The sequence below is a fragment of the Flavobacterium agrisoli genome (genome assembly GCF_016522065.1).
Taxonomy (GTDB): domain Bacteria; phylum Bacteroidota; class Bacteroidia; order Flavobacteriales; family Flavobacteriaceae; genus Flavobacterium; species Flavobacterium agrisoli.
This window is the reverse complement of the sequence record NZ_JAEHFV010000002.1, coordinates 519042-634384: the sequence shown is the minus strand read 5'-3', so window position 1 is coordinate 634384 and position 115343 is coordinate 519042. Positions and strand designations below refer to the sequence as shown.

Sequence of the window (115343 nt, the reverse complement as noted above, 5' to 3'; positions counted from 1 at the left end):
AATTTCAAGCCATTTACGACGACAATGCTTTTGAAGGATTACAAACCAGAGAAGTTTTTGGTGTAGCCGTTAATTACGGATTTTAAATAGAAAAAACAAAACCAGTGCCTCAATTTTTTGAGGCATTTTTTTATTATAAATTTCATTTTATTGTTTGAAAATCAGGCAATAATATGTAAATTCATACTTTCAAAAAATTAGTTAACGAGATTTTTCTTTATTAAAAATCAAACTATGAAAAGCATTAATAAATTTATTAGAAGCGTTTCTTCCAAACCGATGGTAATTGTAATACTGTTATTCAGTTCGCAATTGTTACTAGCCAATGAAAAAGAAGGAAGTATGGAAGATTCTATTGCCGAAGTAGTGAGTTGGATTGCCCTGATTGTAGCACCAATTTTAGGTATAATTGCTTTTTTAATGGTTCATATATTACCTGAAAAAATTGCGGAAAAGAAAAACCATCCTCAAGCGCAAGCCATTAAAACATTGTGTTTGTTATCACTGGTTTTTGGCGGACTATTATGGCCGTTAGCTTGGTTGTGGGCCTACAGCAAACCTGTTTTTTACAAAATGGCCTACGGAACAGACAAAGGCGATTATCACGAAGAAACTTTAAAAGAGTTTAAAGAGCGTAAAAATAACGATGAGCCCGAAACACTTTAATAAATCGAATTTAAAATAGTAGATATATGGAAATTCTTTTACTCGGAATATATGGGTTTTTCGCCTGGCTTATCTTTTTTAAATTTAAATGGCTTCCTTGGAATACCACCTCGCAAGTTATCACTTATACCATTCCCGTGGTATTGATCGGTATTTTAATACTTTTTTTGAATTTATACGCACCTTCTTCTCATGATGTTCGGGTAATTAATTATACGGTAGAAATTGTTCCTTCTGTGACTGGACAAGTAATCGAAGTTCCGGTTGAACCGAATTCGCATGTAAAAAAAGGAGATGTATTGTTTCGAATTGATCCTACTCCATTTCAAAATGAAATTAAAAATTTAGAAGCTACCATTCCCAATTTAGCAGCCAAAATCATTAGCGCACAATATTATAACCGAGAGCTAAGTGCCCAACTTAATTCGGCCTCCGATCAAATCAATGTTGTGAATGCTAAATACGAACTCGCCAAAAAAAGATATTCACAAACCAAAGCATTGGCTGAATCTGGCGCAGGAACGAAATTTGACTTTGAACAAGCCGCCGCTAATTTAAAAGATCTAGAAGCACAATTAGGTGTATCAAAAGCAGCAAAAACACAGATAATCGAAAAGATGTCGGCGAAGTCCAGTACGGGAGAATTATCCGAAGTGGCACAAGCAAGAGCGAATTTGGCACAAGCAAAATCTCAAATTGAACAAGCAAAATGGAGGCTCGAACAAACTGTTTATCGTGCCCCAGCCGATGGAAGAGTAATAAATTTACAATTACGAGAAGGTGCCATGGCAGTACAATTACCCCTAAAACCGGTGATGAGTTTTGTAGAAGATGAACAATATATTGTGGCTTTATACGAACAAAATGAATTGCGAATGGTAGAACCGGGTAATGAAGCAGAGATTGCGCTACGCACACACCCCAATCAAATAATAAAATGTGAAGTTGAAAAAATTGTTTGGGCTACAAGCGACGGACAAGTTCGTATGAACGGAATAATCCCTCAAACAGGAGAACATCCACCAGCCGAGGAAAATCGCTTTGCAGTCCGATTAAAAGTAACCGACCATGATAAAGATACCTTTTTAGCCGCTGGAGCAGTAGGTGCTGGCGCTATTTATACCGAACACGGAAAAATAATACATTTGGTACGTAAGGTAATTGTGCGTGTTTCTACAAAAATGGATTGGTTGATCCTTAAACTTCACTAATGCAAAAACCAAGCAAACATAACATTCAGACATTCAGCGCGCAATTTGGAAAAACTTTACTAGTATTTTCCGTTTTGCTAGCCTTTTCTTGTAGAGTAAAAACGCCACCAAAATCAGAAGACTTACAAGAAATTGCCTTTACGAACTTTGCTCTTCCTTCCACTTGGAAAAGTGCGCCTACTGATGCCGTTATTAATGATACAACAGCTGTTGCTCAGAATTGGCTTGGCGATTTCAATGATCCTGTACTTGACTCTTTGGTTGCCGAAGCACTTCGTTATAATCCCGATTTATTAATTGGGAGTTCCAGAATCGAACAATCCGAGGGTTACGTTGCTTTATCAAAGGCTGCCTTACGACCTGCCTTAAACTTATTAGGTCGAGGTGGCACAAATATGGCACAAGATTTCAGCATGGGAATAACGGGAGTACTTTTAAGCGCTTCTTGGGAAATTGATTTATGGGGAAAATTACGGAATGCAAAAGCAGCTTCTATTGCTAATTATGATGCTACAGTTGAAAGTTACCATGCGGCTCAACTTTCAATCGCAGCAGCCGTAGTGCGAAATTGGTACAATGCCGCCGAAATTTATCAAGAATTGTTACTAGCTCAAGAAATGGTTAAAACCAATAACCAATTAGCCGATTTGGCAAAAAAAAGATTCGACATTGGTATTGGCAATCAAATAGATTATGAAATTGCAAAAGCCAATTTAAGTTCAACCAACGATGGACTTCAAAAAATGCAATTGGCATACAACAATCAAATTAGAGCCTTAGAAATTTTGATAGGTCGCTATCCAGGTGCAGAATTAGAAACAACTAAAAACTTAGCTATTATAGAAAATGAAATTCCAGCCGGTATTCCATTGCAAATGCTAGAAAGAAGACCCGATTTAAAAGCTGCACAAAAACGCTTTGAGGCCGCTTTTCATAAAGTTGAAGAAGCAAAAGCCAATCGATTACCCAATTTGAAATTAACTGCCAATTTTGGAGAGCTTACCAGCTCTTTCTTAAACTTGAAATCTGATTTTGAAAACCCCGTTTCGGGAGCTGGAGGTATTGCCAGTTTTCCGATTTATCAAGGTGGCGGAATAAAAGCATCTATTGCTATTAGAACTTCAGAACAAAAACAAGCGGTTTACGAATATTCCAAAGTAGTATTAAATGCCTTTAATGATGTTGAAAACGCACTAAATAGCACGCAAATTCTCCTTCAAAGGGAAAAATTCCTTTCCTCAGCCGTTACAAGCAGTCAAAAAGCATTTGAGTTAGAAAAACAGTTATACGAAGTAGGAAAAACCGATATGCGCTCTGTATCGCAACAGCAATTAAGTCTATATGCCAGCAAACTAACCCTCTTACGAGTACAAAACGAAAAAATCACACAACGCGTCAATTTGTATCTTGCGTTAGGAGGCAGCTTATAATACTTTAATAATCAAAGTTCTATTTCGATATTTAAACCCATTTAAAAACTATTAACAAACTTCAAGCTTTTGAAATTTGTTAAAAAAACGTACTTTTGCAACCGCAATGTTGTGAAGGCAACATTTTTTATATTTATTCTCAACTTAAATTCGTTTATAGCATGCAACTGTACAACACTTTAAGCGCAGAAGAAAGAGCCATCATGATTGATGATGCCGGAAAACAACGACTCACGTTGTCTTTCTATGCTTATGCGCACATTCAAAATCCAACTCAATTTCGTAACGACTTATTCATTGCTTGGAATCCGCTTGAGGTTTTAGGTCGAATTTATGTGGCCAACGAAGGAATTAATGCGCAATTATCTGTTCCTGCCGATCATTTTTATGCTTTTAAAGAGACTATTGAAGCCTATGATTTCATGAAAGGTATTCGGTTGAATGTTGCCGTAGAGCACGACGATCATTCGTTTTTAAAACTCACTATAAAAGTCCGCGATAAAATTGTTGCCGATGGTTTAAACGATGCCACTTTTGACGTAACCAACAAAGGCGTTCACTTAAAAGCAAAAGAATTCAACGAAATACTTGAAGACCCCGATACCATTGTAGTCGATTTTAGAAACCACTACGAAAGCGAAGTAGGTCATTTTAAAGGCGCCATTACTCCCGATGTGGAAACCTTTCGCGAAAGTCTGCCTATCATCAACGAACAATTACAAAATCACAAAGAAGACAAAAACTTAGTGATGTATTGTACTGGCGGAATTAGATGCGAAAAGGCCAGCGCGTATTTCAAACATCAAGGTTTTAAAAAAGTATACCAATTAGAGGGCGGAATTATTAATTATGCCAAACAAATAAAAGAAGAAGGTTTAGAAAGCAAATTCATTGGTAAAAACTTTGTATTTGATAACCGTTTGGGCGAACGTATTACCGAAGATATTATTTCGCAATGTCACCAATGCGGAAAACCATGTGACAATCATACCAATTGCGCAAATGATGGTTGTCATTTGTTGTTTATTCAATGTGATGATTGTAAAGCTGCAATGGAAAATTGTTGCTCAACTACTTGCCAAGAAACCATTCATTTGTCTGCCGAAGAACAATTACAATTGCGCCGTGGCAAACAAGTTGGAAATAAAGTTTTTAGAAAAGGAAAATCGGAAGTACTGACTTTTAAAAACAATTCCGAAATTCCAGCAAAAATCAATGAATCGGCTGAAGAAATAAATATCGAAAAACCTAAAAAAATAAAAAAACTAATTTTAGGTCGAGGTACCCATTTTTTTCCAAAAGCATCGATTGGTCAGTTTTTAATCGAATCGAATGAGATTAAAATTGGCGATCAATTGTTAATTAAAGGAAAAACTACTGGTGAAGAAGTGATTACGGTTTCCGAATTAATAGTAAACGGAAAAGAGGCTTCGACTGCAAAACCGGGTGATTCGGTTACTTTCAAACTCCCGTTCCGAATTCGTTTATCGGACAAATTATACAAAGTTTTAAACTAAAAAAGGTAAAAACAATAAAAGCACAAGATCAAATTTTGTGCTTTTATTGTATAATTATTTATTGAAAAATTTTCAGACCTGCAAAAACCGTTCTAGGTAAAGCAGGGCTATACACATAATTACTATCTCTATTTTTTCCGATATCAAAATCCGATTGGTATTGATCGAAGATATTTTTTATTCCGCCATACATTTCAAAATTAAGTCCGAATTTCTTCGAAGTAATGACATAGCCAATTTTAGTATTTAGTTCTGAAAAATGAGGCGTTATAACCATTTCGTCTGTATTTTGATTTGGTGCACCAGCAAAATGGGCCACTTTCATGACTCCCGTAAAAACATAATTCAGATTAAAATTCCATCTTGAATTCGGAGTAAAAGTTAAGACTCCAAATCCATACTGATTGGGTGTTCTCAAAAATTCGGCGGTAGGCGAAACACCTTCTATATAAGAAACCGGCTGATCATAAACACTTGATTGAAGGGTAAAACCTGTTTCGATTTGAATTTTTCGATTGTAATTGGCGCGTAATTCTAGGGTTGCTCCTTTAACAAAAGCATCTGGTCCGTTTTGTTTTTCGAATACTTCTCCAAATGCATCCGTTCCAATATTTTGAAGAACAAACGCCTTTTTTAAATGCGTATAAAAACCTTCCAAAGTAAAACCAGCTACCCAATTACTTGTTGCTTTATCATAGTTAATTGAGGCACTAAAACTTTCGGAGCGCTCTTCTTTTAAATCTGGATCATAAATCACGCGCGAAACCCCTCCTCCTGCAAAAGCAATATGCAAATCAGTATCAAAAGCTTGAGGAGCCCGAAAACCGGTTCCGAAACTAAATCGGAATTGAGTATTGTCTTTTAACTTATACAAGAGCGCCAATCGCGGACTCACAATCACATGTTCAACTAAATTATGGTGATCCAATCGAATTCCGGACAACAAATCCAACTCTGGCGTGATTTCCCAATCACTTTGAAAAAAACCACCGAAATCTTTAGTATGCTGATCCACTACATACTGGTACGCCTTGATTTCATCAAAAACGTTATCCGAAATATACTCGGTTCCTAAAGTCAAAACATTCGTCCCGTTAAAAAAAGAATTGATTTTATGATTCCACTGCAAACCACCTTGGAGCGTTTGGGTGTTCGAAATACCGTAAGGGGGTTGTAGCAGATGTTTTTCGATAGCTATGGGATCATCAGGAAAAACGCCCGTATAATGATTCCGATTCGTGTTTTGCCAAGCCGTATAAGCAATTAACGTATTTTTTTTATCTTCAAAATTAATTTGATAATCCAAACTTCCCAACCAAATTTTATGATTTCTTTCTTCCGATTGCTGGGTTAAATAAGCCGGTTCCGTTACCATTTCACCTCCAAATCGGTATTCATTCAAGTGGCTAATACTCCCTTCTATTTTTTGGTTTTCTGATGGAAGTACAAAAAAATTAATTCCAAACGAATTGTTATTTATTTTCGGAATTTCAGAGAAATTATCGCCATTGGCATCATAAAAATCCCGATTTCGATGACTCAAAAATAAAGAGATACCTGCGTTTTCGGCCTCGTTAACCAAAGTCGTATTCGCATTTAAATTAAAATCAGGACTATTTCCTTTTATGTTATAATAAGTAGAATTGAGTTCGAATGCATTTTTTTTGGGCACTTTCGTAATCACATTTACCGTTCCGCCAATAGCGCTAGAACCATACAAGGATGAACCTCCTCCCCGTACTACTTCGATGCGTTCAATCATGTTTACCGGCAATTGCTCCATTCCGTACAAACCCATTAACGGACTAAAAATAGGGCGACCATTTATTAAAATCTGCGAATAACCGCCTGCCAAACCGTTCATTCTTAATTGCGTATAATTACAGGTTTGACAATCCGTTTCTACTCGTAAACCTGGCTGAAATTTTAAACCTTCAGACAAATTGCAAACCTGCAAATTACTCAAATCTTTACTATCTAAAAGCGTAACCATCACCGGGCTTTGGGTTTTTCGTTTAAAAGTTTTGGTGCCCGTTACTACTATTTCATCTAAATAATTTGTGTTTTGAGGCACAATCGAGTCTTTTTGTTGACCGTATACACCTGACATAGAACACATAAAAACTAACAAAACTTTATTTTTCATTAAATCTTAATTTATTTTTAGACAAAGCTAAAAATTAAATTACAATAACAAAATTATATTCTTATATTTGCTTTAACAATTTTTACCAAATGACTAAATCATTAGAAGAAGTTAACCAATCCGTTGCTACTCAACATAAAAAAACCGGTTTCCGAAAAATATTAGCCTTTTTAGGCCCTGCTTATTTGGTAAGTGTGGGTTATATGGATCCCGGAAATTGGGCTACCGATATTGCGGGTGGTAGTCAGTTTGGATATTCTTTACTTTGGGTATTGCTAATGAGTAATTTAATGGCCTTGTTACTGCAAAGTTTAAGTGCCCGATTGGGAATTGTAACCCAACGCGATTTGGCTCAAGCATCTAGGGAAACCTATTCTAAATACATCAATTACATTTTATATTTTTTGGCGGAAATTGCCATTGCTGCCTGCGATTTAGCCGAAGTTTTAGGTATGGCAATCGGAATCAATTTGCTTTTTGGAATTCCGTTGATTGAAGGCGTTTTAATAACGGTTTTGGACACTTTTTTACTGCTATTTTTAATTAACAAAGGCATTCGAAAAATGGAAGCTTTTATTATTGCATTGGTAGCCATCATTGGATTTTCGTTTGTTTTTGAAATGATTTTTGCCGAACCCCAAATGGATCAAATTGTTGCAGGATTGGTTCCTTCTATTCCCAATTCGGCGGCGCTGTATATTGCCATTGGAATAATTGGCGCAACGGTAATGCCTCATAATTTGTATTTACATTCATCTTTGGTTCAAACCCGAAAATTTGATCGAAGCAAAGCCGGAATCAAGCAAGCATTGAAATACAATTTAATCGATTCGACCATCGCCTTAAACCTTGCTTTTTTTGTAAATGCCGCCATTTTGATATTAGCCGCTGCTACTTTTTATAAAAATGGGATGTTTGAAGTGGCCGAAATTCAAGATGCACATCAATTTCTAGAACCTCTTTTGGGCACTAAATGGGCACCCGTTTTATTTGCTGTTGCGTTAATTGCAGCAGGACAAAGCTCTACCGTAACAGGAACATTAGCCGGTCAAATTATCATGGAAGGTTATTTGCATTTGCGTATTCAACCTTGGGTGCGTCGCATTATGACGCGTTTAATTGCCATTGTCCCAGCTGTTGTAGTCATTACCATTTATGGCGAAAGTGTCACGGGTAAATTACTTATTTTTAGTCAAGTTATACTGAGTTTACAATTGGGGTTTGCTATCATTCCGTTGATTCATTTTGTGAGTGATAAATCCAAAATGAACGGTTTTCATATCAACAAAATCACACAAATAGCAGCTTGGATTATTGCTTCAATCATTGTTTCTTTAAATATAAAATTAGTTTACGACGAAATTGTAGGCTGGCTCGATTCCTCCGAAAACCCCGTTGCACTTTGGGTTACCGTAGTACCTTTAGCTATTGCATTTTTGGTTTTGTTGTTTTACATCATAATCAATCCGTTTGTAGCGAAGATAAAATCAAGAATGCACAACCACTCACCACATGCTTTGAACATTCAGTTTTCGGAACAAAAAATAAAACACCACCATCAGATAGCCATTTCGGTGGATTTTTCCCAAGCCGATGAAACTGCGCTGAACAATGCTTTTAAATTGGGCGGAATTGAAGCGCAATACACACTAATTCATATTGTTGAAACTGTTAACGCCTTGTTTTACGGACACGAAACAGACGATCACGAAACCAGTATAGACGAAAAATTGCTAAAAGAATACCAAGAGTTATTAAGCTCAAAAGGATTTAAAATCGAAACCGAATTGGGATTTGGCAAACCGCATAAAGTAATTCCCGAAATCATCAACAAAGGCCATTTTGATGTATTGGTCATGGGAACTCATGGCCACACCGGAATCAAAGATTTGATTTTCGGAACCACCGTTAACCAACTCCGTCACAAAATTTCGATACCTTTGTTTATTGTTAAAAAGTAGCTCGGCTTCTTCCAAATTTGAAAAGCCTTAACTTACAATCCGCAAATAATGACTTTCTCAGAAGAAAACTACCTTAAGGCCATTTATCATTTAACCAGCCATTCCAATTCGGGTGTTAGTACGAACGCGATTGCAGAAATGATGGAAACCAAAGCTTCATCGGTGACCGATATGCTCAAAAAATTATCCGATAAGGATTTTGTAAATTATAAAAAATACCAAGGTGTTTCTTTGACCGAATCGGGAAAATTAGAAGCCAAAATGATTGTTCGTAAACACCGTTTATGGGAAGTTTTTTTGGTAGAAAAGTTGGATTTTTCATGGGATGAAGTACACGAAATTGCCGAACAATTGGAACACATCAAATCGGAAAAATTAATCAATAAATTAGATGATTTTTTAGGCAATCCAACCGAAGACCCACATGGCGACCCAATTCCAGACGCAAAAGGACGTATTATTGCCATCGAAAAACAATTACTATCGGAATTAGTACCCCATCAATCCGGCGTTTGTGTAGGCGTAAAAGACACTTCTTCGGCTTTTTTAAAATACCTCGACAAACAAGAAATTGCGTTGGGTTCTACAATCGATTTTATTTCAAAAGAAACCTTTGATTTATCGTTAAAAATTAAAGTCGACGGAAAAGAACTTACCATTTCTAACAAAATTGCCTCTAACCTATTTGTCAAATTACTTTAAATAGTAATGATTATAAATAAAAAGTCAGGATTTCATCGTGTTGAAATCCTGACTTTTTTGCTTGTCCTCTATTTGCAAAATTACACGCCCAATTTTTTGGCTAAATCCGAAGGAATTCCGCCTTTGTTTACCATCAAAGCAGTTGTTTTGTATTTTACGAAATTTTTAGTCACAAATAAAAACCCTTGGTAATCGTTGGTGGCACCCCATGAATTTTTAACGATATAATATTCTTTACCCGATTGGTCTTTTGCTAAACCGATAATGTGCATGGCGTGATCATCGGTTGTTTGGTAGTTATCAAAAGCTTGCTGACGCATTTCTGGTGTAATATCAAGCTCCTGTTTTGGTCCATTAAACATGTCTTTTTTCTCCTCTTCGGACATATCATCAAACTTTTTGGTTGGAACATACGCAAAACCATTTTTCCAACTAAAACTTTTTTCACTTACATCGGTAGCCCAAGCAACGGTATATCCTTTTTTCAAAGCATTATCAATTACATCGGTCATTTCGTTCATTTTGATGTTGTACACTTGATCAAAAGACCAATTGTCTGGCACCATCAACATCGTTTTTTGATAATAGGGCGCATTGGTAAACGAAGACATTTCGATATAATCATCTGGATTAATTCCTACTACTTCTTTCGCAAAAGATTGCGGTGTATATTCTTTCCCTTTGTAATTGAATTTTTCAGGAACTTCGCCCAAATACGAATCGATAACAGCCGTATATGCTTTTTGCCAATTTGGAGTCAAAGTTCCGTTTGGATTTTTAACCACAGCACTTAAAACACCTTCAATCATGGCAGCCATTTCGGCAAATTTGTTTTTATCGGTTCCATAATTTAAACCGGTATATACTTCGCGAGGAACTGCTCCGTACTTTCGAAACATGTTGATAACATCGTGTGTTTCGCCACCATCTCCTAAAGAAACAGCACCGTGCATACGCACATAATTTATTCCTTTTTCGACATATACATTTCTGGCCGAAAATATTTGCGACAACTCAACCGGTTGTTTGCCCATGCGAATCATTTCCGATTCTAAATACGAATTGGTCGCATAACTCCAACAAGTCCCCGATGAACCTTGACTTTTTACAGAAGTAGTTCCTAAATTAATTTGTTCGGTAAATTTGAAACTGTTTTTGCTGTTGTCGCTTGCATTTAATTTAAGTGAATTCACCAAAATGTCCTGCGCGTTAACCGAGCCACAACTGAATAAAAACACAGTTGCAAGACCAAGGGTTTGCATTAGATTTTTTTTCATAATAATTTGATAATAGAAAATTTAATAAGCACATTTGAATTAGTATTGCAAAACAATTAAAAATAAATCAATTTGGTCACTTTTTTAACAAAATAGATTAACGAAGTAAGAAAATCATTGCGAAAAATGCATTCCGATTCGTTTTCACAAAATCATAATACACTGTTAACAGTTAGTTTTTTGTAACAAAAAAGTATAAATTCGTCAAATATTCAAAAATGAACTAAAACACTACGTATGGCTAGTATAAAACCTTTGTATGTATCTGCTTTTATTGCCTTAGCATTAGCAGGTTGTGGTGCCGGAAAACAAGCTGCCGTTTCGGCCGTTCCTATGAACCAAACAGCTCCTGAAGTAATCGTTAAAAAAGCCCCGCTTTCTGATAATGAACTCAAGCGTTGGAGTCATTTAGACTTAACAAAAGATACCATTCCGGGTATGAGCGTAGATAAAGCCTATGCCGAATTATTAACCGGAAAAACGGGTCAAAAAGTAATCGTTGGAATTGTAGATTCGGGTGTAGATATTGAACACGAAGATTTAAAAGGAGTAATTTGGACCAATACAAAAGAAGTTCCAGGAAATGGAATTGACGATGATAAAAACGGATTTGTTGATGATATTCATGGTTGGAATTTTTTAGGCGATGCTGTTGATGAAAATCTTGAAATGACTCGAATCGTGAAAAAAGGCGATGACGGATCGCAACAATACAAAGATGCTTTGGCTGCTTATGACAAAAAATACAGCAAAGCAATGGAAGACAAACAACAAGTAGACTTTTTATTGAATACCAACAAATCGATTCAAACTTACCTGAAAAAAGACCATTATACTATTGAGGATTTGAATGCGATTTCGACTACCGATCCGAGCTTAAATCGCGACAAAATGATCATGAGCCGTATTTTAGAAAATGCAGGACCTGATTTTGAAAGTGGCTTAAACGATTATAAAGAATACGTTTACAACCAGTTGAATTTTAATTTAAATAAAGAATTTGACGGCAGAAAAATCGTAGGCGACAATCCAGAAGAACTTAAAGACACCCACTACGGAAATAACGTTGTTTTTGGACCTGACAAAGAAAAAGCGTTACACGGTACACACGTTGCCGGAATCATAGCGCAAGTTCGTGGTAATGATTTAGGTGGAGACGGAGTGGCATCGGCAAATGTGGAAATCATGACCGTTCGCGCCGTACCCGATGGAGACGAATACGATAAAGACATTGCTTTAGCCATTCGTTACGCAGTAGATAATGGTGCAAAAGTAATCAACGGAAGTTTCGGAAAAAGTTTTTCTCCACATAAAGACTGGGTTTACGATGCTATAAAATACGCGGCCAAAAAAGACGTTTTAATTGTTCACGCTGCCGGAAATGATGGCTATAATATTGATGAAAAACAAAACATCAATTATCCTAATGATTCGGAAGATAACATTAAAGAATTTGCCGATAACGTAATTACTATTGGTGCGATTAACAAAACTTACGGACAAGATGTTGTGGCCGATTTTTCAAATTTCGGAAAGATTAATGTCGATGTTTTTGCTCCTGGTGAAGAAATTTACGCCACTGTGCCCAACAACAAATACAAATATTTACAAGGAACGTCAATGGCGTCGCCTAACGCAGCAGGTGTTGCCGCTTTAATTCGTTCGTATTATCCAAAATTAACAGCTCCTCAAGTAAAACACATCTTAATGAATTCGGGCGTTTTATTGCCAAATAATGTAGCTTTAGGTGAAAATAGCGAAATCAAACCTGCTTCAGAATCTTCTAAAACAGCGCGCATGGTCAATGCTTATTATGCCTTACAAATGGCCGAAAAAATGTCAAAAAAATAAAAAATAAAAACCTATTAATCCGATGGAAGAGCGAACTGCTCTTCCATTTTTATTATTAAAATAATCATGCAAAAAATTATTTTACTTTCTATTTTGAATCTGAGTTTTACCGCAGCTTTTGCCCAAAGTGCTCCTTATTGGCAACAGCACGTCGATTACAAAATGGAAGTATCGATGGACATAAAAACCTATCAATACAAAGGAAAACAAGAATTAATTTATACCAATAATTCGCCAGATACGTTACGTAAAGTTTATTATCATTTGTATCCAAATGCTTTTCAACCAGGAAGCGAAATGGATGCCCGTTTGCATTCGATAAAAGATCCCGATGGCCGAATGGTAACTAAAGTAAAAGACGCCGATGGAAAAGAGATAAAACAAAGCCGAATTGAGACATTGCAACCAAAGGAAATTGGTTTTTTAAAAATTACCGATTTTAAACAAGATGGTGTTGCGGCTCAAACCAACACTTCGGGTACCATTTTAGAAGTAACCTTAGCTAAACCCATTTTACCCAATTCTAAAACCACTTTCACGTTAAATTTCGATGGTCAGGTTCCTGTCCAAATTCGCCGTTCAGGAAGAAATAACAAAGAAGGCATTGAACTTTCGATGTCGCAATGGTATCCAAAATTAGCCGAGTTTGATTTTGAAGGCTGGCACGCCGATCCTTACATCGCAAGAGAATTTCATGGTGTTTGGGGAAATTTCGATGTAAAAATCACCATCGATAAAGCATATACAATTGGCGGTTCGGGTTATTTGCAAGATAAAAATACAATCGGTCATGGTTACGAAGATGCTGGTGTAACGGTTACCTATCCTAAAAAAGCAAAAACGTTAACTTGGCATTTTATCGCACCAAATGTACACGATTTTACTTGGGCTGCTGACAAAGAATACACTCATGATGTTGTAAAAGGACCAAATGATGTTGATTTACACTTCTTTTATAAAAATGATCCCAAAACTACTGCAAACTGGAAACAGCTTGAACCATTAATGGTTAAAGTAATGGATTATTACAATCATAGAGTAGGTCAATATCCATACAAACAATACTCTTTTATTCAGGGTGGCGATGGCGGAATGGAGTATGCGATGTGTACCTTGATGTTAGGAAGCGGAACTTTGCAAGGAATTTTAGGAACAGCAACACATGAGTTAGGACACTCATGGTTTCAACATATTTTGGCTTCAAACGAATCGAAACATCCTTGGATGGACGAAGGCTTTACAACGTACATAGAAGACAGCGCCTTAAATGAATTGCAAGGCGATCAAAAAGAGGCAAACCCATTTAAAGGAAATTATGCCGCGTACTACAGTTTAGTTAATTCCGGAAAAGAGCAACCACAAACTACTCACGGAGATCGTTATGATGAAAATCGTCCTTATAGCATTTCATCTTATGTAAAAGGAAGTCTTTTCCTTTCGCAATTGGAATATGTAATTGGAAAAGAAAATGTAGATGCAACTTTAAAAAGGTATTTTAATGATTTTAAATTCAAACATCCCACGCCAAATGACATTAAAAGAACAGCAGAAAGGGTTTCGGGCGCCGAATTGGATTGGTATTTAACCGATTGGACTCAAACCACCAATACCATTGATTACGGCATTAAAGCAGTTACTGACAATGCCGGAAAAACAACGGTTACTTTAGAAAGAATAGGAAGAATGCCCATGCCAATCGATTTAAAAGTAGCGTATACTGATGGCACTTCGGAGAACTTTTATATTCCTTTACGAATGATGCATTTCGTTAAATCGAATCCGAATCCAAACCAACAAAGAACAGTTTTGGCAGAATGGGCTTGGGCGATGTCAAATTACAGTTTTACAATAGATAAAAACAAATCGGCAATCAAAAAAATCACCATTGACCCAAGCGGATTAATGGCGGATGTGAAAGCTGCCAACAACTTTTTTGAAAATTAAAACAAATCGCATATCAAAATCAAAGCCGTACTTAGTTTACGGCTTTTTTTATGAAATAAAATTAAAACTAAAAAGACCCGTTTTTGTAAGAATTTTTAAATATTTTATGTAATTTTATTACGAAATATTTAACACGCTAAAATAATGGGTATGAAAAAAATATCAAAAATCCTTTTCATTTGCTTTCTGGGAATCTTTAATGGGTTTTCGCAAGAAGACAAAGCCGAGGAAAAAGAGGCAAGCGCTGCTCAGGCTAACAACCCTTTGGCCAATATGACTGCCATAAGTTTTCAAAATTACTATATGTCAAAATTAACCAACGCTCCCGAAGGTTCCTACATGAATACTACTTGGGTTCGTTTTGCAAAACCACTTGCGGCTGGTAAATTTTTACTTCGTGTATCTACTCCGCTGAGCACAGTCGGAATGCCTGATATTAACGGTACTTTGCGCACTACGAGTGGATTAGGAGATATAAATGCTTTTATGTCATACAACTTTGTTTCTAAACCAACTACTACAATGGGTATAGGTCCTTTATTGGCTGCACCAACCGCTACCGACAATGCGTTAGGTTCAGGCAAATGGCAAGCTGGTTTTGCGTATGTTGCCTTTTTTGCTAAATCGCCTGTGTTTCAATATGGTGCTTTGGTTACTTGGCAAACTTCTTTTGCAGGTCACGACGACCGTTCTAAAACCAGTTTAGGTGCCATACAACCGTTTTACTTTTGGCAATTAGGAAAAGGAACTTACTTGAGAGGTGCACCTATTTGGGTATTTGATTTTGCAAATGATAGTTACTCCGTTCCTATCGGAATTGGTGCTGGACAAGTAGTTAAAGTAAACAAAACCATGTTTAACATTTACTTAGAGCCTCAGTTCTCTGCACTTACCGATGGGGTTCAGCCACAATTTCAATTATTAGCAGGTATCAACTTGCAATTTACAGGAGGTTAATTCATACCTTTAATTATAAAAACAAAAAAACCAGTAATTTGTAATTTACTGGTTTTTTTATGTTTTTAAAAGCTCATTTATTTATGTTAATTTCTAACGCGATAAATTACGAGATATACCAAATCCCAATGTATAGCTATCGTAAGCATTCCATCTAAAATCATAATTAAAAGACAAACCTAGCTCCCATTTTTCGCCAATTTCGGTAGACCATTCGTAACCTACTCGGTTTAAAACCAGATTCTCTTCTTTTGCAAATTCAGCTCCCATTCCAAACAAAAAACTACTGTGTTTGGTGGGTTTGTAAATACCCATTAAAGCCGGTGCAATTGGATAACTTCTTTCCAGAATTGCTTCATCGCTATTTAAGTTTTCTTTTACTTCAATTTTTTCGATAATAAAATCAGTATGCAATCCTAAAGCCCATTTTTCAGTAAACCAGCAATTATAATCCAATCCCCAAGCTGGAATCGAAAGCCATTTCCTGCCACCTGATTCAGAAACTCCGGTCGAAATATTAGCATGACTCAACACCAAACCCAAGGTATGCTCAGGAAATTTTTTTGAACCTTCGTTTTCGCTTTCTTGACCAAAAGCCAATAAGCCCGTTGAGAAAAACAGAACAGCGAGTATGTTTTTTTTCATAATTAAAACAATTAGTACTTAAAAAAAGAACAATATACTACGTAAAAGTAAGAAATTTAATTCTTTTAGCTTAAAGATCTTTGGAGATAAAAAATTACATCCATAAAAAAACCGCTTGAAAATCAAACGGTTTTAAAATTATTTACACTACTTTTTTTTATAAATTCTCAAAAAAGTCATTTCCTTTATCATCTGTAATTATAAACGCAGGGAAATCTTTTACGGTGATTTTTCGAACGGCTTCCATTCCTAGTTCTTCAAAATCAACCACTTCTACTTTCAAAATATTATCCTGTGCCAAAATAGCCGCAGGACCACCCACAGAACCCAAATAAAAACCGCCGTATTTGTTACAAGCGTCCATAACTTGTTTAGAGCGATTTCCTTTGGCTAACATGACCATACTTCCGCCGTTTTTTTGAAATTCATCAACATATACATCCATTCGTCCCGCAGTTGTTGGACCAAAACTTCCCGAAGCCATTCCGTCAGGCGTTTTAGCAGGTCCTGCATAATAAACGGGGTGATTTTTAAAATAATCCGGCATTGGTTTTCCGGCATCCAAAAGCTCTTTAATTTTGGCATGCGCTATATCACGAGCTACAATGACAGTCCCGTTAAGTTTTAAACGTGTTTTGATGGGATATTGCGTTAATTTAGCCAAAATAGACTCCATTGGTTGGTTCAAATCAATTTCTACCGGAGCTTCTAAATGAGGTGCTGTTTCAGGTAAAAATTGTTTTGGATTGGTTTCTAACTGCTCCAAAAAGATTCCGTCTTTATTGATTTTTGCTTTGATATTTCGGTCAGCCGAACAAGAAACACCTAATCCAACCGGACAAGAAGCAGCGTGACGTGGCAAACGAATTACGCGAACATCGTGCGTGAAATATTTGCCTCCAAATTGAGCTCCAATAGCACTTTCTTGACAAATTTGTTGTACTCTTTGCTCCCATTCTAAATCACGGAATGCCTGACCTGCCATATTACCCGAAGTAGGCAAATTATCATAATAACCCGCAGACGCTTTTTTTACGGTAGCCAAAGTAGCCTCGGCAGAAGTTCCTCCGATAACCAAAGCCAAATGGTATGGTGGACAAGCCGAAGTACCCAAATCTTTGATTTTTGTACGGATAAAGGCTTCTAATGATTTTTCATTCAATAAAGATTTTGTTTGTTGGTACAAAAAGGTTTTATTAGCCGAACCACCTCCTTTTGCCATAAACAAAAATTCGTAAGAAGCTCCCTTTTTAGCATAAATATCTACTTGCGCCGGAAGATTCGAACCCGAGTTTTTTTCTTCTACCATGGAAATTGGTACAATTTGCGAGTAGCGTAAATTTCGCTTTTGGTAAGTATTAAAAATCCCTTTGCTTAACCATTCGGCATCGTCTACACCGGTGTACACATTTTCGCCTTTTTTAGCCATTACAATAGCCGTTCCAGTATCTTGACAACTTGGTAATTGCCCTTCGGTCGCCACAGAAGCGTTTTGTAACAAATTATAAGCTACAAAACGATCGTTATCGGTAGCTTCGGGATCATCTAAAATGTTTTTTAACTTTTGAAGATGCGATGTACGCAACATAAACGACACATCGGTAAAGGCTTCTTCTGCGAGTAACTCTAATCCTTTTGGGTCAACCGTTATAATTTCGCGATCACCTAATTGTTCCACTTTTACAAAATCAGAAGTAATTTTGCGGTATTGTGTATCATCTTTTAAGATAGGATACGGATCTTGGTATATAAAATCTATCATTTTTTTATTTTTTTACAAAGATAAAAAATAATAACGCCACCCCCTAGTTTTACTACTACGGATTAGCTTACGTCACAAAATTGATTACAGAAGATATAGTTGTAACAAGAACAATCTACTTTTTTTTATTTTGACCTGGCGCGTAAGCCTTAGCGCTTTTGCTACCCGACATTTTTTTTGGCTTGTCCAGGCGGAATTTTACCCGAAGAGGTTGTATGCACATGTGTACTACAACTAATTAAACTGGTTATTAAAAATAAAACCAAAAGTACGACAGCTACATATTTGGTGTGTTTTGTGTTTTTCATTGTGATTGGGGAAATAAGTTAAGGCATGCAAGTTAGTATTTTATTTAAAACGAACCCGTTTAAACAAAAAAGAGGCTATGTAAACACAGCCCCTTTTTGGAAATTAATTTGAAAAGTATTTTAATATTGATACGCTATTGCTTCTAATTTTGAATCAGTTTGTTTGGTAATAACCAAAAACGGCAATCCTTTTTCTGCAGCTTGTTTTTGCAAACGCAATTCGGCTTGTTTGATCCAATCGGCTTTTGATTGACCTTTTGGTTGGTGAATCACTGTTTTTAAGGCAACAGCCTGGTGTAATCCTGCTGTTTGTTCGTTTGCTAAAAACTGCACATTTTTGTATCCGTTTTTACCACTAACCTCAACTTTTGAGTTGTTTAAAATAACATCGTTTGTTGCTTTTTCAATTACTTTATCAACCGCATACGCACTAATCTCGTTTACGGTACTACTGCCTGGTAGTGAATAATAAACCGTATTGTTTTTGGTTGTAACGTAGTTGGCCTCGATTTTTTCGCCGTTTTGTTTAACAATAATATGCGTATCAGCAAAAATCAAAGTTGTAAATAAAGTAAGTGCAAGTGTGAATATCGTTTTCATAATGATTTAAATTTAAATTAATTGTATAAAATAATAGCCCAAAATATTGGGAAGGTTTTAAGCAACTAATTTAAATTCGGGAGGCGGATTTGATAAATCCATCGGTATTGATTTGGCTAAAGTATGAACCTTAAAAAAAGGTACTACCGAAGCAAGATTTACCTGAAAGTGAGCGGAAAAGGACGGTAAAAAATCGTATACTAATTCAAAAGTTTTGTCCTCAGTATCCGATTCACTTTCAGGTAATGCTTCTTTTTTTTCAATACTACTTTTTTCGGTAGTGGTTTTCAAAACAGACAACATGGTAGTACCAGCCCAAGGAAGAGCTAGCACCAAACAAATAAATAAAATTGCTATTTTTTGTGTCTTTTTCATTTTGAAAACCTTTAAAAAACAAATTCAAATTAACCTCTACGGAGACTACAATTTCAATTTTTGTCGCTTTTTATTTTGATGCAATATATTTCAAAAACCCAGTAAAATCAAGGTGTTTAACAGATTTTTGAGAAAAATACAGTAAAAAAATCAATATCAAAAAATTGACATTTTTAGGTCATTTCACCCTATAAAATAGACGGGTAAAACCCCAAATTAATTACCTCAAACAAAAACACCCCCTAAAAAGGAGGTGCTGTAGTTATTTTTATAATTTTCAGAATTAAGAAGGCGTTTTTCTGAAGAACATTTTTATCATAAAAAAGACGAATTTTATCAATTAATGACAGCCACAATCGTCCTTATCGCCACAGTTTTTTTTCTTTTTTGATTTCCAAAAAAACTTCCGAATTAAAAACAAAATGGCTAAAGCCAATATTAAAAAAGCAACAATTTCTTGAAACATATCTTTTTTATTAATGCAATACCTGATACGCAATTAAAGCCGTAACATAAGCAAATCCGCTCATTAAAACCAATTGTATAATTGGCCAACGCCACGAATTGGTTTCTTTTTTGGTAATAGCCAATGTACTAGCGCACTGCAAGGCAAAGGCGTAAAACAACAGTAAGGAAACACCACTAGCCAAATTAAATATTTTTTGTCCCGTAACCGGATTGACTTCTTCTTGCATTTTATTTTTAATTGTGGCTTCGTTATCGGTTCCTCCTACACTATAAATGGTAGCCAAAGTACCCACAAAAACTTCACGTGCGGCAAACGAACTAATAATAGCAATACCAATTTTCCAGTCGTAACCCAAAGGCTGGATAACGGGTTCAATAGCGCGACCCATGATACCGATATAGGAATTTTCGATTTTTTGAGACGCTATTTCATTTTCCAATTCCAATTCGGATAAATTTTGGGCTTCAAACTTTTCTTTTACAATAGTTTCAGCATTGTTAAAAGCTTCCCCTGGTCCGTACGAAGCCAAAAACCAAAGAATAATCGAAATGGCTAAGATAATTTTACCGGCTCCATACACAAACGCTTTTGTTTTCTCGATTACGTTAATCGCCACATTTTTAAACAAAGGCATTTTATAGTTGGGCATTTCGACTACAAAATAGGTTTTACCCGAAATCTTCAAAATTTTATTCAATACATACGACGATAAAATTGCCATTCCGAAGCCTAACAAATACAACAACATTAAGGTTAATCCTTGCAGATTTAGAATTCCAAAAATGCGTTTATCTGGAATTACCAAAGCAATAATAATGGCGTAAACTGGCAAGCGCGCCGAACAAGTAGTAAAAGGCGTTACCAAAATGGTAATTAATCGTTCTTTCCAATTTTCGATATTTCGAGTCGCCATAATGGCCGGAATTGCACAAGCTGTTCCAGAAATTAACGGCACCACACTTTTACCCGACAGCCCGAATTTACGCATGATTTTATCCATTAAAAATACGACGCGACTCATGTAACCGCTTTCTTCGAGCACTGAAATGAATAAAAACAAAAAGGCAATTTGGGGAATGAATATTAAAATTCCGCCAATTCCCGGAATGATTCCTTGCGAAATTAAATCGGTTAAAATGCCGCTTGGTAATTTTTCGGCCGCAACTGCGCTCAAATCGGCAAAAGTTGTATCAATAAAATCCATTGGAAGTGCCGACCATTCAAATATCGATTGGAAAATCAAAAATAAAATGGCGAAAAAAATCAGGTATCCAAAAAACTTATGGGTTAAAACACGGTCTAATTTCGAACGAAAATCGCGTGCAACCGAAGCATCAACCTGTAAACCCTCTTTTAAAACCTCATTAATAAATTGGTATCTTTTGATGGTTTCTTTTTGTTGCAAACGCTTTAAATCCGAATGTGAACGCGTAAAAGTACTCCTAATTTCGTTGCGTTCTAATTTTAAAAAATTCACATCTTGCGTAATTACCAACCATAATTTGTACAACAATTGATCGGGAAAAGTACTGTGTAATCGTTTAAAATATTCGGGGTCGATATTGGAAACTATGGTGCAAGGTTCACACGAAAGCGTTTTGTAAGTAACTATCAATTCTTTCAAAGCTTCAATTCCTAAACCTTTGCGAGAGCTCACCAACGCAATTTTAGTATTCAAGCGCTCTTCTAACTTTTCGATATCTAAAGTAATTCCTTTTTGCTCCATTCGGTCGGCCATATTGATGACTAAAATGGTCGGAATTTCAAGATCTTTAATTTGGGTAAACAGCAACAAATTACGCTTTAAATTTTCGACATCGGTCACCACCAAAGCTACATCGGGATATAATTTGTCGTTTTTATTAAGCAATAATTCGATGACCACACTTTCGTCCATCGAGCTGGCATTCAAACTATAGGTTCCGGGTAAATCGAGAATATTGGCTTTAAAATTATGGGGTAATTTGCAAAAACCCATCTTTTTTTCGACCGTAATTCCGGGATAATTTCCAACTTGCTGATTAAGCCCTGTTAGCTGATTAAAAACCGAAGTTTTACCCACGTTAGGATTACCAATTAAGGCAACATTTATATTTTGTACGCTCATTATAAGTGGACTTCAATAAGTTCAACTTCAATTTCGCGAGCTGTTTCAATCCGAATAGCCACATGAGAACCGTTAATATCCAAATACAAAGGATCGCCAAATGGAGCTATTTGCAATAATTCGACATTGTTACCAGGCAAACAACCCATTTCTAGTAATTTTAGGGGCACTAGGTCAATATCAAAATCCTTTATAATGGCTTTATCGCCCTTTTTCATGGTGTGAATAGTATGTCTCAAGCTTATTTAGATTGAATTTAGATTGCAAAAATAGGGATTTAAAATGTATTGCTCCGTATTTTAACGGAATACATTCTCATAAAAATATCTAAAAAAAGCCTGAATCCTAAATAGAAACAGGCTTATAGATTAGTATAAAATGATTTACTCCTTCTCGCTTAAAAAGTCGATATCGGCTAACAAACGTTGAATTTCTTCTTTTTTAGTCCCATCATAAAAACCGCGCACCCTTCTTTTTTGATCGACCAAAACAAAATTTTCGGTATGTACCATATCGTAAAGTTGGTCGGGTCGACCCAATTTAACCGCTAAATACGACTTGCGTGCCATTTCATAAATTTTCTTTTTATCACCCGTTACCAAATTCCATTTGCTGTCCACAACACCGTGTTTGATGGCATACGCTTTTAAAACCGGAATACTATCTGTTTCCGGGAAAACCGTATGTGATAAAAGCATCACTTTTGGATTATTTAAAATCGCCGTTTGCACTTCAGCCAAATTAGTCGTCATTTTAGGGCAAATGGATCCACAAGTGGTAAAAAAGAAATCGGCTACGTAAATTTTGCCTTCGTAATTTTTCTGTGTAATGGTATCGCCATTTTGATTAACAAACGAAAAATCAGCAATTGTATGGTACTTGCTTTTGTATTGAATGGTGCTGTCTACCAATTCCGGATTTACATCAGCAGGGTTGTAAATGGGTAACGTTTTTGCAGGTTTTAGTTGCGAATAAATTAAAGATAAAGTCACTATCGAAAAAATGATAAGTCCGATAAAGAACTTCCGATAGTGATAAAAAAGGGATTTCATAACTGTTTTATTTGCTGCAAAAATACGAAATCGATACGTTTTTTAAGTTTATTAGCCGCTAACTTTCTGAGTAGCTACGTTAATTTAGGTTGAGCACCTACCATTTTCCCTGATCGCATTTGAAAAACAGAATCAAAATAGTTAACCAATAAAATAAACAAAAAAAACCTGCAATCCATTTTACAGGTGCAGGTTTTTTTAAATTTGAATTAGTAAGTCTTATAATAGTAAATGGGGATTATAAAAATTTAGGTTTTACCACCAACATCAACCAAGCCCAATTTTGATTGCTTTTATCATTTACAATGCGGCTCGGTTCAAAGTATTGCGAGTAACCTCCTTTTATGGCATATCCTTTGAATTTTTTTCCTACTACAAAATCCAACTCTGTCCCCATATAATCTTTGGTTAACGATTGTTCTTTGAAATATAAGGCATCCAAACCTAAGGTAAAATCGTGTTTTAAATTAGCCGAAATTCCCGCATGAAAATCGACCAAACCATTTGCGTTGGCGTAATTACCTACATAAAAACGATCCATGGTTCCGTTAAATTTATGATTGGTTCCGTATAATGGAAAAAATCCCATTGAAGTTGCGCTTTCTTTTCCTGAAATAATTTCGGTTCCTACCGAAGCACCAAAAACAGAACTCAGTTTAAAAGCCGCATCCAAACTCAACAAATAAGCATTATCTACCTCAACATCGTTCAATCGGTAACCATCTTGCAAATAGGCATTGGCACTTAATTTTACAACTTTTAAAGCATAATCCATGTGTAATCCGCCTGTTTTCAAAAATGATTTATTATCCGAAGCCAGTAAAGGACCAGCGCCATCGGGATCGGTTCCATCCTGAAATTCATTTCCTAAAAGCAACACACTCAAATTAAAAGCACCGAATTTTTTATTAAAATGTCCGAATACCATGTTTTTATACGAAAAAGCGGCAGCGGTATTGTAAATATTGTCTTGTCCATCTGAATTAAAAGCCAATCCAAAATCGATTGCATATCCGCCGGTATTAACTTTTAAAACACCAACATCATGCGTTCTGGCTTGTTGTGCCCAATCTAAAGCACCTAAAATACGTTGGTCATCATACGAAAGTTGTTGACGCCCGATTTTAAAAGAAGACTCCTTTGTCAATCGAAGATCGGCCCAAGCTTCTTGAACTCTAAAATTACTGTTGCCATTGGTTGCTGTTTGGGCACGATCGCCAAAAACAAACACTTCTTGAAACAATAAATAGGTATTGATAGTTTCTGTTTTATACCCTACTCCCAAGGCCGCTCGCACGTCGGTACGCCAATATCCTTCGGAACCTTCAAGAGCCGTTTTAGAAAATCCGTTGTTACGTAACTCCGTTCGAGGTCTAAATTCGCCTTCTAACGAAAAAGGCGATTTACTTTCTTGAGCAAAAATGGTGGCTTGAAATGCCAAACTGGCTGCTAATGCTATTTTTGTTAATTTCATGATTTTATTTGGTTTAGTATTTTATAATAATAGGTTAGTTACTAGTGGTTAATGTTCTAAAAAATCGATTAAATGTTTGCGATAAATATAATAATTTTCTGACTCCAAGATCGCTTTTCGTGTTCTAGGACGTTCAAAATCAATAGCCAAAACATCGCCAATTTTGGCTTTAGGCCCGCTGGTCATCATTACCACGCGATCGGCTAAAAAAATGGCTTCGTCTACGTCGTGTGTAATCATAACCGCGGTAATTTTTTCTTTGTTCCAAATGTCAATTAATACGTCTTGCAGCTGTCCTCTTGTTAACGAATCTAACATTCCAAAGGGTTCATCAAGCAATAAAACTTTGGGTTTAATAGCAAAAGCCCTTGCAATACCTACTCGTTGCTGCTCCCCTTGTGACAATTCGGATGCTCGTTTGTAAAAGGCACTCTCCATGCCAACCTTATACAAATAGTATTTGCAAATGTCCTCTCGTTGCTTTTTTGTTGCCTGCGGATATACTTTTTTTACCCCCAACATGACATTATCAATTGTGGTGAGCCACGGCATTAAACTCGGTTGCTGAAAAATAACGCCACGGTCGGGACCTGGACCTGTGATGCCTTTTCCGAGTACCGAAATATGACCGCCCGAAATTTCGTTTAAACCAGCCATCATACTTAACATCGTGGTTTTTCCGCAACCCGAATGTCCAATAATAGTTATAAATTCTTCTTTTTTTATTTGAAGATTTAAGTTTTCCAATACCACATACTCGCCATTTGGAGTGGGATATACTTTTTTCAAATTAACCAAATCCAACATAATTTGACTTGATGGAGCTGGCTGAATAGTTTCTTGTATGATTGTTTGCATGTTTTCTGGTTTTAAAATTCCCAACGTAAATCTTTCGGTTCTAGGTCTGGCAATTCGTAGATTGCTTCCGACTGACTCGCCACTTCGTTTCCTAAATCCATTAAATATTCGATAATGGCGTTTCGGGTATGTTTGAATTCGTCATCGTCATTCAATGCTGTTTTGTCTCTTGGTCGCGCAATATTCACTTTAAATTCGGGACCCAATGTAGCGCGAGGACCTGGTTTTAGTGGAATTATCCTATCGGCCATGTATAAAGCTTCGTCTACATCATTGGTTATTAACAAAGCCGTTCGTTTGTTCAATTCCCAAATTTTAAGAATTTCATCTTGCAAATTACCGCGAGTTAAAGCATCCAGAGCGCCCAAAGGTTCGTCCATAATAATCATTTCGGGATCCATTACTAAGGCTCTCGCCACTGAAACACGTTGTCGCATTCCGCCTGATAATTCTTTCGGATATTTGTGAATAGCGTGAGATAAACCTACCATTTCTACATATTTTTTTATACGCTCATCTTGCTCTTTTTTAGTCATTTTAGGAAATGCTTCGCGCACAGCCATTGCCACATTTTGGTATACGGTTAACCAAGGCAAAAGCGAATAATTTTGAAAAATAACGCCTCGTTCGTGACTGGTCCCTTCGATGGGTTTGTTTTTAAAAAGAATAGTGCCCGAAGTAGGTTCATGCAATCCGTTGATTAAGTTTACCAAGGTCGTTTTTCCGCTACCCGAAAAACCAACAATCGCTACAAATTCGCCTTCTTCAATATTCAAATTGATGTTGTCTAACACTTGTCCTTCGTATTCTTTCGCCGGATTGTATGATTTACAAATATTTTTTAATTCTAAAATTGCCATAACATTTTTTTTAGTGGTTTACATAGCTCCTTTATCAAAAGAAATCATTTTTTGAATGAACAACATGATGCGATCTAAGGCAAATCCGATAAGTCCGATGACAAACATGGCCACTAAAATCTTCGAATTCGAATCCATGGCGCCATTTTGAAATTCTTCCCAAACAAAAGAACCCAAACCTGGCGATTGCGCTAATAATTCAATCGCAATTAAAACCATCCAAGCAACAGATAAGGTGATACGTAATCCGGTAAAAATTAAGGGTAGAGAAGCGGGTAAAATAACTTTAAAGATTTTTTGAACGGGTCCTAATTTTAACACTTTGGCCACATTAATGTAATCTTTATCCACCGTTGAAACCCCCATAATGGTGTTAACCAAAGTAGCCCACATGGCGCATAATCCGACAGAGATGAAGGAAATTAAAAAGGAACTGTCTGAATCGGAATTTTTGTTCATGGTTTTTACAATCATAAACACTAAAAGCAACCAAACTACAGGCGAAACCGGTTTGAAAATTTGTATAATCCAGTTAATAGAAGAACGCAAAGTTGGATTTAATCCCAAAATAATTCCGATAGGCACGGCGATAAACATGGCCAATAAAAACCCAGCAAAAACAGTTTTTAAACTCGTCAAAATTTGATCTACAAACGAAGGGCGTCCGGTATAAACAATAGGTTTTAATCCTTGTGCTTCGCGCGATTCGTTTAGCGTAGCCGTTTTTTCTTTAAAGGCTTTTTTATCGGCTGCTATGCGTTTATGGTCGGCTAATAATTTTTTGTATGCGCCAAAAACCTGACTTGGAGAAGGCAATGTATTGGGTTGGCATTTTGGTTCGCCCGATTCCATACATACTTTCAATTTTTGAGCCGCTTCTTCTCCTTGATTGATTTTAGTGGTTTCTATTTTATAAGCCGCTTCTTTTTCGTAAAGACTGTTAGAACCCATTTGCCAAAGGCCGATAAATATAAAAATGGAGGCTATTGGGGCTACAATTCGTTTTAAAACTTCTTTAAAATTTTTTTTCGGTTCTTCGTTTGTAAGCAATCGAATAAGTGGTTCCATAAAACCCAATCCTATTTTTTTGAATACTTTAATAATGGCTTCTTTCATCTTTTATCTTATTTTTCGGTAATGCAATTGGTTTTTGATCTTTGCGTTTTTTTAATCGATTTTATTGTGGGTCACGTACCAATCGAAAATCAATCTCTCTCGATACGTATTGCCATTCTTCGGTAGTTCTTAAATACCCAACCAAGTCATCAAATCTATTCGACTCATTGGGTTTAAATTCAAACCAGGTTAAAAAATCAAATGGTTCCCCTAAATCACGGGCATGATACAATTTTCTGGAAATCGACTTTAAAAAAGGAACGCTGTAACCGATATGTTGGGACTGCTCTTCGAGAATTTTTCTTCGCTCAGCTTGCGTTAACAACCACCATTCAGCTACTTTTTGAATCGGGATAAAAGCAGCATAGGTAGCTTCGGGTTTTCCTAAAACAGCGGGTGTTTCGTCTAAAATTATTTTTTCATTTCGATTGGTGTACCTCAAGTTGCTTCCAATTCCGCTTACAATCCAGCGGCTTTCAACAATTGGCAAACTCTTATTACAAGGCTCAATTACAATTCTGTTTACCTGTTCTAGCCGCTCTCCTTTTAAGGTAGATTGCGATAAAACTTTCCAAACTCCAGTGTCTCCACCTATAAATCGGGTTAAGGTTTCGTTGGTCATCGTTTTTTGTTTTCGTATTAGATTGAAACAGAATTGCAAAGGGCACTTTTTTAAACATTAATCTTTGTTTCCAATTTTAAAAGAATTGATGTATTCGATTGGTTTTTTACCATCGTATGAATTACCATCAATAAAATCGGTAGTTGCTGGTTTATATCCGTCGGTTTGAGGAATATCTGCTTCAGGCATTTTTCCTTCTTTTACCAAAGCATTAGCTGCTTTAATCCAAATATCCGGACGGTAAATTTCTTTGATTTTAGAGGCATACCAAGCCGCTTCTTTTTTCTCTGGAATTTGTCCCCAACGACGCATTTGAGTCAAAAACCAAATACCATCTGAGTAAAAAGGATAGGTTGCATTGTATTTGTAAAACACATTAAAATCGGGCATTTTGCGTTTGTCTCCTTTTTCAAATTCAAACGTTCCGGTCATTGAGTTTGCTAATACGCTTTCATCAGCTCCTACATATTCGGGTTTTGACAAGATTTTAACTGCTTCGGCTCTGTTTCCTGGTTCATCCAACCATTTTCCCGCTCTAATAAGTGCTTTGGTAACTGCCACAGCCGTATTTGGATTTTCGGTTACAAACTTTTTAGTCATGGCAAAAACCTTTTCGGCTTTGTTTTTGTAAATATCATAATTGGTTACAACAGGCACTCCAATTCCTTTAGCAACCGCTTGTTGGTTCCAAGGTTCACCCACGCAATAGCCGTAGATCGTTCCTGCTTCAAGAGTTGCAGGCATTTGAGGCGGAGGCGTTACTGAAAGCAATACTTGAGCATCAATTTGACCTTGAATGTTATCGGCAGAGTACATTCCGGGATTAATTCCGGCTGCCGCCAACCAATATCGTATTTCGTAATTGTGTGTAGAAACCGGAAACACCATTCCCATTTTAAACGGTTTTCCTTCGTTTTTATAAGCTGCAATAACTGGTTTCAAGGCTTCGGCCGAAATAGGGTGTACTGGTTTTCCATCGGCACCTATTTTTACATGTGGTTTCATGGCTTCCCAAACTTTGTTCGAAACCGTAATGGCGTTTCCGTTCAAATCCATTGAGTAAGCCGTTACCAATTCGGCTTGTCTACCAAAACCAGAGCTAGCTGCAATAGGCTGACCGGCCAGCATGTGAGCACCATCTAACTGACCATCAATAACACGGTCTAAAATATTCTTCCAATTGGATTGAGCCTCAATGGTTACAAAAAGCCCTTCGTCTTCAAAAAAACCTTTTTCTTTAGCAATCGCCAAAGGAGCCATATCGGTTAATTTAATAAACCCGAAAGTAAGCTGTGGTTTTTCGATAGCCAACTTTTCTGTTGAAACTCCTTCGGTAGTAGCTTCTGTTTCTCCCTTTTTTTTGTCGCCTCCACAAGCTACCATCGCAAAAGCGAAAACACTTAGAAAAGCTGCTTTAAAAAATTTGGTTTTCATAACTTATTAGTTTTAGTTAATTACGTATTTGTACTTATTTTTAGCAAATGTATATACGTATTTTATTTAGATGGGTATGGTTTAGACAGTATTAATCCACTTTTTTAATAGTTTAAAAAATGTGTTTTGGCAGTTTTACATAAAAAACCTAGTAAAATCAATACATAACAAGTAGTTTTACTTACGTAAAATTTGAAAATTCACCTTGAAAAAAGAACTAATTTGAACTAAAAAAAGGCTCATTTTAAAAAAATGAGCCTGAATTGTTATAAAAAAACTACGTAGTTGCTTAACTATCTAAAAAGAAATGGTGTTCGGCAATTTCTTTTTTGAGTTTTTCAAAGTTTAAAATGGTAATGGTTTTGGATTTGGTATAAATGAGTTTTTCTTTTTTGAGTGCCGATAAAATTCGGATCACTTGCTCGTCCGAAGTTCCGGCGTAATCGGCTAATTCTTTGCGCGATAATTCGAGTTCTATCGTATTATTTAAAGGGTTTCCAAATTTTCGAAACAAATAAAACAACATATCGATTACTTTCTCGCGAACCGTCATTTGCGACATGGTTTTCACTTTTGTCTCGCTACGATTAAGTTCTTGCGCATAAAAAATCATGAATTCGTAGGCGACTTTGGGAACATTTTGCAAAACAGTTGCCAACATACTTTTAGAAAAATTACACAAAATGGTATCCTCCAAAGCCGTTCCTCCAATTTGATAGGTTTCGCCCGTTCCAAATCCACGATGCCCAATGATTTCGCCTTCTTTAGACAATCGTAAAATTTGTTCTTTACCGTTGTATCCCGTTTTGAGCACTTTTACGGTGCCTTTATATACAAAATACAAACCGTTTACAGGAGCGCCTTCCATAATAAACTGAGCGCCTTTTTTGCATTGTACAGTGTGTTTTTGCTGAATTAATTGCGCATCAAACGCTTCGATGTGCTCGATGTTTTTCTTAATCAAACAATTATCATTTCGGCAATCAATACAACTGTAACTCATTTGTTTTGCATTTTAAGGTGTAAATCTATAAAAAAATAGCGAACAAACTAAGTATAAATACGTAAAAAATAAGTAACTACACTTAGAATATGAAAATTTTATAAGATTAAAATTCCGAATTTGAAATCCATAAAATATTCTACGCTTAACATTCAATTTAAAAATTTTTGTATTTATTGAATTAATAACGTTTTTTATCAAAATATAATAATAAGTTTGTGAAGCTTACTAAACGTTATATAAAAATGAAAAAACAAACAACAAAACAGTTGTTTTATGCGATTCCTGCATTCCTCACTTTTGGATTTGCACACGCACAAAACAGCGCTGCCTCAGAACCAGGTATTAACCTATCGTACATGAACAAATCGGTTCGACCACAAGACAATTTTTTTGAATTTGTAAACGGAACGTGGTTGCAACAAACCATTATTCCAAGTGACCAAACCAGCTGGGGCGGCTTTAACGAACTGCGTTTAAAAACCGATAAAAATGCTTTGTCACTGCTTAACGAAGCCTCTAAAAGCAACCAATACAAATCGAATACCGATCAAGGAAAAGCCATCAATTTGTACAATACCATTTTGGATACAGTTGGTAGAAACAAAAACGGAATTGCTCCTTTACAGCCGTATTTAAAAAAAATAAATGCCATTAAAAACGTTCAGGATTTGCAAAAATACTTGGTCGAAATGGAACCAAAAGGCGGTGCCGGATTCATAGGTATTTATGTTGGCGCTGATAGTAAAAACAGTAACCGAAATGTAGTTTCTATTGGTCCGGGAGGATTAGGCTTACCAGACAAAGATTATTACAATTCTGACGATAAAGATTCGAAAGAGAAAAGAGAAAAATACCAAGCACATGTGGAGCGCATGTTGGCTTTTTTAGGCGAAAAACCAGCTGAAGCCAAAACAAATGCTGCTGCAATTTTAGCTTTGGAAACCGCAATGTCGGCACCTCGATTAAATCGTGTAGAACGTAGAGACCGCAGAAAGCAATACAACCCAACAGCGGTAAACGATTTAAACAAAATGATTCCTTCTTTAGATTTAAAGTCGTACCTCGCTAACATCGGAATGGCTAAAATTGACACGGTTATTGTTTCGCAACCTCGTTATATGGAAGCTTTGGATGTTATTTTAAAAGAGAATAACGTTTCGGCTTGGAAAGAATATTTAAAATGGCAACTTTTGAACCGATCTTCATCGCAGTTAACTACCGCAATAGAAGACGCGAATTTTGCATTTTATGGCACTACTTTAACCGGTGCAGAGAAAAAACGCCCTAGCGACGAAAGAGCCCTACAAACGGTAAACCGTACTATTGGCGAAGCTTTAGGTAAATTATATGTAGAAAAATATTTCCCAGCTGCTGCAAAAGCAAAAGCTCAGGACATGATTAAAAATGTAATGGCTGCTTACAAAGTCCGCATTAACAATTTAACCTGGATGTCGCCTGAAACCAAAGCCAAAGCGATTGAAAAACTGGAAAAATTAACCGTTAAAATTGCCTATCCCGACAAATGGGAAGACTACAGCAAATTGGAAATTAAAAGTGTTAAAGAAGGCGGTTCGTACTTTGAAAACAGCAAGAATTTGGCGCAATGGCATTTTCAAAATGATTTAGAAGACTTAACCAAACCGGTAGACAAAACCAAATGGGGCATGTCGCCACAAACCGTAAATGCTTATTTCAATCCGGCTTATAACGAAATTGTATTTCCTGCTGCTATTTTGCAACCGCCGTTTTACAATTATCAAGCCGATGAAGCTGTAAATTATGGTGGAATTGGTGCTGTAATTGGACACGAAATCTCTCACGGATTCGACGATTCGGGAGCACGATACAACGCCGATGGTAATTTAGTTGATTGGTGGACAGCCGATGATTTGAAACAATTTACTGAACTAGGTAGCGCTTTAGCCGATCAATACAGTGCTCTAGAACCGCTTCCGGGCATTCATGTTGATGGGAAATTTACTTTAGGAGAAAACATTGGCGATTTAGGTGGTGTAAATGCCGCTTACGATGGATTGCAAATGTATTTGAAACAACATGGAAACCCTGGTTTAATTGATGGTTTCACTCCAGAGCAACGTTTCTTTATTTCTTGGGCGACCGTTTGGAGAACCAAAAGTCGTGATGAAGCTTTAAAAAATCAAGTAAAAACAGATCCGCACTCACCGGGTATGTTTCGTGCTGTGATTCCGATTCAAAATATGGATGCTTTTTACCAAGCATTTGATATCAAGCCAGGAGACAAAATGTACGTAGCTCCAGAAAAAAGAGTTAAAATTTGGTAATAATCAAAATCGTCCCACAATGTTGGGACGATTTTTTTACATTTTAAACTTAAATTCATAATCTAAGATATGTTCCAAACGAGTACTCGAAATGGTTTTATAAGCCATTGATTTTTTCTTGAGAAACTTCGGAACTTTGACTTTTAATTCCTTCGCTTGCTGCGTATAAAACGATTTACGAGTAGGATGATTTGGCGCTACTGCGTTAAAAGTTTCGCCCCAACATTGCTGGGTTATAACCTCATCAATAATTCCCAAACAATCGTCTAAATGAATTAGATTTATTGGTGCATCAGCATCGGTATTTTGCTTTGTAGCCAAAATAGTTACCGGATTTCGATCGGGCCCTATTAAACCACCAAATCGCAAAACCGTAGTTGCAAAATGGTTGTTTTTTTGAAGTAATGCTTCTACTTCAAGCATTTGTTTGCCACTTTCGGTATCGGGTTCCAGCGGACTTTTTTCGGTAATCAATCCTTCTATCGATTTTCCGTAAACCGAAGTAGAACTGATAAAAAGGACGTTTTCTATTTTTGATTTTTCTATCTGAGGAATTATTCCTTTGATTTTATTGGTAAAACTTTCAGCTTTTTCGGCTCGCAATCGAGGTGGAATGGCTATAATGAGGGCTTGACTTCCTTTTAAAAAAGCAGTCATTCCTTTGGGTTTTTTACCTTCTTCTAACTGAATTAAAAAAGATTTTATTCCTTCTTTTTCTAAAATTTCTAATTTCTCAGATGAGGTGGTACTTCCATTTACCTGATATTTTTTTTCAAGTAACATTTTACCTAGTGGTAATCCTAGCCAACCACATCCTAAAATACTAATTTGTTTTTTCATGGTGTGTTTATTGGCGGAATCAAAATACTGTCGGTTGCGGTACTATCAACAGGAACAGTGTTTAGGATATAAACGCGAGTAGGATCATTTTCAACAGGCCGTGTTTTTATTTTTTGCTTAATGACTACCGCATCATTCAACACAAAAGGCGTTGGCATCATCCAATCGGCTCTTTTTTCGATTGAAAACAACGGATTCGAAAGCAAATCGAAAGAACTTTCGACTAAATCCATATCAAAAATGGTGTTTTTTTCAATATCAAATTCCATTTCCAATGGTTCGTTGTTTGCGACATAATAACTCACTATTTTTTTTCCTTTTCGCTCTAAAACTATTCCTTTTTGATTTAAAGAGGAAACCCCATTTGCTTTAAAATGATGGAATGTCATTTTCGGATTGGCAAAAATATCATATCGATTTACCTTGCGGTTTGGGACAATTTTAATTTTCAAATAACGGCGATTGCCTCGAATGGTGTCTTTCAGAAAGAATATGGACGGCGCCAAAAGTGTCTTCTTTTCGGCATCACGAGCATACGTAAAACGTGTATTGTATTTACTAAAGAAAGGAAAAAGGTTTAAATCGGTTGCCTTTTCTGGATTTTGCCCTAAATATTTTTGAGTCCATTCGTCTAAATTAACATCATAAGTAGCCCATTTGGCAATTCCGGTATCGGCATTGTACACATACAATAAACTATTTGATTTGGCTTTTCCGGCCTCATAACCCGATTGAAGGTGTGCCAAAACAAAACAGCCAATTGCTACTATAAAAAAGCCCATAGTCCAAGCGCCCTTTTTTTCGAAACTCCCAAAAATAGGCAATATTAAACCAAAGGTTAAAGCCGTTAAAATTGCACTTCCAAACATGATTTTTAACCCCAATCCAATTGGAAACATTTGAATAAAAGGCACAATAATCAATAATGCGGGTAAGCTAAATATTAAATTAAGAAATAGCGAATTACCCTGAAAAAGAGCAAAAAACGCCAACAAAATTAATCCGAAATAAACGGGAATAATCAAAAATCCGGCTCCTGGCAATACATTTGCCAAAATGGCATTGAGGACAATCCAAACCAACAAAGGCGCTACATAATGGTTCATTGTCCATTTTACATCCGAAAAATAATGGTAAAAGGCAAAACAAATAGCCAAACTTAACATTACAAAAGCCGCCATATAAGCATGACCATTATATGTAAATCCGTTTAAAAAATCGTTGTATTGCGGATAGAGAAAAGTTAAAAGTTTCCAGGCCATCATGGTAACCAAACCTACCATAATCGTCGATCCTAAAAAAGGAATAAAGCCTTTTAGAATTTCTTTCATTACAAAAATGCGCTTGGCAAAACCCAACAGTAAAACCAATAACAAAAGTCCCGCAGCTATTAAAGTCATGGGCAAAACCCATGCAAATGGATAATGGATAAATGCAAATGGAATTGAAAAATACACCTCATCCTGATTGGTTTGTAATTTCGTTAAATTGGTATTGGCAAAATAACGCAGTAACGGCATTAAATACGTTCCTTGGTGTGTAACCGAATTTGGATCGATGTGTTGGATATCATCTTGTTGGGTGTGGTAATTGTAATGCCCGTCAATAAAAGCAAAATTAAATCCTTGAATATTACCTTGTTCTCTAAAAACCGTTAAGTCGGTATCATTGGGCAACATTTTGTATACACTATACATCAACGAATTCGAAACGGGATATTTAACCCCGGCAGCCTGAAAACTAGCCACCATCGCTTCATTTCCCTTAGTGGTTTCCATCAACATATAACTCGGTCCAGCCGAACCTCGTGCCTCAAAATTAATAACTAACCCCACTTCTTTTGCCCATTGATGCTCGGTTACAAAAAGTGCCGCTCCGTTTAAACCTAATTCTTCGGCATCGGTAAATAAAATAATAATATCGTTTTTATGCGGTTGTTTGTCGTAAATAAAAGCTCGAACACCTTCTAAAATAGTGGCCACTCCCGAAGCATCATCGCTCGCCCCTTTTGACATCGAATGAGGTGCGCTATCATAATGCGATAATAAAACCAACGCTTTAGAATTTTGCGTTCCTTTAATTCGGGCCATAATGTTTTTAGACTTTACCAAATTGCCCCAATCGCTCATGGTATATCCTTCTTGAATATGGGTTTCTAAACCCAATTCGGTTAATTCGGATTGAATGTATTTGGCCACCACATCGTGATTAGAAGAGCCTACGTAATGCGGTTTTTGGGCAATATTTTGAATATGCTCCATAGCGCGATCGGTTGAAAACTCAGCAAGTGCTTCGTGACTTTTAGAATCCCAACGAGGCATAATGGTTAGATAGAATAAACCTAAAACACCTAAAATAAAAGCTATAGCGATGGAGGAAGAAAAATTATTTTTCATAGTACTATTCGAGGCTAAATTTCTTTTTTAACAAGCATGTAATAATCATTTTCTAACAACCGATAGCCTTGATCGTATAAAAAATAATACGTATTGCCCGTTTTAGTTCGCAAAATGTTGGTAAAAAAATCAAAATCAAAACCTTTGCTCAAGAGTTTGTCACGACTTGTTTTTCCTTTACCATCGGCGTTCAACTCAGACAAAATGCGGTAATTTTTACGCAGTTTATTATTAATATTACGCATAAAATTAGTGCTGTCTTTGTTCATTTTATTGTTGTAAGCATTCCGACAACAATCCGAACAAAACTTTTTATCTTCGCGACCAACTATTTTTTCGCCACATTCTAAGCAAGCTTTCATTTTTCAATCTTTTTGATATCGTACAAATCGGTTCTTCTGTCTTTTAAAATACGTACGCTTCCGTGTTCGTGCAATTCTTTCAGCAAATCCAAATTAACATCTACAATTAACGTCATTTCGGTATTAGGAGTGGCTTCGGCTTTGATTCCGTTACTCGGAAAAGCAAAATCCGAAGGAGTAAACACAGCCGCTTGTGCGTACTGAATATCCATGTTGTTAACTTTTGGTAAATTACCCACACATCCGGCAATAGCCACATAACATTCGTTTTCGATGGCACGGGCTTGCGAGCAATGTTTAACACGGGTATAGGCATTTTGAGTGTCGGTTAAAAAAGGTACAAACAAAATATTCATTCCTTCGTTAGCCATGATACGAGACAATTCTGGAAATTCTACATCATAACAAATCATAATTCCAATTTTTCCGCAGTCGGTATCAAAGGTTTTAATTTCCGAACCTCCTTTCATTCCCCAATGGTGTACTTCGTTGGGGGTAACGTGTATTTTGGTGTACATTTCCGAAGTTCCGTCGCGTTTGCACAAAAAGCCTACGTTATATAAATTACCATTTTCTAAAAGCGGCATGCTTCCGGTAATGATATTAATGTTGTATGAAATAGCAAATTCTTGGAATTTTTTTCGAATAGAATCGGTATATCGAGCCAATTCACGAATGGCTTCTGCCTCTGTTAAATGATTATAATCGGCCATTAAAGGTGCAATAAATAATTCGGGAAACAAGGCAAAATCGCTGTTATAACCCGAAACCACATCAATAAAAAACTCAGACTGCTCAAATAACGCTTCAATATTGCTTAAAGAACGCATTTGCCATTGAATCAATCCCAATCGAATTACGCTTTTATCAAGGTTGATTAATTTGGGGCTTTCGTCATAATAAATATTATTCCACTCCAACAAAACGGCAAATTCTTTAGAATCTTCATCGCCTTCGAGGTAATTTTTAATAACGCGCAATACATGAAAATCATTGCTCAATTGAAACGATAAAACCGGATCGTGCAGTTCTTTGTGTTTTACTTTTTCGATGTATTTTTTGGGCGACCATTTTTTAGCATATTGTCCGTAATTCGGAATGCGTCCGGCAAACACAATCGATTTTAAATTCAATTGTTCGCACAACTCTTTTCGCGCATCATACAAACGGCGACCCAAGCGCAAACCACGATAATCGGGATGAATAAACACATCTATTCCGTATAAAACATCACCCTCTGGATTGTGAGTAGAAAAGGTATAATTACCTAAAATCTCCAAATAGGTATGTTTTTTATCGATGCGTTTTTCGTCTACAATCAACGACAAAGCCGAACCCACCACTACATCATCCACTAAAATCACCAATTGTCCTTCGGGAAAAATAGCTAATAATTTCTCAATTTCGTCGGGTTTCCAATACGAATCGGCCATTTCTGGATACGACTTAATCATGGAATTTTTGAGTTGTTTATAGTCTTCAAAAGCCAAGTTGCGTAACTCTACTTTATTTATTTCTTTTTGCATAGTCGTTTTATAAGTTATCCTTCAACCTAAACAAATCGTATTTTGCTTTTGTATGATAAAGTATCATGGCAATTTTAGGTTCGAAATATTCTGAATTCTTTTTTGCTGTTTTTTATATTATTCCAATTGGTGATTGCTGACTTAAATCGAGAATATTCCCTTCAATAGTAGATTTTATTAAATTCCAATACTTGTGGAGGGTTTAACTAGTTACAAAATGTTGTACTAATCGGCCATCTATTTGAAAAGTCAGTAATCTCTCAAATATACAAAAAACAGTATCCAATTACAAACGGTTACAAATATGAAGAAGAGCTGAAAATATTAGTATTTGGTAATGCTTAAATGGGATGGATTTCATTTCGAATTAATGAAAACTTAGCGAAGTTTCTTATTTTGATTAACACTCATTTTAGATAATGAACTCTAAACAAAATCAATAAGATGCCATTACCGAAGAATCGATTTTAACTCGCTTCAAATTGGTTTTTAATAGCTTTTTCTACTCTCCAAAAAAGAATAAAAACCGTTACAAACATAAGCCCTAAACCTATATTCATATTAATCGTGTTATCAAAATGGGTAATGAAACTCAATAAAAAACCACAGGCGAGTACAAAACCCCATTTCATCATTTCTTTTGACGAATAGATTTGGGCGAAGTCCCATTTTTCCTGATTTTCCATGGATCTTTTAGTCCTGTATCCGTATAAAGAATTGATTTTTTTAGGCGGAAATACATACATAATGTAGCCCATAATCATAAATACGAATCCGCCTAAAAGGGTAATATTGTTTAACGGATTTTCAAACAGGGTAGTAAAAATTGGCTCTGTATCCATTTCTTATCTTTAAATTATTAATTTGAGTCGCATCATTTTTTCAAAATGACCGAACCCCATCTCAATTCAAATTTACAAAATGTTAGCCATAAAAAAAGGGTAAATTAATACCCCAAATACATTTCATTTATTTTTTTTACTATCACAAAGAAGTAATATTTGTAATGTTGATGCCTACAAAACAATCATCGGCACATTTTTGATACGAATACCCGCAAGACGAAATAAGTCCGTTGTTTTTTGTTTGAAAATAGGTGTCAGCACCTTCTCTTTTCAACAACCAATCGGTTTGTGCTTTATGGTAAACCTCATCTAAAGTGAGCAAATCCGCTCCTCGTTTATGCGAGCCTAAATTGGCTTCGTCTTCTGTCCATTCCTCTATAATTTCTAGCGCTCCATTAGTATCATAGTTGATTTGTCTCAAAATAAATTCCCTTTGCACTATTTTCCCTCCTGAAATTACAAGTGTAGTTTCGGATGTAATCCCAACCCAACTTCCTTGTGTTACTGTGTATGCATACGAATTATCAGCACTCGTTTTAAATTTTTGCCATTCTTGAAAGCTTTTTTCAAATTGAGATTCGTACTTCATTTCATCGGAATCACAGGACAAGCACATTGCACTTAACAACGCTATAAAAAAGATTTTGGTTTTCATATTATGATGGTTTTTAATAACAAGAGTGTTTTTTAGTTTAATGGTTGCGTGGAAAAGACTAAAAAATATGTTTTTTTTTACAAAATTAAACGCATCAAATTATAAAACAAGTTTTTCATATCCTTTAAGATTATAACAACTGCCCAAAATTGTATAACTTTAAAGAACTGATTAAACGATACTTTTAATCTTTTAACCCTTGAAATCATGACAGTTGCCATAGCCACCGTAATCGGAATTTTAATTGTTGCTTTTGCTTTATTTGTAAGCGAAAAATTTACGGTGGATAAAACTTCCTTTTTTATCCTACTAAGTTTGCTTTTGTTCGGAATTGTAACTCCCGAAGAGGCCGTTTCTGGGTTTTCAGACAATGCCGTTTTGACCATTTTATGCTTGATGATTATTGCTATTTGTCTCGAAAAAAACGGTGTCGTTTCGTGGGCGGCACAAAAAATAATTCCCATTATAAAACTGCCAATATGGATTTTTCTTCCGTTACTAATGATAACGGTTGGCTTTTTTTCTTCGTTTATTGCCACAACCGCTGTGGTGATTATTTTTATCAAATTGGTGAACGAACTCGACAAATTGGGCAAAATAGATCGCGCTCAGGTATTATTACCCATTTCGTTTTCGGGTATTTTAGGCGGAAGTTGTACGCTTATGGGAACGAGCACCAACCTGATTGTGTCGGATATTTCGCGAAAAAGCGGCTTGGGACGATTTGGTTTTTTTGAATTTTCGACTGCCGGAATTTTGTTTTTACTCATTTCGGTACCGATTGTGTATTGGCTTTCCAAACGATTTTTGCCGCGAAGTTCTAAAGAATCCGATGCTAATTTGCATTTGAAATATGGGTATATCACGGCGGTAAAAATAAAAGCCGAATCTAAACTGATTGGAAAAAAACCACATGAAACGGAGATTTGGGACGAAAATGACATTCGATTGGTCAAAATTCAGCGTGGAAAAAGGCATTTGAAAACCGATTTGAAATCGGAAATATTACAAGAAAATGACATTCTTTGGCTCGATTTGACCATAGAAGATTTAACTGCCAAAACCGAAACTTTGGGACTTAATATATTGGGTGTCGACCAAGAAGTTGTCGAAGAACATTTTACCAACGAATACCACGAAGTCATTATTTTGCCCAATTCGAGATTCATCAACATGTCTATTGAAGAATTCAATAATACCTTGCCCGAAAATGTGTATGTAAAAGGTATTAGTAGCGATAAAAACAGACCCAAAAACGGAAATTATTTCAAGAAGTTTTTTTCTAAAAAATTCATTATTCCTGGTAATCGTGTGCTTTTAACCGGAAATTTGACCGAGATTAAAAAGATTGCCAACAACAACAATTTGCTTTTTGCCAATACTATTATCACCAATCCTTATATTCCTACCTACAAAAAAGCGATCTCTTTTTTGGCCATTTTAGTTGTAATTGTTTTATCGGCAACCAATACATTTTCTATTTTAAAAAGTAGTTTAATTGGCGTGGGCTTGTGTTTGTTTTCGGGTAGTTTGCAACTTAAAGATGCCTACTCGGGTATCAATTGGCAGGTGATTTTTTTATTAGCGGGAATGATTCCCCTCGGAATTGCCATGCACAACACAGGTACCGATGTTTACTTAGCCGGGCATTTGTATGCCGTCTTAAAATCGGTGCCGACATCGGTTACTATTTCCATCATTTTTGCTTTTACGATGCTCTTGAGCGGATTTGTTTCAAACAATGCCACGGCCATTATCATTACGCCAATTGTAATTGCGGTTGCGGCTAAATTACAACTCAATCCAAAACCCCTTATTTACGCCGTGATGTTTGGTGCCAATTTTAGTTTTTATACGCCAATGGGTTATCAAACCAATGCCATTATTTACGGAATGGGCATCTATAAATTCAAGCATTTTTTAATTATCGGCGGAATTTTATCGGTTATTCTATTAGTGTTAGCGTCGTTTTTATTGCCGATGTTGTATTTGTAAAATGACTTTGTAAACTATCTTCCTACTTCAAAACATCTTCGTTAGGTGCCCATTTTTGTTGCCATTTTGGATACGCTTTTAATACTTTTTGAGGTTGATTGGTGTACCAAGCATAGCCTTCGCGGCGCTCTAATTCTACTTCGGCTAAGGAGTAGACAAACTTGCTATCGCGGTTACAAAATAAAGGACGATGTGTGCCCAATTCGTAATAACGTGTCCAAATGGGCGCAGCAGTCGAATCGGTCACCACACGAACATCATGGGTGATTTTTTTGTAGGCAGACTCCGTAGGCGCAATTTCAAAACGTTCTACCCGGGTGTTGTAAATTTTAGAATCTTCAAACCAACGCACGGCCGATTGAATGCATTGAATCATTTTTTGATCGGGATTTTCTTGTTCCATCAAAAACAAAACCACAGGTACACTTTCGGCATTACAAATACTTGGCGGTTCAAATTTTCGGGCCCAAGCTGGTGCTAAAGTCACCTCATCGTGCTGCTGACACCAAACAGTTAGTTTGTTGTTGTCTTTTATCTGCATGTTCAAAATACATTCAATTCCTTTTTGATAAGACGTTTGCACTTTCGCTTTTAAATTGGCATCAATAAAAGTATAATCGGCATCGCCACGCACAATTTGTTGCAACAACTGCATAATACCCATATAAGCACCATCGTTAAAAGTGATATGGCGGCTGTAATTGCTTTCTAACGGATAATATTGCGGCCAACCCCCATTAGGATATTGCGCCTGCATTATAAATTCAATTCCTTTATCAAATCCTTCTTTGTATTTTTTGGCTTTAGAAAGGGTATAAACTTGCGCCAAATAGGCAATATGCGTATAAGTGGTGGCATTATCAAATGTAGTATTTGTTGCCGATTTGGCTGCCAATACCTCCTGTTTTTGACTTTTGGTTAAAATAGCGCGCATGTCATAATTTTTGGGCCATCCCCCATTTTCTTTTTGAAAAAGCAAAATGTTATCGGCTATTTTTTCGTACTCGCTTTCCGCATATTGCGGTTGGTTTTCGATAGGATTGACAATATTGTGTTTGTCTTTAATATGGTACCAATGATTTACACCGTCAGAGAAAGGCTTGGTGCTGAGTACAACAGTGTTCTGCGATTTTTTCTGAGCAATACTCTGTTGAAAACACCCCATTAAAAAAGCGGCAGCTACAAACGTACTCCAATTATTTTTTGTGATCATTTTTTTGAAAATCTTTAAATTCGTGTAATTTGAAATTCGACTCTTCGATCTTTAGCTTCTCCTTCGCCCAGAGGCTTTTGATTACCATATCCTTTATAAGTCATTCTGTTTCGGTATATTTTTTTAGAAATCAAGTATAGGTAAACCGTTTTGGCTCGATTCCATGATAATTTTCGTTCTTTCGTATCCTTATCAATTCCGTCGTCGTATTTGGTTGGTGTACAACAAACGTGCCCTTGAATTTCAAAATAAATATTTTTCTTTTTATTTAAAATTGAAGCCACTTTGTCGAGAACTTTTTTCGATTCGGAAGTCAGGTGACTGCTGCCCATTTCAAACTGAATGCTGGCTAACGTAACATTATCGCCTACTTTTAAATTATCCATAAACGAGTTGTGCACCCCGTGACCGTAACTGTTTTTTTTGACCACAATTAAATCGACTCTTCGGTTTTTGGAACGTGTTTCGTGCAAATCATCAACGGTGTCGGTGCGAACAATCACTCGGCCTTTTCCTTCCAAAATGATAATTTTGTTTTTATTAAAGCCATTAACCAACAAAATTTCTTGCACTGTTGAAACCCGCCGATTGGATAATTTGTAATTGTATTGGTCGTTTCCTCGATCGTCGCAATAGCCATAAATTTGAATTGATTCGACTTTAGCCGTATCAATTTTAGATAAAAAACCTTCAATTTTTGTAATTTGCTTGCTGTTTAAGGAATATTGATCAAAATCAAAATAAACCGTTGTTATCGGTTTTTCTTGAGCCGATAAATTTCCTGCAAACAAAAGAAAAAAAAGTAGTTTTTTTACCATACTACATTTTTAAAATCGACTTATATTGCGTTTGATCGTTTAGTAAGGCTACCGCTTTTTTTATTTCTGAATTGTTATGCGCATAAAAGGCGTACAATCCTTCCTGATATTGGTATCGCTTGATTAATTCTTCTTGAATTAAATTGCTAATTTCCTTTTTGTTTTTATCCAATAAAAGAGATTCGCTTTTTTCAATAGCCGTTAACAATTGTTGGTATTCCGCTTGAATAGCGGTATCTATTTTATCTTTTTTCGCCGCTTCTAAGGTATTTTTTAAAGCGGTTTCGGTTTCGGTATCAAAAGCTATTTTATTGGTTTTTAAATACGATTTAAAATCAGCATAATCGGCATCCGACAAGTTCGGAATTTTGGCTCCCATATTCGGGTTTTTGTAATAATATGAGGTAGCATAATCAAAAATTCCGTCGTTTTTAAGCAAGGCAACGGTAATCGGACTCATTTTGGATTCTTCTAACTCAACATCGGGCAACACTCCTCCTCCATCAAAAACCGGACGCCCTTTTCTTGTTTTAAATGCGTTATAATTTTTGGCATCGGTTTTAATAGCAAGTCCATTTTTATCTTTATGCGCATAATCCAATGCCTGAATACATCTTCCTGAAGGCGTGTAATAGCGAGAAATAGTTACTTTTAGTTGTGTTCCATAAGTTAAATCAACCGAACGTTGCACCAATCCTTTTCCGAAACTGCGACTTCCTAAAACCACAGCACGATCCAAATCTTGCAAAGCGCCCGAAACAATTTCTGATGCCGATGCACTTCGACCGTTGACAAGTATTGCTAATGGAATTTGCGTATCTACAGGCTCTTGAGTGGTTTTGTAGGTTACATTGTTTTTTTCGATGCGGGATTTGGTGGTTACAATTACTTCGTTTTTTGGCACAAACAAATTGCAAATGGTAACTGCTTCGTGTAACAAACCGCCGGGGTTTCCGCGCAAATCCAATACAATTTGTGTAGCTCCTTGGGTTTTTAATTGTTCTAAGGCTTCTTTGGTTTCGTTACCCGCTTTTCGATTAAAATGGGACAATACGATGTAACCCGTTTTGGCATCAATCATGCCAAAATACGAAACCGATTTGATGTCAACTTCGTCCAAAACCAAAGTCGTGCTGTTGCTTTTGCCTTGTCGTAAATATTTAATCGGAATTTTGGTGTTTTTGGTTCCTTTAAGCAATTGCGCAGCATCGTCTTTAAAATCGGCCACCATCACATCGCCAATTTGAATAATTTCGTCGCCCGCTTGTAAACCCGCCTTATCCGCTGGATAATCTTTATACGGTTCGCGTACCAACAAGCGGTCTTTTTTTCGGGTCATCAAAGCACCAATTCCGGTATATTCGCCGGTGTTGTTTATTTTAAATTGTACTACATCTTGCTCATTAAAATACACCGTATACGGATCTAAACTAGCCAACATACTTTTAATGGCTTTATCCATTAAATCGGCCGGATTAGTTTCGTCTACATAATTGGTGTTAACGGCTTTAAATAAAGTAGTGAAAATTTCGATTTGCTTGGCAATCTCAAAAAAGTCATCTTTGAAACTCGTGCCTACAAATAAAAATGCCGAAGCAACAACCGGAATAACAACTTTTTTGGAAAAGGTAATTAACATGGGGTTTGGTTTTTCTTTTAAAAATCTAAAAATGACAATTTTAAAGATAAAACTACAATTTTTTTAAGAATTCTTATTCAACTCCAATCGAAAAAATAAAAATGCTAAATTATTTAACCGTATCATTTTCGATTTGTAAACGGAATTTTTCGAATAATTGAATGGTTTTAGTATTGATTTCCTCAAAAGTCAATCGGTCTTTGGTTTGATAAAATAACATGATCGAAAGTGACTGTGCACAATTATCGTGAATTAGATGTTTGTTTAATCGATAGGTTTCGCGCAAAACTCTTTTAAAATAATTGCGATCAACAGCTTTTTTAAAATACCTTTTGGAAACTGAAACACCCACTTTTATCTCTGGTTTTTCCGAAGAAGATTGGGTATGGTACACCAAACGCAATGGGAATTTGGAAACCGATTTTCCTTCGGTAAACAATAATCCGATTGCCGTTTTGCTTTTTAAATGTTCTTTTTTGGGGTAAGTACAATCCATTTTAAATCTCCGAAAACCTTATTTTCAGCAGGCAAAGTTACAATTTAAGCCCGAACCTGTAATTGTTTGTTTTTTAAATTAGTCTAAAAATATATTTATTACTTTTGCTTTTCATTTTTTTAGACATGCAAAAACTCATTTCGTACCCCATATCGGTTATATATTATGTCTTTTTCGGACTTTGTTTGGTTATTTTTCATCCCATTCAATGGTTTTGCTTAAATGTATTTGGCTATCAAGCACACAAAAAAAGCGTTGATTATCTTAACTTTTGTTTGTTAAAATGCACCCATTTGGTGGGTACAACTTATAGATTTAGTAATATCGAAAGCATTCCGAAAGGTGTTCCGATTATTTTTGTAGCCAATCACCAAAGCATGTATGATATTGTCACGATTATTTGGTACTTACGCCGTTTTCATTGTAAATTTGTAAGTAAGAAAGAGTTAGGAAAAGGAATCCCGAGTGTTTCTTACAATTTGCGTCATGGTGGCTCCGTGCTAATTGACCGGAAAGACCCTAAACAGGCAATTCCAACTATCAAAAAATTGTCTGAATATATTGAAAAAAACAACCGATCGGCGGTAATTTTCCCCGAAGGTACCCGAAGCAAAACAGGAAAACCAAAGGAATTTGCACAAAGTGGCTTAAAAATTCTTTGCAAATATGCTCCTTCTGCTTATGTGGTGCCCATCAGCATAAACAATTCCTGGAAAATGGTAAAATATGGTTTTTTTCCTGTTGGTTTAGGAAATCATCTTACCTTTACCGTTCATAAAGCGCTTTCTGTAAAAGAGTATGATTTTGACACCCTCATGAAAGAGACCGAAAAAGCAGTAGTAAGCGCCATTAAAATTTAAATTATATACAATGTCTATAAAAAACATTCGATTAGAAGTAATGCAGTTTTTAGAAAAAAACGTGGATAGCTTCGTAGAACAATTTTTAATCCCTGTCGAAAAAATTTGGCAACCGTCTGATTTTTTACCCGATTCTCAAAGTGAAAACTTTTTTGAGGACGTAAAAGAATTACGTGAAATTGCCAAAGAATTGCCATACGACTTTTGGGTTACTTTAGTAGGCGATACCATTACCGAAGAAGCCCTACCAACTTACGAATCGTGGTTGATGGATGTAGAAGGAATCAACCAAACCGAAGACCCTGCAAACGGCGGAAACGGGTGGGCCAAATGGGTAAAACAATGGACGGGGGAAGAAAACCGTCACGGCGATTTATTAAACAAATATTTATACTTGTCAGGTCGCGTGAACATGCGGGAGATTGAAATGACAACCCAACATTTAATTAATGATGGTTTTGATATTGGCACCGGAACCGACCCTTATAAAAACTTTGTTTACACCAGTTTTCAAGAATTAGCCACTTATGTTTCCCACAATAGAGTATCGCAAATTGCTAAGAAATTCGGCGATAAAAAACTCTCTAAAATGTGTAAAATGATTGCTGGCGACGAAATGCGCCATCACCATGCCTATAGCGAATTTGTTACGCGTATTTTTCAAGTTGACCCAAGCGAAATGATGTTGGCTTTTCAATACATGATGAAGCAAAAAATCGTGATGCCTGCGCACTTTTTACGTGAATCGGGTCAAAAAATAAGCAGCGCATTCGAACAATTTTCAGATTCGGCACAACGAATTGGTGTTTATACCTCTAACGATTACGTAGATATTTTACAAAAATTAATCGAAAAATGGGAAATTGACAAGGTAACCAACCTGACCGATGAAGCCGAGAAAGCCCGCGACTATTTAATGAAATTACCAGCGCGTATGGCGCGTATTTCAGAGCGAATTGTTATTCCGGCCGAATCTCATATTTTTAAATGGGTGGAACCAGCTAAATTGTAGATTTCAGATTAAGAATTTACAATTGATTTTACCCCTAATTTATAAGGCTGATTTTTGAGGTTTCGACTTTAAAAATCAGCTTTTTTGTTATCTTATATTAAAACAAAATAGACATGAATACTTCAGAACTCATTAATAAAACCATTCTTTTTGTAAAACAACAATTGGAAAATGCCGAAGGCGGACACGATTGGTTTCACATAGAACGGGTTTACAAAAACGCTTTGTTGATTGCCAAAAACGAAAATTGCGATCGTACCATAGTGCAGTTAGGTGCTTTGCTGCACGATATTGCCGATAGCAAATTTCACAACGGAGACGAAAGTATTGGCCCTAAAACAGCACGCGAATTTTTAACAGCTAACGAGGTTGACGAATCCGTAATTCAGCACGTGGCAAAGATTATTGAAAACATCTCATTTAAAGGCGGAAATTTTGAAAAAAACTTCCATTCTATCGAATTGGACGTAGTGCAAGACGCCGATCGTTTGGATGCCATTGGCGCCATTGGTGTAGCTCGCGCCTTTAATTATGGCGGGTTTAAAAATAGAGCCTTATACAATCCTGAAATTGCTCCAATTCTTAACATGAGCAAGGAAGAGTACAAAAAATCTACAGCACCTACGATTAATCATTTCTATGAAAAATTACTGCTTTTAAAAGACAAAATGAATACCCAAACTGGTAAAAAAATTGCCGAAGAAAGACACCGCTTTATGGAACTTTTCTTAGCACAATTTTATGCAGAATGGGAAGGGGAAAAGTAAGTAAGCAGAGGGTAGTTTTTTAAGTAATCCGTTTTAAGTACTTGTAATCAAAAAAGGTATCAGTGGTCAGTTTTTGAGGAATCAGAGTCTGACACTAAAAACTGCCCCCTGTAAACTTCATTTAAAGGCCTTTTTCTTTCATTTCTAAAATCACATCCGAAGCATTTTTGAAAGTAGGTGCTTGTTCAACAATACTTCCCACTCGTTTTTTATTGAGTTTAAAGGTAAGGTCGTGTTCGGTGGTGAATAATAATGCGGTTAAAAAAGGATTGTTCATGTAGGGAGCCAAAACAAAAAAAGTTTCTTCGAGCGAATGAAAACTTTCTACTTCTTCGGTTTTGTAGCGTGCAATTACCGACATTTTCATTTCATTGTTCTCTAATAAAACGGGGCGAACATAGATATTTTTCAATTCGGTATCGCCAATGGTCTTAGCCAAAGTCAATTTAGCGAAGGTTCTATTTTTAACACTTTTTAAAACCGCTTCCCAAAATTCGTTAAATACCGCCTGAAATTCCATTTTTTCCTCTTTATTAATTGCAATCGATTACAAAACTAAAGCTAATTATCAATAAGTTGTTTGAATTCTCGACGTTTTTTTAGCTCATTTTTACATTTTAAACAAAAAATTAGTTTCAAAAAAAGCAATTCATAATTCGAACTTAGTTAACAAACATTTAAGACTCCATATTTGTTAAAATAAAATCTCACCATTAGTTTTGTGGACTAAATGAAGCGAGCAATTAAACACTTTTTCTTTCTATCCGTTTTGCTAACTTTTAGCAACGGCACTTTGTTTGCCCATACATTACCTTTAGTTAATTCGGCAATGTATGCCACTTCGTATAGAGTGCACAATGCCATCATCAAGCGCAGTCATACTAATATTGCTCATTTATTTGACAATCATACTTCGATATCAGATGCGGTTTTTGAAACCTATGTTAAAAAAGAAATCCTAAATTCGGATAACGAAGAAGAAGATACCGAAAACCTAACTTCTAAAAAAGCCATCGACAAAATAAGCTTTTGCCCTTCGGTTTTCAAAACACACATTACACAAACTTTTTTTAAAAGCCTAAAAAAACCCGTAGCCTTTTGCCCAACGCAAAGCTATTTACCTTTAGGCAATTCACGCTACCTAATTTTCGAAGTTTTTCGAATTTGATTTACTTTTTAAACACCGCTGTGTAATTACTACACCCTGAATTCCATTTTCGTTTTTGCGAATTTGATGGAATCTAGTTTGGATTTGTTGCTATTTCTTGCTGCAAACTCCCCGTTTTTATTGTTTAAAAAGTTTAAAAATCATCATGAAAAAAACCGCATTTTTTATTGGCGTTATGGCCGCCTTATGCACTATTGGATGCCAATCTCATAAAGAAGAAAAAGAAGAAGAACGTACCTTTTTGGTCATGAATCCTATTGAAAAAGACACGACAATAACTAAAGAATACGTGTCGCAAATCCATTCGGTACGCCATATCGAACTGAGAGCTTTAGAAAAAGGATACCTTCAAAAAATAAATGTTGACGAAGGGCAAAAAGTGCGACAAGGGCAAACCATGTTTCAAATTATGCCAAACATTTACCAAGCGGAATTGCAAAAAGCAAAAGCCGAAGGAAATTCTGCTTCTATTGAATACGATAACACCAAGCTTTTGGCCAACAACAAAGTGGTTTCGGCTAATGAATTGGCACTTTCTAAAGCCAAATTAGACAAAGCAAAAGCCGAAATCATGTTAGCGCAAACGCATCTTGGCTTTACTACTGTAAAAGCACCTTTTGATGGTATTATGGACCATTTACACGTAAGAGAAGGAAGTATGGTTGAAGAAGGCGAATTACTTACTACCCTATCTGATAACAGCAAAATGTGGGTGTATTTTAATGTTCCCGAAGCGGAATATCTAAACTATGCCATGACTGCGCCACAAGGAAAAAAACAAGAAGTAGCGTTATTAATGGCCAACAACCAAAAATTTGATCAAAAAGGAACGGTTGAAACCATCGAAGGAGAATTTAATAACGAAACCGGAAACATTGCTTTTAGAGCGACTTTTTCAAATCCAAAAGGAATTTTACGTCATGGCGAAACAGGCTCTGTAGTAATGACTATTCCGTTAAAAAACGCCTTGCTTATTCCTCAAAAATCGTCATTTGAAGTATTAGGAAAACGATTTGTTTTTGTAGTAGATAAAAACAACGTCGTGCACCAACGCGAAATAGAAGTGGCTGCCGAATTGCCTCATTTATTTGCTATCAAAAAAGGACTTACTACTTCAGACCGTGTTTTAATTGAAGGAATTCGTTTGGTAAAAGACAATGAAAAAATTCATGTAAAATCCGAAAACGGAAAATCAGTATTTGCCAGTTTAGACGTTTACGCCGAATAATTAATGCTAAAATAAAAAGTCATGTTTAAAAAATTTATTCATAGACCGGTTTTAGCAATTGTTGTTTCGATAATCATTGTTTTTACGGGTTTATTATCTATAAATCAATTGCCGATATCGCAATTTCCTGATATCGCTCCCACCACGGTAAATATCTTTATAGCCTATCCCGGCTCTAACGCCGATGTGTTGGTAAAATCGACCTTAATTCCGCTAGAAACTGCCATCAATGGAGTTCAAGGAATGCGTTATATAGCCTCTGATGCTACGAGTGCTGGAGAAGGAACCGTTCGTGTAATTTTTGAACCCGGCACCGACCCCAATGATGCCGTAGTTCGTGTAAAAACCAGAGTCGATCAGGTAATGACCATGCTACCCGATTTGGTACAACGCGAAGGTGTTATCATTACGCCTGTTCAACCCAGTATGTTGATGTACGTTAACTTGTACACCAAAAGCAAGGATTACGATGAAAAATTCTTATACAACTATGCCTACACCCGTTTTGTGCCAGAAATTCAAAGGATTCCGGGTATAGCAACTGCTCAAATTTTAGGAAGCCGTAAATATGCAATGCGTGTTTGGTTAAAACCAGATCGTATGCGAGCTTACAACATTTCGGCAGAAGAAGTGTTGGAAGCCATGAAAGAGCAAAGTATCTTGGCTCGACCAGGTCGATTAGGAATTAGCTCGGGTAAAAAATCGCAGTCTTTAGAATATGTATTGACCTATCGCGACCGTTACGACAAACCCGAAGAGTACAAAGACATCATTCTTCGTGCCAATAGCGAAGGAGAAATGATTAAACTAAAAGATGTAGCCGATGTTGAATTGGGAAGTGAATTCTTTGATATTTATTCTGATTTAGACGGTGCACCATCAGCTTCTATCGTATTAAAACAAAACTTTGGAAGTAACGGTTCGGATGTAATTAAAGAAGTAAAAGCCAAATTGGCCGAACTGAAAAAAGATTTACCTCCAGGGGTGGACTATAAAATTAGTTACGACGTTTCGAATTTCTTAGATGCTTCTATCGAGCAAGTAGTACACACGCTTCGTGATGCCTTTGTATTGGTAGCCATTGTGGTTTTCTTATTCTTAGGTGATTGGCGTTCTACCTTAATCCCAATTATAGCTGTTCCGGTTTCGTTAATTGGTGCCTTTTTCATCATGCAACTATTTGGCTTGTCTATCAACCTGATTACCTTGTTTGCCTTGGTGTTGGCCATTGGTATTGTGGTCGATGATGCCATTGTAGTGGTCGAGGCCGTCCACGTGAAAATGCACGAGGAACATCTCTCGCCTTATAACGCTTCCAAAGCCATTGTGAGCGAAATTGGAGGTGCCATTATTGCCATCACCTTAGTAATGGTTTCGGTATTTATTCCGATTTCGTTTATGTCGGGACCGGTTGGGGTTTTCTACCGACAATTCTCGATTACCATGGCAGGAGCTATTGTGATTTCGGCATTAGTGGCCTTAACCTTAACGCCAGTTCTTTGTGCGATGTTGTTAAAAAATACGCACGGTCAAGCCAAAAAGAAAAGTCCGATGGATCGTTTTATCGATTGGTTCAACCGCGGATTCGACAAATTAACCGGTCGTTATGTGAGCATTTTACGTGTAATTGTAAACAAACGTGTGGTTACCTTTGGAATATTATTGGCCTTTTGTGGCGGAATTTTAGTCGTAAACAAAGTCCTGCCTTCTGGATTTATTCCTAGTGAAGACCAAGGTCAAATTTACGCCATTATTCAGTCGCCTCCTGGAACTACTTTAGAGCGTACGAACGATGCCGCAGTTAAATTGCAAAAAATTTGCGAAAAGCTAGACGACGTAGAATCGGTTTCGTCATTAGCCGGTTATGAAATCATGACCGAAGGACGTGGATCGAATGCGGGTACTTGTTTGATTAACTTAAAACCTTGGGACGAACGCGAACATTCGGTTACCGAAATCATGGAAATTTTGGAAAAAGAATCCAAAAATCTTGGAGTTGTTGTCGAATATTTCGAACCGCCAGCAGTTCCTGGATTTGGTTCATCGGGAGGTTTTTCTTTACGTATGTTAGATAAAACCAACTCGGGCGACTATCAAGAATTTGAAAAAATCAACAATGATTTCATGGCCGAGTTACGCAAACGTAAAGAATTGTCTGGTTTATTTACCTTCTTTGCTGCGAACTATCCGCAATTAGAATTGCAAGTAGACAACCAAGCAGCAATGCAAAAAGGCGTTTCTATCGAAAAAGCCATGGAAAACCTCAACATTTTAATTGGTAGTACCTACGAACAAGGTTTTATTAAGTTTGGTTATTTCTTTAAAGTGTATACTCAAGCCGCACCAGAATACCGTAGTTTACCAACCGATTTGGAAAAATTATATGTTAAAAATGAAGCCGGCGAAATGGTTCCGTATTCTTCTTTCATGAAAGTGGTGAAAAAATTCGGACCTAACGAAATCACGCGTTATAACTTGTACAACTCGGCAGCTATTCGAGGTTTACCTGCCAAAGGTTACACCAGTGCCGATGCGATTAATGCCATCAAAGAAGTTGCCAAAGCCAAATTGCCTCGCGGTTATGATATTGCTTGGGAAGGATTGTCTTATGATGAGGCTTCACGTGGTAACGATGCACTTTACGTTTTCTTAGTCGTTTTGGCCTTCGTTTACTTTGTGTTGGCAGCCCAATACGAGAGTTTCATTATTCCATTGGCGGTATTGCTATCCTTACCAATTGGTGTTTTTGGTTCGTTCTTATTCTTAAAAATGATGGGCTTATCTAACGACGTTTATGCGCAAATTGGTATCATCATGTTGGTGGGACTGCTCTGTAAAAATGCTGTATTGATAGTCGAGTTTGCCGTTCAAAGGCGCAGACAAGGCGCTACTGTTTTAGAAGCCGCTATCGAAGGTGCCAAAATGCGTTTCCGTCCAATTTTAATGACTTCGTTTGCGTTTATCGCCGGATTAATTCCGTTGGTAATTGCATCTGGAGCCGGAGCCATCGGAAACCGTACCATTGGAGGTTCATCGTTAGGAGGAATGTTCATGGGAACCATTTTTGGGGTAATCGTAATTCCTGGTTTGTATTACATTTTTGGTAAAATGGCCGATGGAAGAGGATTGATTAAAGATCAAAATTTTGAACCTGTTTCAGAAGAATTTGTACGTCATTCCGAAGAAGAAAGCGAAACCGAATCTCGTTTGAACAAATTGAGCAAACAATTGAAAAAATTAATGAAAGGAAACGAAAATGAATAAATCAATTTTCAAATACATCAAAATACGATGGAGTTTGTTGGCCATAACGTTAACATTCATCGTACTGCAAAGTTGTGTTCCGACCAAAGAAATTCGCGAAGAAAACAAATCATTGCCTAAAAATTTCGACAATGTTACTGTAGGCGATACACTAAATTCGGCACACATCAAATGGAAAGAATTTTTTAACGATACGCATTTAGTTGCGCTAATTGATACCGCTTTGGTGAACAACCAGGAATTGAATATCATGTTGCAACAGGTAGACATTGCTCAAAATGAAATCAAAGCCCGAAAAGGAGAATACCTACCGTTTGTAGGTATTCAGGCTGGGGCCGAGGTAGAAAAAGTGGGACGTTATACCAGTCAAGGTGCCAACGATGCAAACACCGAAATTCGTCCAGGAAAAGAATTCCCAGATCCACTACCTAATTATACTGTTGGCGCTTATGCTTCGTGGGAATTGGATGTTTGGAACAAATTGCACAATTCGAAAAAAGCTGCTGCTATGGAATACCTTTCTACCGTAGAAGGAAAAAATTTCATGGTTACCAATCTGATTGCCGAAATCGCTGATTCGTATTTTGAACTGGAAGCTTTGGATAACAAACTGGCCATTTTGAAACAAAATTTGGAACTTCAAAACAACGGATTAAAAATTATTCGTTTGCAAAAAGAAGCGGCAAAAGCAACTGAATTAGGAGTACAACGTTTGGAAGCTGAGGTTTTTAAAAACAACAGCGAGTTATACAATGTTCAACAAGAAATTGTTGAGACCGAAAACAAAATTAACTTTTTAATCGGTCGTTCGCCACAGCATATTGATCGCGATTCGGATGATTTTATCGAAAAAAATGTGGGATCGTTAAATGTCGGCATTCCGTCGCAATTGTTGGTAAACCGTCCGGATATCCGCAGAGCCGAATTCGAATTGCAAGCAGCAAAATTGGATACTAAAGTAGCTCGCGCTAATTTTTATCCTTCGTTTACTTTGCGCGCTGGAGTTGGTCTAGAAGCGTTTAGTTTAAAATTCATAACCGAAACCCCTGCTTCGTTGTTATACGGAATTGCTGGTGATATGGTCGCGCCTTTGATTAACAGAAATGCTATTAAAGCCGAATATTACAACGCCAACGACCGTCAACTGCAAGCCATTTTTGATTACGAAAAAACCATTTTGAATGCGCATATCGAAGTCTTAAACGGAATGTCTAAAATTGATAATTTAAACAAAAGTTATCAGCAAAAAGAGCACCAAGTAACAGCTTTAACCCAATCAATTGAACTTACGAATCAGTTGTTTAGTGCTGCCCGTGCCGATTATATGGAGGTTTTATTAACCCAACGCGATGCTTTAGAATCAAAATTGCAGTTGGTAGAAACCAAAAAAGACCAATTAAATGCCCGAATAAACTTGTATAAATCGCTTGGAGGAGGATGGAATTAGTAATTCAGCCCAAAACACTTCTTTAAGCAAAAAAAAGAGTCCGTTACGCCATAACGGACTCTTTTGTTTTATATCAAAAGCTAGTATTTGTTTACTTCCCTATAAAATCGGCTTTACGTTTCTCTAAAAAAGCAGTTGTTCCTTCAGTAAAATCGTGTGTTCCAAAACATTTTCCGAAAGCTTTTATTTCGACATCAAAACCATTTTTACCTTCTTTCGCATTAGCATTGACGGCTTTAATGGCTTTACTAATGGCATAAGGACCATTTTTAAGGATTTTTAAAGCAATATCCATGCAAACTGGTAGCAATTCTACTGGTGGCACCACGCGGTTTACCAAACCATACGAAACGGCTTCTTCGGCCGATATCATGCTTGCCGTCAAAATCATTTCCATAGCGCGACCTTTGCCAACTAACTGAGGTAACCGTTGCGTGCCTCCGTAACCCGGTATCAAACCTAAGGAGGTTTCAGGTAATCCCATTTTGGCGTTTTCGGAAGCAATTCGGAAATGACAAGCCATAGCCAATTCCAATCCACCGCCCAAAGCAAAACCATTAACTGCTGCAATAACTGGTTTTTTTAAATTTTCGATAAAATCGAATACTTTTTCTTGACCTGTTGCTGCCAAATCGGTTCCTTCTTCAATCGTATAATTAGAAAACTCGGCAATATCGGCACCCGCAACAAAAGCTTTTTCACCGCTTCCGGTTAAAATTATCACACGAACCTCGTTGTTTTTGTTCAACAACTTAAAAGCTTTATGCAAATCGGTTATTGTCTTTTTATTGAGCGCGTTTAATTTTTCGGGTCTGTTAATAGTCACAATCGCTATTTGATTTTCAATGGCAATTAAAAGATTTTCGTAATTCATAACCGTACGTTTTAAGAGTTTGTAATAGGCAAGCTTACTGTAAAAGTAGTACCCGAACCATAGCTTGTTTCAAAGGTAATTGTTCCCTTATAATTTTCGATGATATTTCGTATAATTCCGAGACCCAAGCCCATACCACTGGTTTTGGTGGTAAATTTAGGTTCAAATACACGTTCAATATCTTCTTTTTTGATGCCAATTCCGTTGTCTTTCACAGCAATTTCAACCGAATTTACTTGGCGTTTTACAGTAACCAAGACCTTTTTATCTTCTTGTTCTTCTGGAATGGCTTGCGTAGCATTTTTAACCAAATTGGTAATAATTCGGATGAGTTGTGTGCGATCCATTTTGGAAATGATCTCGGTTTCTTCACTTTCAAAAACCACATAATCTTCGTTGAAAATATCCAAGGAAAGTTCTACAACCTCTACCACATTCAGCGTTTCGTTTTGTTGAGCGGGCATCGAAGCAAAGTTAGAAAATGCCGAAGCCACCGCTGTCATGGTATCAATTTGCTGAATTAATGTTTCGGAATAATCGTTCATTTTTTGCCTCACATCGGGATCGTTAGGGTTAAATTTACGTTGAAAACTCTGAACTGTTAAGCGCATTGGTGTTAAGGGATTTTTAATTTCATGCGCCACTTGTTTGGCCATTTCGCGCCAAGCTTCTTCCCTTTCACTTTGCGCCAGTTTAATGGCACTTTTCTCTAGTTTTTCGACCATCGCATTGTAGGATTTGATCAAAAAATTAATCTCTTTACTACTGGCTTCCAAAACAATCATCTCGTTTTTCTGGTTCAAATTGGTTTCGCTTAACTTATCCGAAATGGTTTTTAACGATTTGGTAATGTAGGTAGATAAAAAATAGGCCAATCCAAAGGCCACTAACAACATGAACGAATACACTTGTCCTAACCGAATTAAAAAGGTATTCAATTCGCTGTCGTAATAACTATCATCTTCTACATAAGGCAAGTTTAAAATACCTAATGGTTTGAATTTTTCGTCTTTAATTAAACTATACGAAGACCGGTTTTTTACACCATCTCGGGTTTTAATATCTACAAAACGTTTTTCGATAGAAGAGCGTACTAACTTTAGAATGTAATCGGGAATTGGTGGCGCCACGGCATCAACTGCAAACGATTCTTTTGAGCTTTTTAAAAGTTTACCATCGAGGCTGTAAATATTAATTTCGGTGTTATGAATTTGAGCTAATTCATGAATTTTATCCTTAAAAATTAAATCCAAATTATTGGCTTTTAGCGGATAAGTGGTAGTTGCCAAAACATAATTTATATGTTCTTTTACAGCATTTTCTTTACGTTCTAGGCGCTCTTGATGGTATTCTTTGGCTTCATTTTTAAACTGAATAATCGAAATCGAGGCTAACAAAACCGAGGCAACAATAATCAAAAGAATCATCGAAAGGAAAATCCTAACGCGCAAGGAAAGCATTGATAATTTGAAGTTTAGCATATTTAAGTCGGTCGAAAAGAGTGAATCGTGAAGAGTGATTTTACATAACAACTAACCACTAATAACCAATCACTATTTATTTTTTTCTCTGATTCTTTTGTAAAATTTAAACCCTAGCATAATCAATATCGAAAATAAAAAGATTCCAACTACGCCATAAATCCAATTGAATGCATTTTTTAAAACTACCAAAAAAACAACTGCAAACAAAATAATCGTTGCCCCTTCGTTCCATAAACGCATAAAATTATTCGAATATTTTACCTGGTCGTTTTGCAATTGTTTGAAAATTTGATGGCATTTTGCGTGATACAAATACAACAAAAAAACAAATCCTAATTTTACGTGCATCCAAGACATTTGCAACCAAGCGTTTCCTATTTCGGTAAAAAACAACATCCAAAAAGCAAAAAAACTAGCCAAAATAGCCGACGGCCAAGTGATGATGTACCACAAACGATAGGCCATAATTTTATATTGTGCCTGTAAAATTTCTTTTTCGGGCGAAGGTTTATCGGCAGCTTCAACTTGATAAACAAACAAACGGACAATGTAAAAAAGTCCTGCAAACCAAGTGATAACAAAGATAAGGTGCAAGGATTTTAGGTAGTTGTAGATTTCCATTTAAGTCTTTTTTCTTTACTCTTTGTTCTATTTTCTATTTAGTCCAATCGTTTATCCAGTTTCCAACCGTTTGACACCATTCATCATCATCATTGAGACACGGAATAGCCAAGAAATCTTCGCCGCCGTTTGCCTGAAAATCTTCTTTAGCGCGCATGGCAATTTCTTCTAATGTTTCCAAACAATCGGTCACAAATGCTGGTGTAACCACCGCAATTTTTTTGATTCCTTTTGCTGGCATGTTATCAATTTCAACGTCGGTATAGGGTTCTAACCATTTATCTCCTGCCAATCGGGATTGAAAGGTAGAGGTGTATTTACCTTCGGGAATTTCCAGCAACTTCACAATCTCTTTGGTGGTTTCGAAACATTGATGACGGTAACAAAATTCATGTGCTGGCGATGGCGTGTTGCAACAAGAGCCATCTATTTTGCAATGTGATTTGGTTACATCGGTTTTGCGAATGTGTCTTTCGGGAATTCCGTGATACGAAAAAACCAACTCATCATAATCAAAACCGGCCAAATGTTTTTTCATAGAATCCGCTAAATTTTGAAGGTAATCTGGTTTGTTGTAAAAGGCTGGAACATCGGTAAATTTCATGTTTGGGAACTTCTTTTTACGAATTTCCTCGGCTTTCACCAAAATAGTCAAAGTCGACGCCATAGCATATTGCGGATACAACGGAAAAAGCAATACTTCGGTAACGCCTTTATCGTGCAATTCTTGCAAACCATTTTCAATAGTCATCGTGCCGTAGCGCATGGCCAAAGCCACCGGAACGTTTACCAAAGGCTGCACTTTTTTATGCATTCTTTCGGAAAGGACTATTAAAGGAGAACCTTCGTCCCACCAAATTTTAGAGTACGCATGGGCCGATTCTTCTGGACGTTTGCGTAAAATAATACCGCGAACCAATAAGGCACGTAACAAATACGGAACATCTATCACGTATTTATCCATTAAAAATTCGTCTAAATACGGTTTTACATCTTTGGGAGTGGGACTTTCGGGTGAACCTAGGTTTACTAATAATACGCCTTTCATTCTATTTTTTTTGCTTTAGGCTTTAAGCTTTAGGCTTTAAGCTTTTTGTTCTTGAAAATTTTCGGCAAAAGTAGTGTTTGTAGCTTTTGCTGAATATGATATTTATTACTTTATAGTTATTGTGGGATATAAAAAATCAATTTGTTTGAAGCGCTTACACAGATTTTTCATCATTAAAATCAATAATGTACACGATCTATACATTCGAATTTATTGACATTAAATATTTTTTTGGCGTAGTTCCAAATTTCTTTTTAAATGCCGCAATAAAATGGCTGCCAGTACTATAACCAATTTTAAGTCCAACTTCGTTAACATTATACGAACCGCTGTCTAATAATTTACGGGCAAAATCCATTTTATAGTCAAACAAAAAACCATAGACTGTATCGCCATAAATTTGTTTAAAACCCATTTTAAGCTTTTTTAAATTCAGACCAATTTCATCGGCTAGTTCTTGTAATCCAGGAGGTTCGGCCATATTGGCGATAATTATTTCTTTGGCTTTTTTAATTTTATATACATTTTCTTCATCAACCAAAAATGGGCATTGTTCGGCATTCGGATCTTCGGTACGATTAAAATACAAACTCAACAATTCGTACCCTTTGCCTTTGTAATACAAATTTTTGATAGAAGGATGCAAATTATAGTGAAACAACTGACTCAACACAATAGCCATAGAAGGCGTGATATTGCCCTCGTTGTAGTATTTTTTATCCTTATTATCCGGACTTAAAAAAGTGATATAATTGGCTTCGGAAGAAAATAATGCGTGGAATTTTTTAATGGAAATTACCACCGAAATCACCCACGAATTAGGTGCCAGTTCTAAGTTAAGTGGCAATTCTTTTTGCGGATTGTACAACAACAACGATTTTTCTTCGTGCAACTCTAAAGCATAATTACCTTGATTGAATAAAAACTTTGCTTTCCCTTTTATGCCAAAGTGAAACTGAATCAAACCGCTGCCAATTTCGCGTTGCGCATAAAACGGTTCCAATCCATCATTTTGAAAACGAATTAAGGTAAAATCATCTTCAATTTTGATTACCTCTTGTGAACTCATAGCGACATTTTTTTAGTAAAAATTATCTGTGAATTTAACTTTTTAATTTAGAACAACTCTAAATAAACCAATTCTGAAGTATTGATTTCAGTACAAAAGTAACCAAAATTACATAAATTCAACGATTTAGAATCAAAAAAACATGTAGCGATATAAATAGCACTTTTAGCGTTATTTTTATAAATAGTATAAGTCTAATTTTGTGGCACTTTCTTGAAAAGTAATTTTTTATGATGAACAACAACGTATCAAAGCACCTTTCTTTTTATTGCGTCGGATTGAGCTATAAAAAAGCCGATGCCGAAACAAGAGGTAAATTTAGTTTAGATGCGATTGCCAAAACACGAGCACTCGAACAAGCCAAAAACGAAGGAATTGAAAGCATCTTGGTCACCTCGACCTGCAACCGAACCGAAATTTACGGTTTTGCCGAGCACCCTTTTCAGTTAATCAAATTAATTTGCGATAACAGCCAAGGAACCGTTAATGCTTTTCAGGAAGTGGGTTTTGTTTACAAAAATCAAGAGGCCATCAACCATATTTTTAGAGTAGGAACCGGTTTAGACAGTCAAATTTTAGGCGATTTTGAAATTATTTCGCAAATTAAAACCAGTTTTACGCACTCAAAATCGTTCGGATTAATCAATGCTTTTACCGAAAGATTGGTAAATGCCGTAATTCAGGCCAGCAAAAAAATCAAAACCGAAACCGAAATTAGCTCTGGTGCTACTTCTGTTTCGTTTGCTTCGGTACAATACATCATCAAAAATATCGAAAACATTGGCAACAAAAATATTTTGCTTTTTGGAACCGGAAAAATTGGCCGCAACACTTGCGAAAACTTGGTAAAACACACCAAAAACGATCATATTACCTTAATTAACCGCACCAAAGACAAGGCCGAAAAACTCGCCGGTAAACTCAATTTAATTGTAAAAGATTATTCGGAGCTGCATTTAGAATTGCAAAAAGCCGATGTAGTGGTGGTAGCAACCGGTGCACAAAACCCAACGGTAGATAAAGCCATTTTAAATCTTAAAAAACCCCTTTTAATATTAGACTTGTCGATTCCGAAAAACGTAAACGAAAATGTGGAAGAAGTAGAAGGCGTAACATTAGTCCACATGGATTATCTTTCGCAATTGACCGATGAAACATTAGAGAATCGAAAAAAACACATTCCGGCTGCCGAAGCCATTATCGAAGAAATAAAAGAAGAGTTTTTAGTATGGACCAAAGGAAGAAAATTTGCACCCACTATTAACGCTTTAAAAGCTAAATTGAATGAAATTAAAAATTCGGAACTGAACTTTCAAAGCAAAAAAATCTCTGATTTTAACGAAGAACAAGCCGAAATCATCAGCAACCGAATCATTCAAAAAATTACCACTCATTTTGCTAATCATTTGAAAGAAGACGACACTATGGTCGACGAAAGTATTGAATGGATTGAAAAAGTATTCAAAATTAACACCTTAGCCAAGTAAATATTGCTTGTTAAAATCCGAAAATACAGCTTCGCAATTTCAAAAAAAAGCAACAGCCAATAAACTATTCCTTGCATGAAAAAAAAAACAATCCGAATAGGAACTCGCGATAGCGAATTAGCCCTTTGGCAAGCCAATACGGTTTCCAAAAAACTAAACGCTTTGGGTTTTGAAACCGAAATTGTAGCGGTAAAATCGACTGGAGATCTTATTTTAGACAAACCCTTGTACGAATTGGGCATTACCGGAATTTTTACCAAAACATTGGATGTAGCCATGCTAAAAGGGGAAGTAGATATTGCCGTTCATTCTATGAAAGATGTTCCAACAGCCTTACCTAAAGGCATTGTGCAAGCCGCCGTTTTGGAGCGCGCCAATACACTCGACCTATTAATTCACAAAGGAAATACCGATTTTTTACATCAAGAAGCTACCATTGCAACAGGCAGTTTACGCCGTCAAGCGATGTGGCTCAATAAATACCCACAACACCAAGTGGTTGATTTGCGTGGAAATGTAAATACCCGCATGCAAAAACTACATGACAACGATTGGAGCGGAGCTGTTTTTGCTGCAGCAGGTTTAGAACGCATTAACTTGAAACCAGAAAATTTCCTGAATTTAGACTGGATGATTCCCGCTCCGGCTCAAGGTGCTATGCTAGTAGTGGCAATGGAAAATGATAATTTTGTGTTAGATGCCGTGGCATTGCTTAACGATATCGAAACCGAAATTTGCACCTATATCGAGCGTCAGTTTTTAAAAACGTTAGAAGGTGGTTGTACGGCTCCTATTGGCGCTTTAGTCACGTATAACGAAGACGAAGATGCGCTTCATTTTCAAGGTGTTTTACTTTCTATCGATGGAAAACAAAAATTGGAAATCGATAAAACGGTCGCAATTTCTGAATGGAAAAAATTAGGTTTTTATGCCGCGCAAGAAATTTTGAACAACGGCGGAACCGAATTGATGAAAAACATAAAAGATACCTTAAAAAAATAGTTTTCACCCTCCCTTTATGAACAAAGCCATTCGCATTTTATCGACCAAAAAATTACAGCCCAATCAACGGCAGTATTTACTAAATGCCGAATTAAGCATTGTAGAAGCTAACTATATTGAGACCGAAAACATTCCGTTTGAACTAAAAGAGATTCACGATAATTTGATTTTTACCAGTCAAAATGCCGTGAATAGTGTTTTGAAACACCCCGAAATAGAAAAGCTAAAATCTAAAAATGTCTTTTGTGTAGGTTTGAAAACTAAAATTTTACTTTCCGAAAGCGGCTTTCAAGTGGATGCTTACACCAACTATGCCGCCGATTTAGCCGAAATTATTAGTTTGGTCTACGGAACTAAAAACTACACCTTTTTTAGCGGCACTTTACGAAAAGATACTTTACCCGAAATTCTCACAGAATCGGGTGTTGTTTTTAACGAAATTAACGTGTACGCCACAACTTTAAAACCGCAAAAAAACGAGGTGGCCGTCGATGGTATTTTATTTTTTAGTCCTTCGGCTGTACAAAGTTACCTACAACAAAATAAAATTAAGAATGAAATTTGCTTCTGCATCGGCGAAACAACCGCGGAAGCATTATCAAAAACAACCAAAAATATCGTAATCGCCAATCAACCTTCTGTTGAAAACACGATTATTCAATGTATAAATTATTACAGCAATACGCTTTAAGCAATTCGCAAAAAAGCAAAAAAATAAAGAAAAACTGCTTAAAGCCTAGAGCTTAAAGCCTAAAGCAATAAAAAATGTTAAAAAACGACCTATTTTTAAAAGCATTAAAAGGAGAAACAGTTGAACGTCCACCCGTTTGGATGATGCGTCAAGCCGGAAGATATTTGCCAGAATTCAGGGCTTTACGTGATAAATATGATTTTTTCACACGTTGTGAAACGCCAGAATTAGCAGCTGAAATTACGGTTCAACCGATTCGTATTGTGAAACCGGACGCGGCAATTTTGTTTTCGGATATTTTGGTAGTACCAAGAGCGATGGGAATTCACGTAGAATTGAAAGACAACTTGGGACCAATTATTCCAGATCCAATTCGTACCATGGAACAGGTAAATCAGGTTTTTGTTCCGGATGTAAATGAAACTTTAGGTTATGTTTTTGATGCTATCAGATTGACTAAGGAAATGTTGGACAATGAAGTGCCATTGATTGGGTTTGCCGGTTCGCCTTGGACGATTTTCTGTTATGCTGTGGAAGGAAAAGGTTCTAAAAGTTTTGATACTGCCAAAGGATTTTGCTTTTCAAACCCGGTAGCAGCACATACTTTATTGCAAAAAATTACCGATACCACTATTTTATATTTAAAAGAAAAAGTAAAAGCGGGTGTAAATGCCGTTCAGATTTTCGATTCTTGGGGCGGAATGTTGTCACCAGTTGATTATCAAGAATTTTCATGGAAATACATCAACCAAATTGTTGAAGCTTTGGCTGAGGTTACTCCAGTTATTGTTTTCGGAAAAGGATGTTGGTTTGCTTTGAACGAAATGGGAAAAAGTAAAGCGTCTGCCCTTGGCGTAGATTGGACATGTACCGCTAGAAATGCACGATACTTGTCTGGTGGAAATATAACGTTACAAGGAAATTTCGATCCATCGAGATTGCTTTCTCCAATTCCAACCATCAAAAAAATGGTTCACGAAATGATTGATGAATTCGGTAAAGATAAATATATCGTAAATCTAGGTCACGGAATTTTACCAAACATTCCTGTGGATCATGCCAAAGCGTTTGTGGAGGCGGTGAAGGAGTATGGGAATTAATAGTTGATAGTTGTTCGAGAAAACCATCAACCAACAAAAACCAACCAACAACTTTTATCATGAAAAATAAATTTTACGCCTACATACAAAAATTACAAGACTCGATAGTTACAGGACTCGAAGCCGTTGACGGAACTGCAAAATTCAAAGAAGATCTTTGGGAACGTCCCGAAGGCGGTGGTGGAAGAACGCGTGTGATTGAAAACGGAGCCGTTTTCGAGAAAGGCGGCGTAAACATTTCTGCCGTTCACGGAAAATTGCCAGAAACCATGCAAAAAATGTTTGGCGTAGGTGAAGCTGATTTTTTTGCATGCGGATTGAGTTTGGTTTTGCATCCTAAAAATCCAATGGTGCCAACGGTTCACGCTAATTGGCGTTATTTTGAAATGTATGATGAAGAAGGAAAAGTGATTCAGCAATGGTTTGGTGGAGGTCAGGATTTAACACCTTATTATTTGTTTGAAGAAGATGCAAAACACTTTCACCAAACCTGTAAAACAGCCTGTGACAAATACAATCCGGAGTTTTATCCAAAATATAAAAAACAGTGCGACAATTATTTCTGGAACGCACACCGCAATGAAGCCCGCGGACTTGGCGGTTTGTTCTTCGATTATTGTAAAGCAACCGAGCAAATGTCAATGGAAGACTGGTATAATTTCATCACCGAAGTAGGTAATAGTTTCTTGGAAGCGTATGTCCCAATTGTCGAAAAAAGAAAAAACCTTTCGTATACTCCAGAACAAAGAACTTGGCAAGAAATTCGTCGTGGCCGTTATGTTGAGTTTAATTTGGTGCACGACAAAGGCACTTTATTTGGTCTCAAAACCAATGGCAGAATCGAAAGTATTTTGATGTCGTTGCCGCCGCACGTGCAATGGGTTTATGACCATCATCCAGAAGTAGGTAGTGACGAAGAAAAGTTATTACAAGTATTAGCAAATCCTAAAGAATGGATTTAATAAAACCTAAATATCTGATTTAGAAGTTGTAATTTAGAGTTCTTTTAGAAGATATTTTGTTGCTAAAAAACACTTATTATGGAAAACATCAAAATCAAACAATTAACGCAAATGCAGTCTGGTAAAGGGTTTATAGCTGCCCTTGATCAAAGTGGTGGCAGTACACCAAAAGCGTTAACGCAATATGGCGTCGCCGAAAACAGCTATACGAATGACGAAGAAATGTACACCATCGTACATGAAATGAGAACTCGAATTATTAAAAGTCCTGCCTTTAATAATGATTATATCTTAGGTGGCATCCTATTCGAAAACACTATGGATCGTAAAATTGACGGTCAATGGACTTCTGATTATTTATGGAATCAAAAAGGCATCGTTCCTTTTTTGAAAGTAGACAAGGGACTTGAAACTATTTCCAATGGTGTACAATTAATGAAGCCTATTGCAGGTTTAAACGATTTATTAGACCGTGCCCTATCTCGAAATATATTTGGTACAAAAATGCGTTCGGTTATAAAAGAAGCCAACCCTAACGGAATTCGGGAAATAGTAAAACAACAATTTGAAGTGGCGATTCAAATTTTCAACAAAGGTTTGGTTCCGATTATAGAGCCAGAGGTTGATATTTATAGTAAAGACAAGCAAAAATCGGAAGAAATTCTGAAAGAAGAAATAATTAAACAATTGAATTTGTTGGATAATAGTGTGAAAGTCATGCTAAAACTTTCGATTCCAACTGTGAATAATTATTATAGTGAGTTAATGTCCGATTCGCATGTTATACGTGTGGTAGCTTTGTCTGGCGGTTATACACGAGAAGAAGCGAATGATAAATTGGCACATAATCAGGGATTGATTGCGAGTTTTTCACGTGCTTTATCTGAAGGACTCAATGCACAGCAATCCGAAGATGCCTTTAACACTACCTTAGAAAATTCAATCAAAGAAATTTACTCCGCTTCAAATCAATAATAATTAAAAATAATTCCATTTTAGAAAGCAAAATCTAAAATCTAAAATCTAAAATAAAATGTTCCCATTACAACGAGGTCGTCGTTTAAGAACCAACGAATCCGTAAGAAGTTTAGTTCGCGAAACCACTTTAAGTCCGTCGGATTTTATGTTTCCGATGTTCATTGCCGAAGGCGAAAACGTAAAGGTAGAAATTCCATCAATGCCGGGTATTTTCCGTCGTTCAATTGATTTGACAGTTGAGGAAGTAAAAGAATTATTTGCTTTAGGAATTCGTGCCGTAAATATCTACGTAAAAGTAAGCGAAAGTCTAAAAGACAATACCGGAAAAGAAGCTTGGAATCCCAACGGATTGATGCAGCAGGCTATTCGTGCCATCAAAACAGCTTGTCCAGAAATGATTGTAATGCCAGATGTGGCTTTGGATCCATACTCTATTTACGGCCATGACGGAATTATTACCAATGGAGATGTCGAAAATGATGCGACTAACGACGCCTTAGTAAAAATGGCTATTTCTCACGCAGAAGCGGGTGCCGATTTTGTCGCGCCTAGTGATATGATGGATGGTCGCGTATTGCGTTTACGCCAAGGTTTGGATGCAGCAGGGTTTCACAATGTTGGAATTATGAGTTATTCAGCTAAATATGCTTCGGCTTTTTACGGACCTTTCCGTGATGCTTTGGACAGCGCACCAAGAGAAGCTGATGTAGTTGTTCCAAAAGACAAAAAAACTTATCAAATGGATTATGCTAACCGCATCGAAGCTATTAAAGAAGCCCTTTGGGATGTTGAAGAAGGCGCCGATATGGTTATGGTAAAACCTGGAATTGCGTATTTGGATATCGTTCGTGAAGTAAAAGATGCTGTAAATGTTCCTGTAACCGTTTACCAAGTTTCTGGCGAATATGCGATGATAAAAGCCGCTGCCGAAAAAGGTTGGTTAGATAATGACAAAATCATGATGGAACAATTAATGTGTATCAAAAGAGCCGGAGCGAGTTTAATTTCGACTTATTTTGCTAAAGAAGCTGCGATTCTTTTGAATAAATAAGCTGATTAATATCATTTAATTTCCTGTTTTTTAGATTTACATTTGATATAATAAAAAAGAAAAAATGAAAAAAATTATACTATTGGGGTTAATTGCTCTTGCAATATTATCTTGTAAAAAAGAAAGTCAAGAATCTTTTGGAACAACTCCTGCAACCGAAACTCCTGAAATAACGCCAGAGGTTGCTTCACCAGAAGATTTAGGAAAATCACTTTTTGAAGGTAAAGGAAATTGTACGACTTGTCACCAAATTGATCAAAAAGTAATCGGGCCAAGTGTGAAAGATATTGCGAAAATTTACAAACAGAAAAACGGTAATATTATTAGTTTTTTAAAAGAAGAAAGTGAGCCTATTATTGACCCAGATCAATACGCATTAATGAAGCCGAATTTGGCTCTTACCAAAACATTTACAGAGGAAGAATTAAACGCTTTGGAAGCTTATATTTATTCAAATTTATAATTTTTTAGGAGCTTTTCCTGCTATACGCTATATCTCTTGTGGCGAACCCCGCCACAAGAGGATGCCGCTTCTATCAGGGCTAAAAACACGAAAACCATCTCACTATTGGGATGGTTTTCGTGTTTTCAAATCATTATTTAACCCCTCCAAAAGCCCCAAAGCAAGCATTTTTATGCAAAATCTCTGTACTAGAAAAACCCACTTTTTTCATCAAATCCAATTGATAGGTCATCGAGCGAGGCGTGTCCTCCATTTCGATATAATCAAATACTTTTTGCTGGTATTCTTCACCTCCATGTTGTTGCAAATAATCACCATATTTTTCCCATATCATTTCATTTACACCTTCGTGATCTTGTACCAACAAATCCGAAATCATCAAACATCCGCCAGGAGTCAAACAATCGTATAATTTCTTGAAAACAAATTCCCAGTCAGAATCATCTCTTAAATGATGCAAAACAGCACCCGCCAAGATGATATCAAAATGATTTTTGGGTAATTCAATTTCACGAATATCTCCTTGTATAGTGGCTACTTTTCCCGTAGTTTCTGCCGATACACGTCCTTGAGCTCGCTCTAACATTGGCAAACTCAAATCGATCAATGTGCAATCCAAATTCGGCACTTTAGAAAGCATTTTCAATGTATAATTCCCAGCGCCACAACCCAAATCCAAAACAGTCGTTGCTTTTGGTTTTATGGCTTTGGCAGCAGCGGTAATCAATTCTAATGAAATTTGAGCATCCATTGTGGCTACTTGTCCGGTTTCTAAATTGGCAAAACGTTCTACATCATTGTCAAAACGTTCTTTGATCTGATTTACAGTTGATTTTTTCATCACTTTCTTGTTTAAGTTCTATTGTCAAGCTGAGCGCAGTCGAAACTTTTTTTTCAAAAAAATATAAATCTCGACTTCGCTCGATTTGACATATTCGATTTTTATATTACAAACCTAAAATTTTTATATATGACTTAAAAATACTTATTTTTACATAAATCAATACCTAATAAGTATTTATGGAATTAAGACATCTAAAATATTTCCTCAAATTGGCCGAAGAATTAAGCTTTGTACGCGCAGCCGATAAACTATTCATTTCGCAACCACCATTGAGTCGTCAAATTAAAGAATTGGAAACCGAATTAGGAGCGACTCTTTTTGAAAGAAACAACAAAAGAGTAGTTTTGACCGAAGCTGGAAAATATTACCAAAAGGAAATCCAGGAATTGGTTCAAAATCTAGAACGCATCAATTTGACGACCAAAAAAATAAGTGAAAACCAAAGTGGCGAATTCCGAATTGCGTATGTGAGTTCGACTTTTTCGGGAGATATTTCGAAATTGCTTCAGTTTTTATCAGAGCACTATCCCTATGTGAATTTTCGATTGTACGAAGTGCCAACAGTCAAGCAAATTGCAGCTTTGGAAGAAGGTAAAATAGATTTAGGAATTATTCGAGCGCCTTTGCATTCGCCCAAAATCGATTCGCAATTATGGTTTAGAGACCGTTTTTCTCTTGTTTTTAATCGGAATCATTTTAGCCTTTCCTCCGAAGAGGATTTAGAAAAATTAAAAGAAGCTACTTTTGTGTTTTTCAATAAAGATTATGCGCCGTATTTTTACGATGCTTTATTGCAGATTTGTGCCAATTATGGGTTTTCGCCCAAAGTAGTTCATGAATCCAATAATATTTCGACAATTATTCAGTTGGTCAAAAACGGTTTAGGTATTTCGATAGTACCCACGGACATTCAAAAAAGTCATGATTATCCTGAGTTGGAATTTGTGGAAATAAAAAAAATACCGCTTTCAACCGATATTTTATTGGCTACGCCAAAAGGAAATCCATCCGGAATTTCGAAAGCAGCGATTGATTTTTTAATGAATCAAAATTTAAAAAATGAAGCCTAACGATTTAGAAACAGTGTATATCGATTCTCCACTTGGAATCACCAAAATCGTGGGTGATGAAAATGGTATTGCAGTAATTTCAGTTTCTGATGTCGATACAAATGAGATTTGTAAAGAAATTCCTGCAGTTTTACAAGATGCCGTTTCGCAACTTAATGATTATTTCGAAGGCAAAAGAACCGATTTTGATTTTAAAATAAATCCAAAAGGAACCGATTTTCAACAAAAAGTTTGGCAAGCTTTACTCGAAATTCCGTTTGGAAAAACATGCAGTTATTTAGATTTATCTAAAAAATTAGGCGATGTAAAAGCGATTCGTGCTGTAGCTTCCGCCAATGGAAAAAATCCGCTGTGGATTGTTGTTCCCTGCCACAGAGTTATTGGAACTGATGGTTCACTAACCGGTTATGCAGGTGGATTGTGGCGAAAAAAATGGTTGCTCGAATATGAAAACCCTACAAATCAGCAAAGTTTATTTTAGCCTTGTTTAAAATAGTAAGAATTTTACGCATATTTGTATGACTAAAATTAACTAAACCAATTGACCACACCTCTGGAAAATGATCGAAAAAATAAACCTCAACAACATCCTTTTTCTTGATATAGAAACAGTTCCCGAAACCGAAAACTACCAACAACTCGATACAGAAATGCAAGTTTTGTTTGAGCAAAAAACCCAATACCAACGAAAAGAAGACATTTCGGCAGAAGACTTTTATGAGCGAGCCGGAATTTGGGCCGAATTTGGAAAAATAGTTTGCCTATCTGTTGGCTTTTTTGCCAATAAAAATGATATTCGAAACTTTAGAGTGACCTCTTTTTTTGGTGAAGAAACCAAGATTTTAAAGGATTTTTCTAATTTGCTCAACAACCATTTCAATAACCCTCAACATTTGTTGTGTGGTCATAACGCCAAAGAATTCGACATTCCGTTTATTGCACGTCGCATGATCATCAACCAAATTGCTATTCCAGAAAAACTAAATTTATTTGGCAAAAAACCTTGGGAAATTCCACATTTAGACACTTTGGAATTGTGGAAATTTGGCGACTTTAAACACTACACCTCCTTAAAATTATTAACTAAAATCCTCGGAATTCCTTCGCCTAAAGGAGATATTGACGGGAGTGAAGTGGCTCACGTTTTTTATGTAGAACAAGACATTGACCGAATAGTCACTTATTGCGAAAAAGATACCATTGCCGTGGCGCAAATTTTTCTCCGATTACGCCGGGAAGAGTTATTGATTGAAGAGGAGATTATTCATGTTTAGCTTAAACAACCCTTTCAGAGTTTTGAACTCTGAAAGGGTTTCATATTAATTGCTTTTTCTATATTTACAAAAATTCTACATTATGGTATTAAGCAGATTTTGGCTGGTTATTTTTATCTCTTCTATTGTTTTTATTGTGGTGAGTCTGTTCACTTCTAACTCCTATACAATTGATTTTGTACTAAATGGAAAAAAGGATGACCCTATTTTGGTTTCCGAAAAATATTTGGAGGAGCTTCCGGCTTTTATACAAGACAGCATTCAAAAGTCGTCAGAGCAAACCTTTGTTCTCAATCGCGACGTAGCGAATGTAGATACCACATATGTTTATACCAACAAAACGGTAAAAATATTCAGCGGTGTACAAAAATCTGATGGATTATTACCTACTTGTAAAAGTACTCTAATCGATTTGATTTTACCTCTTATTGCATATTTGGCTTTCTTTTGCGGGTTGATGGAATTGTTAATTATTTCGGGAGCTTCAGGCAAATTGGCCAAAGTGTTGAGTCCCGTTTTTGTAAAAGTCTTTCCTTCTATTCCTAAAAACCATCCTTCTATTTCGTATATGACCTTGAACTTTGCCGCAAATTTCTTGGGTTTGGATTCGGCCGCTACGCCATTTGGACTTAAAGCCATGGAAAGTTTACAAGAAATAAATCCCGATAAAGACCGTGCAAGCGATGCGCAAATTATGTTTATGTGTTTGCATGCGTCGGGTTTAACTTTGATTGCCACTTCAATTATTGGTTATCGTGCTGCGGCCGGTGCTAGTAATCCCGCCGATGTTATGTTGCCATGTATCATCACCTCGTTTATCGGCACCATTGCTGCCTTTTTAATTGTGGGCATCAAACAAAAAATAAACTTTAAAAGCGCCTCTTTGGTTTTGGCTTTAGTTGGTTTGATTGCAGCCATTATTGGTTTGTTGATGTACGTAAACCACTTGGATTTAATAGGGAAAAACTATTTTACGTCTAATTTATCCAGTTTGATTTTAATTGCCATTATCGCTTTTACGTTGGTGTTTTCATTTAAAAATGAGAAAAAATTTGCCGAAGCCAACACCACCGTTTTTGATTCATTTGTAACAGGGGCCAACAATGGTGTTAAAACTGGTGTAACCATTTTTCCGTATGTTTTAGGAATGTTAGTTGCCATTTCATTATTTAGAAACAGCGGCTTGTTTGAAATCATCAGCAATTGGATTGCCTTCATTTTCTCGAATATGGGTGTCAATAAACAAATTACCGATGCTTTGCCTGTAGCTTTGTTAAGACCTTTTAGTTCGGCAGGCTCGCGTGGTTTTTTAATTGATTCGATGAATACTTTTGGAGCCGATTCTATGACGGGACGACTAAGCAGTATTTTTCAATGCAGTGCCGAAAGTACTTTTTACGTAATTGCCGTCTATTTTGGTTCTGTAAACATCAAAAACACTCGTTATGCATTAGGAACCATGCTTTTGGTTGATTTAATATGTGTGATCACTGCGATTTTTGTTGCCAGCTGGTTTTTTTAATTTTTCAAATTGTTTTCGATGAAATATTTTGCTTTTATACTTTTCTTTTTTGTAGCAATTTCTTGCAAAAAGAACGCATCTCAAATGGTTGATTATTCCGTAAAAAACGAAACCGACATACAGGCGTACATTAAAAAACACAAGCTGAAAGTTCAAAAAACAGCTTCGGGTTTGTATTATGCTATTACAAAACCAGGAACCGGAAAACAGCCCACCGCATCGGACAATGTAACCGTGGCGTACAAAGGGTATTTTTTAGACCAAAATGTATTTGATGAAAGTCCGAAAGAAGGCATTTCTTTTGGGTTAAATCAAGTGATTAAAGGATGGACAGAAGGCATTCCGCTTTTTACAGAAGGTGCCGAAGGTATTCTCATCATTCCTTCAAAATTAGGGTATGGCGATCAAGATTTTTCCCGAATTCCGGGTGGTTCCGTGCTCGTTTTTGATATACATTTGATTTCTGTGAATTAATTTTAAAACCAAATTCACTTCAGTATCCGCATTATTATTAACCGTTTCTTATCATTTTGATATGTGGAATATCATCTTCTAAATACATTTCGCCTTTAGCGATAAAACCGTGGCTTTCATAAAATTTTTGAAGGTACAATTGCGCGCTAATAGTAATCTTGTTTTGATTAAAATATTCGGCAATACCCGAAATGGCTTGTTGCATGAGTTCGTGTCCCCATTTTCGGTCACGGTAATTCTCGCTAATAACGACCCTTCCGATAGACGCATTTTCATAGGAAACACCTGCATTTAGCAAACGGGCATGTGCAACAATTTCATTTTGATAACTTCCTATTAAAAAAAGTGCTTCGGTATCTTTGCCATCCAAATCCAAATACGCGCAGTTTTGCTCCACTACAAAGACTTCACTTCGTAGTTTTAGGGTTTGATATAACTCCTCAATTGTTAACTCTTTAAACGGCTTTATTTTCCATTCTATTTTATTCATTGGGTACCGAATTGTCTTTTGAAACTACTTGAACCGATTTTAGAATGGCTTCTAAATTAAGCATCAAATCGCGTTCTTCGTTTGAGGGTGCGTAACAAAAACCTTCTAAAACCAAAACACGGTTGTAGGTTTCATCTAAAATTACATAATTAATAAAGGGCCCCATCATGAAATCATTTTGCAATTCCCAAGTACCTCTGGTTTCATAGGCATTTTTACCGTCTAAAGCAATGGCTTGAAAATACGGCGCATAGGCATCATCTGTCACCATTTGTGTTTCTTGTTCTTTGCCTTGAATGTATTTCCCGATTGAATCGCGTATTTGGACAATTTGACTAACTTTGTCTTTCTCTTTGTTCCACGAATGAAGTGGAATTTGGTATAAAAGCAGGCTCACATTACCTCCTACTAATTCTTTCTTGAGCCACATGAAGTTGCTTTTATGCAATACGTATTTAAAACCCGAGGGTACATCAAGCTGGATATGGAACTTGTTACGGATAAGGGTAGGGTTAAGTAGGGACTTGGCATTGTTTTTCTGGCACTCTTCTATTTCGGTTTTGCGGATTTGCTGAATAATGGCAGGCGCATTTAATTCGATTAGTTGGATGATGTTGGCGATGGATTTACCCGAAATTCGGAATACGTTTTGGGGTTTGGCGTATTGGTTTTTGGTGAGTTCGAATTGGGTGTGATCGCCTTTTTTGACCACAATGACGTTGCGCCCTTTGGTCATAAAACCTTCAAGCAATTTGATTGAATATTGGTTGATGGTAAACAGCGGTTCCTCTTTAGTGAGACCAAACACGGGTGAGGCCAATTTGTTTCGGAGGGTATCGCCTATTTCGCCATACCACAATTGGTCGTCAATAATCAAGGAAACGGTATTGATTTTGTTGACTTCGCGACTGTTTAGCTTGTCGTTTTTTTGCAAACAAGAGGCACATAAGAGTGCTACCAAAAAAGCGATACAAAACGATTTATTCATTGGAGAGAAACTAGAATGACTACCAAAAATAACGTATTTTTTTGGTTTAGCCGTTAATTTTAAGTTTCATTCCGGGCTTTAAATCTTTGGCCTGAATGCCGTCGTTCCATTTTTTTAAATCGGAAACAGAAATACCTGGGTATTTTTTGGCGATGCTAAACAACGAGTCGCCTTTTTGGACTTGATAGTTCATCCCTTGTGAAGAAACAGGTTGGGTTGTTTGCCTTTTGAATGCTGCCACAGCATTTGAAGCCGGTTCTACCACTACTTTTGGCTTTGTAATTACAGGAACTTCAACCACCTCAGCAGGCGCTACAATTAAACTTTTACCCACGGTAATTTTAGTCGAATTTAAATGATTCCATTCTTGCAAATCGGCTACTGTTGTGTTGTTGGCTTTGGCAATGGCTTCTAAATTATCACCCGATTTAATTTGGTATAGTTCAGGATCAGCACTATTTTTAGACGTTTTATTCGGCGTTTCTGCCACAACATCCTCTGTTTTTTTCTTGTTGCTTTTGGAGCTCACTTGGATCGCGTTTTCCTTCACTGCTACAGCCTTCACTGGCTCTTCTTTCTGAACTTGCAAGGTAGCGCCCGCGATAATGGCATTGGAATCTAATTTGTTCCAACTTTTCAATTCGAGTATCGAAACGTCAAATTTATCGGCAATGGTACTCAAATTATCTCCGCGTTGAATTTCGTAATATTTTACCTTGCCATTTGCTTTGTTGTTGTTTTCTGCAAAAGCTTCGGTATGTGGGTGAAGGAATTCAGGATTGTTTTTATTGGTTAAATACGCATATATCTTAGGCTCATTGGCTGTAAAAAGCGCAATTTTATCCAATGGCAATCGCAAATAATGCGTTTCGTTGGGATACACCGGAATCACTTTTAATTTGTAGGATGGGTTTAGTAATTCCACTTCTTTTTCGGGTACCTCTAACAAACTGGCAATATCTTTAAAGCTCATTTCTTGTTTTACCGCCACGGTATCGGTTTCAAAATGTTGGATGCTGGCTTTTTGAGGCACAATTCCGTGTTCGTTACGGTATTCGTACAAATACATGGTCGCTAAAAAAGCTGGTACATATCCTTGGGTTTCTCTTGGTAAGTACTTTTTGATTTCCCAAAAATTTTGTTTGCCTCCCGAACGGCGAATTGCTTTGGTCACATTTCCAGGTCCGGAATTATACGAGGCTAAAACCAAATCCCAGTCGCCAAAAATGGTATACATTTTAGACATATAATCGGCCGCAGCCTCACTGGATTTTAAGGGATCACTGCGTTCGTCTATATACGAATCTATTTTTAAATTGTATTGTTTACCGGTATGGTACATGAACTGCCAAAGTCCGGTGGCACCCATTCGCGAAACGGCTTTTGCATTTAGAGCCGATTCTACAATGGCTAAATATTTGATTTCGAGTGGTACATTTAACTTGGCAAACGCTTCTTCAAAAACCGGAAAATAATAATCGGAAAGGGCCATTAAACGACCTAATGATTTTCTTCGGTATTTTAAATACGATTTGATGGTTTTTTCGAGGCCTTCGTTGTAGACAATGTTAAAAGGTGATTTTTGGTTCATCGCTTGCAACCTTTGTTTGAGTACCTCGGTAGGTAATTCGACATCTACATCTGTTGTGTTGGTGTTTTCGGCTACTTCTTGGTTGAGATTGTTGTACAAATCCAAATCGACCAATTCGTTTACCCATAAACTATCCAGTTGGGCGGCTTTTTCGACTCTAGTAAACGATTGTTTAACTTGGTCTAAATAGGAAAGTTCGGTTGCTGTTTGAGGTTTTTTTTCTTGGGCGAAAAGGGCAGCAGAAAAAAGAAATAAAACTGTAAGAGTGGTATTTTTTACTAACATAATCTTAATTTCAACAAGGGGCTCACAAATTGCAAGATAAACTTTTTTTGCAAACTTAACTTGTTGAAATTAAAAAAATGTTTAAATCATGTTAAAAATGAGACAGTTAGTCTAAAATTGCCGCAATACCTGGCAACACTTTTCCTTCTAACATTTCGAGCATGGCGCCACCTCCGGTAGAAACATAACTCATTTTATCTTCGAATCCGAATTGTTTTACGGCCGCTACTGAGTCGCCACCCCCTACTAAAGAGAAGGCTCCGTTTGCTGTTGCTTCGGCAATATCATCCCCTAACGAAATGGTTCCTTTCGCAAATGTTTCCATTTCGAAAACCCCTAATGGGCCGTTCCATAAAATGGTTTTTGACTGCAAAATCACTTTTCTGAAATTTTCCAGCGATTTTGGACCTGCGTCTAATCCTTGCCATCCATCAGGAATAGCGGTAACCGCTACCACTTGTGTGTTGGCTGAATTTGAAAAATCATCTGCCGCCACTACATCAACCGGAATATGAATTTGAACTCCTTTTTCTTTTGCTTTTCTTAGGATTTCTAAAGCCAAATCTAATTTATCATCTTCACAAATAGACTCTCCAATTTGACCTCCTTGCGCTTTAATGAAGGTAAACGTCATTCCGCCCCCAATAATCATGTGGTCTACTTTGTCTAAAATATTTTCGATTACCGTGATTTTAGACGACACTTTAGAGCCTCCTAAAACGGCCGTTACCGGCTTTTCGCTGTCTTTCAATACTTTGTTTAAGCTCTCAATTTCTTTTGCCAATAAGGTTCCGAAACATTTGGCATCTGGAAAAAATTGCGCGATAATTGTTGTAGAAGCATGTGCTCTGTGTGCAGTACCAAAGGCATCATTTACATAAATGTCTCCCAATGAAGCTAATTCTTTAGCAAAATCCACATCTCCAGCTTCTTCTTCTGCGTGAAAACGCAAATTTTCTAACAACAAGACTTCGCCTGCTTTTAAATGTGCTGCTGCATCTTTGGCTTCGGCACCTACACAGTTCGTGGCAAATTTTACAGGAACTCCTAGTATTTCACTGACTGTTGCTACAATATGTTTGAGGGAATATTTTTCTTCTGCTCCTTTTGGTCGACCTAAATGCGACATTAAAATCACACTGCCACCGTCGGCTAGAATTTTATCAATGGTTGGTTTGGCAGCATCAATACGGGTCGTATCGGTTACCTTGAAATTTTCGTCTAAAGGAACATTAAAGTCCACACGGATGATGGCTTTTTTAGCTGCAAAATTAAAATCGTTTAGTGTTTTCATAACGTAGTTTTTTTCTTGAAAGTGCCACAAATATAGGACTTTTGGTTCACTAATAAATTTTAATAATTCAAAAAAACTTGCGTTTTATTTACGAAAACGTTATAATTTAGGCGGGGTTTGACTATGGGGTTTAACCGCAAGGGACGCAATGGTTTTGGATATGCTTGGTGGGGAATACGCAAAGGGCGCTGGGTGTTGTTGTGAGTTGTCGGTTGTGAGTTGTGAGTTGTTGTTCACCTTATAGTTGCTATTTTCTTTTTCCTTACCCCAGCCCTAAAGGGTGGGAAAAAGAAAAACACTGGAGGTGATGAGAGTTATTTTCTTTATGTGACCTCTCCTTTGTCGAGGTGACAAACTTTGCGTGTATGGGATTTCGAGTATTGGAGCTTTCCTTTTTCTTTACTCCAAACCTAAAGGGAGGGAAAAAGAAAAAAAGTCGAGGTGATGCGTGCTATTTGCTTTATGTCACCTCTCCTTTGTCGGGCTGACAAGCTGTGCGTAATTGGGATTTCGAGTATTGGAGCTTTCCTTTTTCTTTACTCCAAACCTGAAGGGAGGGAAAAAAAGTGCATTACTGTGGTAGATGGGTTAACCGCAAGGGGCGCAACGATTTTGGATATGCTTGGTGGGGAATACGCTAAGGGCGCTAGGAATTTTGTAAACGTTTCTCTAGAGTTTGGGGAGGAAGCAGATTCTTGTTTGCTTTTTTAACCGCAAGGGGCGCAATGGTTTTGCTATGGGCATTCACGTGGATTTGCACAAAAGCGATAACGAAATAACAAAGTTATTCGCTCCCAATAAGATTGGTACACTGTATTTCGAAATATCACGACCTTCAATTTTTTTAAATGTTCTTATTTGGCGTACATTTTTAAAAAAAACTGTTCGCGGAGTGGGATTTTAATTCATCTTTTTAAATTTTTTAGAATGTCCTTCATTAGAATTAAAATTTAAAATTAGAAATTGGTTTTTTAATTCAAACCGAATTGTTGCAAAGTTTGGATTGTTACAATTAGTGGTTATAGTACTATCATCTAGGTTAAAATTTCCAGTACTTATACTATCTTTTCCATAAGGGTCACACACAAAGCTGTTTGTTAACACAGTTCCGTCATTTTTAAATTCAATCATTATATCACTCTCAACTGGTCGAAAGGTTCCTTTTCCATCTCCTATGTCAATCAATTGCTCAATTAATTTCTATTTTCCAATCAATTTAGTTTCGGACTTGTTTTGATCATCATTAGAACAAGAAAATAAGAGTCCAATAGTTAATAAAAGTAAAATTTGTTTTTTCATGTTTTCTAAGTTTATCATTTAATACATAGATGTTTAGTTCTATAAAAGGTTGCGTCAAATTGGTTACAGCTATTGTAAAATATTTGTTTTTTTGGGTAATACCTCAACATTGGTGGATAACTCTGCAAGTAGCACTGCAATTTAAAAGAAAATTCTTAATTTTTTGGATTTGATACGAAAACCGAACTACTTATTAACAGTGGGGATTCAGTTGGTGGTTGGTGTAGATCAGGTTTTGCATTTGCTACTATTTTCTTTTTCTTTGCCGAGACCCTAAATCTTTTGATACGTTTTTTATTGTGTTGAACTCAATAAAAAAACTCGAAGCAACTGATGTTAAATGCTGTATGTGACCTCTCCTTTGTTGAGGTGACAAACTGCGCGTGATTGAGATTTCGAGTATTGGAGTTTTTCTTTTTCCTTACCCCAGCCCTAAAGGGTGGAAAAAAGAAAAACACTCTAGGTGATACGTGCTATTTGCGTTATGTGACCTCTCTTTTGTCGAGTTGACAAGCTGTGCGTGAATGGGATTACGAGTATGGGAGTTTTCCTTTTTTCTTACCCCAGCCCTAAAGGGTGGGAAAAAGAAAAAAAGTCGATCTGATGTGTGATCTTTCTTTATGTGACCTCTCTTTCGTCGGGGTGACAAGCTGTGCGTGTTTGAGCCGTGGGCATTCGGACAGCGGGTGTAAGAGCTTTTCTTTTTCCTTACCCCAGCCCTAAAGGGTGGGAAAAAGAAAAGTGGCTTCATACTTTTGATTATTTTTTCGTGCTTGACTGCGCTACAACTCACTGTTTGGCTTCAATTTTTCTACATCGATCGCTCTATGTTTTATAAACCTGGTAGGCTTTCGATTTCGTTTTGTAAATTTTTTAAGTGGCGGTTTATAATTGCCCAAACTATTGCATTATCGATACTATCATACGCGTGTACTAAGCGATTACGAAAACCAATAATTTTTTTGTCATTTTCGATATTAATTTCGAATTCGTTCTTTCTTAATTTATTTAATGCCTCTCCAATAATTACTAATTGTCTTTCAACGGCACTTTGCGTCTTAAGGTCTTTTTCATACATACTGAAATCGGTAATGTCGACCGTAAATTCGCGGATTAAATGTATCGCCATTAAGACGTCAGAGAGATACTTTTTGCTCTTTTCCGTCATAAATTAAAATTTTTGTGGAGTCTATGTTTTTTCGGAGAATAGGATTTTTAATGGATGCATTTGTCAATAAATCTACTTTTCTTTGAAAAAAAACTTCGAGTTTATCCCAAATAGACATTAAGATTTCTCCACGCTCAATCGGGTCTTCGTTATCAATCTCGATAAGCAAATCAATATCACTAGCGTCTTCATTGAAATTTTCGGTCACAGCAGAACCAAACGCATAGATATTTTTAACATTATGGTTTTTACATAATGTTAAAAACTCAGCTAATTTCATTTGTATAGACTCTTTCATCTTCATAAGCCTAAGATAGTTTATTTTTTTGAAAAATATAACTTTTCATTTTCAACGTTTTAGCATGGTCAGTTTAGGTTGATGGTTGATAGTTAGTAGTTGGTAGTTGAACACACAATTCAGATGAATCCACAATTCACAATTCACAACTAATCGTGTACTGGGCTTTGGGTACACGGACAGTTGCTGATGGCTTGTAAGAAATCGAAACCAAGGGTGATCATGTGGGTTCCGGAGTTGTAGGCAGCCATGTCGTTGGCGGTGATTTGGTAGGAATAGCCAAAATAGAATTTGGATTTGGAGAATCCTAACATGGGTCCAACATTAAGTGGTTTGCCGGGTTGGTCGTTTAAAAAACGATACGAGGCTCCTACCCAATAATAATCGTCGTAGCGGTTGTATTTGCGGTATTTGAAGTTTAAGTCGGTACTCGAACGGCCGTCGCTGGCAAAATATTGCACAAAAACAGAAGGTTCAAATTCGCTGAAGTTGTTTCCTTTGATGATTAAACCGGAATAGAGCTGAAAATTAGCTAACATCCCCGGTTCGTTGATGTCGAACTTATCCAAGTTCTTTTTTAAAATGTTACTGGCCGTAAAAGAGGCGTAAAAGCCTTTGTTGCGATACAATGCGGTTACATCAAAGTTATTGTTGGACGTATAACGGTTGTCGGTTACATACGGATCGACAGTAGCATCTCCGTAAGGCGGTCTAAACTCGTTGATATCGACTTTGAAATTGTTGAAATTATACGAAATACCAAACGAAAGGTATTGTTTGGAATAATAATCCAACACCAAGTGGTGTGCAAACGATACCCTTGCCCCTGTTTGGCGTGTATTTCCGTTTTTATCGTTGTAAAAAGACAATCCGACACCCGAGCGATCGAGTAATCGGAAATCGGCATATACGGCCTGATTATCGGGTGCATCTTTAACGCCCACCCACTGGGTTAACCCGTTCACTCTTATGCGCAAATTATCTCCAATACCGGCATAGGCCGACGATATTACAAAAGGGTTATCGGCTAGGTATTGGGTAAATGTAGGTAAATTTAACTCTTGGCCGTACCCGTAGGTAACAGCCAAAAGTAGTAAGGATAAAAGTGTTTTTTTCATGGTATTCTTTTTTATAGTTAACATCCGATTTGGGTTTAGAATGTTATCTGTATAGGGTAAAGTGACCAACAAATTCGCGATCGTCTTTTTTGTTATTCAATTTCAATACGTACCAGTAATCACCCGTTGGCAATTCGGCTCCTTTGTATTTACCGTCCCAACCTTGACCCAAGCGGTATTTACCCACTTCACGTCCGTAGCGATCAAAAATCACAAAGGTTAAATCTGGATAAATATTGGTACAACCTGGTGCCCAAGTATCTTGATTACCATCGCCATTTGGCGTGAAGTAATTCGGGATACATACATCGATATATTCGAAATACTGGGTTACTGTAGCCGTACAACCGTTTTTATCGCGTACGATTACCGTATAATTATCTGATTTGTAAATAATGAACTTGTTGTTGCTTGTAAACGGTTCGCCATTGAAGCTGTACTCGTAGTCGCCACCGCCACCGGTAGCCGTAGCCACGATTTCGTTCATATCGCCATCGGCAAGCGTTAAGGCCAATGGATCTACTTGGGCTACATCAAAAATGGTCGTCATTTTTTCGCAACCGTTGTTGTGTTTCGCTACTACAAAGTGCGGTCCAGGTGCTACATTAGCAAATACGTTGCTTGCTTGGAAAGTACCTGAGCCATCTAAATCGTATTGTACTTCAGCTGGATCGTTACTTGCGTCGATGGTCACGGTGATTAAATTCGCCGCTGCATTGTTCACACAGTCGTAGGTTACCTCAGCCGTTGGGTTTAAAATAACCGGATCTGGCAAGATTACTTCTAATTCTGACAAACATCCCATACTGTCTTTGATGTACACGATGTGTGTTCCACCCGAAAGGTTCATGAAATCAAATTGTACCTGACCTGCAACTCCAGCTGTATAGGTCGCATTGGCATCATCTAACACCACGCTATACGGTGCAACTCCACCTGCTACTGTAATACTGAACGCTCCGTCATCGTCGCCTTCGCAAACTTCAGGTTGGATAGACGTTGTGATTACCTGACCGTATAAAATATCGGGTTGGGTAATATCAAAGTCGTTGATATGGAAACAGCCTAATTCATCTTGTACAATTACTTGGTAGTGCCCTGGCTCTAAATCTTCGAACACTCCCGAGTTGAAGAATTGGTCCATACGTGGTGAAATGGCAAATTGAATTTGACCTGTTCCTCCCGAGGCTGTCACTACATAACGACCGTTGTTTTCCCCATTACAAGTCACTGGCGTAGGTACTCCTGTACTGGTTAATGGCGTTAGTGGTTCTTCTATTACTTCTTGTACCGAAGTGGCCACACAGTCTACTGAATTTACACGAACCGAATAGGTACCCGCTACCAGTCCGTCAAAACGACCCGGTGTGCTTTGTACCGGTTGCGGACTCACAGCATTTCCACCTGCATCTAACAAGGTATACACATAGTTTCCTAAACCACCGGTAGCTTTTGCTACTATTACTCCCGTAGCATCACCTGTACAGTTTACTTTGGCATTTTCTATATTTAAGTCAACTACTAATGGCTCTAAAGTTGGCACTTCAATATCGTTAGAAATGAAGTCCACACAACCATTCGCATCTTTTACATAGTAATGGTAAACGCCTGGCGTTACCTCAAAAGAAACTGTTGAACTGAACGTTGCAGCCGAATAGGTTACATTATCGGTACTGTACGTATATGGCGCTGTTCCACCTGTAGCGGTTAAGGTTAACTGCGTAAGCGTATTACACGTTTGTGTACGCGTTACTGCTAAACTTGGTACCACTTCTGTTGGTTCTGCAATGGTTACTGGTGCCGATTCTACCGTACAATTCCAACCGTCGTTTACCGTAATCGAATAGGTTCCTGCACCTAAATTGGCAAATACCGGATCGATTTGTGGGCCAGAAGACACCACTGGATTTTGCGACAAGTAATTCAACGTATAGGTATAATTAGACCCTTGCCCACCTGTAGCCGAAGCCGTAAGGGTAGCCGTAGTATCACCATTACATAGTAACATGGTTACACTTGGCGTAGCCGTTACTGCAATAGGTGCTGGATTTACTAAAACAACAGTAGCCGTTGCAATACATCCGTTAGTATCACGAACATTTACCGTATAATTTCCAGCAGTTAAGGCTGTAAATTCGTATTGCGCCCCGTATCCCACTACCTCTGCACCGTCTTTGATTAATTGGTATTGGTAGGCCGTAGCACCTCCCACATTCCAACCACCTGCAGCACTTACTGTAATGGTTCCGTCGTTGTTTCCACTCACACACGTAATATCGGTATGTGTTTCGGTTAGGGTTAATTCCGCAGCCGGTTGTACAATAGTAAAGGTCGTGTTCACGGTACAGTAAGGCGTGTTCACCAAAGTAGCCGATACCGTATAATTCCCTGCTAACAATCCCGTTAAGCTTAACGGCCCTGCTGTTGCTGATGTACCCGTACTAGGTGTTGGGCCATTCACTACATACGTAAACGCTCCTGCCTCATTGGTTGGTGTAGGCACTGTGTCTACTAAGGTAATATCTACCGCTCCTGTAGCCGAACCGTAACAAATGACATCGCTGGTTTTCACCGCTTGCAATTGGAAGGTATTTGGGTTGTTTACATAATGTACTTTACGAATGCTACATCCTGTTGCCGGGTTGGTTACCGTGATGATGTAATCTCCGATTGTTAATCCTACGAATTGACCTGTTGTGTTATTTTGATTGTACGCATTACCATTCGTTCCTACTACACGATACTCCAATTGAGCTGGCGTACCGCCTGTAGTCGTTGCACTAACCGTAATGTCTTCTTCCCCAATACACGTTTTCGCGTTATTTATAGTTACGGTAATGTCCTCTAAATTGATGAATGGATCAATCGTAATTGGAGCCGTAGTTATGCCCGTACAACCTTTTGAGTCGGTTACCGAAACGCTATACGAACCACCTGCATAATTCAATTCGGTATACACATTTGAAGCCGAACGTTGTACGCTGATACCGTTTTTGAAGAATTCATAACTTCTATAATCTGACGAACCACCTGTTACGTTGGTAACTGAAATGGTAGCGCTATTGCTTGCATTTCCGCTGGTACATGCAAATTGTGTTATAGTTGGTGCGTTAACCACAATCACGTCTGGTTGTATAATTGTAACATCCTCTTGGGCTTCACAACCGCGACCTGAAATGACTCTCACGGTATAATCGCCTGCTTCTAGATTTGCAAAAACTGAAGCTGTTTGAGCTGGACGTAAAATATTTGTTACTCCTCCAATGGTTCTAGACAATTCATAAGTGTAAACTGGATTATCATTTACTCCTGGAGCATTTGGTGCTAGCGTAGCCGTAATTGTTCCGTTGCTGCCTCCGTTACAACTCACATCGGTTTTGGCCAATGTAAATCCGGTGATTTGAGTTGCCGCTATCAAATTAAGTGTAACCGTATCGGTACAACCTGTCGCCACATCACGAACCTGAACGGTATGCGTGCCCAGTGTTACTCCAGTAAAGGTATGCGTATCAGCCGTCACCACAGCTCCTCCATCTAGAGTAAATCTATAGTTTCCTGTTCCTGAGCCACCCGTTGCGGCTACCGAAATTACCCCGTTGTTCACATTACAAGCTGGTAAAGCGGTAATGCTTGCTTGCAAATCAATTGGTGCTAAAATTTCAACTGGTACTGGAGTAGCAATAGTACAACCGTTGGCATCACGCACTACTATATTATAAGTTCCAGGTGTATGTACCGTAAACACGTTAGAATCAACAAAACCAGCTCCAATACTGTATTTATACGGTGCCATACCCGTTCCTACATTTACGGTAAACGTATAACTACCATCTAACGCAGGGCATTGTGATAAACCAGCAATTGTAATATTATCAGGCAATGGATCTGTTGTAACAGTCACATCAATTTGATCCGTACAACCATTTGCATCTTGTACCCAAACATCCCAATCCGCAATAGTTTTGTCTAATAGTGCCGAAGGACTGTTTTGATAATTAGCTGCCGTAGGCACTACACTGTCTTGCACAAAAGCATATTTATACCCTGGTGTACCGCCTGTTGCTTGTACCGTTACCGTAGCATCTGTGTTACAAGTGGCATTGATTACCGGCCCTAAAGTTAATTGAACCGCTGTTGGCTCTGTAACCGTTGCTGGAGCCGAAGCCGCACAACCGGTTACATTATCCGTAATATTCAACGTATAACTTCCTGCTGGTAAATCTGTAATGGTTACAGTATCTCCAGAAATTGTTTGATTACCTAATGACGGATTTAGAACCGCTGTAAATGCTCCAGCATTATTTGCAACCTTAAACTCTAATGTACCGTTGCTTTGTCCGATACAAGAAACCGCTTGAGTTTGTTGTCCGTTAACTGTAATATTCACCAATTGTTTTACTTCATAATATTGTGTAGCAGTACAATCGTTTTCATCTTTTACTTGGAATAAATAGGTTCCAGCAGTTAAACCTGTGAATTCAGGATTTGTTCCATTAGAAACAACTGTAGGCTCCAATATAGTGTATTCTAAAGCACCCACTCCCGTTCCTGTTGTAGCCGTTACGGTTACCGTACTTGTAGTACTTGTAGATGGAGCACACCATATATCAGTTCCTGTAATAGAAGCTATTGCTGGTGGATTTAAGTCATCTATAGTAGTACTAACTGCTGCTGGAATGGTACAACCATTCGCATCGCGCACGTAAATGGTAACCGGCCCAGCAGTAGTCGTTTTGTACTCAAAAGTATTTGGCGTACCTGTATTGCTACCGGTAAAATCGGTCCCGTTGAAACTAAATTGGTACGGCGCCGTTCCTGTAGCAGGATCTACTGTTACGGTTACTACTGCTTGCTGGGCTGCATTGCCTGCGCCACAAGATAATGGTGTGGTAACATCGATAGTAGCAGCTAGCTCTAACGGTTGTGTAATATCTACTACTTGAGCAGTAGACAAACAACCTTTGGCGTCTCTTACGACCACGTTATAAACACCCGCATCATTTAAGCCTGTAAACAGATTTGAAGATTGCCATGTTACACCATTATCTTTACTGTATTCATAAGGTGCTAAACCATTTGCAGCGGTTACGGTAATCGAGCCGTTGTTACCACCAAAACAACTTACATTAACTTGGGTCTGAGTAAATGTTGGGGTAGTTTGCGGACTAGCCGTAATTACTCTTGAAAGTGCCGTACAACCTTGGTCATCCGTAACACGGAAAATATAAGTTCCTGGCGCATTCGCTACAATAGTATGCGTAGTTCCTGCAGTTGTAGCATTCCATGTTGAACCATTGTTACTTGAAACTTCATACGTTGTATACGTACCAGAACCTTGAGTTGCTTGTAAAGTAACTACAGCGTCTGGTGAAGCGAAACAGGTAATATCTTGTGTTAAACTGGCCTCTAACAACAATTGTTGATTAAATGTGTAGGTTGTTGAATTGACACATCCATTAGCATCTTTAATGTAGAATTTATACGTTCCAGGAGCATTTAAGGTAAAGTTACCTGTACTATTATACGTATTTCCAATACTGAATTCGTATGGAGCTACTCCGTTTGAACCTGTCAACGTTATATTCACAGGGCTACCATCGTAACATACTGTCGCAGTAAAGGCATTGATGGTTGGTTCTGAATCCAAAGTAATCGAGAAATTATCTTGTGTTGTACATCCGTTAGCATCTATAACATAAACCGTCCAATCACTTCCTAAACTGTAATCAAGAACTGCATCCGGAGAAGTAGAATAATCACTAGGAGCAGGTAAAATTGATGCTGCTGTTAATCCATACGCGTATTTATAATTTGGCGTTCCACCGTTAGCGACAGCTGTTACTTTAGCACCGAAATTACAATTTGCTGCTTTTACTTGGCTTCCAACTACGCTAAGCGGTGCTGTTGGTTGTGCAATGGTTACTGTAAAATCATCTGTACATCCGGTTGTATCATCAGTAACTGTTACTGTATAACTTCCAGCTATTAAATCTGTTAACGTAATTATATTTCCTGTTTGAGTCAATGTTCCTGTTCCTGTAGTTAACGCAGGAGTATAACTTCCTGTGAAATCTCCCACTGTAAACACTGCCTCGCCATTATTTCCATTGTAGCAAGCTACATCAGCTGTTACTTGACCCGAAACCGTGATGTTGGTAACATTTTCTACGGTATAGGATTCGGTGTAGGTACATCCGTTGGCATCGGTTACTTGGAATAAATAAGTACCTGGTAATAAGCCTGCAAAAACAGGATTTGTATTATTCTCCAAGAAGCTAGGTGCAATCATTTGATACGTTAAACCTGTTGTAACTGTACCAGCTCCATTTTGAACATTGCTCAACGCTACTGTACTCGTTGGACCTCCTGCTCCTTGTACAACACAATAAATTGGTGTACCTGTAATGTCCATATCCGTTGGTGGGTCAAGGGCAGGGATGTTGATTGTTTCTGAATCTATACAACCATTAGCATCTTTAGCCCAAATTGTAAAGTTACCTGAGTCGTATGTTTCAAAAACATTTTGTGATGAGAACTCTATACCATCTGTACCATAGGTATAACCTCCTGCTCCACCCGAAGCCGAAGCCGTAATTGTCGCTTTATTTGTACTATTTGCGGTACCACAAGTTAATGCTTGGGTTAATATAGCAGAAGCAATCACTGGGGATGGATCTATAATGGTAACATCTTCTGTTTCAGAACAACCTCTACCCGAGTTCACTTGAACAGTATAGGTTCCAGCTGGTAAGCCATTAAATACGTTTGATGATTGCGCTGGACGAGTTACTGGACCAACCATAATTTCATACGTATAATTTGGATTATTATTCGTTGCATCCAAAATTACTGTAATACTACCATTTGCATCTGTAGGACACAATGGTGCAATAGTGGTAGCTGTAAAGGTAACTGGAGTTGGAGCGCTCAAGGTTACAATCGCGGTTGTACTACAATTTGTTGGTGTAGCGGTATCGGTCATTGTAACTGTGTACGTTCCCGCTGGTAATCCAGAAATTACACCTGTTGTTTGATTTATAGTTACTCCAACTGGTGAAGGAGAAATACCGTAGGTATAATTTCCTGTTCCTCCTGTTCCTGACATGGTAATTACCCCATCATTAATAGCACATATTGGTAATGCCGTAAGTGCTGGTGTAGCTATTAAAGGCTCATCAATAGTAATTGGTTTACTATCGATACATCCATTAGCATCTTTAATAACAATTGTATGCGGACCAGAGTGTAGACCACTAACGATATAAGGTAATCCAGTAATTGGGCTAAAAGTGCTATTATCCAAGCTTATGGAATAGGTTCCCATTCCAGCTGTAACTTGAGTTACTTCAATTGCAAAAGTATCCTCCGCCACACATTTGTTTACTACAGACAAATCAATTTCCGGTTCAGGGTCTTTAGCAATAGTAACCGTTTCAGAATCAGTACAACCGTTGGCATCGGTAACCGTGATTGTCCATGTTGTATTAACATTATAATCCAACTCTAATACATTTGTGCTGCTGTTTACGGTAGTAGTACCTGCAACTGCACTGTAGATGTATGGTCCCGTTCCTCCTGTAGTTGTTACACGAACTTGAGCTGGTTTATCACAGGTTGCGTTCACATTGGAAACAATGCTAAGATTAACTGGTTGGGTTGGTTGACTGATTTCAAAAGATTCAGAACTTGTACATTTAGTACCATCTAATTCTGTCACTCTAATTGTATATGAACCTGCAGCTAAGCCTGTAAAACTATCACTAATTGATGTTAATCCAGTTACATCAATAGGACTTTTAACAACAGGAGTCGTTAATGGTAAATTTGTCAGTTGATCTAAAACTTCAAATTTCAAGGAAGTTGTTCCAGCACCAAATTCAGAAACTGTAAAATTTACTGTACCATTAGTAGTAGCAGGCGAAGTATTACAAGTGACATTCGTTGTTGTAATTGGATTAATTTTTATATCTGATAATGCAGGAATCTTAACTTCAACAATGGATGTACATAAATTATTATCTAATACTTGGAAATAATAGGTTTGACCAAAATTCAATCCTGTGAACTGTGCTGTAGTTGAAGATGTAGGTGCTTGCGAAACTCCTCCATAAATTGAATAAATATAATCTGGTGCAGATGGATAAGCGGTATCTAAAGCTAAATTAACTGTTGCTCCAATTTCACAAGTACCTCCAATACTAGGTGGTAAAAATTTTAAGTATGGAACTGTATTAATACGCTGTTTCTCACTTGTGAACTCACATCCTTTAGAATCCACAACTGTTACATAATAATCACCAAAATCAAGTGCATTACTAAAAACATAAGGTACTGTTGGTGTTGGTAAAGTCGTCAATACCTCTGTACGTAATACAGTATGCGAAGCATTTAATAATGAAACAGTAAATGGCGCACTACCTCCTGTAATGTCATTAATTTGAATGCTACCTGGCACGTCAGCTGCATTACATTGAATATCATTTGTTTGAATAACTGCAACAATAGCCGCAGGATCAGTCAAGGTAACATCATCACTAAACGGACATCCTTTCGCATCACGAATTACGTAAGTATACGTTCCTGCTGTTAAACCACCAAATATATTGGTATCCACAAAAGTTAGCCCATTATTGATACTGTATTCAAATGGAGCTTCCCCAGCTGTTGCTGTTAACGTAATCGAACCGTCATTGTAACCGTTACAAGTAGGGTCAACTCCGACACCCGTTCCTGCCACTATTACAGGAGTTGTTATTGTAATAACGTTAGTCTCTTTAGGACAACCATTAGCATCTGTAATTAGGAACTGATACGTACCTGCAGCAGTTGCTGTATAGGTAAATGTATTTCCTGTAACTGTAGTGGTTGCGCCATAAGTACCTCCGTTGTATTTTACTGCATAGGTAAAATCAGCTAAACCGCCATTAATGACTACACTTATTAGAGCATTTTCATTTCCAACTTCACAAGTTAGATCCTTCACTAAAGTCGCCACTGGATTTATCGCTGGGCTCACTGTAATTGATTCCGTATCGGTACAACCGTTAGCATCAGTAACAGTTACTTGATACGTTCCTGGGGCAACTGTAAAAATATTATTATTAGTGCCTGTTGGAGCAAATGCTGTGTTTATAGTATAGACAAAAGGAGCCACACCAATAGTATTGGTCGCTTCAATTGTAAATGTATTTCCAGAAGCCAAACATTGATTCGTTACGTCCAATGACAACACAGGGACATCATCCGTAGTAATAGTTACATCAATTGGTGTCGCAATGGTACAACCATTAGCATCTTTTACCCAAACATCCCAAGCAGTAGCTTCAGCAGGGTCTAAATTAGCCACATAACGATTTGTACCCGACACGTAATCGCTATCCGTTGGTGTTACTCCATCATGTACAAAAGCATATTTGTAATTTGGTGTACCCCCCAATGCATTAATAGTTACTACTGCATACGGCGTTTTACAATTGGCATTTACAACTGGATCTAAACTAGCGGTAACTGCTGTCGTTGGTGCAATAATTGTAACTGGAGCCGTTGCTGTACAACCTGTACCATCATCCGTAACTGTAAAAGTATAGTTGTTTCCTGCTGGTAGGTTACTATATGTATATGTATTGGTTCCTGTAGCAGAAGGAGTATAGGTGGCGCCTGTATCATTATTAGTTAAAGATTCCGCTGCGGTTCCTACTAAATTACCAATTGTAAAACGTGCACTTCCGGTACTAAAACCATAACACGCTACATCCGTTTTGGCACTTAAAACAGCCGTTACCTGAATTTTATCGTTCACGCGATACGATTGAGTTGCATAACAACCGTTGGCATCGGTTACACGGAAAGTGTATAAACCTGGGGTTAATCCTGTAAAAACACCGGTTGTTGCGCCAGTATTGTTTACCACAGGTCCAGTAACTATAGAATATGCTAATGGCAATACTCCTGTTCCTGCAGTTCTAGTAACTGTTACCGTACTTTCGGTAGTATTACATGTAATACTTGAACCAGAAATTCCAGAGATAGTTGGTGGGTTTAAACGCTCTAAAGTTCCGCTTCCAGAAATGGTACAGCCGTTAGCATCTTGAACCTCATAACTATATGGTTGGTCTAAACCATTGTCATTTAAAGTTAAAACGTTATTGGTAGTAAAACTTCCTGTTCCATTAAAACGATATCGGTAAGGTGCTGTTCCTGTTCCGGCCGTTACATTGATGGTAACAGTACCAGCTATTTTAGTTGATCCGTTGGTTGGATTACACGTAAAACCAACTTCAACTGCATCAGCTACTAATTGTGTTGGCTCTGTAATCGTAACATCTACTTGCCCTACACAACCTTTACTGTCTTTTACATAAAATGTATAAGGTGTGTCAGAAGCTGATAAATTATTAAAAGTAGGGTTAGTAGTAAATCCAGATGTTGCATTATTGCTATACGTAAATCCTCCTGAACCTCCTGAACCTTGTAAGGTAACCGAACCGTTATTTCCTCCATTACAAGAAACCTTTACCTGACTTGCGATTGCAACTTTAGGGTCAGTTATGGCTTGTACCTCTGCTGTGGCAATAGTTTGACAAGCTGGTGAATTAGAATCGGTAATTCTAAAAGAATAGCTTCCTGCCGTTGCCGTGGTATATACATTTGTAGGCATTGGAGTATAAGATATTCCTCCATTGGTAGAAACTTCATAAGTATAAGAGACTCTTCCTCCCGAAGCTGTAATTGTTATTTCAGCTTCTGGTGCTGTTGGAGAACAACTTAACTCTCTACTTACTTGCGCATTTGCACTTAATCGAGGGTAAACCGTAAGGGCTGCTGCTGTATTGGTACAACCATTAGCATCACGAACCGTTACCACATAAGGAGCAGTTCTTGAATTGACCGTGAAAGTGTCTGACGATTGGAAAGAAACGCCATCGATACTGTATTCTAATGGCAATACTCCTCCGGTTCCTGTAGCGGTAATGGTAAAGCCGTTATTTGAAGTAGCTGTACACTGATTGTCCAAAACCGCTATTACCGTAGGTGCAGCATCTAAAGTGATGGTTACAGTAGTCATTACAGTACAACCGTTGGCATCTTTTGCCCAAACATCCCACACTAAATTAGCTCCCGAATTGGTATCAACAATAATTGGATTCGCCGCAAAAGCTGTTGGCTCTGGCTGACCCGTAATAACTGCTGCATATGTATAGCCCGCAGTTCCTTCTGAAGCTGTTCCTGTAATTTGTGATTGGTCATTGTTACAATTCACATTTGTTCCTGAAGCATTTAGTGTTAACGCTGTTGGTTGTGCCATGGTAACTTCACGAGTAGCGTCACAACCTGTTGTATTGTCGGTAACGACCACATTATAAGTACCCGCACTCAAATTATTTAAAGTAAATGTACCCGCCGTTTGAGCCGTTACGGCAGTGCCATTATTAACTGTGTAACTATAAGTGCCTGAAAATCCAGAAACGGTAAAGGTTGCCGTTCCTGTTGCGTCACCATTACACAATACATTGGTACTGTTGGCACTCAATGCAATTGGAGTCACCGCATTAATGGTATGCGATTCTTCGTAATAACAACCGTTAGCATCGGTCACTCTGAAGTTGTACGTACCCGGTGCTAAGTTGGCAAATGAACCTGTCGTGTTTGAAGTTACTGCACCTACTGGCGAGGTTATCGAATAAGTTAAAGGAGCTACTCCATTAGTAGCGGTTAGTGTAAGTGTAGTTTGTGGTGCATTACAAGTAATGGCAGCTGCTGCAAATGTTAAATCCGTTGGTGGATTTAATCCATTAACGACAACTGATGTGTTAAATGGACATCCATTTGCATCGGTCACTACAATATTGATCGTTTGATTCGTACCGTTATCGGAAACCGTATATGTATTGCTTCCCGTTGTTATTCCGTTAAAAGTATACGTATAGGGTGATGTTCCCGTTGTTGGTGGTACAACGGTTACTACTGCCGATTGTTTCGCATTGGAAGTATTACAAGACAGTGGTGTTGTTACTGAGGCGGTTGTGGTTAAAGCACTTGGCTGTGTCAACGTAATGGTTCCTGTTCCTTCACAACCTTTACTATCACGAACGGCAAAATTATAGGTAACATCAGCTGATAAACCGGGATAAGTCGTCGTGGTTGTAAACGCACTACCGTTAAAACTATAGGTATAATTCCCTGAACCACCATTTCCAGCTAATATCACTTGACCATTATTACCTCCATTACACGATACCTGAGTTGGAGTAGCACTAACGGTAGGCAATGTAATAGTAGCTACCTGAGCTTGAGCAGTGGTAGTACAACCTGAGGCATCGGTAATTGCAAAATTATAGGTACCTGAAACAGCTGTTGGGTAAGAAATAGTACTGATTCCTGCAGCTAAAGTCGATGAAGATCCTCCGTTTACGGTATATGTATAAGGCTGTGTTCCTCCTGTTATGCCAATAGTGATTACCGCATCGGCAGCAGGATTACACGCTAATTCGGTTACGCTATTTACAGTAGCGCCTAATTGTGGAGCTACTACTATATTATTAATTGTATCATAACAGTTTTTACTATCTGTTACCACAATGGTATGGTTGCCTACTCCAACGTTGGTAAACGTATAAGAGTTAACTGCAGTTTGACCAGGAGCACCATCCAGACTGTACGATAACGTTCCGTTGCCTCCGGTTACGTTCACAACCAAAGTCGCGCCATCGGTAGCATTGTAACACAAATTAGAAGTGGAAGCCAAAGTAGCCGTTGGTGGCGTTGGATCGGTCACCGTAATCGTTGCCGAAGCCGGTGAGGTACAACCATTAGGAACATCTCTCGCCACTACGGTGTAGGTTCCTGCAGGTACATCGGTAAAAGTACCGCCATTATTGCTAAATGCTGTAACTACTGTTTTTCCATCAGCTTTACGTAATTCAAATTCATAAAGTCCTGTTCCACCTGTGGCAGATGCCTGAATAGTAGCACCCTCTGTACAAGTTGGTGGGGTTTGTTCTACTGCCGTAGCTACTAACGCTGCTGGTGCTTTAATCTCGGAGATAAAAGAATACGAACAAGTAGTTCCCGCCACATCGTTTTTCACGATTACTTGGTAAGTACCTGCTTCCAATCCAGGAACCGTCACCGGAGAAGTGGTAGATGTATTCCAAGTTACGCCATTATCTGTAGAGTAATAAAAACCAGTAGCGGTATCAAAGTTGGTAGCGGTAATGGTGATACTGCCGTCATTAGCACCGTTACAAGATACATCTTGAACCTGAGGCTTACCCGCATTAAAAGCTTTACTGCCGTCGATTTCGATAGGGAAGGTACGTTCGTTACCACATGATTTTGGGATTTGACGTACCCAAATGTCATCGATTAAAACATCATTTCCATTAAATTCGTTGCTGTAAGAACGTACGACAAAACTTAAATTATTATAAGCTCCTGGATCTAATGACAATTCTTTAAATTCCCATTTTTCGGATTTTGGAACAACCCAAGGATTGTTAGTATCGGTAGTAGCTACAATTGTTTCTGTTCCTCCTACGCCATTTAAGTTATTCACTAACTGAATAGTTAATTTCGGATCGTCGTGTGATGTTGACGTTTTAACAATTAAATTTTCTGCCCACAGCGAAATTATCACAGGCTGGTTAGGTATTACATCATTAATTGGTTTACTATATAATATACCTCCAATTCCGGCAGTACCGCCCACATTGACACATAAAAAACGTCCCAAAGGATCTGCTGGCACGGTATGATCTTTTGCCACAATCCAAGACCCACTAAATCTCGTTCTTATCGTACTAGCTACGGCATATTCTCCATCGTTAATCCACTCATCCTTATTGCATTTGTAGGCAGGATCAAGATGTGTAGTTGTTTCATCTTCAAAACAATATCCTGGGTTAATTCCTGGTGTCGTGGTGTAAGTCCCTCTACCGAAATCTTCTTGTAATAAATTGCTGTAACTCGAAACCGTTTGTACATTGTATTTTACACGTACATTATGCGTTCCCGAAGGAACATTGGTAAAGACATTGTTTGTAATCGGCGTATTGGCTACAAAGTCGCCTGTGCCGTTTTTTTGGATGTAGTATTCGTAGGTATAAGTGGTTCCTCCGGTAGTTTGCGGTTGGTTTACCACCACGGTAGCCGTAGCCGAACCGTCGCAATTGTATACGGTGTCTACATTATCGTCGATAACGGGGTCTGCTGGTTTTGGGTCTAAGGTTACTTTATACGGGATATTGAAAACACAACCTAATGCGTCTTTAACCGCTAGATTATAAGTTCCTGCTACTACATATTTTTGGCTATCTGGCCCCCAATTTTGACCTCCATCAAAACTATATTGGTAAGCTGGTGTACCGCCTTCTACATTGGTAATACGTAATAAGCCTGTAGGTTCAGTTCCTTGTAAAGGACCACAACCTGCTAATTCACCCACACCTGCCGAAGCGGTAACCCCTGATGTAGGTCCTGTAATAATGATGGTTTGAGCTGGGTCTAATGGACAAGTTATTGTTTCCGTATTATATCCATTATTTATTGGATAGGTCACACTAAAACGCACTAGAACATTATAGGTACCCGCTGTTAAATTGGAGAATGTTGCTCCAGTACTTGTTCCTTCTTTATACGTAGCGCCTCCATTAATACTATACTCTACTTTATAGCCCGTTGCTGGTCCATTTAAAGCAATGTTTATTTCGGCACGGTCGTCGTAGCAATTGGTATTGGTATGTGTTACGGTGTAGCTAGGCTTAGGGGCTGCGTCTACTTGTATGCTTACGGTTTCTTCACAATTGTTTTGTCCTACAACTCTAATGGTATACAAACCTGGCTCGTCTATTTCAATTTCATTAGAGGTTTGGAAAGCTGAAGAACCATTAACGAAATACGAAAAGTTATTGTTATAATTCCTATCTTGAGTAGTAACTACTTTTATGATTCCGTTTGTACAAGCTGTTAAGGGCTTAATTAAAGCTGGTTCTGCTTTGATTTGACCGGCAGCTTCAGTGATTCCAATTGAACCATTCGTATTACAATCTGGAGTTGAAACTGTATAATTATATGAACCTCCATCTAAATTTGTAAAAGTATAATCTGATGACGAAGTTGTCACTTTGTTTACAGAAGAACCGTTTCTAAAAATTTCATAGGTATAAGGTCCAGGCACATCATTGACTGCTACTTTAAGAGTTCCTTTATCACCGTAACATCTAGGATTTGTAATAAATACTTCGGACGTAATATCCCTTTTTCTAATTGTAATGGGATCTGTTTTAAATGTACAAGTTATTCCTGTTGCTCCTACTTGTTTGATATATACAGTATAAACTCCAGCTTGCCAAATATTAAAAGAATTTGCACCTGGATTTGGATCGTAATACCCATTTTCTGTTAAACTATAAGAATACCCAGGTCCTAATCCATCAATTGTTATATTACCTGCTTTATTACAAATAATATCTTTTTGTGATACATTAAAATCTAAAACATTTTTATACACATTAAAGTAGAAACGGTTAAAACACCCCCCTGCATAGTTAATTGTTAAACGGTATTGCCCCGCATTCTGAGCAGAAAAATTGTTTCCTGTTCCCACGGTTCTCCAAGTTGCATTATCCGTTTCATCGGCACAAGTAGTTCCTTGTACTGCAGCATTGCTACTAATTTCCCAAACTATATTGGTACTATCGGTAATGTTCGTAACAATGTCTTTTTTATCATTCGCACCACACAAATAAATATTCGGCAATTGTTTTCCATTATTTGTACAGGTAACGATTTCACTTGCAAAAGGAAGTACCGGGTTTGTGGTTGTATTTCCAAAACGCGTTACCACAAAACTTTGTCTAATCGAAAGACAAGGTGCTTTTGCTTTATTGTAAACATAATAGGTTCCCGGATCGGTAACGGTTAGTGTTCGGTTAGTTCCTAAAATAGTGCCTGAAGTATTACCATCTTTGTCAAAAGGCGATTTTGACCACTTATAACTTTCGTACAAGTCAGCCGCTGTCAAAATAGTATTAGCTCCACAAAGCGTTACTTTTTCTTCAAACTTACAGTCATCAACATCGACTAAAAAGTTTGTAGATTGTGGTATACCCACATTACAGGTGGTATACGACGACAAACTTTTATCTCCGAAAGTACCTTTATTGTATGTTCCTGAATATTCTGATAGTGCAATGTTTTGAATCACGTTCGAACACATATCACTGATCTGATTACAAGACTCTACCACTTTTACTTTAAGTCGAATAACGTAACGCGGATCTTTTTCTTCAACGTATTCTTTTGGAATGGTAAAAACAATGGTTCTTGTAGCAGCATCGTAAGTATAGGTTATTTCATAATTTCTACCATCTATTTTTAAAGGATCTGGTAAGGTTACACTTCCACTTGTATTTGAAAAGGTAGTATTGATGGGTAAAATATCCGTGATGGTAAAATTGGTAGCATTGTCGTTTCCTTGGTTTTGAAAACCAATTTCATAGGTTAACTCTTTACCTAGTCCGACTTCTTGATTTCCGATATTGGCTGGAGGATTTACCGAATAATCGTATACCTCTTTTGTTAAAAGAATTTTAGGTTCAATAATGTCAACGGCAAAAGTAGCTAAGAAAGCAGCAAAACCATCACCCCCTTCCGTATCGGTAAACATTCTAAAAGTACCACTAGTGGCTCCATTAGGTATAACTTTATTATCCGTGTTTGTTATGGAAAGATAATCTATATCATATCCCACATTATTTTCATTGGTAGGATTACGATTAGTAACATGCTGGTTAAACCTTGTAATACTAGCATTAAAAAAATTAGCTTTTGGGTAATCATAATCCTTTCCATTATTTTTTAAAGGAATGGGATTTAAAGAATTGCTTATTGGAGTAAATGACTCCCTTGCTGTAGAAGGAGGTACTAATCCGTTTATAAAAAGTAATCCATCACCTTTCTTACTATAATCCCCATCTAAAGCAGCCATACCAATACTTGCGTTTACGGGGAATGGACTCGGTAACGTTTGGAAACCATCAATTTGTATATCTACATTTAATAATCGATCTGGTCCTGCATCAACATTAGTCATTTTAGCGCCATCAAAAACAGCGATGTATTTACTGGATACAGTTGGACTTTCATAAATCACTACCAATGTCCATCCACCAGCTGCCCCCCCTCTTCGAATACCCGTAGTTGCTCTCATATTAGCAACAGTATATTCTCCATCTGCATCTGCTAAAGGTTGAATAATATTCGTAATATCTTTAAAACAAACGTATACCCCTTGATTGAAATTGTTAGCATTATTCCCTTTAAAAATAACTTCTCTAGGGTTATTTTTATCAGCAATAATATCTACATAATTGGAAGATCTTGGTACTCGTAATTTTACTTGGTTCCAATCATTCTCTGGATTACTTCCACAATTAAAACAATTACCATCAGTACTGGATCCGTTAGGATACATAGCCGACCAATACAAACCAGCAAAAACAATTCTTTTACAACCATTATTAATTGCCAAATTAGCACTACTGGAACTAAAAGTATTTTGACCAATTCCATTATTACCGTCAACGTCTAGATATTTTGCATCTAGCTCATTATTATCTCCTGCTTCATTAAATGGTATTGATTTATTTTTAGGAGTCAGAATTGAATTACCAATGAGCATAATATCTCCTTGAACCTTTAGGTATTTATTTCCATTACCGTCGTTTAGCCTTCCTGTAAAATCAGTTCCATTACTTTGAGCTTGAAGTGCTGTAACACATAAAAAAAAGAAAAAAAGAAAAACAAGTTCGATTGAAATTTTGAACTTCTTTAATAAAGTAGGTTTCTTCATGGTATTCTTAGGTTTGGGCTTTCGCGGTTTAACCGAGGGGCATCGGTTACACCGCTTTGGTCTGTTATGTTTTGGTTTTTTTATTTCGGTTTTCTGTTGTGGGTTGTGGGTTGTGGGTTTCGAACCTTCGACACGCTCAGGGATAGGCTTGCTTTGTCTGAAAACTCCTTACTTCTCACTGTTCACTCGCTTGACACCTCCCTAACCCTCCTCAAGGAGGGAACTGGAAGTCTGCTTTTCTTCTCACTATTCACTATTCACTATTCACTACTCACTCGCTTAACACCTCCCTAACCCTCCTCAAGGAGGGAACTGGAAGCCAGCTTTTCTTTTCACTCTTCACTTCTCACTCTTCACTCACTAGATTCCTCTCGATACGTTTCATTCCGTTTCTCTGCATAAAACACTCGAGGATACGGCATTGGACACTAATTCTCCAACTTCACGACTGCCATTTTTTCGTTGTACGGTTGTTTTCCTTTATTTTCTAGGGCTTTTTGGGCGTCGGTTAAACTATCAAATCGTTCGTAATAAATGTAATACTTACTGGTATTGACATTGTAGAAGAAATTGATGTCATTACGACCCGAAGCCACGGCTTTTTTCAAGAAATCATCGCGTTTGGCCACATCGCTATGTACGGCCAAAATCACGTAATAACCTCCTTTTTCATTCTTCACGTTTTTGATGATTTGCATGTTGGCTTGTTCTTCACCAAAATCAAAATCACTGGCTGTTAACGGCGTTGTACTCAACTTCGTGGTTTCTTTGATGCGTTTTAAAGCCGCTTGATCTTGTGCGTATTTACCTTGATCGTTTTCGAAATTCGCCCGTTTGATGCGGCGTTTTTTCTCAATTTCGGTTTCCACTTTAATTTTCTCTAAGTTGGATAACAAGGCAGCATTCGATTTTTCGGCTTGCGCTTGTTCTGCTTTTAAATCTTCGATTTTTTGCGCGTACATTTTGTTCAACGCATCGTTTTTATCCGGCACCGTTTTCAATCGGTCATTATACAACTTCGTTACGTTGTCTAATGCCATTTTTTGACTGCGGTTGACTTCGTTGATTTGGTTTTTAAGTGCTTCTAATTTGGCATTCTCTTCGGCTACGCTTTTGAAAACCAATTCTTTTGGCGCTTTGTAAATTCCTTTTTCGCTCAAATCGTTCTCCTCACGCATGTCATCTAATTCTTTTTGTTTAGAAGCTACGGTTGCGTTCAACTGACCGATTAAATCTTGTTGTTTTTTATAATTTGCATCCCAATTATCGGTCAAATTATCAATTGATTTGGCGGTTTGGTCTTTTGCGTTTGCATTGGCCAATAGAGCTGCTGCTTCGGCATCGGCCTTGGCTTTCGCATCGGCGGCTAATTTCAATTGCAGTGCCTCGGCGTCCGCTTTGGCTTTTGCTTCAGCGGCTAATCTTGCTTTTTCCGCTTCGGCTAGTGCAGCTGCTTTTTCTTCGGCTGCTTGTTTGGCTTGCAAGGCTTCGGCGTCGGCTTTCGCTTTGGCATCGGCCGCTAATTTGGCTTTCAAGGCCTCGGCATCTGCTTTGGCTTTGGCGTCGGCGGCTAACCTTGCTTTTTCTGCTTCGGCTTCTTTTTTGACTTTTTCTTCCGCGGCTATTTTAGCCAATAACGCTTCGGCATCCGCTTTCGCTTTGGCATCGGCGGCTAATTTGGCTTTTAAGGCCTCGGCATCTGCTTTGGCTTTTGCTTCAGCGGCTAATTTTGCTTTCAAGGCTTCCGCATCGGCTTTGGCTTTCGCTTCGGCAGCTAGTTTTGCTTCTTGTGCCTCTGCATCCGCTTTGGCTTTCGCATCAGCAGCTAATTTCACTTTCAAGGCTTCCGCATCGGCTTTCGCTTTGGCTTCGGCTGCCAGTTTCGCTTTCAAGGCTTCGGCATCCGCTTTTGTTTTGGCTTCGGCGGCTAATTTAGCTTGTTGTGCAGCAGCAGCTTCTTTTGCTTTGGCATCGGCAGCTTGTTTGGCTTGCAACGCTTCTGCATCCGCTTTGGCTTTCGCATCGGCGGCTAATTTCGCTTTCATCGCCTCTGCATCGGCTTTCGCTTTGGCATCGGCTGCTAATTTGGCTTTGGTTGCTTCTGCATCGGCTTTCACTTTAGCATCGGCCGCTAATTTCGCTTTCAGGGCTTCGGCGTCGGCTTTGGCTTTCATATCGGCAGCCAACTTGGCTTGCATGGCTTCGGCATCGGCTTTCGCTTTGGCATCGGCGGCTAATTTGGCTTGTGCGGCACGTTCTTGTGGTGTTACGCGAGGTAATGGTGCTTTGTTGGTAGCTGCCACTGGTTTTCGCACCGGTGCAGGCGTTATCAAGGCGCCTTCTTCGTCCTCTCCGTAATAATAGTTTTTACTTGTAAATTTATACGCAATTACAAATTCATGAGAAGCGCCGAAATTGGAAAAATTTCCTGTTCCTTTTTCGTAATTGTATTCGATGGCAATTTTAGGACTGATGTTGACACCTAATCCGGCCGAAAAGCCATACAGGGTGTTGTATCCCCCCTGAGCCCATGCTCCTTGCGGAATGGTTATCATAGCCAAACCTGAAATAACTGTTTTTTCTTTTTTAAATTCGGAACGTACTAAACCTGAAAATTTACTTCGGTCGAAAAAGCCATACGAATCAAAATAACCCGTGTACATAGCGTGTACTTGCAGTCCTTGTTCGGGATTGTCTTTTAGCATTTCGGAAGTAGCAAAGTTATAGGCTACTAAATTGTTGACTGCTAATCCGACATCCCAAAATGCATTTCCGTAGTTAATACCGGGACTCACTGCTAACAACATGTTCGATGGCACATTATCTAAGGCGGGATCAGGATAATTAACCACAACTTTTCCGTTGTTGAGTCCACTTTTATATCCGGCCACATTTAAACCAAAAGTCAAATTACTTTCTTCTTGAAGTACCAAGTTGTGCGCAAAATTGGCGATTACACCAAAAGTCGTTAACACCCCATAATTTTGCTGAAAAACCCCTACTCCAATTCCTTCGTTTTCTAAGAATCTCCCTGAATAACTGAACAAGTAGGTTTGTGGTGCATCATCGAATTGTACCCATTGTCTTTTGTTATAAAAACTGGCATACGAAGCCGATTCACGAGCAAAACTAAAAGCAGGATTGATGGTATATCGGTTGAATTTTAAAGAATTTCGTACCGGTAAAGCAAAAGAAACCACTCCATTATCCGTTTCTTGTGCTTGGATGGAGGGGTTTAAGCCGTAAAATAAAGTTATGAATAGTAAAATTTTCTTCATATTATTTTATTACCGTTATCGATCCTTTTTTAACCTTATTATCCGCAGTGGTAATAATATAAAAGTACACTGGGTTTATATTTTTCACATCGAGTGCTGGTGTAGGCCAATCGTTTTGGTAATTGGTCGTGTCCAAAACCACTTCGCCATACGCGCTGATGATTTGTATTTTTACGTTTTCTTTGTTGGTATATTCTTGCGGTAAGATCCAAGTATCATTCACGAAATCGCCATTTGGACTAATTAAATTTGGAATATTCGCTACGTCTGGAAACGGATCAGGATCACTGTCGTATCGAATTATAAAAGGCAATTCTGTATTCACTGTACAACTTCCCGTTTGCGAAACCACTACTTTGTAATTTCCTTTAACTGTTGCCGAATAGGTTGCTGCGGTAGCTCCACTAATCTCTTTATCGTTTAAAAACCATTGGTAAGTTGGGTTTGGTGCATCGGTAGTAATTGCTACTGATACACTTTCTCCTGGAGTGATTACGGTGGTTTCTGGGCTTAATGGGATGTTTAAACTGGCGTTCAATTGGAATTCTTGCAGCGCAATAGCCGCATTGGCCTGGCATCCGCCGTAATCTACACTAACCGAATAGGTTCCGGCCGTTGCAGCCGAATAGGTTTGTTGGGTAGCTCCCGCAATAGCTTGATTGTCTTTGTACCACTGATAAGATTGACCTGCTGGTGTGCTTAAAGTCGTATGTCCTTCACTAGGACAGAATGGATTTCCTTGACTAGAAGTAATCGTAGCGGTACCATTAGTAGACGAAGACGTAATGGTTACGCGATTGGAATACGAATCGGAGGTACAGGTTCCGTAATTGGTCTCTACGTAATAAACACCTGGTTGCGTTACCGTATAGGTTCCAGAAGTAGCTTGTGCCACTAAAGTAGGTGGTACGTTAAGGGTTGGTGTGCTATTATCGCGGTACCAATTGTAGGTTAAAAAAGTAAATTCTAAAGGTGAATTGTTTACCCCGTTTCCGTTCGGATCAATTTTTAAAATATAACTGCCTCCCGAGCAAAATGCCGCAGCAGGAATGCTATTGTTAATGGTAAATTGGGTGTCGTGTGGTTTGTAATAGGCCGCGAAAACAGTTGAATTTTGCCCAGTAGTGGCAGGTGTGGTCGCTTTCACTCTAATTTTATATCCTTCACCTGAAGTGGAAGTAGGAAAAGCTACTTTGACTTGTGTTCCGGTTGTGGTAATGCTTCCTTTCTCGGAGGTATACAAAACAGTCGGTGTAGTAAAATTGCCCATGGGGTCGGACAATTCTACTACAAACTGATTATTGGCGTCTAACGAAGTTGAAGTAGCAAAATTAATTGTAACACCAAATTCATTAAAACTAGGATTTGCACAAGCTTGTGTAAAGGATAGAGTAGGCTTTCCTATAACAAACTGCGCAATTAAATTTTGTGACATTGGCATAACCAACATCCAGATAAAAAGAATTTTTTTAAACATTTGGGGCGTATTCTTTTTTAAAAATTCTTTGCCATTATTTTATGTAGTACAAGGAACTGCGTTTTACCACAATTCCTTGTTCCTGTGGTATTCTAACTAAATTGTTTTTGAAAATCTTATTTGCTTGAAGCCGAAGCCGTGATTTTTCCAATCTTCAAACGAAAATCGGGTCTTTTTGGATTCAACACATCAATAAACGTTTCGTTGTTATCACTTTGAGAATAAACGTTAAAGAAAATACTGTTTCCGTACCAGTTTTCTAAATCTTCGTTGTTAGAATTGTATTCGGTAAAGATGTTTCCTTTACACATATTGAAATACATTTCTTCAAATTTGATTTTCTTTAAGTTTTTATCGTTGATTTCGATTTGGTTGCTTAAGATTACCGCTGGGTTAAATCCTGAAATTACGCTGCGTTTCATTTCTAAAGAGGCATCATTACCTACATAAACAGCTTCTTTAACCAACCCTGATTGGATATCGGCGCTGATGTTTTGACTGTCGTTTAACATGGTAATGTTAGAAGCTGCCACTACGGTTTGTTTTTTAGTAAAATCGGTTTCCTCTTTTTTATCGTAAGAAGCTACTTCCATACAACGAGATCCATCTTTATTACTGGTTAAGTAAGAAGAACGCACGGCTAATGAATTGAAAATTTTACATTGTGTTCCTTGTGTAAATTTAAAATCGTCGTTGATTGAATGGTACGATACCAATTTTGACACATTCAAATCGCCACCAATCATAGCAAACGAGTCGCCACCAGAATAACTAACCATAATATTTTCCAAAACGGTTTTGTTACCCAATCCAGCCAACGTTAAGGCATTCATTGTGGAAGCTCCTTTTACTTTTTTACCGGCAAACTCGATACGCACAAAACGTAAAATACCCGAATTGCTTTCTGCATTGGTTCCTCCGTAAATGGTTAAGGCTGGATTTAAATCGTAGGTTACTGAGGAAACACCACCAAATTTGTTGATTGGTGCATCACCTAAAATAACAAGACCTCCCCAATCACCAGCTTTTTTCAAACCTTTATTTGATGTAAAAACAATAGGATCTGTTTCTAATCCATCTGCAATAATTTGAGCTCCTTTGGTAATAATTAAGGTTCCTTTTGTTTCGTAGTCGCCAATAATTACGGTTCCTGGCTCGATGGTTAAAACTGCATTGTTGGTTACGTATACTGAACCTTGCAATACGTATACGTTTCTTTTTTCCAATTTGGTGTTGGTGGTAATCATACCGGCCAAAATTTGATTGGCTTCACCGTACTCCACTTTATTTGGTTTGAATTCGGTCCAATTGTTTAACCAATTGTTATAACCGATAATTCCTTTCTCTTGTTGTGCTTTTGCTGAAGTGCAAACCATCACAAGAGCAATCCCGATAATGTGTAATGCTTTTTTCATAAGATTGTAGGTTTATGTTAATACTCAAGAACGCTTGTTTTGGGAGTTATTTTGGGCAAGGGACTTACTCGTTATTTTCCAAAACAATATTCTTTTAGGTGTATTATATTGTTATGAAATCAAACTAACTCCTTTGAAATTAATTGTATTCATTGAAAAGGTGTAATGACTTGATGGTGTTTTCGTAAAATAAAATTGCCGCTACTAAGTTGTCTTTATCCGAGTAAGGCATCATTTTACGTTGAAATTCAACCGTAGTATCCAAATAAGTAGTCGTTGCAACTACTTGACTGTCTTGAATTTTTTTGTTTTCATTGTCCATCGGAATCCCTAAATCGGCCATCGTTACTCCGGGTTTGGTTGCCAATGCTATGTAAGGAAGGGTTTTTGTTAACACTTTAATACGCTCGATATACAAATCTAGTAATTCGCCTTTTTGCATTGCTTTTAATTCATCTTGAGTATGGTATTTGCGAATGATGGCAGTTGTACTAATGATACTTTGCGGCGCATTTTTATTTTGAGAGGACACGGCCTCAGTTGTTAACAATAAAAATAAGCTTAAAAAGATAATTTTCCCTTTCATAGATTCGGTTTTAGAAATTCATTAATAAAAACAAAAATATATAAATTATGTTAATTTGCAACTTTGCAAAATTTTTTTTTAATAAATTAATGTCTCCATTTTAACAAAAATCCTTTATTCTGTCGGCAAAATTGGCATTTCGTCGGCTTTTTTTCTATAAGTGTTAAAATATGTTCCTGTAGTCATTTTCTTAAAATTTAGGATATTTTTAACATAAAAACTTTCGTATTATACTAAAAAAACGATGCTTAAATGGGGTCTGTGTAGAAAAATATTAACAGGGGGGTGTTGATAAAAAAGTTGCAAAGTCTCAAAGTCTCAAAGTCTCAAAGTCTCAAAGATTGAAAGATTGAAAGATTGAAAGATTGAAAGTCAAAAGTCTTAATACTTGATTCTTAATTCTTAATTCTCAAATCTAAAATGATTTTCCTTTTTTGGGATTTAAAAATGGGGGTGTGAATCCGCGTAATTCTATTATCTTTGTTTCATGTTATTTTCTGCAATTTTAGGACAAGATCATATAAAAAGTCATTTGAAGACTAGTGCTGCCATGGGGCGTATTCCGCATGCGCAGTTGTTTGTGGGGCCGGAAGGCTCGGGTACTTTGCCCATGGCTATTGCTTATGCACAATACATTTTGTGTTCACATTCAGAGGGAGAATCGGGCGGAAATACGGCTTGCGATTTGAAGTTTGAAAATTTAAGCCATCCCGACTTGCATTTTATTTATCCCACGGTAACCACCGAAGAAATTAAAAAGAGTCCTAAAAGCATCGATTTTATTCAGGATTGGCGCCGATTTGTTTTGGAAAACCCTTACGGTGGCCTTTTTGATTGGTATACCGTTTTAGATGTACAAAACAAGCAGGGTCATATTCGGGTGGAAGACGCGCAAGAAGCCTTAAAATCCTTATCTTTAAAATCATACGAAGGCGGTTACAAGGTTATGATTATTTGGATGGCCGACAAAATGAACATTGAGGCGTCGAACAAACTGCTCAAATTAATCGAAGAACCCGAGGCTAAAACCTTGTTTATTTTGATAACCGAAAACGAAGAAGATGTGCTGCAAACCATTCGGTCTCGTTGTCAGGTTTTGCATTTTAATGGTTTACATGAAACGGTAATTGCTAGTGCTTTACAGGAAAAGGAAGGTCTCGACGAAAAAACTGCCCTAACACTAGCCCATCAAGCGCAGGGAAATTACAATAAAGCGTTGCAATTGTTGCATCAAGACGAGAGCGAACTTCCGTTTGAACAATGGTTTGTAACTTGGGTTAGAGCCGCTTTTAGAGCTAAAGGAAATGCCGCAGCCATTCAGGATTTGATTGGTTGGAGCGAAACCATAGCCGGATTGGGTCGCGAGAGTCAAAAAAAGTTTTTACAGTATTGCATCGAGTTGTTTCGACAAGCTTTATTACTTAATTATCAAACGCCTGCTTTGGTGTATGTAGCGCCCAAAATGCCCGATTTTAAACTCGAAAAATTTGCACCCTTTGTCAACGGAAACAACATACAGGCTATTTTTGATTCCTTATCGGATGCACTTTATCACATTGAACGCAATGGAAATGCTAAGATTATTTTAACCGATTTGTCGATCAAATTAACCCGTTTAATTCATAAAAAATAAGATGAATAACATTGCCTCTCTCTTAATTTTAGCCTTTTTAGCCCTTACTTTTATCCAGTCGAGTTACGATAAATTGTTTTATTGGCAGGAAAATGTGAGTTGGTTAAAAAGTCATTTTGCAAAAACGCGTTTGCAAAACTTGATTCCGCAATCTTTAGTTGTTTTAGTTGTATTTGAATTGATTACCAGCGTATTGTGTGTAGTAGGTGGTATTCAGTTACTCTTACAAGACGGAAGGCAATACGGTTTTTACGGCGCTGTATTTTCGTGTATTACCCTTTTGATGATGTTATTTGGGCAACGTTTGGCCAAAGATTATGATGGCGCCCGAACAATTGCTATTTATTATATTCCCGCAGTGATGGCCGTTTATTGGCTCAGTTAATACTGCATTTTACTTTTAAAAAATCAAGATGAATCCAAAACACCCTTCCGAATCGTTGACCGTGCTTACCGATTTGGTTTTACCTAGCGAAACAAATCATTTAAATAATTTATTTGGAGGCGAATTGCTTGCCCGAATGGATCGTGCGGCTAGTATTTCGGCACAGCGCCATTCGCGCAATGTTACGGTAACCGCCTCGGTTAACCACGTTGCTTTTAGTCGCCCGATTCCGCTAGGAAGTGTCGTTACTATCGAAGCCAAAGTATCTCGCGCTTTTACTACTTCCATGGAAATCTTTATTGATGTTTGGGTGGAAGACCGCGAATTGGGAACCCGAAGCAAAGCCAACGAAGCCATTTACAGCTTTGTGGCCGTGGATGCCAATGGTCAACCCGTTCAAGTACCGCCTATAGTACCTGAAACCGAATTGGAAAAACAACGTTTTGATGCTGCTTTGCGACGAAAACAGTTGAGTTTGTTGCTTGCTGGCAAAATGAAACCAGCTGATGCCACGGAATTAAGAGCCTTATTTGTAGAGTAAAAAAGGCTGTTGTTGGTTTAAAAAAAAGAATTACATTTACATTCCATATAAGCCAAAAACAATCAAAATCAGTCCCTTAGTTGGGTATTGATTTTTTTTGAATGAAAGAAAAATTATAACTATTTAGATGAAAGAAAAGATGAGTTCAGAGAAAGAAGCTAAATTAAAAGCGCTGCAATTAACCCTTGACAAATTAGATAAAACATACGGTAAAGGTACCGTTATGAAAATGGGAGACAAAGCCATAGTAGAAGTAGAAACTATTTCGTCTGGCTCTTTAGGATTGGATTTAGCACTTGGTGTTAACGGTTATCCAAGAGGTCGTATCATCGAAATTTACGGACCAGAATCTTCGGGAAAAACCACTTTAACGCTGCATGCAATTGCCGAAGCTCAAAAAGCGGGAGGAATTGCCGCTTTTATTGATGCTGAGCATGCTTTTGACCGCAATTATGCCGAAAAATTAGGTGTTGATATTGAAAACCTAATCATTTCGCAACCCGATAATGGGGAACAAGCCTTGGAAATTGCCGAAAATTTAATCCGTTCGGGTGCCATTGATATTGTCGTTATTGACTCGGTAGCTGCCTTAACACCAAAAAGTGAAATTGAAGGCGAAATGGGTGATTCTAAAATGGGATTACACGCCCGATTGATGTCGCAAGCCTTACGTAAATTGACTGCTACTATTAGCAAAACGAATTGTACCGTGTTTTTTATCAACCAATTAAGAGAAAAAATCGGGGTTATGTTTGGTAATCCAGAAACCACTACAGGAGGTAATGCCCTTAAATTTTACGCCTCGGTTCGTTTGGATATTCGCCGTTCGTCTCAAATTAAAGATGGTGAAAATGTTATCGGAAACCGCACCAAAGTTAAAATTGTGAAAAACAAAGTGGCACCGCCTTTCAGAACAGCCGAATTCGATATTATGTACGGAGAAGGCGTTTCTAAAACCGGTGAAATTTTAGATATCGCGGTGGAATTTGAAATCGTTAAAAAATCAGGATCTTGGTTTAGTTATGGTGATACCAAACTAGGACAAGGAAGGGATGCTGTAAAATCTTTGATTAAAGATAATCCCGAATTGGCGGATGAATTAGAAGAGAAAATCAAAACCCAAATTAAGACATTAGCAGAAGCTTAAAACCTAGCCCGAATTTTTTTTTTCGGGCTTTTTTTATTTTTTTGGATTTCGACGCAACCTTTTCAATAATTTTGTGTCTAACTACAAGAGCCCCACTCTTTCTAACCAAAAAAATAAAGCTAATGTTCACAACCAAAACGCTATTCAGCAAAAAAACCAGAGTCAAACTTAGACGTGTGTTGCATTTCATTTCTGAAAAAATCATTCACCGCTAAAAAGACATTTCCCAATTTATTTACCTGATTTACTTTCATTATATTTCAGTAATTGTTGATGAATCAAATAATGGCAGCGATCCCGAAGTGCTTTTCGGTCGTCGTTTGTCATTCCTCTTGTCACAATTGGAGCGTGCATTTTAGCCCGCATCAAACCCGGACTTCCACTAAAAAAAGTATACGAAAAGCGTTTTTTGTTATCGGCATACGTTAAAGGTAAAATCGGAATTTGGTGCTCAATTGCCAAGCGAAAAGCACCTTCTTTAAACGCATCTAATACAATTGATTCATCATCGGGTACTCCACCTTCCGGAAAAATGCAAATACTCAAGCCTTGGTTTACTCTTTTTTGAGCACGAGCAAAAACCTCTGATTTGCTTTTAGAAGAACTTCGGTCGACTAAAATACAGGTTCGTTTGTAAAAAAAGCCAAAAAGCGGAATTTTAACCAACTCTTTTTTTCCCACAAAAACAAACGGATTTTTAATAATCGCCAAGGTCAACATAATGTCGGTCATGGAGGTATGATTGGCAATAATCATATAACTTTGGCCTTTTTGTAGCGCTTGTTCTTTTTCGACTTTGTAATAAAATCCCATTCCAAATAAGATAAATTTAGCCCAAATTCGCGCCATTTTAAAGAAATACGGATAACCACTTTCGGTAGCAATCGAAAGCAATAAAAACGGTAACATGACTACAATGGGAATTGCCATTAGAATGTAAAACCAAATGCGCCACAGCAGCCAAAAAGCAATTTTAAAAATTTTCATACATCCAAAAATACTAAAAGGATGGTAGTTTTTAAGAAAAGAATTCCGTTTCCAAAAAAACTTTCCGAAATTTGCGAAAAACTAAGCGAACTTCGCGGTTAAGAAAAAATTTAAAATGGCCAAAATACTTACAGGCGTACAAAGTACCGGAACGCCACATTTAGGAAATTTATTGGGCGCAATTATGCCCGCAATTGCCTTATCCAATGATCCTGAAAACACTTCTTTTTTGTTTATAGCTGATTTGCACTCGATTACACAAATTAAAGATGGCAAAACGCTGCGCGACAATACCTTTAGTGTAGCCTCCGCTTGGTTGGCATTTGGTTTGGATATTGATCGTGTGACTTTTTACCGTCAATCGGATGTTCCTCAAACGGCCGAATTAACGTGGTATTTGAGCTGTTTTTTTCCTTTTCAACGCTTAACTTTAGCCCATTCCTTTAAAGACAAAGCGGATCGCTTAGATGACGTAAATGCAGGTCTGTTTTCGTACCCCATGCTGATGGCTGCCGATATTTTACTATATGATGCCGAAATTGTACCGGTAGGAAAAGACCAATTGCAACATTTGGAAATTACGCGCGATGTAGCCTCTCGTTTTAACCACCAAATGGGTGAAACGTTTGTATTACCAGAGGCGAAAATAGAAGAAAACATTATGTTGATTCCGGGTACCAATGGTGGAAAAATGAGTAAATCGGCCAATAATTACATTAATATTTTCTTGGACGATAAAGCGTTACGCAAACAAGTAATGAGCATTGAAACCGACAGTACGCCATTAGAAGATCCTAAAAATCCGGATACCTGTAATGCTTTTGCTATTTATGCCTTATTGGCCTCAGAAAGTCAGATTGCCGAAATGCGCGCGAATTATTTAGGAGGAAATTACGGATATGGACATGCCAAACAAGCTTTGTTTGAGTTAATTTGCGAGAAATTTAAAACCGAAAGAGAAAAATACCACTACTACATGAATCATTTGGATGAAGTAGATGCCTTATTGAAAAAAGGAGCTGCAAAAGCCGCTACTGTAGCCGAAGTTGTTTTGCATCGTGTTCGTGCTAAATTGGGCTTTGAAGCGGTGTAATACTTACTAAATAATTGTCTTAATTCCTTTTTGAACGAGTATTCAAAAAGGAATTTTTTTTTAAGTTAACCTAAATCGCTTCAAAAAGTTTTCCTGGCAAGGGCCGAATAACCCCTTTGAGTTCCATATTTATCAAGGTTCCTGAAATTTTAAAAACAGGCAAATTACAAGCTAACGCAATGCTATCCAATTGTTCTTTGCCGCTTTTTACTAAAAAATCGTAAATCTTTTGTTCGTCGTTTTCGAGTGAGACAAACAACTGTTTTTGAATGTTTTTTTGTTTTTGCTGTAGGTCCCAATTGAGTACATACACCAAGTCGGCTGCAGAGGTTAACACATTGGCTTTTTGGGCTTTAATTAGATTATTACAACCCTGACTGTATTTGTCGGTTATTCTTCCCGGAACCGCAAACACCTCACGATCGTAATCAATCGCCATATTGGCTGTAATGAGTGAGCCTCCTTTTTCGGCTGATTCTATTACAATAGTCGCTTCGGATATGCCTGCTACAATGCGGTTACGCCGAACAAAATTTTCTTTATCTGGGTTAGACGAACTCCAAAACTCCGTTAAAAAACCGCCATTTTCTTCCATTTTCGCCATGTATTTTTTGTGAACTTTCGGGTAAATTTGATTGAGGCCGTGTGCCAAAACGCCAATGGTTTGCAAGCCACAATCCATGGCGGCTTGATGTGCTACAATATCAACACCATAGGCAAATCCGCTAACAATTATCGGATTTAATGGACTCAATTCTTCGATTAGTTTTTTACAAAAATCAACTCCATAATTGGTAATTTGTCGTGTTCCTACAATGCTAATCATTTTGGAATTGCTCAAATTTAAATTCCCAGCACCAAATAAAAGTACAGGACCATCGGGACAATGTTTGAGTCGCTCCGGATAATTTGCCTGATTATAGAAACAATACGAAATGTTGTTATTCTGAATGAAGTTCAGTTCGTTATCCGCTTCTTTAAATACCGCAGTGTTTTTCAGGTTTTTCAACAACCTAGTCCCCACACCATCAATGGCAGCCAATTGTGTTTTGGGTGCTTCAAAAACTGCTTGAGCACTGCCCAAATGACTTATTAATTTCTTGGCAATAACATCCCCCACTCCATCAACTCGGAGCAAGGCTAAGGTGTACCATAATTCTGTGTCGGACATAACAAATAATTTAGCGAAGTATAGCAAAAAAAACGCGTCAAACTAACATAATTTTATTTATCAATCCTAATAAATAGCTAATTAAATTTTAAGTTTTTTCTTATATAAAATTTAATACTCTTTTCAATATATCCGAATTGTTTTATTATGAAAAAAAGCTAAGTAATTGATTGTAAATTGTCTATAAAAAGAGTGTAATTGTTAATAAAAATTGTGAATAAAATTTTGATAACTATTCTCGTTATATAACTTTGTTAGTATGAAAATCGAAGTATATATTTCTCAGTTATTGTATCGTTATCAGTGTGTAACGGTTCCAGGATTCGGTGCTTTTTTAACCGAAATTCAATCGGCTCAGCTTCATGAAAGCAGTAATTCGTTTTTTCCACCTAAAAAAACGATTTCCTTTAATGCTCATTTGAAAAACAACGATGGTTTGTTGGCTCATCATATTGCGCAAGCAGAAAAAACGTCGTACGATTATGCCGTGAGTGCCATTGGTTTTGAAATCTTAAATTGGAAAAAAACAATAGCAGAAAGTGGTGTTTTAAACTTAAAAAACATTGGTTCTATTTCGCTAAATGCCGATGCACAGATGGTTTTTACACCGGTTGAGCAAAACAATTATTTGACTACTTCTTTTGGATTGCATTCGTTTGTATCGCCCGTAGTGAAACGCGAATCATTTGAACAACATTTGGAAACTTTAGAAGCCAATACAACGGAACAAGAAGTTATTTCACTTTTAGAAGATACACCAAAACGTTCCTATTCGTATTTAAAATACGCTGCCATTTTTGTATTGGGATTGACCGTAGCTGGAAGCATTGGTTACCCGATGTATCAAAATCAAATTGCGACACAACGTGCTGTGGTTGAACATGCGGTGCAAAAACAAGTACAAAACAAAATACAAGAGGCCACTTTTTTTATACAAAATCCGATGCCAGCTGTTACGTTAACCGTGGCAGAAAAAGCAGAAAAAAAATCCTATCACATTGTAGCGGGTGCTTTTAGAAGCGAGCAAGGCGCTCAAAAACTCTACCGAATGTTGCTTAACGACGGTTACAAAAATGCTCAATGCATTGGTAAAAACAAATATGGTCTATATCCTGTTTTGTACGGCAGTTATGCCACCATGCAAGAAGCTGAAAAAGTGCAACGTGAAATTCACAAAGCTCAAAATCCAGAAGCTTGGATCCTAATTGAAAGTTTATAAAAAACAAAAAATCCGATTGTTATATCGGATTTTTTTATGCATTTAAACTCGCTTTGAACATTTTAAGTTCAAACCAAGAGAATTTTTCGCCATGTGTTTCTTTTAAACCCGAAAGCGATTCTTCGGTATGTTTTAAAAAAGCCTCACTTAATTCTTCTCGTTTGTCGTCGGGCAACAAATCGGCTATAGCAATATGTTTGGATTGAATTAATTTAACCAAATGCATCTCGACAGTTGCAACAGTTAGTTTACGCATTTCGGCAATTTCTGCGACCGAAATTTGCTGTTTCCACAAATCCAAAGTGATTTCTACTGTGGTTTTTTTGGATGCTTTAGTCGTTTTTAGAGCCGCATATCGGTTCAGTGGCTCCTCTTCCTCTAACAAATTTTTATTTTCTGTTTTGAATTGCTCTTGAATAACATTTCGTTTTGTTGCAGCGTATTCTTTAATTTCGGGCGAAGTCATACTTTCTTTCGATATGGTTTTTCCGGCGCAAACGGTTTCCATCAACAACTTGGCTTTCATTAAACGCAACACCGCTTTGGTTTGCAATTCTTCCAAGGCGATCAACTCTTCGTATACCATTTTGGATTTTTTCTTACGTTGCACCTCTTCGATTTTATAGAGTAACGTTTCAACCAAATTATCTAATGTTGCTTTAAAATAATCGTAAGCTGCCTGCATTCGTAATAAAATGTATTGTAAATCAACTGCTTCTTTTCGAAACAGCACGTGCAGTTGTTGGATAAATTTCGTTGCCGGCTCCGTCAAACTTTCCATAATAAGCAATTGCTTTTGTGCCCAAATCTCCATCGGATTTTTTTCGGAAG

At 37.5% G+C, this 115343-nt stretch carries 89 protein-coding genes (2 of these 89 cut by a window edge); 38 read left to right on the top strand and 51 right to left on the bottom strand.

What is annotated here, in order from left to right:
• The 5 genes from I5M07_RS07770 to trhO all read left to right on the top strand — a co-directional run.
• Window positions 1-86 carry the final stretch of a DUF3078 domain-containing protein gene (locus I5M07_RS07770; protein WP_200105650.1) on the top strand. 844 nt of this gene lie to the left of the window's left edge, so the window shows 86 of its 930 coding nt (coding positions 845-930); the start codon falls outside the window, past its left edge; the stop codon is at window positions 84-86.
• Between the two features lie 148 nt (window positions 87-234).
• Complete coding sequence (locus I5M07_RS07765; protein WP_233621985.1) at window positions 235-666, top strand: DUF3302 domain-containing protein; 432 nt, start codon at window positions 235-237, stop codon at window positions 664-666.
• Window positions 667-692: 26 nt separating this feature from the next.
• On the top strand, window positions 693-1877 hold the full coding sequence (locus I5M07_RS07760) for an HlyD family secretion protein (protein WP_200105649.1): 1185 nt from the start codon (window positions 693-695) through the stop codon (window positions 1875-1877).
• The gene (locus I5M07_RS07755) at window positions 1877-3307 is read left to right on the top strand and encodes a TolC family protein (protein ID WP_200105648.1); all 1431 of its coding nucleotides are present in this window, start codon (window positions 1877-1879) and stop codon (window positions 3305-3307) included. The genes I5M07_RS07760 and I5M07_RS07755 overlap by 1 nt, the downstream gene beginning before the upstream one ends.
• A gap of 161 nt (window positions 3308-3468) precedes the next feature.
• Window positions 3469-4824 carry an oxygen-dependent tRNA uridine(34) hydroxylase TrhO gene (gene trhO / locus I5M07_RS07750; protein WP_200105647.1) on the top strand — a complete coding sequence of 452 codons (1356 nt, stop codon included), beginning with the start codon at window positions 3469-3471 and terminating at the stop codon, window positions 4822-4824.
• Window positions 4825-4882: 58 nt separating this feature from the next.
• On the opposite strand, the gene I5M07_RS07745 is transcribed toward trhO, so the two are convergent.
• Window positions 4883-6970: a TonB-dependent receptor plug domain-containing protein gene (locus tag I5M07_RS07745; protein WP_200105646.1), complete on the bottom strand. Its 2088-nt coding sequence runs from the start codon at window positions 6968-6970 to the stop codon at window positions 4883-4885.
• Window positions 6971-7059: 89 nt separating this feature from the next.
• On the opposite strand from I5M07_RS07745, the gene I5M07_RS07740 reads away from it, so the two are divergent.
• Entirely contained in the window at window positions 7060-8931 is a 1872-nt protein-coding gene (locus I5M07_RS07740) for an Nramp family divalent metal transporter (protein WP_200105645.1), read from the top strand.
• 48 nt (window positions 8932-8979) lie between these two features.
• Entirely contained in the window at window positions 8980-9633 is a 654-nt protein-coding gene (locus I5M07_RS07735) for a metal-dependent transcriptional regulator (RefSeq protein WP_200105644.1), read from the top strand.
• 80 nt (window positions 9634-9713) lie between these two features.
• Here I5M07_RS07735 and I5M07_RS07730 read toward each other — a convergent pair whose 3' ends face one another.
• Window positions 9714-10910 carry a C1 family peptidase gene (locus tag I5M07_RS07730; protein ID WP_200105643.1) on the bottom strand — a complete coding sequence of 399 codons (1197 nt, stop codon included), beginning with the start codon at window positions 10908-10910 and terminating at the stop codon, window positions 9714-9716.
• A 237-nt stretch (window positions 10911-11147) separates the two neighbouring features.
• Here I5M07_RS07730 and I5M07_RS07725 point away from each other — a divergent pair, with 237 nt between their 5' ends.
• The 3 genes from I5M07_RS07725 (at window position 11148) to I5M07_RS07715 (ending at window position 15662) form a co-directional block, all read left to right on the top strand.
• Window positions 11148-12761 (top strand): S8 family peptidase, encoded by a 1614-nt coding sequence (locus tag I5M07_RS07725; protein ID WP_200105642.1) that lies wholly within the window; start codon window positions 11148-11150, stop codon window positions 12759-12761.
• Between the two features lie 66 nt (window positions 12762-12827).
• A complete protein-coding gene (locus I5M07_RS07720; RefSeq protein ID WP_200105641.1) occupies window positions 12828-14705 on the top strand; it encodes a M1 family metallopeptidase in 1878 nt (625 codons plus the stop codon).
• Between the two features lie 150 nt (window positions 14706-14855).
• A complete protein-coding gene (locus I5M07_RS07715; RefSeq protein WP_233621984.1) occupies window positions 14856-15662 on the top strand; it encodes a hypothetical protein in 807 nt (268 codons plus the stop codon).
• 93 nt (window positions 15663-15755) lie between these two features.
• Here I5M07_RS07715 and I5M07_RS07710 read toward each other — a convergent pair whose 3' ends face one another.
• The 16 genes from I5M07_RS07710 to I5M07_RS07635 all read right to left on the bottom strand — a co-directional run bounded on the left by I5M07_RS07710 (window position 15756) and on the right by I5M07_RS07635 (window position 30347).
• Entirely contained in the window at window positions 15756-16307 is a 552-nt protein-coding gene (locus I5M07_RS07710; RefSeq protein WP_200105639.1) for a hypothetical protein, read from the bottom strand.
• A 157-nt stretch (window positions 16308-16464) separates the two neighbouring features.
• Entirely contained in the window at window positions 16465-18069 is a 1605-nt protein-coding gene (locus I5M07_RS07705) for a fumarate hydratase (protein WP_200105638.1), read from the bottom strand.
• A 161-nt stretch (window positions 18070-18230) separates the two neighbouring features.
• Window positions 18231-18377, bottom strand: coding sequence for a hypothetical protein (locus I5M07_RS07700; RefSeq protein WP_233621982.1), 147 nt, complete (start codon window positions 18375-18377; stop codon window positions 18231-18233).
• Window positions 18378-18497: 120 nt separating this feature from the next.
• Complete coding sequence (locus I5M07_RS07695; protein WP_200105637.1) at window positions 18498-18977, bottom strand: hypothetical protein; 480 nt, start codon at window positions 18975-18977, stop codon at window positions 18498-18500.
• A gap of 57 nt (window positions 18978-19034) precedes the next feature.
• Window positions 19035-19352, bottom strand: coding sequence for a hypothetical protein (locus I5M07_RS07690; protein ID WP_200105636.1), 318 nt, complete (start codon window positions 19350-19352; stop codon window positions 19035-19037).
• 340 nt (window positions 19353-19692) lie between these two features.
• Window positions 19693-19818, bottom strand: a complete 126-nt coding sequence (locus I5M07_RS07685) for a FeoB-associated Cys-rich membrane protein (protein ID WP_200105635.1) — start codon at window positions 19816-19818, stop codon at window positions 19693-19695.
• 10 nt (window positions 19819-19828) lie between these two features.
• Entirely contained in the window at window positions 19829-21928 is a 2100-nt protein-coding gene (gene feoB, locus I5M07_RS07680) for a ferrous iron transport protein B (RefSeq protein WP_200105634.1), read from the bottom strand.
• Window positions 21928-22167, bottom strand: a complete 240-nt coding sequence (locus tag I5M07_RS07675) for a FeoA family protein (protein WP_200105633.1) — start codon at window positions 22165-22167, stop codon at window positions 21928-21930. Before I5M07_RS07675 ends, feoB begins: the two co-directional genes overlap by 1 nt.
• A gap of 144 nt (window positions 22168-22311) precedes the next feature.
• Entirely contained in the window at window positions 22312-22980 is a 669-nt protein-coding gene (locus tag I5M07_RS07670) for an SCO family protein (protein WP_200105632.1), read from the bottom strand.
• A 238-nt stretch (window positions 22981-23218) separates the two neighbouring features.
• A complete protein-coding gene (locus tag I5M07_RS07665) occupies window positions 23219-24454 on the bottom strand; it encodes an alginate export family protein (protein ID WP_200105631.1) in 1236 nt (411 codons plus the stop codon).
• Window positions 24455-24502: 48 nt separating this feature from the next.
• Window positions 24503-25312 (bottom strand): ABC transporter ATP-binding protein, encoded by an 810-nt coding sequence (locus I5M07_RS07660; protein WP_200105630.1) that lies wholly within the window; start codon window positions 25310-25312, stop codon window positions 24503-24505.
• A gap of 11 nt (window positions 25313-25323) precedes the next feature.
• Window positions 25324-26172 carry an ABC transporter ATP-binding protein gene (locus tag I5M07_RS07655; RefSeq protein ID WP_200105629.1) on the bottom strand — a complete coding sequence of 283 codons (849 nt, stop codon included), beginning with the start codon at window positions 26170-26172 and terminating at the stop codon, window positions 25324-25326.
• An 18-nt stretch (window positions 26173-26190) separates the two neighbouring features.
• Window positions 26191-27288 carry an ABC transporter permease gene (locus I5M07_RS07650; protein ID WP_200105628.1) on the bottom strand — a complete coding sequence of 366 codons (1098 nt, stop codon included), beginning with the start codon at window positions 27286-27288 and terminating at the stop codon, window positions 26191-26193.
• A 61-nt stretch (window positions 27289-27349) separates the two neighbouring features.
• Window positions 27350-27910, bottom strand: coding sequence for a chlorite dismutase family protein (locus I5M07_RS07645; protein WP_200105627.1), 561 nt, complete (start codon window positions 27908-27910; stop codon window positions 27350-27352).
• Between the two features lie 57 nt (window positions 27911-27967).
• A complete protein-coding gene (locus tag I5M07_RS07640) occupies window positions 27968-29344 on the bottom strand; it encodes a CmpA/NrtA family ABC transporter substrate-binding protein (protein ID WP_200105626.1) in 1377 nt (458 codons plus the stop codon).
• Window positions 29345-29633: 289 nt separating this feature from the next.
• On the bottom strand, window positions 29634-30347 hold the full coding sequence (locus I5M07_RS07635) for a Crp/Fnr family transcriptional regulator (protein ID WP_200105625.1): 714 nt from the start codon (window positions 30345-30347) through the stop codon (window positions 29634-29636).
• 245 nt (window positions 30348-30592) lie between these two features.
• On the opposite strand from I5M07_RS07635, the gene I5M07_RS07630 reads away from it, so the two are divergent.
• The gene (locus I5M07_RS07630; protein WP_200105624.1) at window positions 30593-32653 is read left to right on the top strand and encodes a M13 family metallopeptidase; all 2061 of its coding nucleotides are present in this window, start codon (window positions 30593-30595) and stop codon (window positions 32651-32653) included.
• A gap of 36 nt (window positions 32654-32689) precedes the next feature.
• On the opposite strand, the gene I5M07_RS07625 is transcribed toward I5M07_RS07630, so the two are convergent.
• From I5M07_RS07625 to I5M07_RS07600, 6 genes are all read right to left on the bottom strand, one after another.
• The gene (locus I5M07_RS07625) at window positions 32690-33493 is read right to left on the bottom strand and encodes an SDR family oxidoreductase (protein ID WP_200105623.1); all 804 of its coding nucleotides are present in this window, start codon (window positions 33491-33493) and stop codon (window positions 32690-32692) included.
• A complete protein-coding gene (locus tag I5M07_RS07620; protein ID WP_200105622.1) occupies window positions 33490-35889 on the bottom strand; it encodes a M28 family peptidase in 2400 nt (799 codons plus the stop codon). Before I5M07_RS07620 ends, I5M07_RS07625 begins: the two co-directional genes overlap by 4 nt.
• 14 nt (window positions 35890-35903) lie before the next feature.
• Window positions 35904-36251, bottom strand: a complete 348-nt coding sequence (locus tag I5M07_RS07615) for a hypothetical protein (protein WP_200105621.1) — start codon at window positions 36249-36251, stop codon at window positions 35904-35906.
• Complete coding sequence (locus I5M07_RS07610) at window positions 36248-37777, bottom strand: bifunctional GNAT family N-acetyltransferase/carbon-nitrogen hydrolase family protein (RefSeq protein ID WP_200105620.1); 1530 nt, start codon at window positions 37775-37777, stop codon at window positions 36248-36250. The genes I5M07_RS07615 and I5M07_RS07610 overlap by 4 nt, the downstream gene beginning before the upstream one ends.
• A gap of 467 nt (window positions 37778-38244) precedes the next feature.
• Window positions 38245-38619: an SdpI family protein gene (locus tag I5M07_RS07605; RefSeq protein WP_200105619.1), complete on the bottom strand. Its 375-nt coding sequence runs from the start codon at window positions 38617-38619 to the stop codon at window positions 38245-38247.
• A gap of 142 nt (window positions 38620-38761) precedes the next feature.
• Window positions 38762-39277, bottom strand: a complete 516-nt coding sequence (locus tag I5M07_RS07600; protein WP_200105618.1) for a hypothetical protein — start codon at window positions 39275-39277, stop codon at window positions 38762-38764.
• A gap of 207 nt (window positions 39278-39484) precedes the next feature.
• Between I5M07_RS07600 and I5M07_RS07595 the strand changes: the two genes are divergently transcribed.
• Window positions 39485-41272 (top strand): SLC13 family permease, encoded by a 1788-nt coding sequence (locus I5M07_RS07595; protein ID WP_200105617.1) that lies wholly within the window; start codon window positions 39485-39487, stop codon window positions 41270-41272.
• Between the two features lie 22 nt (window positions 41273-41294).
• Here the strand turns inward: I5M07_RS07595 and pelA are convergent, their stop codons facing one another.
• The 4 genes from pelA to rnpA form a co-directional block, all read right to left on the bottom strand.
• Window positions 41295-42485: a pectate lyase gene (pelA, locus tag I5M07_RS07590; protein ID WP_233621981.1), complete on the bottom strand. Its 1191-nt coding sequence runs from the start codon at window positions 42483-42485 to the stop codon at window positions 41295-41297.
• 14 nt (window positions 42486-42499) lie between these two features.
• The gene (locus tag I5M07_RS07585; protein ID WP_200105616.1) at window positions 42500-43303 is read right to left on the bottom strand and encodes an OmpA family protein; all 804 of its coding nucleotides are present in this window, start codon (window positions 43301-43303) and stop codon (window positions 42500-42502) included.
• Window position 43304: 1 nt separating this feature from the next.
• Window positions 43305-44942, bottom strand: a complete 1638-nt coding sequence (locus I5M07_RS07580) for a S41 family peptidase (RefSeq protein ID WP_200105615.1) — start codon at window positions 44940-44942, stop codon at window positions 43305-43307.
• A 109-nt stretch (window positions 44943-45051) separates the two neighbouring features.
• The gene (gene rnpA, locus I5M07_RS07575) at window positions 45052-45438 is read right to left on the bottom strand and encodes a ribonuclease P protein component (protein WP_200105614.1); all 387 of its coding nucleotides are present in this window, start codon (window positions 45436-45438) and stop codon (window positions 45052-45054) included.
• Window positions 45439-45563: 125 nt separating this feature from the next.
• Between rnpA and I5M07_RS07570 the strand changes: the two genes are divergently transcribed.
• From I5M07_RS07570 to I5M07_RS07560, 3 genes are all read left to right on the top strand, one after another.
• A complete protein-coding gene (locus I5M07_RS07570) occupies window positions 45564-46298 on the top strand; it encodes a lysophospholipid acyltransferase family protein (RefSeq protein ID WP_200105613.1) in 735 nt (244 codons plus the stop codon).
• A gap of 10 nt (window positions 46299-46308) precedes the next feature.
• Window positions 46309-47310, top strand: a complete 1002-nt coding sequence (locus tag I5M07_RS07565) for an acyl-ACP desaturase (RefSeq protein ID WP_200105612.1) — start codon at window positions 46309-46311, stop codon at window positions 47308-47310.
• Between the two features lie 113 nt (window positions 47311-47423).
• A complete protein-coding gene (locus I5M07_RS07560) occupies window positions 47424-48077 on the top strand; it encodes an HD domain-containing protein (protein ID WP_200105611.1) in 654 nt (217 codons plus the stop codon).
• Between the two features lie 121 nt (window positions 48078-48198).
• Here I5M07_RS07560 and I5M07_RS07555 read toward each other — a convergent pair whose 3' ends face one another.
• A complete protein-coding gene (locus I5M07_RS07555; protein WP_200105610.1) occupies window positions 48199-48597 on the bottom strand; it encodes a hypothetical protein in 399 nt (132 codons plus the stop codon).
• Between the two features lie 210 nt (window positions 48598-48807).
• On the opposite strand from I5M07_RS07555, the gene I5M07_RS07550 reads away from it, so the two are divergent.
• From I5M07_RS07550 to I5M07_RS07535, 4 genes are all read left to right on the top strand, one after another.
• Window positions 48808-49245 carry a hypothetical protein gene (locus I5M07_RS07550; protein WP_200105609.1) on the top strand — a complete coding sequence of 146 codons (438 nt, stop codon included), beginning with the start codon at window positions 48808-48810 and terminating at the stop codon, window positions 49243-49245.
• A 145-nt stretch (window positions 49246-49390) separates the two neighbouring features.
• Window positions 49391-50473, top strand: a complete 1083-nt coding sequence (locus I5M07_RS07545; protein WP_200105608.1) for an efflux RND transporter periplasmic adaptor subunit — start codon at window positions 49391-49393, stop codon at window positions 50471-50473.
• Between the two features lie 21 nt (window positions 50474-50494).
• Window positions 50495-53737 (top strand): efflux RND transporter permease subunit, encoded by a 3243-nt coding sequence (locus I5M07_RS07540; protein WP_200105607.1) that lies wholly within the window; start codon window positions 50495-50497, stop codon window positions 53735-53737.
• Window positions 53730-55184, top strand: coding sequence for a TolC family protein (locus I5M07_RS07535; protein WP_200105606.1), 1455 nt, complete (start codon window positions 53730-53732; stop codon window positions 55182-55184). The genes I5M07_RS07540 and I5M07_RS07535 overlap by 8 nt, the downstream gene beginning before the upstream one ends.
• A 91-nt stretch (window positions 55185-55275) precedes the next feature.
• On the opposite strand, the gene I5M07_RS07530 is transcribed toward I5M07_RS07535, so the two are convergent.
• The 5 genes from I5M07_RS07530 to I5M07_RS07510 form a co-directional block, all read right to left on the bottom strand.
• On the bottom strand, window positions 55276-56058 hold the full coding sequence (locus I5M07_RS07530; protein WP_200105605.1) for an enoyl-CoA hydratase/isomerase family protein: 783 nt from the start codon (window positions 56056-56058) through the stop codon (window positions 55276-55278).
• An 11-nt stretch (window positions 56059-56069) separates the two neighbouring features.
• Window positions 56070-57485: a sensor histidine kinase gene (locus tag I5M07_RS07525; RefSeq protein ID WP_200105780.1), complete on the bottom strand. Its 1416-nt coding sequence runs from the start codon at window positions 57483-57485 to the stop codon at window positions 56070-56072.
• A 126-nt stretch (window positions 57486-57611) separates the two neighbouring features.
• On the bottom strand, window positions 57612-58163 hold the full coding sequence (locus tag I5M07_RS07520) for a CopD family protein (protein WP_200105604.1): 552 nt from the start codon (window positions 58161-58163) through the stop codon (window positions 57612-57614).
• Window positions 58164-58197: 34 nt separating this feature from the next.
• A complete protein-coding gene (hemH, locus tag I5M07_RS07515; RefSeq protein ID WP_200105603.1) occupies window positions 58198-59211 on the bottom strand; it encodes a ferrochelatase in 1014 nt (337 codons plus the stop codon).
• Window positions 59212-59407: 196 nt separating this feature from the next.
• Window positions 59408-60280 carry an AraC family transcriptional regulator gene (locus I5M07_RS07510; protein ID WP_200105602.1) on the bottom strand — a complete coding sequence of 291 codons (873 nt, stop codon included), beginning with the start codon at window positions 60278-60280 and terminating at the stop codon, window positions 59408-59410.
• A gap of 230 nt (window positions 60281-60510) precedes the next feature.
• On the opposite strand from I5M07_RS07510, the gene hemA reads away from it, so the two are divergent.
• The 8 genes from hemA to I5M07_RS07470 all read left to right on the top strand — a co-directional run bounded on the left by hemA (window position 60511) and on the right by I5M07_RS07470 (window position 68014).
• Window positions 60511-61767, top strand: coding sequence for a glutamyl-tRNA reductase (gene hemA / locus I5M07_RS07505; RefSeq protein WP_200105601.1), 1257 nt, complete (start codon window positions 60511-60513; stop codon window positions 61765-61767).
• Window positions 61768-61842: 75 nt separating this feature from the next.
• The gene (hemC, locus tag I5M07_RS07500) at window positions 61843-62769 is read left to right on the top strand and encodes a hydroxymethylbilane synthase (protein WP_200105600.1); all 927 of its coding nucleotides are present in this window, start codon (window positions 61843-61845) and stop codon (window positions 62767-62769) included.
• A 16-nt stretch (window positions 62770-62785) separates the two neighbouring features.
• Complete coding sequence (locus I5M07_RS07495) at window positions 62786-63460, top strand: uroporphyrinogen-III synthase (protein ID WP_200105599.1); 675 nt, start codon at window positions 62786-62788, stop codon at window positions 63458-63460.
• Window positions 63461-63534: 74 nt separating this feature from the next.
• The gene (hemE, locus tag I5M07_RS07490; RefSeq protein ID WP_200105598.1) at window positions 63535-64560 is read left to right on the top strand and encodes a uroporphyrinogen decarboxylase; all 1026 of its coding nucleotides are present in this window, start codon (window positions 63535-63537) and stop codon (window positions 64558-64560) included.
• Window positions 64561-64619: 59 nt separating this feature from the next.
• Window positions 64620-65522, top strand: a complete 903-nt coding sequence (gene hemF, locus I5M07_RS07485) for an oxygen-dependent coproporphyrinogen oxidase (protein ID WP_200105597.1) — start codon at window positions 64620-64622, stop codon at window positions 65520-65522.
• A gap of 87 nt (window positions 65523-65609) precedes the next feature.
• Window positions 65610-66497 (top strand): fructose bisphosphate aldolase, encoded by an 888-nt coding sequence (locus tag I5M07_RS07480; protein ID WP_200105779.1) that lies wholly within the window; start codon window positions 65610-65612, stop codon window positions 66495-66497.
• 58 nt (window positions 66498-66555) lie between these two features.
• Window positions 66556-67551, top strand: coding sequence for a porphobilinogen synthase (hemB, locus tag I5M07_RS07475; RefSeq protein ID WP_200105596.1), 996 nt, complete (start codon window positions 66556-66558; stop codon window positions 67549-67551).
• Window positions 67552-67615: 64 nt separating this feature from the next.
• Entirely contained in the window at window positions 67616-68014 is a 399-nt protein-coding gene (locus tag I5M07_RS07470; protein WP_200105595.1) for a c-type cytochrome, read from the top strand.
• Window positions 68015-68147: 133 nt separating this feature from the next.
• Here the strand turns inward: I5M07_RS07470 and I5M07_RS07465 are convergent, their stop codons facing one another.
• Window positions 68148-68855 (bottom strand): class I SAM-dependent methyltransferase, encoded by a 708-nt coding sequence (locus I5M07_RS07465; RefSeq protein WP_200105594.1) that lies wholly within the window; start codon window positions 68853-68855, stop codon window positions 68148-68150.
• Between the two features lie 179 nt (window positions 68856-69034).
• On the opposite strand from I5M07_RS07465, the gene I5M07_RS07460 reads away from it, so the two are divergent.
• From I5M07_RS07460 to I5M07_RS07440, 5 genes are all read left to right on the top strand, one after another.
• A complete protein-coding gene (locus tag I5M07_RS07460) occupies window positions 69035-69928 on the top strand; it encodes a LysR family transcriptional regulator (RefSeq protein ID WP_200105593.1) in 894 nt (297 codons plus the stop codon).
• Window positions 69918-70409, top strand: a complete 492-nt coding sequence (locus I5M07_RS07455; RefSeq protein WP_200105592.1) for a methylated-DNA--[protein]-cysteine S-methyltransferase — start codon at window positions 69918-69920, stop codon at window positions 70407-70409. The genes I5M07_RS07460 and I5M07_RS07455 overlap by 11 nt, the downstream gene beginning before the upstream one ends.
• Window positions 70410-70488: 79 nt before the next feature.
• A complete protein-coding gene (locus I5M07_RS07450) occupies window positions 70489-71202 on the top strand; it encodes a 3'-5' exonuclease (RefSeq protein ID WP_200105591.1) in 714 nt (237 codons plus the stop codon).
• Between the two features lie 82 nt (window positions 71203-71284).
• A complete protein-coding gene (locus I5M07_RS07445; RefSeq protein ID WP_200105590.1) occupies window positions 71285-72724 on the top strand; it encodes a nucleoside recognition domain-containing protein in 1440 nt (479 codons plus the stop codon).
• Between the two features lie 18 nt (window positions 72725-72742).
• Window positions 72743-73198 (top strand): FKBP-type peptidyl-prolyl cis-trans isomerase, encoded by a 456-nt coding sequence (locus I5M07_RS07440; protein WP_200105589.1) that lies wholly within the window; start codon window positions 72743-72745, stop codon window positions 73196-73198.
• A gap of 37 nt (window positions 73199-73235) precedes the next feature.
• Here the strand turns inward: I5M07_RS07440 and I5M07_RS07435 are convergent, their stop codons facing one another.
• The 13 genes from I5M07_RS07435 to I5M07_RS07375 all read right to left on the bottom strand — a co-directional run bounded on the left by I5M07_RS07435 (window position 73236) and on the right by I5M07_RS07375 (window position 106336).
• Entirely contained in the window at window positions 73236-73688 is a 453-nt protein-coding gene (locus I5M07_RS07435; protein WP_200105588.1) for a GNAT family N-acetyltransferase, read from the bottom strand.
• Window positions 73681-74676 carry a DUF4837 family protein gene (locus I5M07_RS07430; protein ID WP_200105587.1) on the bottom strand — a complete coding sequence of 332 codons (996 nt, stop codon included), beginning with the start codon at window positions 74674-74676 and terminating at the stop codon, window positions 73681-73683. The genes I5M07_RS07435 and I5M07_RS07430 overlap by 8 nt, the downstream gene beginning before the upstream one ends.
• Before the next feature lie 46 nt (window positions 74677-74722).
• Window positions 74723-76552, bottom strand: coding sequence for a lytic transglycosylase domain-containing protein (locus I5M07_RS07425; protein WP_200105586.1), 1830 nt, complete (start codon window positions 76550-76552; stop codon window positions 74723-74725).
• A 106-nt stretch (window positions 76553-76658) separates the two neighbouring features.
• Entirely contained in the window at window positions 76659-77846 is a 1188-nt protein-coding gene (locus I5M07_RS07420) for a phosphoglycerate kinase (RefSeq protein WP_200105585.1), read from the bottom strand.
• Window positions 77847-78746: 900 nt separating this feature from the next.
• Window positions 78747-79031 (bottom strand): hypothetical protein, encoded by a 285-nt coding sequence (locus tag I5M07_RS07415; RefSeq protein ID WP_200105584.1) that lies wholly within the window; start codon window positions 79029-79031, stop codon window positions 78747-78749.
• A 946-nt stretch (window positions 79032-79977) separates the two neighbouring features.
• Window positions 79978-80313, bottom strand: coding sequence for a HepT-like ribonuclease domain-containing protein (locus tag I5M07_RS07410; protein WP_200105583.1), 336 nt, complete (start codon window positions 80311-80313; stop codon window positions 79978-79980).
• Window positions 80282-80611, bottom strand: a complete 330-nt coding sequence (locus I5M07_RS07405) for a nucleotidyltransferase family protein (protein ID WP_233621979.1) — start codon at window positions 80609-80611, stop codon at window positions 80282-80284. The genes I5M07_RS07410 and I5M07_RS07405 overlap by 32 nt, the downstream gene beginning before the upstream one ends.
• Window positions 80612-80760: 149 nt before the next feature.
• The gene (locus tag I5M07_RS07400; protein WP_200105582.1) at window positions 80761-81729 is read right to left on the bottom strand and encodes a PorP/SprF family type IX secretion system membrane protein; all 969 of its coding nucleotides are present in this window, start codon (window positions 81727-81729) and stop codon (window positions 80761-80763) included.
• Between the two features lie 43 nt (window positions 81730-81772).
• Window positions 81773-99580: a T9SS type B sorting domain-containing protein gene (locus tag I5M07_RS07395; RefSeq protein ID WP_200105581.1), complete on the bottom strand. Its 17808-nt coding sequence runs from the start codon at window positions 99578-99580 to the stop codon at window positions 81773-81775.
• 428 nt (window positions 99581-100008) lie between these two features.
• Window positions 100009-102858 (bottom strand): PorP/SprF family type IX secretion system membrane protein, encoded by a 2850-nt coding sequence (locus tag I5M07_RS07390; RefSeq protein WP_200105580.1) that lies wholly within the window; start codon window positions 102856-102858, stop codon window positions 100009-100011.
• Between the two features lies 1 nt (window position 102859).
• Complete coding sequence (locus tag I5M07_RS07385; protein WP_200105579.1) at window positions 102860-104335, bottom strand: T9SS type B sorting domain-containing protein; 1476 nt, start codon at window positions 104333-104335, stop codon at window positions 102860-102862.
• A 116-nt stretch (window positions 104336-104451) separates the two neighbouring features.
• Complete coding sequence (locus tag I5M07_RS07380; RefSeq protein WP_200105578.1) at window positions 104452-105750, bottom strand: hypothetical protein; 1299 nt, start codon at window positions 105748-105750, stop codon at window positions 104452-104454.
• Between the two features lie 139 nt (window positions 105751-105889).
• On the bottom strand, window positions 105890-106336 hold the full coding sequence (locus tag I5M07_RS07375) for a hypothetical protein (protein WP_200105577.1): 447 nt from the start codon (window positions 106334-106336) through the stop codon (window positions 105890-105892).
• 487 nt (window positions 106337-106823) lie between these two features.
• Here I5M07_RS07375 and I5M07_RS07370 point away from each other — a divergent pair, with 487 nt between their 5' ends.
• From I5M07_RS07370 to recA, 4 genes are all read left to right on the top strand, one after another.
• Window positions 106824-107969 (top strand): DNA polymerase III subunit, encoded by a 1146-nt coding sequence (locus I5M07_RS07370; RefSeq protein WP_200105576.1) that lies wholly within the window; start codon window positions 106824-106826, stop codon window positions 107967-107969.
• A 1-nt stretch (window position 107970) separates the two neighbouring features.
• Window positions 107971-108354 (top strand): DoxX family protein, encoded by a 384-nt coding sequence (locus I5M07_RS07365; protein ID WP_200105575.1) that lies wholly within the window; start codon window positions 107971-107973, stop codon window positions 108352-108354.
• A 28-nt stretch (window positions 108355-108382) separates the two neighbouring features.
• Complete coding sequence (locus I5M07_RS07360) at window positions 108383-108895, top strand: acyl-CoA thioesterase (RefSeq protein ID WP_200105574.1); 513 nt, start codon at window positions 108383-108385, stop codon at window positions 108893-108895.
• Window positions 108896-109034: 139 nt separating this feature from the next.
• Window positions 109035-110042: a recombinase RecA gene (recA, locus tag I5M07_RS07355; protein WP_200105573.1), complete on the top strand. Its 1008-nt coding sequence runs from the start codon at window positions 109035-109037 to the stop codon at window positions 110040-110042.
• A 231-nt stretch (window positions 110043-110273) separates the two neighbouring features.
• On the opposite strand, the gene I5M07_RS07350 is transcribed toward recA, so the two are convergent.
• Window positions 110274-111029: a lysophospholipid acyltransferase family protein gene (locus tag I5M07_RS07350; protein ID WP_200105572.1), complete on the bottom strand. Its 756-nt coding sequence runs from the start codon at window positions 111027-111029 to the stop codon at window positions 110274-110276.
• Window positions 111030-111144: 115 nt separating this feature from the next.
• Between I5M07_RS07350 and trpS the strand changes: the two genes are divergently transcribed.
• Window positions 111145-112122 carry a tryptophan--tRNA ligase gene (gene trpS, locus I5M07_RS07345; protein WP_200105571.1) on the top strand — a complete coding sequence of 326 codons (978 nt, stop codon included), beginning with the start codon at window positions 111145-111147 and terminating at the stop codon, window positions 112120-112122.
• Between the two features lie 70 nt (window positions 112123-112192).
• Here the strand turns inward: trpS and dprA are convergent, their stop codons facing one another.
• Complete coding sequence (dprA, locus tag I5M07_RS07340) at window positions 112193-113293, bottom strand: DNA-processing protein DprA (RefSeq protein ID WP_200105570.1); 1101 nt, start codon at window positions 113291-113293, stop codon at window positions 112193-112195.
• 259 nt (window positions 113294-113552) lie between these two features.
• Here dprA and I5M07_RS07335 point away from each other — a divergent pair, with 259 nt between their 5' ends.
• Window positions 113553-114512, top strand: coding sequence for an HU domain-containing protein (locus I5M07_RS07335; RefSeq protein WP_200105569.1), 960 nt, complete (start codon window positions 113553-113555; stop codon window positions 114510-114512).
• Between the two features lie 34 nt (window positions 114513-114546).
• Here the strand turns inward: I5M07_RS07335 and I5M07_RS07330 are convergent, their stop codons facing one another.
• Window positions 114547-115343, bottom strand: partial view of a helix-turn-helix domain-containing protein gene (locus tag I5M07_RS07330; protein ID WP_200105568.1) — the 3' end only. Its footprint extends 1474 nt past the window's final position; only the last 797 of its 2271 coding nucleotides appear in the window; the start codon falls outside the window, past its right edge; the stop codon is at window positions 114547-114549.

Excerpts from the sequence above, each read along its gene's own strand:
- I5M07_RS07765 (WP_233621985.1), top strand. The coding sequence starts at position 235 with ATGAAAAGCATTAATAAATTTATTAGAAGCGTTTCTTCCAAACCGATG.
- I5M07_RS07760 (WP_200105649.1), top strand. The coding sequence starts at position 693 with ATGGAAATTCTTTTACTCGGAATATATGGGTTTTTCGCCTGGCTTATC.
- I5M07_RS07755 (WP_200105648.1), top strand. The coding sequence starts at position 1,877 with ATGCAAAAACCAAGCAAACATAACATTCAGACATTCAGCGCGCAATTT.
- trhO (WP_200105647.1), top strand. The coding sequence starts at position 3,469 with ATGCAACTGTACAACACTTTAAGCGCAGAAGAAAGAGCCATCATGATT.
- I5M07_RS07745 (WP_200105646.1), bottom strand. The coding sequence starts at position 6,970 with ATGAAAAATAAAGTTTTGTTAGTTTTTATGTGTTCTATGTCAGGTGTA.
- I5M07_RS07740 (WP_200105645.1), top strand. The coding sequence starts at position 7,060 with ATGACTAAATCATTAGAAGAAGTTAACCAATCCGTTGCTACTCAACAT.
- I5M07_RS07735 (WP_200105644.1), top strand. The coding sequence starts at position 8,980 with ATGACTTTCTCAGAAGAAAACTACCTTAAGGCCATTTATCATTTAACC.
- I5M07_RS07730 (WP_200105643.1), bottom strand. The coding sequence starts at position 10,910 with ATGAAAAAAAATCTAATGCAAACCCTTGGTCTTGCAACTGTGTTTTTA.
- I5M07_RS07725 (WP_200105642.1), top strand. The coding sequence starts at position 11,148 with ATGGCTAGTATAAAACCTTTGTATGTATCTGCTTTTATTGCCTTAGCA.
- I5M07_RS07720 (WP_200105641.1), top strand. The coding sequence starts at position 12,828 with ATGCAAAAAATTATTTTACTTTCTATTTTGAATCTGAGTTTTACCGCA.
- I5M07_RS07715 (WP_233621984.1), top strand. The coding sequence starts at position 14,856 with ATGAAAAAAATATCAAAAATCCTTTTCATTTGCTTTCTGGGAATCTTT.
- I5M07_RS07710 (WP_200105639.1), bottom strand. The coding sequence starts at position 16,307 with ATGAAAAAAAACATACTCGCTGTTCTGTTTTTCTCAACGGGCTTATTG.
- I5M07_RS07705 (WP_200105638.1), bottom strand. The coding sequence starts at position 18,069 with ATGATAGATTTTATATACCAAGATCCGTATCCTATCTTAAAAGATGAT.
- I5M07_RS07700 (WP_233621982.1), bottom strand. The coding sequence starts at position 18,377 with ATGAAAAACACAAAACACACCAAATATGTAGCTGTCGTACTTTTGGTT.
- I5M07_RS07695 (WP_200105637.1), bottom strand. The coding sequence starts at position 18,977 with ATGAAAACGATATTCACACTTGCACTTACTTTATTTACAACTTTGATT.
- I5M07_RS07690 (WP_200105636.1), bottom strand. The coding sequence starts at position 19,352 with ATGAAAAAGACACAAAAAATAGCAATTTTATTTATTTGTTTGGTGCTA.
- I5M07_RS07685 (WP_200105635.1), bottom strand. The coding sequence starts at position 19,818 with ATGTTTCAAGAAATTGTTGCTTTTTTAATATTGGCTTTAGCCATTTTG.
- feoB (WP_200105634.1), bottom strand. The coding sequence starts at position 21,928 with ATGAGCGTACAAAATATAAATGTTGCCTTAATTGGTAATCCTAACGTG.
- I5M07_RS07670 (WP_200105632.1), bottom strand. The coding sequence starts at position 22,980 with ATGAAATCCCTTTTTTATCACTATCGGAAGTTCTTTATCGGACTTATC.
- I5M07_RS07665 (WP_200105631.1), bottom strand. The coding sequence starts at position 24,454 with ATGAAATTAACAAAAATAGCATTAGCAGCCAGTTTGGCATTTCAAGCC.
- I5M07_RS07660 (WP_200105630.1), bottom strand. The coding sequence starts at position 25,312 with ATGCAAACAATCATACAAGAAACTATTCAGCCAGCTCCATCAAGTCAA.
- I5M07_RS07655 (WP_200105629.1), bottom strand. The coding sequence starts at position 26,172 with ATGGCAATTTTAGAATTAAAAAATATTTGTAAATCATACAATCCGGCG.
- I5M07_RS07650 (WP_200105628.1), bottom strand. The coding sequence starts at position 27,288 with ATGAAAGAAGCCATTATTAAAGTATTCAAAAAAATAGGATTGGGTTTT.
- I5M07_RS07645 (WP_200105627.1), bottom strand. The coding sequence starts at position 27,910 with ATGACCAACGAAACCTTAACCCGATTTATAGGTGGAGACACTGGAGTT.
- I5M07_RS07640 (WP_200105626.1), bottom strand. The coding sequence starts at position 29,344 with ATGAAAACCAAATTTTTTAAAGCAGCTTTTCTAAGTGTTTTCGCTTTT.
- I5M07_RS07635 (WP_200105625.1), bottom strand. The coding sequence starts at position 30,347 with ATGAGTTACAGTTGTATTGATTGCCGAAATGATAATTGTTTGATTAAG.
- I5M07_RS07630 (WP_200105624.1), top strand. The coding sequence starts at position 30,593 with ATGAAAAAACAAACAACAAAACAGTTGTTTTATGCGATTCCTGCATTC.
- I5M07_RS07625 (WP_200105623.1), bottom strand. The coding sequence starts at position 33,493 with ATGAAAAAACAAATTAGTATTTTAGGATGTGGTTGGCTAGGATTACCA.
- I5M07_RS07620 (WP_200105622.1), bottom strand. The coding sequence starts at position 35,889 with ATGAAAAATAATTTTTCTTCCTCCATCGCTATAGCTTTTATTTTAGGT.
- I5M07_RS07615 (WP_200105621.1), bottom strand. The coding sequence starts at position 36,251 with ATGAAAGCTTGCTTAGAATGTGGCGAAAAAATAGTTGGTCGCGAAGAT.
- I5M07_RS07610 (WP_200105620.1), bottom strand. The coding sequence starts at position 37,777 with ATGCAAAAAGAAATAAATAAAGTAGAGTTACGCAACTTGGCTTTTGAA.
- I5M07_RS07605 (WP_200105619.1), bottom strand. The coding sequence starts at position 38,619 with ATGGATACAGAGCCAATTTTTACTACCCTGTTTGAAAATCCGTTAAAC.
- I5M07_RS07600 (WP_200105618.1), bottom strand. The coding sequence starts at position 39,277 with ATGAAAACCAAAATCTTTTTTATAGCGTTGTTAAGTGCAATGTGCTTG.
- I5M07_RS07595 (WP_200105617.1), top strand. The coding sequence starts at position 39,485 with ATGACAGTTGCCATAGCCACCGTAATCGGAATTTTAATTGTTGCTTTT.
- pelA (WP_233621981.1), bottom strand. The coding sequence starts at position 42,485 with ATGATCACAAAAAATAATTGGAGTACGTTTGTAGCTGCCGCTTTTTTA.
- I5M07_RS07585 (WP_200105616.1), bottom strand. The coding sequence starts at position 43,303 with ATGGTAAAAAAACTACTTTTTTTTCTTTTGTTTGCAGGAAATTTATCG.
- I5M07_RS07580 (WP_200105615.1), bottom strand. The coding sequence starts at position 44,942 with ATGTTAATTACCTTTTCCAAAAAAGTTGTTATTCCGGTTGTTGCTTCG.
- rnpA (WP_200105614.1), bottom strand. The coding sequence starts at position 45,438 with ATGGATTGTACTTACCCCAAAAAAGAACATTTAAAAAGCAAAACGGCA.
- I5M07_RS07570 (WP_200105613.1), top strand. The coding sequence starts at position 45,564 with ATGCAAAAACTCATTTCGTACCCCATATCGGTTATATATTATGTCTTT.
- I5M07_RS07565 (WP_200105612.1), top strand. The coding sequence starts at position 46,309 with ATGTCTATAAAAAACATTCGATTAGAAGTAATGCAGTTTTTAGAAAAA.
- I5M07_RS07560 (WP_200105611.1), top strand. The coding sequence starts at position 47,424 with ATGAATACTTCAGAACTCATTAATAAAACCATTCTTTTTGTAAAACAA.
- I5M07_RS07555 (WP_200105610.1), bottom strand. The coding sequence starts at position 48,597 with ATGGAATTTCAGGCGGTATTTAACGAATTTTGGGAAGCGGTTTTAAAA.
- I5M07_RS07550 (WP_200105609.1), top strand. The coding sequence starts at position 48,808 with ATGAAGCGAGCAATTAAACACTTTTTCTTTCTATCCGTTTTGCTAACT.
- I5M07_RS07545 (WP_200105608.1), top strand. The coding sequence starts at position 49,391 with ATGAAAAAAACCGCATTTTTTATTGGCGTTATGGCCGCCTTATGCACT.
- I5M07_RS07540 (WP_200105607.1), top strand. The coding sequence starts at position 50,495 with ATGTTTAAAAAATTTATTCATAGACCGGTTTTAGCAATTGTTGTTTCG.
- I5M07_RS07535 (WP_200105606.1), top strand. The coding sequence starts at position 53,730 with ATGAATAAATCAATTTTCAAATACATCAAAATACGATGGAGTTTGTTG.
- I5M07_RS07530 (WP_200105605.1), bottom strand. The coding sequence starts at position 56,058 with ATGAATTACGAAAATCTTTTAATTGCCATTGAAAATCAAATAGCGATT.
- I5M07_RS07525 (WP_200105780.1), bottom strand. The coding sequence starts at position 57,485 with ATGATTCTTTTGATTATTGTTGCCTCGGTTTTGTTAGCCTCGATTTCG.
- I5M07_RS07520 (WP_200105604.1), bottom strand. The coding sequence starts at position 58,163 with ATGGAAATCTACAACTACCTAAAATCCTTGCACCTTATCTTTGTTATC.
- hemH (WP_200105603.1), bottom strand. The coding sequence starts at position 59,211 with ATGAAAGGCGTATTATTAGTAAACCTAGGTTCACCCGAAAGTCCCACT.
- I5M07_RS07510 (WP_200105602.1), bottom strand. The coding sequence starts at position 60,280 with ATGAGTTCACAAGAGGTAATCAAAATTGAAGATGATTTTACCTTAATT.
- hemA (WP_200105601.1), top strand. The coding sequence starts at position 60,511 with ATGATGAACAACAACGTATCAAAGCACCTTTCTTTTTATTGCGTCGGA.
- hemC (WP_200105600.1), top strand. The coding sequence starts at position 61,843 with ATGAAAAAAAAAACAATCCGAATAGGAACTCGCGATAGCGAATTAGCC.
- I5M07_RS07495 (WP_200105599.1), top strand. The coding sequence starts at position 62,786 with ATGAACAAAGCCATTCGCATTTTATCGACCAAAAAATTACAGCCCAAT.
- hemE (WP_200105598.1), top strand. The coding sequence starts at position 63,535 with ATGTTAAAAAACGACCTATTTTTAAAAGCATTAAAAGGAGAAACAGTT.
- hemF (WP_200105597.1), top strand. The coding sequence starts at position 64,620 with ATGAAAAATAAATTTTACGCCTACATACAAAAATTACAAGACTCGATA.
- hemB (WP_200105596.1), top strand. The coding sequence starts at position 66,556 with ATGTTCCCATTACAACGAGGTCGTCGTTTAAGAACCAACGAATCCGTA.
- I5M07_RS07470 (WP_200105595.1), top strand. The coding sequence starts at position 67,616 with ATGAAAAAAATTATACTATTGGGGTTAATTGCTCTTGCAATATTATCT.
- I5M07_RS07465 (WP_200105594.1), bottom strand. The coding sequence starts at position 68,855 with ATGAAAAAATCAACTGTAAATCAGATCAAAGAACGTTTTGACAATGAT.
- I5M07_RS07460 (WP_200105593.1), top strand. The coding sequence starts at position 69,035 with ATGGAATTAAGACATCTAAAATATTTCCTCAAATTGGCCGAAGAATTA.
- I5M07_RS07455 (WP_200105592.1), top strand. The coding sequence starts at position 69,918 with ATGAAGCCTAACGATTTAGAAACAGTGTATATCGATTCTCCACTTGGA.
- I5M07_RS07450 (WP_200105591.1), top strand. The coding sequence starts at position 70,489 with ATGATCGAAAAAATAAACCTCAACAACATCCTTTTTCTTGATATAGAA.
- I5M07_RS07445 (WP_200105590.1), top strand. The coding sequence starts at position 71,285 with ATGGTATTAAGCAGATTTTGGCTGGTTATTTTTATCTCTTCTATTGTT.
- I5M07_RS07440 (WP_200105589.1), top strand. The coding sequence starts at position 72,743 with ATGAAATATTTTGCTTTTATACTTTTCTTTTTTGTAGCAATTTCTTGC.
- I5M07_RS07435 (WP_200105588.1), bottom strand. The coding sequence starts at position 73,688 with ATGAATAAAATAGAATGGAAAATAAAGCCGTTTAAAGAGTTAACAATT.
- I5M07_RS07430 (WP_200105587.1), bottom strand. The coding sequence starts at position 74,676 with ATGAATAAATCGTTTTGTATCGCTTTTTTGGTAGCACTCTTATGTGCC.
- I5M07_RS07425 (WP_200105586.1), bottom strand. The coding sequence starts at position 76,552 with ATGTTAGTAAAAAATACCACTCTTACAGTTTTATTTCTTTTTTCTGCT.
- I5M07_RS07420 (WP_200105585.1), bottom strand. The coding sequence starts at position 77,846 with ATGAAAACACTAAACGATTTTAATTTTGCAGCTAAAAAAGCCATCATC.
- I5M07_RS07410 (WP_200105583.1), bottom strand. The coding sequence starts at position 80,313 with ATGACGGAAAAGAGCAAAAAGTATCTCTCTGACGTCTTAATGGCGATA.
- I5M07_RS07405 (WP_233621979.1), bottom strand. The coding sequence starts at position 80,611 with ATGAAAGAGTCTATACAAATGAAATTAGCTGAGTTTTTAACATTATGT.
- I5M07_RS07400 (WP_200105582.1), bottom strand. The coding sequence starts at position 81,729 with ATGAAAAAAACACTTTTATCCTTACTACTTTTGGCTGTTACCTACGGG.
- I5M07_RS07395 (WP_200105581.1), bottom strand. The coding sequence starts at position 99,580 with ATGAAGAAACCTACTTTATTAAAGAAGTTCAAAATTTCAATCGAACTT.
- I5M07_RS07390 (WP_200105580.1), bottom strand. The coding sequence starts at position 102,858 with ATGAAGAAAATTTTACTATTCATAACTTTATTTTACGGCTTAAACCCC.
- I5M07_RS07385 (WP_200105579.1), bottom strand. The coding sequence starts at position 104,335 with ATGTTTAAAAAAATTCTTTTTATCTGGATGTTGGTTATGCCAATGTCA.
- I5M07_RS07380 (WP_200105578.1), bottom strand. The coding sequence starts at position 105,750 with ATGAAAAAAGCATTACACATTATCGGGATTGCTCTTGTGATGGTTTGC.
- I5M07_RS07375 (WP_200105577.1), bottom strand. The coding sequence starts at position 106,336 with ATGAAAGGGAAAATTATCTTTTTAAGCTTATTTTTATTGTTAACAACT.
- I5M07_RS07370 (WP_200105576.1), top strand. The coding sequence starts at position 106,824 with ATGTTATTTTCTGCAATTTTAGGACAAGATCATATAAAAAGTCATTTG.
- I5M07_RS07365 (WP_200105575.1), top strand. The coding sequence starts at position 107,971 with ATGAATAACATTGCCTCTCTCTTAATTTTAGCCTTTTTAGCCCTTACT.
- I5M07_RS07360 (WP_200105574.1), top strand. The coding sequence starts at position 108,383 with ATGAATCCAAAACACCCTTCCGAATCGTTGACCGTGCTTACCGATTTG.
- recA (WP_200105573.1), top strand. The coding sequence starts at position 109,035 with ATGAGTTCAGAGAAAGAAGCTAAATTAAAAGCGCTGCAATTAACCCTT.
- I5M07_RS07350 (WP_200105572.1), bottom strand. The coding sequence starts at position 111,029 with ATGAAAATTTTTAAAATTGCTTTTTGGCTGCTGTGGCGCATTTGGTTT.
- trpS (WP_200105571.1), top strand. The coding sequence starts at position 111,145 with ATGGCCAAAATACTTACAGGCGTACAAAGTACCGGAACGCCACATTTA.
- dprA (WP_200105570.1), bottom strand. The coding sequence starts at position 113,293 with ATGTCCGACACAGAATTATGGTACACCTTAGCCTTGCTCCGAGTTGAT.
- I5M07_RS07335 (WP_200105569.1), top strand. The coding sequence starts at position 113,553 with ATGAAAATCGAAGTATATATTTCTCAGTTATTGTATCGTTATCAGTGT.